General features: G+C 46.0%; 96 protein-coding genes (1 of these 96 only partly in view). 52 read left to right on the top strand and 44 right to left on the bottom strand.

Annotated features, from left to right (window positions below; translation table 11 throughout):
• Positions 1 to 87 precede the first annotated feature (87 nt).
• Both ispF and ACHKAR_RS10650 read right to left on the bottom strand, forming a co-directional pair.
• Positions 88 to 582, bottom strand: coding sequence for a 2-C-methyl-D-erythritol 2,4-cyclodiphosphate synthase (gene ispF / locus ACHKAR_RS10655; RefSeq protein ID WP_395417413.1), 495 nt, complete (start codon positions 580 to 582; stop codon positions 88 to 90).
• Positions 579 to 1,817, bottom strand: coding sequence for a M16 family metallopeptidase (locus tag ACHKAR_RS10650; RefSeq protein ID WP_395417412.1), 1,239 nt, complete (start codon positions 1,815 to 1,817; stop codon positions 579 to 581). Before ACHKAR_RS10650 ends, ispF begins: the two co-directional genes overlap by 4 nt.
• A gap of 79 nt (positions 1,818 to 1,896) precedes the next feature.
• Here ACHKAR_RS10650 and ACHKAR_RS10645 point away from each other — a divergent pair, with 79 nt between their 5' ends.
• The 6 genes from ACHKAR_RS10645 to ACHKAR_RS10620 all read left to right on the top strand — a co-directional run bounded on the left by ACHKAR_RS10645 (position 1,897) and on the right by ACHKAR_RS10620 (position 10,027).
• Entirely contained in the window at positions 1,897 to 3,870 is a 1,974-nt protein-coding gene (locus ACHKAR_RS10645; RefSeq protein WP_395417411.1) for an alpha-ketoacid dehydrogenase subunit alpha/beta, read from the top strand.
• Positions 3,871 to 3,943: 73 nt separating this feature from the next.
• Positions 3,944 to 5,389, top strand: a complete 1,446-nt coding sequence (locus tag ACHKAR_RS10640; protein WP_395417410.1) for a hypothetical protein — start codon at positions 3,944 to 3,946, stop codon at positions 5,387 to 5,389.
• Between the two features lies 1 nt (position 5,390).
• Positions 5,391 to 5,741: a bacillithiol system redox-active protein YtxJ gene (ytxJ, locus tag ACHKAR_RS10635; RefSeq protein WP_159582548.1), complete on the top strand. Its 351-nt coding sequence runs from the start codon at positions 5,391 to 5,393 to the stop codon at positions 5,739 to 5,741.
• A gap of 57 nt (positions 5,742 to 5,798) precedes the next feature.
• Positions 5,799 to 6,500: a hypothetical protein gene (locus ACHKAR_RS10630; RefSeq protein WP_395417409.1), complete on the top strand. Its 702-nt coding sequence runs from the start codon at positions 5,799 to 5,801 to the stop codon at positions 6,498 to 6,500.
• Positions 6,501 to 6,558: 58 nt separating this feature from the next.
• Complete coding sequence (gene lipA, locus ACHKAR_RS10625) at positions 6,559 to 7,446, top strand: lipoyl synthase (RefSeq protein WP_159582547.1); 888 nt, start codon at positions 6,559 to 6,561, stop codon at positions 7,444 to 7,446.
• Between the two features lie 151 nt (positions 7,447 to 7,597).
• Complete coding sequence (locus ACHKAR_RS10620; RefSeq protein WP_395417408.1) at positions 7,598 to 10,027, top strand: ABC transporter permease; 2,430 nt, start codon at positions 7,598 to 7,600, stop codon at positions 10,025 to 10,027.
• Here the strand turns inward: ACHKAR_RS10620 and ACHKAR_RS10615 are convergent.
• Genes ACHKAR_RS10615 through ACHKAR_RS10600 form a run of 4 tightly spaced genes read right to left on the bottom strand, consistent with a single transcriptional unit; the run spans position 10,024 to position 14,473 of the window.
• The gene (locus tag ACHKAR_RS10615) at positions 10,024 to 10,896 is read right to left on the bottom strand and encodes a bestrophin family protein (protein WP_159582545.1); all 873 of its coding nucleotides are present in this window, start codon (positions 10,894 to 10,896) and stop codon (positions 10,024 to 10,026) included. The genes ACHKAR_RS10620 and ACHKAR_RS10615 overlap by 4 nt on opposite strands.
• Positions 10,897 to 10,927: 31 nt before the next feature.
• A complete protein-coding gene (locus ACHKAR_RS10610) occupies positions 10,928 to 12,043 on the bottom strand; it encodes a glycoside hydrolase family 3 protein (protein ID WP_395417407.1) in 1,116 nt (371 codons plus the stop codon).
• Positions 12,040 to 13,125 carry an alanine racemase gene (locus tag ACHKAR_RS10605; RefSeq protein WP_395417406.1) on the bottom strand — a complete coding sequence of 362 codons (1,086 nt, stop codon included), beginning with the start codon at positions 13,123 to 13,125 and terminating at the stop codon, positions 12,040 to 12,042. The genes ACHKAR_RS10610 and ACHKAR_RS10605 overlap by 4 nt, the downstream gene beginning before the upstream one ends.
• Positions 13,091 to 14,473: a neutral/alkaline non-lysosomal ceramidase N-terminal domain-containing protein gene (locus ACHKAR_RS10600; protein WP_395417405.1), complete on the bottom strand. Its 1,383-nt coding sequence runs from the start codon at positions 14,471 to 14,473 to the stop codon at positions 13,091 to 13,093. Before ACHKAR_RS10600 ends, ACHKAR_RS10605 begins: the two co-directional genes overlap by 35 nt.
• 116 nt (positions 14,474 to 14,589) lie before the next feature.
• Here ACHKAR_RS10600 and ACHKAR_RS10595 point away from each other — a divergent pair, with 116 nt between their 5' ends.
• Positions 14,590 to 15,231 carry a DUF6962 family protein gene (locus tag ACHKAR_RS10595; RefSeq protein WP_395417404.1) on the top strand — a complete coding sequence of 214 codons (642 nt, stop codon included), beginning with the start codon at positions 14,590 to 14,592 and terminating at the stop codon, positions 15,229 to 15,231.
• A gap of 42 nt (positions 15,232 to 15,273) precedes the next feature.
• Here ACHKAR_RS10595 and ACHKAR_RS10590 read toward each other — a convergent pair whose 3' ends face one another.
• The 5 genes from ACHKAR_RS10590 to ACHKAR_RS10570 all read right to left on the bottom strand — a co-directional run bounded on the left by ACHKAR_RS10590 (position 15,274) and on the right by ACHKAR_RS10570 (position 21,216).
• Positions 15,274 to 15,600 carry a YciI family protein gene (locus ACHKAR_RS10590; RefSeq protein ID WP_395417403.1) on the bottom strand — a complete coding sequence of 109 codons (327 nt, stop codon included), beginning with the start codon at positions 15,598 to 15,600 and terminating at the stop codon, positions 15,274 to 15,276.
• A 92-nt stretch (positions 15,601 to 15,692) separates the two neighbouring features.
• Positions 15,693 to 17,231, bottom strand: a complete 1,539-nt coding sequence (locus ACHKAR_RS10585) for a YifB family Mg chelatase-like AAA ATPase (protein WP_395417402.1) — start codon at positions 17,229 to 17,231, stop codon at positions 15,693 to 15,695.
• A 64-nt stretch (positions 17,232 to 17,295) separates the two neighbouring features.
• Complete coding sequence (locus ACHKAR_RS10580) at positions 17,296 to 17,664, bottom strand: hypothetical protein (RefSeq protein ID WP_395417401.1); 369 nt, start codon at positions 17,662 to 17,664, stop codon at positions 17,296 to 17,298.
• Between the two features lie 73 nt (positions 17,665 to 17,737).
• A complete protein-coding gene (locus tag ACHKAR_RS10575; protein ID WP_395417400.1) occupies positions 17,738 to 19,561 on the bottom strand; it encodes an ABC transporter ATP-binding protein in 1,824 nt (607 codons plus the stop codon).
• Positions 19,561 to 21,216 (bottom strand): hypothetical protein, encoded by a 1,656-nt coding sequence (locus ACHKAR_RS10570; RefSeq protein ID WP_395417399.1) that lies wholly within the window; start codon positions 21,214 to 21,216, stop codon positions 19,561 to 19,563. Before ACHKAR_RS10570 ends, ACHKAR_RS10575 begins: the two co-directional genes overlap by 1 nt.
• 91 nt (positions 21,217 to 21,307) lie before the next feature.
• On the opposite strand from ACHKAR_RS10570, the gene ACHKAR_RS10565 reads away from it, so the two are divergent.
• The 14 genes from ACHKAR_RS10565 (at position 21,308) to ACHKAR_RS10500 (ending at position 35,155) form a co-directional block, all read left to right on the top strand.
• Positions 21,308 to 21,556 carry a type B 50S ribosomal protein L31 gene (locus ACHKAR_RS10565; protein WP_159582535.1) on the top strand — a complete coding sequence of 83 codons (249 nt, stop codon included), beginning with the start codon at positions 21,308 to 21,310 and terminating at the stop codon, positions 21,554 to 21,556.
• A 68-nt stretch (positions 21,557 to 21,624) separates the two neighbouring features.
• On the top strand, positions 21,625 to 22,812 hold the full coding sequence (locus ACHKAR_RS10560; protein WP_395417398.1) for a GlmU family protein: 1,188 nt from the start codon (positions 21,625 to 21,627) through the stop codon (positions 22,810 to 22,812).
• Positions 22,813 to 22,818: 6 nt separating this feature from the next.
• Entirely contained in the window at positions 22,819 to 23,943 is a 1,125-nt protein-coding gene (locus tag ACHKAR_RS10555; protein WP_395417397.1) for a DNA polymerase III subunit, read from the top strand.
• Entirely contained in the window at positions 23,943 to 24,377 is a 435-nt protein-coding gene (locus ACHKAR_RS10550; RefSeq protein WP_159582532.1) for an ATP-dependent zinc protease family protein, read from the top strand. The genes ACHKAR_RS10555 and ACHKAR_RS10550 overlap by 1 nt, the downstream gene beginning before the upstream one ends.
• Positions 24,374 to 25,276, top strand: a complete 903-nt coding sequence (gene rimK, locus ACHKAR_RS10545; RefSeq protein ID WP_159582531.1) for a 30S ribosomal protein S6--L-glutamate ligase — start codon at positions 24,374 to 24,376, stop codon at positions 25,274 to 25,276. Before ACHKAR_RS10550 ends, rimK begins: the two co-directional genes overlap by 4 nt.
• On the top strand, positions 25,276 to 26,190 hold the full coding sequence (hemC, locus tag ACHKAR_RS10540) for a hydroxymethylbilane synthase (protein WP_395417396.1): 915 nt from the start codon (positions 25,276 to 25,278) through the stop codon (positions 26,188 to 26,190). The genes rimK and hemC overlap by 1 nt, the downstream gene beginning before the upstream one ends.
• A gap of 35 nt (positions 26,191 to 26,225) precedes the next feature.
• Positions 26,226 to 27,068 carry a peptidylprolyl isomerase gene (locus tag ACHKAR_RS10535; protein WP_395417395.1) on the top strand — a complete coding sequence of 281 codons (843 nt, stop codon included), beginning with the start codon at positions 26,226 to 26,228 and terminating at the stop codon, positions 27,066 to 27,068.
• Position 27,069: 1 nt separating this feature from the next.
• A complete protein-coding gene (locus ACHKAR_RS10530) occupies positions 27,070 to 27,960 on the top strand; it encodes an SDR family oxidoreductase (RefSeq protein WP_395417394.1) in 891 nt (296 codons plus the stop codon).
• 85 nt (positions 27,961 to 28,045) lie between these two features.
• Positions 28,046 to 28,492: a DUF6265 family protein gene (locus tag ACHKAR_RS10525; RefSeq protein ID WP_395417393.1), complete on the top strand. Its 447-nt coding sequence runs from the start codon at positions 28,046 to 28,048 to the stop codon at positions 28,490 to 28,492.
• 99 nt (positions 28,493 to 28,591) lie between these two features.
• Positions 28,592 to 29,542 carry an aldo/keto reductase gene (locus ACHKAR_RS10520; protein WP_395417392.1) on the top strand — a complete coding sequence of 317 codons (951 nt, stop codon included), beginning with the start codon at positions 28,592 to 28,594 and terminating at the stop codon, positions 29,540 to 29,542.
• Between the two features lie 22 nt (positions 29,543 to 29,564).
• Positions 29,565 to 30,140, top strand: a complete 576-nt coding sequence (locus ACHKAR_RS10515; protein ID WP_395417391.1) for an RNA polymerase sigma-70 factor — start codon at positions 29,565 to 29,567, stop codon at positions 30,138 to 30,140.
• Positions 30,141 to 30,146: 6 nt separating this feature from the next.
• On the top strand, positions 30,147 to 31,133 hold the full coding sequence (locus ACHKAR_RS10510; RefSeq protein WP_395417390.1) for a FecR family protein: 987 nt from the start codon (positions 30,147 to 30,149) through the stop codon (positions 31,131 to 31,133).
• Positions 31,121 to 32,749: a hypothetical protein gene (locus ACHKAR_RS10505; RefSeq protein WP_395417389.1), complete on the top strand. Its 1,629-nt coding sequence runs from the start codon at positions 31,121 to 31,123 to the stop codon at positions 32,747 to 32,749. The genes ACHKAR_RS10510 and ACHKAR_RS10505 overlap by 13 nt, the downstream gene beginning before the upstream one ends.
• A gap of 69 nt (positions 32,750 to 32,818) precedes the next feature.
• A complete protein-coding gene (locus ACHKAR_RS10500; RefSeq protein WP_395417388.1) occupies positions 32,819 to 35,155 on the top strand; it encodes a TonB-dependent receptor in 2,337 nt (778 codons plus the stop codon).
• 53 nt (positions 35,156 to 35,208) lie between these two features.
• Here ACHKAR_RS10500 and ACHKAR_RS10495 read toward each other — a convergent pair whose 3' ends face one another.
• From ACHKAR_RS10495 to ACHKAR_RS10485, 3 genes are all read right to left on the bottom strand, one after another.
• Positions 35,209 to 37,863 carry an AsmA-like C-terminal region-containing protein gene (locus ACHKAR_RS10495; RefSeq protein WP_395417387.1) on the bottom strand — a complete coding sequence of 885 codons (2,655 nt, stop codon included), beginning with the start codon at positions 37,861 to 37,863 and terminating at the stop codon, positions 35,209 to 35,211.
• 114 nt (positions 37,864 to 37,977) lie between these two features.
• Complete coding sequence (locus ACHKAR_RS10490) at positions 37,978 to 38,370, bottom strand: hypothetical protein (RefSeq protein WP_395417386.1); 393 nt, start codon at positions 38,368 to 38,370, stop codon at positions 37,978 to 37,980.
• A 17-nt stretch (positions 38,371 to 38,387) separates the two neighbouring features.
• Positions 38,388 to 39,791 carry an aldehyde dehydrogenase family protein gene (locus tag ACHKAR_RS10485; protein WP_395417385.1) on the bottom strand — a complete coding sequence of 468 codons (1,404 nt, stop codon included), beginning with the start codon at positions 39,789 to 39,791 and terminating at the stop codon, positions 38,388 to 38,390.
• 119 nt (positions 39,792 to 39,910) lie between these two features.
• Between ACHKAR_RS10485 and ACHKAR_RS10480 the strand changes: the two genes are divergently transcribed.
• Positions 39,911 to 40,690 carry a hypothetical protein gene (locus ACHKAR_RS10480; protein ID WP_395417384.1) on the top strand — a complete coding sequence of 260 codons (780 nt, stop codon included), beginning with the start codon at positions 39,911 to 39,913 and terminating at the stop codon, positions 40,688 to 40,690.
• A 2-nt stretch (positions 40,691 to 40,692) separates the two neighbouring features.
• On the opposite strand, the gene ACHKAR_RS10475 is transcribed toward ACHKAR_RS10480, so the two are convergent.
• The 9 genes from ACHKAR_RS10475 to uvrA form a co-directional block, all read right to left on the bottom strand.
• A complete protein-coding gene (locus tag ACHKAR_RS10475) occupies positions 40,693 to 42,753 on the bottom strand; it encodes an OmpA family protein (protein WP_159582517.1) in 2,061 nt (686 codons plus the stop codon).
• Positions 42,754 to 42,764: 11 nt separating this feature from the next.
• On the bottom strand, positions 42,765 to 43,454 hold the full coding sequence (locus ACHKAR_RS10470) for an OmpA family protein (RefSeq protein ID WP_395417383.1): 690 nt from the start codon (positions 43,452 to 43,454) through the stop codon (positions 42,765 to 42,767).
• Between the two features lie 71 nt (positions 43,455 to 43,525).
• The gene (locus ACHKAR_RS10465; RefSeq protein WP_395417382.1) at positions 43,526 to 44,824 is read right to left on the bottom strand and encodes a peptidoglycan DD-metalloendopeptidase family protein; all 1,299 of its coding nucleotides are present in this window, start codon (positions 44,822 to 44,824) and stop codon (positions 43,526 to 43,528) included.
• A gap of 20 nt (positions 44,825 to 44,844) precedes the next feature.
• Positions 44,845 to 46,797, bottom strand: a complete 1,953-nt coding sequence (locus tag ACHKAR_RS10460; protein WP_395417381.1) for a protein-disulfide reductase DsbD family protein — start codon at positions 46,795 to 46,797, stop codon at positions 44,845 to 44,847.
• Positions 46,798 to 46,831: 34 nt separating this feature from the next.
• Entirely contained in the window at positions 46,832 to 48,199 is a 1,368-nt protein-coding gene (locus ACHKAR_RS10455) for a dipeptidase (protein ID WP_395417380.1), read from the bottom strand.
• A 50-nt stretch (positions 48,200 to 48,249) separates the two neighbouring features.
• Entirely contained in the window at positions 48,250 to 53,151 is a 4,902-nt protein-coding gene (locus tag ACHKAR_RS10450) for a hypothetical protein (RefSeq protein WP_395417379.1), read from the bottom strand.
• 30 nt (positions 53,152 to 53,181) lie between these two features.
• A complete protein-coding gene (prmA, locus tag ACHKAR_RS10445) occupies positions 53,182 to 54,000 on the bottom strand; it encodes a 50S ribosomal protein L11 methyltransferase (RefSeq protein WP_395417378.1) in 819 nt (272 codons plus the stop codon).
• Positions 54,000 to 54,761, bottom strand: a complete 762-nt coding sequence (gene tpiA / locus ACHKAR_RS10440; protein ID WP_395417377.1) for a triose-phosphate isomerase — start codon at positions 54,759 to 54,761, stop codon at positions 54,000 to 54,002. Before tpiA ends, prmA begins: the two co-directional genes overlap by 1 nt.
• Before the next feature lie 60 nt (positions 54,762 to 54,821).
• Positions 54,822 to 57,617 (bottom strand): excinuclease ABC subunit UvrA, encoded by a 2,796-nt coding sequence (uvrA, locus tag ACHKAR_RS10435; RefSeq protein WP_395417376.1) that lies wholly within the window; start codon positions 57,615 to 57,617, stop codon positions 54,822 to 54,824.
• 202 nt (positions 57,618 to 57,819) lie between these two features.
• Here uvrA and ACHKAR_RS10430 point away from each other — a divergent pair, with 202 nt between their 5' ends.
• From ACHKAR_RS10430 to nth, 3 genes are read left to right on the top strand one after another with little or no spacing between them, the layout of a single operon-like run.
• On the top strand, positions 57,820 to 58,419 hold the full coding sequence (locus ACHKAR_RS10430; RefSeq protein ID WP_159582508.1) for an RNA polymerase sigma factor: 600 nt from the start codon (positions 57,820 to 57,822) through the stop codon (positions 58,417 to 58,419).
• Positions 58,394 to 58,627: an anti-sigma factor gene (locus ACHKAR_RS10425; protein ID WP_159582507.1), complete on the top strand. Its 234-nt coding sequence runs from the start codon at positions 58,394 to 58,396 to the stop codon at positions 58,625 to 58,627. The genes ACHKAR_RS10430 and ACHKAR_RS10425 overlap by 26 nt, the downstream gene beginning before the upstream one ends.
• Before the next feature lie 43 nt (positions 58,628 to 58,670).
• Positions 58,671 to 59,327: an endonuclease III gene (nth, locus tag ACHKAR_RS10420; protein ID WP_395417375.1), complete on the top strand. Its 657-nt coding sequence runs from the start codon at positions 58,671 to 58,673 to the stop codon at positions 59,325 to 59,327.
• 392 nt (positions 59,328 to 59,719) lie between these two features.
• Here nth and ACHKAR_RS10415 read toward each other — a convergent pair whose 3' ends face one another.
• From ACHKAR_RS10415 to ACHKAR_RS10395, 5 genes are all read right to left on the bottom strand, one after another.
• Positions 59,720 to 62,176: an outer membrane beta-barrel protein gene (locus ACHKAR_RS10415; protein ID WP_395417374.1), complete on the bottom strand. Its 2,457-nt coding sequence runs from the start codon at positions 62,174 to 62,176 to the stop codon at positions 59,720 to 59,722.
• Complete coding sequence (locus tag ACHKAR_RS10410; protein WP_395417373.1) at positions 62,163 to 62,621, bottom strand: PepSY-like domain-containing protein; 459 nt, start codon at positions 62,619 to 62,621, stop codon at positions 62,163 to 62,165. The genes ACHKAR_RS10415 and ACHKAR_RS10410 overlap by 14 nt, the downstream gene beginning before the upstream one ends.
• A gap of 73 nt (positions 62,622 to 62,694) precedes the next feature.
• Entirely contained in the window at positions 62,695 to 63,975 is a 1,281-nt protein-coding gene (locus tag ACHKAR_RS10405; protein WP_395417372.1) for a sensor histidine kinase, read from the bottom strand.
• Positions 63,972 to 64,646 carry a response regulator transcription factor gene (locus ACHKAR_RS10400; RefSeq protein ID WP_395417371.1) on the bottom strand — a complete coding sequence of 225 codons (675 nt, stop codon included), beginning with the start codon at positions 64,644 to 64,646 and terminating at the stop codon, positions 63,972 to 63,974. The genes ACHKAR_RS10405 and ACHKAR_RS10400 overlap by 4 nt, the downstream gene beginning before the upstream one ends.
• A gap of 62 nt (positions 64,647 to 64,708) precedes the next feature.
• Positions 64,709 to 66,262, bottom strand: a complete 1,554-nt coding sequence (locus ACHKAR_RS10395; protein WP_395417370.1) for a hypothetical protein — start codon at positions 66,260 to 66,262, stop codon at positions 64,709 to 64,711.
• A gap of 83 nt (positions 66,263 to 66,345) precedes the next feature.
• On the opposite strand from ACHKAR_RS10395, the gene ACHKAR_RS10390 reads away from it, so the two are divergent.
• Positions 66,346 to 67,551 carry a glycosyltransferase family 4 protein gene (locus tag ACHKAR_RS10390; protein ID WP_395417369.1) on the top strand — a complete coding sequence of 402 codons (1,206 nt, stop codon included), beginning with the start codon at positions 66,346 to 66,348 and terminating at the stop codon, positions 67,549 to 67,551.
• Here the strand turns inward: ACHKAR_RS10390 and gldB are convergent.
• Complete coding sequence (gene gldB / locus ACHKAR_RS10385; protein ID WP_395417368.1) at positions 67,517 to 68,500, bottom strand: gliding motility lipoprotein GldB; 984 nt, start codon at positions 68,498 to 68,500, stop codon at positions 67,517 to 67,519. The genes ACHKAR_RS10390 and gldB overlap by 35 nt on opposite strands.
• Before the next feature lie 46 nt (positions 68,501 to 68,546).
• On the opposite strand from gldB, the gene ACHKAR_RS10380 reads away from it, so the two are divergent.
• A complete protein-coding gene (locus ACHKAR_RS10380; RefSeq protein ID WP_159582501.1) occupies positions 68,547 to 69,209 on the top strand; it encodes an outer membrane beta-barrel protein in 663 nt (220 codons plus the stop codon).
• On the opposite strand, the gene ACHKAR_RS10375 is transcribed toward ACHKAR_RS10380, so the two are convergent.
• The 3 genes from ACHKAR_RS10375 to ACHKAR_RS10365 all read right to left on the bottom strand — a co-directional run bounded on the left by ACHKAR_RS10375 (position 69,206) and on the right by ACHKAR_RS10365 (position 71,983).
• Positions 69,206 to 70,756: an Rne/Rng family ribonuclease gene (locus ACHKAR_RS10375; RefSeq protein WP_395417367.1), complete on the bottom strand. Its 1,551-nt coding sequence runs from the start codon at positions 70,754 to 70,756 to the stop codon at positions 69,206 to 69,208. The two genes, ACHKAR_RS10380 and ACHKAR_RS10375, sit on opposite strands and share 4 nt — an antisense overlap.
• A gap of 147 nt (positions 70,757 to 70,903) precedes the next feature.
• Positions 70,904 to 71,686 (bottom strand): tetratricopeptide repeat protein, encoded by a 783-nt coding sequence (locus ACHKAR_RS10370; protein WP_159582499.1) that lies wholly within the window; start codon positions 71,684 to 71,686, stop codon positions 70,904 to 70,906.
• A 6-nt stretch (positions 71,687 to 71,692) separates the two neighbouring features.
• Positions 71,693 to 71,983: an HU family DNA-binding protein gene (locus tag ACHKAR_RS10365; protein ID WP_159582498.1), complete on the bottom strand. Its 291-nt coding sequence runs from the start codon at positions 71,981 to 71,983 to the stop codon at positions 71,693 to 71,695.
• A 104-nt stretch (positions 71,984 to 72,087) separates the two neighbouring features.
• Here ACHKAR_RS10365 and mutY point away from each other — a divergent pair, with 104 nt between their 5' ends.
• From mutY to ACHKAR_RS10335, 6 genes are read left to right on the top strand one after another with little or no spacing between them, the layout of a single operon-like run.
• A complete protein-coding gene (mutY, locus tag ACHKAR_RS10360; protein WP_395417468.1) occupies positions 72,088 to 73,143 on the top strand; it encodes an A/G-specific adenine glycosylase in 1,056 nt (351 codons plus the stop codon).
• Positions 73,144 to 73,157: 14 nt separating this feature from the next.
• Positions 73,158 to 73,613: a single-stranded DNA-binding protein gene (locus ACHKAR_RS10355; protein ID WP_395417366.1), complete on the top strand. Its 456-nt coding sequence runs from the start codon at positions 73,158 to 73,160 to the stop codon at positions 73,611 to 73,613.
• Positions 73,614 to 73,635: 22 nt separating this feature from the next.
• Positions 73,636 to 74,997 carry a gliding motility-associated protein GldE gene (gldE, locus tag ACHKAR_RS10350; protein WP_395417365.1) on the top strand — a complete coding sequence of 454 codons (1,362 nt, stop codon included), beginning with the start codon at positions 73,636 to 73,638 and terminating at the stop codon, positions 74,995 to 74,997.
• 2 nt (positions 74,998 to 74,999) lie between these two features.
• On the top strand, positions 75,000 to 75,581 hold the full coding sequence (gene gldD / locus ACHKAR_RS10345; RefSeq protein ID WP_159582495.1) for a gliding motility lipoprotein GldD: 582 nt from the start codon (positions 75,000 to 75,002) through the stop codon (positions 75,579 to 75,581).
• A 50-nt stretch (positions 75,582 to 75,631) separates the two neighbouring features.
• Positions 75,632 to 77,725, top strand: a complete 2,094-nt coding sequence (recG, locus tag ACHKAR_RS10340) for an ATP-dependent DNA helicase RecG (RefSeq protein WP_395417364.1) — start codon at positions 75,632 to 75,634, stop codon at positions 77,723 to 77,725.
• Positions 77,726 to 77,778: 53 nt separating this feature from the next.
• A complete protein-coding gene (locus ACHKAR_RS10335) occupies positions 77,779 to 78,213 on the top strand; it encodes a hypothetical protein (protein WP_395417363.1) in 435 nt (144 codons plus the stop codon).
• A gap of 35 nt (positions 78,214 to 78,248) precedes the next feature.
• Here ACHKAR_RS10335 and ACHKAR_RS10330 read toward each other — a convergent pair whose 3' ends face one another.
• On the bottom strand, positions 78,249 to 78,635 hold the full coding sequence (locus ACHKAR_RS10330) for an Hsp20 family protein (protein WP_159582492.1): 387 nt from the start codon (positions 78,633 to 78,635) through the stop codon (positions 78,249 to 78,251).
• Positions 78,636 to 78,833: 198 nt separating this feature from the next.
• Here ACHKAR_RS10330 and ACHKAR_RS10325 point away from each other — a divergent pair, with 198 nt between their 5' ends.
• Complete coding sequence (locus ACHKAR_RS10325) at positions 78,834 to 79,490, top strand: LiaF transmembrane domain-containing protein (RefSeq protein ID WP_395417362.1); 657 nt, start codon at positions 78,834 to 78,836, stop codon at positions 79,488 to 79,490.
• A gap of 1 nt (position 79,491) precedes the next feature.
• Here ACHKAR_RS10325 and ACHKAR_RS10320 read toward each other — a convergent pair whose 3' ends face one another.
• The 4 genes from ACHKAR_RS10320 to ACHKAR_RS10305 all read right to left on the bottom strand — a co-directional run bounded on the left by ACHKAR_RS10320 (position 79,492) and on the right by ACHKAR_RS10305 (position 82,377).
• Entirely contained in the window at positions 79,492 to 79,773 is a 282-nt protein-coding gene (locus tag ACHKAR_RS10320; protein ID WP_159582490.1) for a DUF427 domain-containing protein, read from the bottom strand.
• A gap of 70 nt (positions 79,774 to 79,843) precedes the next feature.
• Entirely contained in the window at positions 79,844 to 80,548 is a 705-nt protein-coding gene (locus ACHKAR_RS10315) for a hypothetical protein (RefSeq protein WP_395417361.1), read from the bottom strand.
• A 71-nt stretch (positions 80,549 to 80,619) separates the two neighbouring features.
• Positions 80,620 to 81,510, bottom strand: coding sequence for a hypothetical protein (locus ACHKAR_RS10310; RefSeq protein ID WP_395417360.1), 891 nt, complete (start codon positions 81,508 to 81,510; stop codon positions 80,620 to 80,622).
• Between the two features lie 288 nt (positions 81,511 to 81,798).
• Positions 81,799 to 82,377: a HupE/UreJ family protein gene (locus ACHKAR_RS10305; RefSeq protein ID WP_159582488.1), complete on the bottom strand. Its 579-nt coding sequence runs from the start codon at positions 82,375 to 82,377 to the stop codon at positions 81,799 to 81,801.
• Between the two features lie 134 nt (positions 82,378 to 82,511).
• On the opposite strand from ACHKAR_RS10305, the gene ACHKAR_RS10300 reads away from it, so the two are divergent.
• Positions 82,512 to 82,976, top strand: a complete 465-nt coding sequence (locus tag ACHKAR_RS10300) for a DUF6702 family protein (protein ID WP_395417359.1) — start codon at positions 82,512 to 82,514, stop codon at positions 82,974 to 82,976.
• 22 nt (positions 82,977 to 82,998) lie between these two features.
• On the opposite strand, the gene ACHKAR_RS10295 is transcribed toward ACHKAR_RS10300, so the two are convergent.
• A complete protein-coding gene (locus ACHKAR_RS10295; protein ID WP_159582486.1) occupies positions 82,999 to 83,559 on the bottom strand; it encodes a 2'-5' RNA ligase family protein in 561 nt (186 codons plus the stop codon).
• A 141-nt stretch (positions 83,560 to 83,700) separates the two neighbouring features.
• Here ACHKAR_RS10295 and ACHKAR_RS10290 point away from each other — a divergent pair, with 141 nt between their 5' ends.
• Together ACHKAR_RS10290 and ACHKAR_RS10285 are read left to right on the top strand one after the other, a co-directional pair.
• Entirely contained in the window at positions 83,701 to 84,105 is a 405-nt protein-coding gene (locus ACHKAR_RS10290) for a hypothetical protein (RefSeq protein ID WP_395417358.1), read from the top strand.
• A 206-nt stretch (positions 84,106 to 84,311) separates the two neighbouring features.
• The gene (locus ACHKAR_RS10285) at positions 84,312 to 86,750 is read left to right on the top strand and encodes a zinc-dependent metalloprotease (RefSeq protein ID WP_395417357.1); all 2,439 of its coding nucleotides are present in this window, start codon (positions 84,312 to 84,314) and stop codon (positions 86,748 to 86,750) included.
• 57 nt (positions 86,751 to 86,807) lie between these two features.
• On the opposite strand, the gene ACHKAR_RS10280 is transcribed toward ACHKAR_RS10285, so the two are convergent.
• Positions 86,808 to 88,352, bottom strand: a complete 1,545-nt coding sequence (locus ACHKAR_RS10280; protein ID WP_395417356.1) for a DUF4301 family protein — start codon at positions 88,350 to 88,352, stop codon at positions 86,808 to 86,810.
• A gap of 123 nt (positions 88,353 to 88,475) precedes the next feature.
• On the opposite strand from ACHKAR_RS10280, the gene ACHKAR_RS10275 reads away from it, so the two are divergent.
• Positions 88,476 to 88,934 (top strand): tellurite resistance TerB family protein, encoded by a 459-nt coding sequence (locus ACHKAR_RS10275; RefSeq protein ID WP_159582482.1) that lies wholly within the window; start codon positions 88,476 to 88,478, stop codon positions 88,932 to 88,934.
• Here ACHKAR_RS10275 and ACHKAR_RS10270 read toward each other — a convergent pair.
• Complete coding sequence (locus ACHKAR_RS10270; RefSeq protein WP_395417355.1) at positions 88,931 to 89,695, bottom strand: S1/P1 nuclease; 765 nt, start codon at positions 89,693 to 89,695, stop codon at positions 88,931 to 88,933. The two genes, ACHKAR_RS10275 and ACHKAR_RS10270, sit on opposite strands and share 4 nt — an antisense overlap.
• Positions 89,696 to 90,039: 344 nt before the next feature.
• Between ACHKAR_RS10270 and mfd the strand changes: the two genes are divergently transcribed.
• Positions 90,040 to 93,399: a transcription-repair coupling factor gene (gene mfd / locus ACHKAR_RS10265; RefSeq protein WP_395417354.1), complete on the top strand. Its 3,360-nt coding sequence runs from the start codon at positions 90,040 to 90,042 to the stop codon at positions 93,397 to 93,399.
• Between the two features lie 142 nt (positions 93,400 to 93,541).
• Positions 93,542 to 94,867, top strand: a complete 1,326-nt coding sequence (gldJ, locus tag ACHKAR_RS10260) for a gliding motility lipoprotein GldJ (RefSeq protein ID WP_395417353.1) — start codon at positions 93,542 to 93,544, stop codon at positions 94,865 to 94,867.
• Between the two features lie 51 nt (positions 94,868 to 94,918).
• Here gldJ and ACHKAR_RS10255 read toward each other — a convergent pair whose 3' ends face one another.
• Complete coding sequence (locus ACHKAR_RS10255; RefSeq protein WP_395417352.1) at positions 94,919 to 95,449, bottom strand: ComF family protein; 531 nt, start codon at positions 95,447 to 95,449, stop codon at positions 94,919 to 94,921.
• A 195-nt stretch (positions 95,450 to 95,644) separates the two neighbouring features.
• On the opposite strand from ACHKAR_RS10255, the gene ACHKAR_RS10250 reads away from it, so the two are divergent.
• The 8 genes from ACHKAR_RS10250 (at position 95,645) to ACHKAR_RS10215 (ending at position 106,986) form a co-directional block, all read left to right on the top strand.
• On the top strand, positions 95,645 to 96,007 hold the full coding sequence (locus ACHKAR_RS10250) for a hypothetical protein (RefSeq protein WP_159582478.1): 363 nt from the start codon (positions 95,645 to 95,647) through the stop codon (positions 96,005 to 96,007).
• Positions 96,008 to 96,037: 30 nt separating this feature from the next.
• Positions 96,038 to 99,412, top strand: a complete 3,375-nt coding sequence (locus ACHKAR_RS10245) for a DUF4175 family protein (protein WP_395417351.1) — start codon at positions 96,038 to 96,040, stop codon at positions 99,410 to 99,412.
• Positions 99,409 to 99,810 carry an ATP-binding protein gene (locus ACHKAR_RS10240; RefSeq protein ID WP_159582476.1) on the top strand — a complete coding sequence of 134 codons (402 nt, stop codon included), beginning with the start codon at positions 99,409 to 99,411 and terminating at the stop codon, positions 99,808 to 99,810. The genes ACHKAR_RS10245 and ACHKAR_RS10240 overlap by 4 nt, the downstream gene beginning before the upstream one ends.
• A 4-nt stretch (positions 99,811 to 99,814) precedes the next feature.
• On the top strand, positions 99,815 to 100,240 hold the full coding sequence (ybeY, locus tag ACHKAR_RS10235) for an rRNA maturation RNase YbeY (protein WP_395417350.1): 426 nt from the start codon (positions 99,815 to 99,817) through the stop codon (positions 100,238 to 100,240).
• Between the two features lie 72 nt (positions 100,241 to 100,312).
• A complete protein-coding gene (gene mnmG, locus ACHKAR_RS10230) occupies positions 100,313 to 102,178 on the top strand; it encodes a tRNA uridine-5-carboxymethylaminomethyl(34) synthesis enzyme MnmG (protein WP_395417349.1) in 1,866 nt (621 codons plus the stop codon).
• A 2-nt stretch (positions 102,179 to 102,180) separates the two neighbouring features.
• Positions 102,181 to 103,056 carry a class I SAM-dependent methyltransferase gene (locus ACHKAR_RS10225; protein WP_395417348.1) on the top strand — a complete coding sequence of 292 codons (876 nt, stop codon included), beginning with the start codon at positions 102,181 to 102,183 and terminating at the stop codon, positions 103,054 to 103,056.
• Complete coding sequence (locus tag ACHKAR_RS10220) at positions 103,053 to 104,759, top strand: Ig-like domain-containing protein (protein WP_395417347.1); 1,707 nt, start codon at positions 103,053 to 103,055, stop codon at positions 104,757 to 104,759. The genes ACHKAR_RS10225 and ACHKAR_RS10220 overlap by 4 nt, the downstream gene beginning before the upstream one ends.
• Positions 104,760 to 105,165: 406 nt before the next feature.
• A complete protein-coding gene (locus ACHKAR_RS10215) occupies positions 105,166 to 106,986 on the top strand; it encodes a tetratricopeptide repeat protein (RefSeq protein ID WP_395417346.1) in 1,821 nt (606 codons plus the stop codon).
• Here ACHKAR_RS10215 and ACHKAR_RS10210 read toward each other — a convergent pair.
• Positions 106,983 to 107,552 carry a hypothetical protein gene (locus tag ACHKAR_RS10210; protein ID WP_395417345.1) on the bottom strand — a complete coding sequence of 190 codons (570 nt, stop codon included), beginning with the start codon at positions 107,550 to 107,552 and terminating at the stop codon, positions 106,983 to 106,985. The two genes, ACHKAR_RS10215 and ACHKAR_RS10210, sit on opposite strands and share 4 nt — an antisense overlap.
• Before the next feature lie 93 nt (positions 107,553 to 107,645).
• On the opposite strand from ACHKAR_RS10210, the gene ACHKAR_RS10205 reads away from it, so the two are divergent.
• The 3 genes from ACHKAR_RS10205 to ACHKAR_RS10195 are packed head-to-tail and all read left to right on the top strand — an operon-like array spanning position 107,646 to position 111,713.
• Positions 107,646 to 108,119: a MarR family winged helix-turn-helix transcriptional regulator gene (locus ACHKAR_RS10205; protein ID WP_159582469.1), complete on the top strand. Its 474-nt coding sequence runs from the start codon at positions 107,646 to 107,648 to the stop codon at positions 108,117 to 108,119.
• On the top strand, positions 108,103 to 110,502 hold the full coding sequence (locus ACHKAR_RS10200) for a 3-hydroxyacyl-CoA dehydrogenase/enoyl-CoA hydratase family protein (RefSeq protein WP_395417344.1): 2,400 nt from the start codon (positions 108,103 to 108,105) through the stop codon (positions 110,500 to 110,502). Before ACHKAR_RS10205 ends, ACHKAR_RS10200 begins: the two co-directional genes overlap by 17 nt.
• Before the next feature lie 38 nt (positions 110,503 to 110,540).
• Positions 110,541 to 111,713, top strand: coding sequence for a thiolase family protein (locus ACHKAR_RS10195; RefSeq protein ID WP_395417343.1), 1,173 nt, complete (start codon positions 110,541 to 110,543; stop codon positions 111,711 to 111,713).
• 28 nt (positions 111,714 to 111,741) lie between these two features.
• Here the strand turns inward: ACHKAR_RS10195 and ACHKAR_RS10190 are convergent, their stop codons facing one another.
• Both ACHKAR_RS10190 and ACHKAR_RS10185 read right to left on the bottom strand, forming a co-directional pair.
• Positions 111,742 to 112,143: a tellurite resistance TerB family protein gene (locus tag ACHKAR_RS10190; protein WP_395417342.1), complete on the bottom strand. Its 402-nt coding sequence runs from the start codon at positions 112,141 to 112,143 to the stop codon at positions 111,742 to 111,744.
• Positions 112,144 to 112,589: 446 nt separating this feature from the next.
• Positions 112,590 to 113,249 (bottom strand): response regulator, encoded by a 660-nt coding sequence (locus ACHKAR_RS10185; RefSeq protein WP_395417341.1) that lies wholly within the window; start codon positions 113,247 to 113,249, stop codon positions 112,590 to 112,592.
• A gap of 417 nt (positions 113,250 to 113,666) precedes the next feature.
• Here ACHKAR_RS10185 and ACHKAR_RS10180 point away from each other — a divergent pair, with 417 nt between their 5' ends.
• A protein-coding gene (locus ACHKAR_RS10180) for a CASTOR/POLLUX-related putative ion channel (RefSeq protein WP_395417340.1) crosses the window boundary here: on the top strand, positions 113,667 to 115,343 show its 5' portion. 225 nt of this gene lie beyond the right edge of the window; 1,677 of the gene's 1,902 nt are visible here — the first part of the coding sequence; it begins with the start codon at positions 113,667 to 113,669; its stop codon lies off the right edge, out of view.

Below are 115,343 nucleotides of genomic sequence, written 5' to 3'. Positions count from 1 at the left end.
CAATATGATCAAAGATTCACCCTCAATACAGAGAATTTGGCAGGTAAAACCACAAAACAAACGGTAAAAACGAAATTGGAGATTCTGTTAGAAATCCGATTTTTTATAGATCAGCACCACCGCATGGGCGGCCACACCTTCCTCCTTGCCTACAAAGCCAAGTTTTTCGGTAGTGGTAGCTTTGACCGAAACATCCTCTACCGGTAGCCCCATCACTTGCGCCAAACAGGCCTTCATCGGTTCTATGTACGGACTGAGTTTGGGCTGCTGCAAACAGACAGTAGTATCCACATTCACTATCCCATAGCCCGCCGCATCCAGCAGCTCTACCACTTTTTTCAACAGTATTTTGCTATCAATCCCTTTGTATTGAGGATCCTTGTCGGAAAAGTGAAACCCGATATCACGCATGTTCGCAGCTCCCAGAAGGGCATCGCAAATGACATGGATGAGCACATCGGCGTCCGAGTGGCCATAGGCACCATGGGTGTGTGGGACTTTGATCCCCCCAATCCAAAAATCTACGCCCTCAGCCAGTGCATGTACGTCATACCCATAACCTATTCTGATATTTGGTTTCATTGTGCTCTTTTTTGATAATACATGGTCGTACAATTATCTTCTCTGAGGATGGTTCTGGCGGATTCCAATAAATCCTCTGCCTCAAGTGACTTGATCTGGCCCAGCTCCTCATTGATCAGATTTGCATCGCCCAGGAAGGCCGCATAAGCCAGACCCATGGCCCTGTTGAGCAAATCCACTTCTGCAAATACAGTGGTCGCCTCTGCCTGGTTCTTTACCTTCTGTAAGAGCTCAGAATCAATATGCTGTTTGACTGGTTCCAAATGCTCCTGAATCGCGAGATCCGCATCCTTCAGCGCTACACCCGGCAACAATCTGCCGGTAATCACCAACAGCCCCGGATCACAACTCCCAGTCACATGAGCTGACAGACTGGAAAACAGCGGCTTTTTCTTTACCAACTCATTGAAAAGAATGGCTGACTTACCCCTCCCGAGGATATCACTTAGCAGGTCTGCGGCATGATACGCCTTACCTAACCGACGGGGCATGTGATATGTTTTATAAATAGCATCAGCCGGCACATTGTCCGCCACCTCCATAAATCGGGGAGCTGTCTGAGGGGGCTCTGCCTCAATCCTGCCATTGCTCATCGGTTTGCCGGGGATTTCCCCAAACCATTTTTGAGTCAATTCGAGTGCTTTTTCCTCCGATATATCTCCGGCAACCACCAGCACGGCATTTCCAGGATGATAATGAGCGTTAAAAAAGCTCTTGACGTCCTCCATGGTCGCCTCCTCTATGTGACTAATTTCCTTCCCAATGGTGGGCCACTGATAGGGATGCTTCTGGTAAGCCAGGGGTCTTAGCTTTAGCCATACGTCACCATACGGCTGATTGAGGTAGCGCTGCTTAAACTCCTCGATCACCACCTTTCGTTGTACCTCCAGCACTTCAGGGTCAAACGAAAGACTCAGCATCCGGTCAGATTCCAGCCAAAAAGCGGTTTCCACATTGGCGGAGGGGATGGTGATGTAGTAATTGGTAATGTCCGTGTTGGTAAAAGCATTGTTGTCACCGCCCACCGCTTGCAGCGGCTCATCAAAATTCTTCACGTTTTTCGAACCCCCAAACATCAGGTGCTCAAAAAGGTGAGCAAACCCCGTTTTATGAGGCAGCTCATTGCGGGAGCCTACTTTGTAAAGGATGTTGAGACAAACCACCGGGCTGCTATGATCTTCATGTACGATCAGTTGTAGTCCGTTGGGGAGGGTGTGTTCTTTGTATGCTACCATGTTGGGCGCCAAAATTAAATAATCCTTGGTGGATTACTTGATAGGATAAATTTTACCTTTGGGCAAATTTTTTAGCCCCATGAAATTTGATCGCAAAACAAGGTCCGATAAACAACTCCTGGCCATCTACTCCGAACTGGTCACTCCCCGATTGATAGAAGAAAAAATGCTCATCCTGCTCCGTCAGGGGAAAATCAGCAAGTGGTTTTCCGGAATCGGACAGGAGGCCATCTCTGTGGGTGCGGCATTGGCACTGGATAAAGATGAGTACATCCTGCCTATGCACCGAAACCTCGGTGTTTTTACTTCCAGAGGAGTAGAGTTAACACAGCTTTTTGAGCAATTTCAAGGCAAAGCGAATGGATTCACCAAAGGACGCGACCGTTCCTTCCACTTTGGATCCAAAGCACATAACATCGTAGGGATGATTTCGCACCTAGGCCCTCAACTGGGAGTGGCTGACGGCATTGCGCTGTCCAGGCTATTGAGGAAAGAACCCAAAGTCACCATTGTCTTTACAGGGGATGGTGGATCTTCGGAAGGGGATTTTCATGAAGCGCTCAATGTCGCATCTGTCTGGAACCTCCCGGTCATTTTCATTATTGAGAATAATGGCTATGGACTCTCCACACCCAGCTCCGAGCAGTTTAATTTCGACTCCTTTGTGGTGAAAGGCCCTGCCTATGGCATAGAGGCCCACAGTGTAGAGGGCAACAATATCCTGGAAGTACTCAATGAATTGGAGCCGCTGGTGGAAAGCATCAGGAAAAACCCAAGACCCATCATTTTTGAAGCCAAGACCTTCCGAATGCGTGGACATGAAGAAGCCTCGGGCACCAAATATGTGCCTAAAGAACTCATGGAGCACTGGGCCAAAAAAGACCCCATTGAAAATTTTGAGCGATACCTCCTGAAAGAAAAAGTGGTAACTGCTGATGAGCTGGAAAAGGTGAAGGCTAAAATACGAACTGAGGTAAACAACTCAGTAAAGAAGGCTTTTGCCCAGCCGGCCATCGAAAGTAATACACAGACAGAAATGGACGACCTTTTCGCTCCGTTTGAGCAGGAAATAGTGGCCGCTGGTTCACACACTTCCGAAAAAAGGTTGGTGGATGCCATCTCTGACGGATTGCGAGAGAGTATGGAAAAATATCCCGAACTGGTGATTATGGGTCAGGACGTGGCTGATTACGGCGGGGTATTCAAAATCACTGAAGGGTTTGTGGAGCAGTTTGGCAAGGCCCGTGTGCGAAACACTCCGCTTTGCGAATCCGCCATTGTAGGAACAGGGCTTGGACTGTCGATTGCCGGAATAAAGAGTGTGGTAGAAATGCAGTTTGCGGATTTTGTGACCTGTGGTTTTAACCAAATCATCAATAACCTGGCAAAGACCCACTATCGGTGGGGACAAAATGCGGATGTGGTGGTGCGCATGCCAACGGGTGCGGGAGTGGGCGCAGGCCCTTTTCATTCCCAGTCCAACGAAGCCTGGTTTGTCCATACGCCCGGCCTGAAAGTGGTGTACCCTTCCAATCCGGCCGATGCCAAAGGCCTGCTCAATGCCGCCATTGAAGATCCTAACCCCTATTTATACTTTGAGCACAAATACCTGTACAGATCTCTGAGTGGAAACGTGCCGGACGGTTACTACACCACGGAGGTGGGCAAAGCCGCTTTGGCCCGTGAAGGAAATGAGCTCTCTATTATCACCTATGGCCTTGGTGTGCACTGGGCACTGGAGGCCATCAATGAGCTAGGCATTGCGGCAGACGTCCTGGACCTGCGTACCCTACTCCCATGGGACAAGGAGGCTGTGGCTGAAACCACCCGAAAAACCAACAGGGTGCTGGTCTTACATGAGGATTGCCTGACTGGTGGTATCGGTGGAGAAATCTCCGCCTGGATAGGCGAGCACTGTTTTGAACACCTGGATGCTCCGGTGATGCGTGAAGCCAGCCTGGATACCCCGGTTCCCTTCGCCAAAGCACTTGAAGAAAATTTCCTGCCCAAATCAAGGTTGAAAACTAAAATACAGGCCCTAATGGCGTATTAATTAGTGATATACGGTTAATTGATTGGGATTGCGCGGGAAAATTCAAATCTTTGGTTAAGTACACGAACAGGTTTTGAAGCGACTAATCTTTATTTTTTCTTTTTCATTATTTCTTTCTGCTTATCTGAGCAATGATGGTCGTGCGCAGCTCATCACCGACTCAGAAAATAGGCTCAAAACGCAAAAACAAAAGAACAAAGGCGAAGGGTTCTCTCTTTTCAAAAAGAAAAAGGGAGCTTCCAGCCACGGGGCCCAGAAACACGAATCACTCGGTGGAGCACCCAGATACTCTTCAGGGTCGCCTTTTGCTTCTTTTAACAAACGAAAATCAGTCACCCCGCGCAGTAGCAGCTCCAGCCGCAGCAGACTGTTCAAAAGCTACGAACACAAGGCACCAAGGTATTCTTCCTCCGGAATCGCCGGAATCATGTCTGGCAAAAAATCGTCGACCAGGTATTCTCCCGGATCCCCATTCACTAAGAAAGACAAGTTTGTCTCCCCCCGGTATTCGGCCGGAGATCCCTTCAAACAACCCTTCTTATCTCAGATTTTTGATCAGCGCTACGGACCGCGATACTCCGCTGGGTCACCATATACAAAAAAAGACAAAATGGCCAGTCCGAGGTACTCGGCGGGTGACCCTTTCCGTAAGCAGTTTTCTCTTTCCGGACTTTTCAGCAAAGATTCAGGGCCCCGGTATTCCGCGGGATCACCTTATACCAAAAAAGACAAAATGGTCAGCCCCCGGTACTCGGCTGGCGATCCATTCCAAAAGCAATTCTCCCTTTCGGGACTTTTTAGTAAAGATTCAGGCCCCCGATACTCTGCAGGATCACCATTTACCAAAAAAGATAAAATGGTCAGCCCAAGATATTCCGCAGGGAATGTCTTCACCACACGAGAGAAAAATGTGAGTCCGCGGTACTCCGCCGGATCGCCTTTCACCGCCAAAGACAAAAGCGTAAATCCGAGGTATTCGGCAGGATCACCTTTCACCAGGAAAGATAAGGGGGTAGACACCAGGTACTCAGAAGGTTCACCTTATGACGGTATGCGATGGGGCTGGATTTCTCCGGCCTATTCCACCAATAAGCACCGTTTTGATGTAAACGAAAAACTGAAAAAATCACGTGTGTACGACTATGCTGCCACCGAGTATAAAGGGACTGACCGTAAAAAGTCAAAGTGGTACTATGATCTTGATAACCTTATCGTATCCGGAGTAACCGGGGCGTTTGAGAGCAGACAAAAAGCAGAACTGTACGATCCGCAGCAAAACAAAGAAGCGGCAGCATACACCGGAACCTACAAGAAAAAATGGATTACAGAAAATAATATGCATCCAAGTGCCAACTACACCAAGGCCAATCAGGACAGCGAAATGATTCGAAATAGTATGAGAAAATGGAATTTATTCTGGACCAGGGTAAACCGGAACAAACAACAGCCTAATGCTGTTACTGATACTACTTTGAAACCAAAGTTTGATCGCAAAGAAGCACAAATCTGGAATGACTGAAATGAATTGGAACCCTCTCACAAGTATTGATCAACTGGAAGAAATCAATACGCTTTCACAAACACAACCTGTTGTCATCTTTAAGCACAGCACCCGGTGCTCCATCAGCGCCGCCTCCCTCAGCCGCCTGGAGCGCAAATGGGACCTTCAAAAAGCCGGAGACGTAAAGACTTACTTTCTCGACCTCATCGCTTACCGGGAGGTTTCAAACAAAATCGCCGAGCTATATGGGGTAGACCATCAATCGCCGCAGGTTCTGATCATACAAAACGGAAAATCCATCTACGACAATTCACATTTTGGCATTTCTTTTGATGAAATCGTGGAGAATATTAAACCCGTATCTGCATAGAATCAGGGGAATCTCTTTTTACATTTGTTATAGTGTCCTAGTATATCTTCATCCTTTATGAAAAAAGTCATTCTGATCATGGTGCTTATTTCTGCCAGCCTGTTGGCCGCAGCTCAGCCTGATCGCAATGAGTATGACACAGAGATCACGTGGGGGGTCAACAAAAACACCCGTGGCGGCCTCATCGGGGGTGTCGTCTTCAAACTGGCCAAACAAAAAAAGGAAGACCTTTTTGCGGTATACGGGATTGAGGTCATGAACGTCAAACACCGCCAGGAGCAGCGTTACCTTTCACCCACATCCGGCACCTCATTTGTTTGGGGCAAACAGAACTTTCTCTACTCCATCAGAGGGCTCTATGGTCGGGAAGCGTTGCTATTTAAAAAGGCCCCGCAGCAGGGAGTGCAGATCAGCGGCATAGTGGCCGGTGGTCCTACCATTGGCGTCATAGCCCCTTATTACATCCTTTACAATGGCAATTATGTTCCCTTTGACTCTGACGTTCACCGAAACTTCAATAGTATTCAGGGATCTGGAAAACTTTTTCAGGGGTTGGGTGAATCCGAACTTACGATTGGACTCAATGCCAAAGCGGGACTTTCATTTGAGTTTGGCACCTTTAAAAACAATGTAGCCGGTGTGGAAATGGGGGTAACGATGGAAGCCTTTCCAAAAGAAATCATCCTGATCCCCACGCAGAAAAACTCGGCGCTTTTTTCCGCCTTATATTTTACCATGTACTGGGGAACAAGGAGGTAAAATCCCTTGTTTGGAACTTTGACCCGCCCAAGCTTTCTTTGCATTACATTTTACAAGCATGATAGAACTACCCACAGTATCTCAGGATAAGGCTCAAAAAATAAAAAAACCCAACTGGCTCCGCGTAAAACTGCCTGTAGGGCGGGAGTATGCCAACGTGCGGAAAATCGTTGATGAGCACAAACTCCACACCATTTGTGAGAGTGGAAACTGCCCCAATATGGGCGAGTGCTGGGGAGCAGGTACGGCCACTTTCATGATTTTGGGAAATGTCTGTACTCGTAGTTGTACTTTCTGTGCCGTGGCCACAGGCCGACCACCGGAATATGACGAAGCAGAACCTCAGCGTGTGGCAGAAGCCATCAAAACCATGGGTGTGAAACATGCGGTAATTACCTCAGTGAACCGAGACGAACTGAAAGACAAAGGCGCTGAAATCTGGTATCAGACGGTGAAACAAGTCAAAGAACTCAGCCCCTCCACCACCATAGAAACCCTCATACCGGATGTGAAAAGCAACTGGGATGCACTCTATAGGATGATCGAGCCGGGCCAGGAAGTAGTCTCTCACAATATGGAAACTGTGGAAAGACTCTACAGAAGGGTGCGTCCACAAGCCAAATATGCCAGAAGTCTGGAGCAAACCCGGCTAACCAAAGAAGCTGGCAAAAGAACCAAATCCGGCATCATGCTGGGCCTGGGTGAAACCATAGATGAAGTGCACAAAGCCATGGATGACCTGGCCGCCAATGGCCTGGACATTCTTACCCTGGGTCAATACCTGCAGCCGACTAAAATGCACATCGAAGTGGCTGAATTCATACACCCTGATCAATTCGAAGCCTATAAAGAAGAAGGCCTCAAAAGAGGACTGAAGTATGTGGAGTCTGGCCCGTTGGTTCGATCGTCCTATCATGCGGAGCGGCACGTAAATGTGCCCATCTAACGGCTCAGTTTTGTACATCACCGGACAGTTTAATGTTCGGTTTTTTTACAGCATTTAGATAAAACACCACCAGAGGGGGCTGAAGGCCCCCTTTTTCAATTGGCACTATATTGGCGCGTCAAAATGCGGCATCTTTTAATGCAGATTGAGCATGTTTAGAAATTACCTCATTACGGCACTCAGAAACCTTAAGCGAAACAAGGTTTACACCCTTCTCAATATGTTTGGACTGGCCCTCGGCATTGGCTGTGCGCTCGTCATCTACAAAGTCATTCAGTTCGAAACCAGCTTTGATAAACATCAGGAGAATTACGAATCCATGTACCGGGTGGTCAATCAGAATATCTATCCCGACCGGGTGGAAAAAGGCATGGGTACCCCCCATCCCCTGGGGCCAGCCCTGAAGGCTGACTTTCCTGAAATCAGTGATGTGGTGCGCACCAATTATCAGTATGGCAGCCAGCTCAACACCTACGATGAAAATGGAGAAATGCACAAATTTCTCATTGATGAGGGCATTGTATTCACAGAACCCTCCTTTTTCGACCTCTTCACAGTAGAGTGGGTAGCTGGCGATCAGGCCAAGGCCCTGACCGCTCCCGGCTCTGTGGTTATTTGCAGGTCCGAGGCTAGAAAACTATTTGGTCTGAAAGAGGGTGAGGAACATCTGGCCCTGGCCAAGCTGATCAACTACGGCAACGTGATGGACTTCAAGGTGGTAGGGATCATAGGAGATCCGCCCTCTACTACTTCATTGCCCTTTTCATACCTGTTTGACTATGAAAGCCAGGGCGGTGAAATCAACCCCTACTTTGGTGAGGGAATCCGATGGAACTCCACCAGCTCCAATACCAACACCTATTTTCTACCCGGCGCAGGCTTTGACCGAGCGGCTTTTGATCAGAAAATGATCGCATTTGTGGAGAAATATCGCGGTGAAGGGGAGTCGGAAGAAACGCGCTATGTTGCGCAGCCCTTTTCGGAAATACATTTTGACAAAGAATACGACTCATACGGAGGAACTTCCTCCATAGAGTTTCTGATTGCCTTAGGGCTCATTGGTGTTTTCCTGGTACTGACCGCCTGCATTAATTTTATCAACCTGGCCACGGCCCAGGCTGCCAACAGGGCAAAGGAGATTGGGATTAGAAAAGCCATTGGTAGCATGAGCAGCCAGCTGGTCTTTCAGTTTCTGGCAGAAATAGCCCTGATCACGGGTTTTGCCCTCATGTTGGCGCTAGCTGTTGCTGAGATTATGTTTAACCTCCTCCGAGAAATCATTGGCCAGGAGCTAACTGTAGGCCTCTTGCAGTCTCCCGACTCCCTGCTTTTCCTTTTAGTTCTTTTTGTAGTTGTCACTTTTCTGTCGGGGCTCTATCCATCCATGCTCCTTTCCAGAATGAACACTGTGGATGCCCTCAAGAAAAAAATCACGAATGGCCAGCATTCGGGGGGGCTCTCCCTCAGAAAAGGCCTGGTAACGCTTCAGTTTGCCATTTCGCAATTCCTGATTATCGGTACGCTCATTGTATCCTCACAAACGGATTTTTTCCTCAACAAAGACCTGGGTTTTCAAACCAAAACCATCCTCTCCTCTTATGTTCCTGAGCGCGATGCGGTGAAGCTGGAGCGTTTCAGACAAATGATGCTAATCTCCCCCGCCATCGAATCAATCACTTTTTCACTGAGTGAGCCCACAGGAAATTCCAATTCGAAAAGCAGCTTCAACTATGCCCCTTTGGAGTCTCCCAAGGCTTATCACGGCAATTTCAAAGCAGTAGACCCTTATTATATTTCATTGTTTGAAATAGAGCTTTTGGCGGGTAGGGATATTCGGGAAGGGGACAGCACCAATGTGGTCATCAACCAGAAGGTGGCAGATCTGATGGGCTTCAAGGACCGATATGATCAGGCCGTGGGGGAGACCCTGAGTACCGGCTGGAACGGCGATAAAAAAGTGGTCGGGGTGGTGAAGGATTTCCATGCCTACTCACTGGAAGAGGACCTGGACTACATTCTATTTATCCATGCACCCCGTTTGTTTTACACGCTTTCATTCAAAACCACCTCACCAGCTGCCATCACAGAGGCAAAAGCTCATTTTGAACAAACCTGGGAGCAGATTTTTCCAAAATATGTAATGGAGTATGATTTTTATGACAAAACCCTGGCCGAGGAGTATCAAGGTGTGATGAAAATCACTGCGTTGATGAAGGTCTTTGCGGTGATCTCCATCCTCATAGGATGTCTGGGACTTTATGGTCTTATCTCCTTTATAGCCATGAATAAAACCAAGGAAATAGGCGTTCGGAAAGTTTTGGGAGCATCGATCTTCAGTATCCTCAGCATGTTTTCCAGAGAAGTGATCATCCTGATGACCATTGCGTTTTCCATTACCACGCCATTGGCGTTCTACTTTCTCAGTCAATGGCTGGATACCTTTGCGTTTAGCATTAGCATTGGTCCGGAATTCTTTCTTCTCTCATTTGCAGTGACCATGCTCATCGCCATTGTGACCATCAGTCACAAAACCATCAGCACAGCACTCATCAACCCGGCGGAGACCCTTAAGGATGATTAATCGTGTAAAATTTCAGAAACGTTTCGCTTGATCTTAAGGGCGATCTCATTCAGCGGCAAGTCATTGATGTCTGTGCCAAAGGGATCTTCTATTTCTTCTGAGATAAGCTCTATGCTCACCAGAAAGTAGAAGGCCAGCATGACGATGAATACTGTCCAATAGCCAAAGTCCCACATAAAGCTAACGGGCAGTGTAATGGCATAAATGAACAGAAATTTCTTGATGAACATGCTGTAAGAATAAGGGATAGGGGTTGACTTGATTCGCTCACAGGCCCCTACAATGTCCGTAAATCCTTTGAGCTCTTTATCTAGTATGAAGAGCTGCTCGGCTGTGATCGTCCCTTCTTTCATGCATTTCATCACCCGATCATAGAGCAGTCGGTTGACCATGTTGGGGCGGTGTTTACTCTTGATGATCCTGTTTTTGATTTCATCATTGATGGTGTCCATCTCCCCAATGAGAATACTGTCTCTCAGGTGCTCTTTGATGGCAAAAGCCGCATTAGGGATCATTCTCCTAAAATATTCCCGATCCTCAGTGGCTTCCTTAGGCAGAAATGCATCTACCTTAATCGCTATTTGACGACTGTCGTTCACCAGCTGTCCCCAGAGCTTACGCCCCTCCCACCATCGGTCATAGGCGGTGTTGGTACGGAGTACCAGAAAAAGGCCCAAAATCACCCCCAGAATGGAGTGAAAGGCAATAGTGCCGCCATAATGAAGATTGAACACATCGATGACCAGAAAGCACAGCAACAAGGTGAAAACGCCCACGAAAAGGAGCAGGGGAAATAATAACTTAATGACATATCGGCTGTAAACATCAAAGATGAGAGAGAACCAGGACCTTGGATTGTATTGAATCATTTACTTATTTGACTTGATGTTTATATCTGTTTTAGTGCTTACTAAGCCCCATTTCTGCTTTCAAAATCATAATTCGCTTGTATGATTTGGCAATTTGCTCCTCACTAATATCTCCATTTTTAACGAATTTCTTAATAATAGCGTGAATTTGCTCTGCTGTCACCAGGTCATAATCGGGGACATTATTGGCGAATAAGAGTATGTCCACACCTGCATTGATAGCCATTTTGATGGCTTCTTCCAGTCCGTACTGAGCACTGATGGCACGCATCTGCATGTCGTCTGAGATGACCACACCTTCATATTCCAAAAATCCCCTGAGCACATCCGATATCACTTTGTCAGACAGGGTGGCTGGAAGTTTTCGGTCGTCCAGGACCTCATTCACAATGTGGGCGGTCATCACCGCGCGTACTTTCCCGGAGTCCAATAAGGCTTTATAGGGCAATAATTCCTCAAACCGCCAGGTATCCGAGACATCCGCCAGACCGAGGTGTGAATCGTCTCGGGAGCTACCATGCCCTGGGAAATGCTTAAGTACTGTAGCTATTCCAAAAAGATCATGTGCTTCCACCACCAGCTGTGCATGTCTGGCCACCACTGCCGGGTCCTGAGAATAAGACCGGCCGATTTTTCCAATAACCGGATTAGAGGGGTTTACATTCACATCAACAGATGGCGCGAAATTCATGTTGATGCCTAGTTGATACAAAATAGAAGCGGTTTGTCTGGCATAGAAACTTGTGGAATCCGGATGGTCAAGATTGCCCAGGTACTGGGCCGTCACCGTCCTCGGAAAACCATATTTTGTTTTGAGCCTGTTTACCCTTCCTCCTTCCTCATCTATGCTCACCAACAAAGGTATCTCCGTCTGGGCCTGAGCATAGCTGAGGATTTCCTGTATATTTTTCTCCGTATTTATACTGTTTAGGTTTTTTTCAAAAAGAATCACTCCCCCCACTTTTCCTGTTCTGATCGCTTCAAAAACGGGTGCTCCTTTGTCCAGCCTATTAAAGTCCCCCAATCCCGTCAGAATCATCTGCCCGATCATCAGGTCCAGAGAGTCTGTAACAGGTAAATTCTCTTGAGCACTGAGGTTTTGGGATGCGCCAAAGAGGAGCATTCCGACAATCAACGCTTTTCTCATAAAGTAGCTTTGTTTAATTTTTCTATTCGCTGGCCGGCCAAAGATACATAGTAACCCTGAAGGTCAGCGGCCATGCAGCTGTGTACAGGCAAAATCCCTACCAGATCCCCAATTCTAACCGAATTAATAAAATCCGACGACCCACGAATGATCCCATGCTCCTGCGAAAGCCGATCCACGGTAGCCAGCGGCGTGGTTTCCCAACTCGTGCCATCTGTAGAAACCACGGTACCAAATACCCTCCGATCACTCACTTGAATGAAATCCTTGGAAAAATGAACACCTCCTCCATACACGACCACCTCCCCCCGGTCTGGATGAATGGATACTACCGGGCAGGCCATACATACAGCTATATCCTCCAGTGTGCAAGATCCAAAATGATGCTGCATGACATCATAAAATGCGAAATTGCCCGGACGGAGCTCCTGCACTGCGGAGAAGTCATCCACGAGCGAGCAAGATGGAGTGTCTCCATACGAATAAATCAAATCTTTCCTGCCGATGGCCTGACTCACCTTGTCAAAGGCAGCCAATGATTGATGGTAGATCTTATTGGCTTCCTCCCGGGTCAATGGTTGATAGGTATGTCCCGCATGAGCCAGCAACCCTTTCAGTTCATGGTGTGGTTGATTGCTTTTTGCCATGGCCTGGATCTCCGTGAAATTATCCGGCATCACCCCCGTCCGATGGGTACCCACATCCAGTTTGATGAAATACCCCACAGGAGCATCCACATGATTGTTCAGGTGCTCCAGAGCCTCCTTAGATACGATCAAAACATTCAGCCGAATTTCACTGGCCAGCTTTTGTATGGCTTCTGCCTCCAACGGGTTATAAGGGAAAGCAATGGTGAGGTCTTTCCACCCTGCATCCGCAAAATACCTGGCCATATCCACCGAAGAAACGGTGGCGCACGTGATCCCCTCCTCAGCAAACCACCGACCTATGGTGGCTGATTGATGTGTTTTAAAATGAGGGCGCAGGATCGGATCACTTTTGCGGGCCTTTTCGGCCATCATCCGGATGTTCTTCCTGACTTTGGTCTCATCTATCAGGAGTGTTGGTTTGGTTATTTTCATCTATGGTACTGATTATTCGATTGATTATTTCCGTAAAGTACTGGCCGGCATACGGGCCATACCAGCTCATGGTACGGGCTTCATATTTGGGAAGATCATACCATTCATCTTTGATTACATAGCCGGCATAGTCGCCGTTGAATGAGGTAATAATGAGCTGGTAACCCAAGGCCCTCGCTTTCTCATAAAGGGGCACCGCCAGCTCACCAGAAAAATCACAAGGCATTCCGATAAGGAGCGTTTCACCCAAAACCATCACCGACACATAATGAGGGTAGTTGCCAAAGGCCCATTTGAACAAGTAAGGCCTTAAGGCCAGGTGTTTTGATATTTTGAAGGCCGGATCCGGCAAGGGTACGCTCAGTCGAAACGACGTGAGGGCAGACACCTGCCGGTGCCCCGCGCCAAGAAGGCTGAAGAGTACGGCTTGCTGCCTCAGTTCTTCAGCTATTTTTTCAACATTGCCTGCTGGGTGGGCTCCAGGCACATCCGGACCCATACTCCCCACGGCACTGGCACCATAAGCAGAGAAGGTGATGGCACTGTCAGCCTCCATCAGGAGGTTGAACCTGGCCGGAAAATCTCCAGACAGCTGGTTGAAATCCGCACCAAAGCAGGTGGCATGGGCGCTGTAAAAAACTAGAAATCCTTTGGACTCCCCTTTGCGAAGCTGTATCACTTTCATCCAGGGATCCTCAATTCCTTTGTCTTTGACCAGTCTGTTCTTCACCAGATCATCTACTGCCAGCTCACCCACTGCTATTTCACCTGGCTCAAGAGCGTCACTCGCTTCCCGAATGGATTGGATGATTTTAGTAGTGAGAAAATCCACCCGGGAGTCATCAAAATCTCCTGCAAATAAACGCCCCACCGTCCCGGGAGCCCACCCACCCTGACCAGAATGGGTGTGCGATGCTGTAAAATAGATTTGATCAGGTGACCAGCCCGCTGGTAGACCTCTCCACACAGCCCTGGACAGCTCCGGATGAATAATGAGCAGATCAGCCGTGACCACTGCTACTTTTTGTGACCCTTTCTGAAAAATCACCGTACGGACAAAACTCGAATCATGAATGCCCGTCATTTCCTTGGGGTCACGAGCGCCATATCCCGCTAACGGGACTTTTTCTGATGGGGTGATATTTACTCTGGACCAACCAATGTGCAAAGAATCCTGATTTAGCTGAAGGGCAAAAACCTCGGCGAGAGAGTCTAGCCTGAGGTCCATTTCCCGATAAAAAGGCCTCTTCTGATAATGGTTTCTATCCACCACAGTCAGGGTGGCAATGGCCAAAGCGCCAATCAGCACGAGTAAAATTGCGAATAGTTTGAGGGTCATCCGGATCATGAACCAATATTAGCTTCAGGAAGTAATGGCCAATTTAAGGAATATCTTAGGACTAACTTATTTAGTTTCGCCTCTCCAAAACGTTTTAACCAATTTCTCACCAACAATAAAAGCTATTGGAAAAGGTCACATTTGAGCTCTTTGGTCTCACGCTCCTGGAGCCGCTCAGCACGCTAATGAACTGGGTCCTGGCTTCCCTTTGCGGAATACTTTATACCCGTCTAAAGGGATCAGAAGATCCCTTCAAAAAATACTGGTCGTGGTTTTTCCTGGCCTATTCGATTTCGCTTGTTTTCGGTGGGTTTTCTCACCTGCTCTTTGAGTATGTGGACATGCCCGGTAAAATCCCCGGATGGTCAATCGCCATTTTGGGAGGGGTAGCGGCGGAGTATGCCATGACTTTGGATGTCTCTGACAGCAAAAAAAGGCAAATGCTCATCAACGTTATCCGAAGCAAGTTTTTTGCCACATTGATCCTGCTGATCATGGACTTTTCATTCAAATGGGTAATGGTGCATACCGCCGGATTTTTTGTCTTTGTGGGAGTGCTCTCCTATCAGCGCATGAAAGCCGGGGCAACGAACTATAAGTATTTTCTGCAGGGAATGGCCTTTCTTTTTGTGATGGCAGGAGTGAAAGTGGCTGGCCTGGATATCCACCCATCGTGGTTTACGCGGGATGATATTGCCCACTTTTTGATGCTGGCGATGTACTGGCTCTTTTACAAAGGGGTGAAAAACTATCAAGCACAGAGTTAAAACAGTCCACGGGATCAATGCCATGGACTGTTTTCTGGTTGTTTACATAGCCATTGCTTCGTGAAGTTCAATGTCGCAACCACTCTGAAGGTGCGGGTGTCCTGCCAAAAGTAATTGAGCAGCCGCAAGGTCCTTTGCCTGAATCATGGAATAGCCCGTCACTTCCTTTTTTGAAGCCTCTGTTGATCCATTAGGCTTGATTTTCACACCCCCTGAAAGGGGTGCTCCCAGGTCGAGCATTTTATCTCCCAGGGCTTCTTTCCAGGCCATCCAGGGTTTCATCGCTTCCGCTCTTTGCTCGGGTGTCGCCTGTGACATTGCGGCCATTGCTTCAGCCGATGCGTGATAGATTACTAAGAACTTTTTCATGTCATTCAAATTTTAAGGTTTCTATGATTTCTGACCTTAAGACGAATGAGGAAGTGAGGAATGGACAAGCTCCATAAAAAAATAAACCGACTCTACCCGGCCCAACCTTCCCGGTCCAGGCTGCGGTACTGAATGGCTTCTGCCAGGTGCTCTATCTTGATGTCTTCGCTGGCCGCCAAGTCGGCAATGGTTCGAGACACTTTCAGAATCCGGTCATAGGCCCGGGCGGAGAGCCCGAGTTTCTCCATAGCCGTTTTCAGCAGTACTTTTCCGCCCTCATTGATTTTGCAAAGCTCCTTGGTGGTGCTAGAGCCCATCATGGCATTGTTGAAAACTTCCGGGGTGTCCTTAAATCTGTCTTTTTGAATCTCTCGCGCCCTGATCACCCGGGCCCTGATCTCCAGGCTGGATTCCGCTTTTCGGTCGGCGGTCATTTGATCAAAAGAAACCGGAGTGACCTCCACATGCAGGTCGATGCGATCCAGCAGGGGTCCGCTTACCTTATTGAGGTAGCGCTGCACCACACCAGGTCCACACACACATTCTTTTTCCGGATGATTATAATACCCGCATGGGCATGGATTCATACTGGCCACCAGCATGAAGTTGGCCGGGTAGTCAATGGAAACCTTGGCTCTGGAAATGGTCACCCGGCGCTCTTCCAGCGGCTGACGCATCACCTCGAGTGCGGTTCTTTTAAATTCGGGAAGCTCATCCAGAAAAAGTACGCCATTATTGGCCAGAGAAATCTCCCCGGGCTGAGGAATGCCACCACCGCCTACCAGTGCCACATCGGAAATGGTGTGGTGAGGTGAGCGAAAGGGCCGGTTGGCAATCAGCTTGCCATTGCCCCCCAGCTTTCCGGCTACAGAATGAATCTTGGTGGTCTCCAGGGCTTCATGTAGCGACAAAGGCGGCAAAATGGAAGAGAGTCTTTTCGCCAGCATGGTCTTACCTGCGCCGGGAGGCCCGATCATGATGACATTGTGTCCTCCGGCAGCCGCTATTTCCATGGCACGCTTAATGTTTTCCTGACCTTGCACATCGGCAAAGTCTGCATCCACCTGATCCAGGTCATAAAAGAAAACGTCACGGGTATCATGATGCAGTGACTCTATTGGCGCGGTGCCATCCAGGTGCTCAATGGCTTCCTTGATGGTCTCTACACCTATTACCTCTATGTCGTCCACGATGGCCGCCTCTGAAGCATTTTCTTTGGGTAGAATAAATCCTTTGAATCCTTTTTTTCGAGCCTCAATCACAATGGGAAGCGCCCCTTTGATGGGACGAAGCATGCCATCCAGTGATAGCTCTCCCATGATCACGTACTTTTCCAGATCGGGGAAGGTGACCTGCTCCGAACCTTGTAGAATTCCCAGGGCAATGGGCAGATCATAAGCGGAACCTTCTTTTTTGATATCCGCAGGAGCCAGATTCACCACCACCTTTTGGCGGGGCATGCGATAGCCATGGTATTTGATCGAGGATTCTACACGTTGTTCACTCTCCTTCACGGCAGAGTCCGGGAGACCCACCATATAAAATCGGGTTCCCTGTCCAACGTTCACTTCTATAGTAATGGTGTAGGCATTGACGCCATATACGGCACTTCCATACGTCTTTGCGAGCATGGTTCTAATATACCGTATTCTCGATTAACTGTGCAAGAGGCACTTTCCTTTTTAATGATTCCGGTCAATCATCATCATCGTCATCATCACCCAGGTCTATTTTGAATGACTCACTTTCTTCTTCGTCATCACCCGCTTCCTGGGATTGATCATACAGTTTAGCCTTGTATTTCAACACCTCTTCTTCGGCTTTTTTCACCCTGCTTTTCAGGTCCAGTATCTGCACATTTTCAGCAATCAGTTCCACAAGCATCAATACCCCCAGTAGGATAAATGCGCTCATCAGGTAGACCGGAAGTTTTCTAAGGGCAAAAGTCATATCAATCTTTTCCTTATAATTATCCATATGGGCCAGGATGTCCATACTGAAGTAAAGCACCAAAAAAATGGCGATCAAATAGACGGGGTAAAAAAACAACTTGAACTTTCTCATCTGGTTTCTTAGAGTGTACCTGAAAATTAGATAAATAATCCGTTACCCCCCACGGTCAATTCGTTGAAATGGGTCAAAAAGACTGCAGTTGGGTGAGTTGTTGGTATAGACCGGATGTCGCCCTCAGCTGATCATGAGTTCCTCGTTCCGTGATCCGCCCTTTGTTAATAACGAGAATCTCGTCAGCATGTTGAATGGTGCTTAGTCTGTGAGCAATCACCAGGGTGGTACGATCTTTCATCAACGTAAACAAAGCTTGCTGAACCTGCTCTTCAGATTGGGCATCCAATGATGAGGTGGCTTCATCCAAAATAAGTATCGGTGGGTCTTGCAGGATGGCCCGGGCTATGGTCAGGCGCTGTCTTTCTCCACCTGAGAGCTTATTGCCCATTTCTCCTATGATGGTCTCATACCCCTGTGGGAGTTTTTCAATAAATGCATCTGCGTTGGCAGCTTTCGCAGCTTTTTGGATTTGGGCGAAGGAGACCTCCGTCCGACCAAACGTGATGTTATTGGCAATGGTGTCATGAAAAAGAAGCGGCTGCTGTGAAACCAGCCCGATTAATCCTCTCCACTGGTTCAGTGCAAGTGATCTCAGGTCCACGCCATCTACTGTGATACTGCCATGAGTAGGGTCATAAAACCGGCACAAAAGATCCGCTATGGTGGATTTACCTCCGCCTGAAGGGCCCACCAATGCAACGATTTTGCCTTTTGGGATGGTCATGTTTAGCTGTGTAATGACTTCTTGCTCTTCATAAGCAAAACTCACGCCCTCAAAAACAATGTCACGCTCGAGCGTCTGGATGGGGCGGGTGTCATCAGATTCAATAATCTCCGGACGACTATCCACCAGATCAAAGACACGGCTTGCTGAAATAATGCCTCTGTTGATCTCACTGAAAACAACCGAAATGGCTTTTGCAGGAACAAGCACCTGGGAGAAAATAACCAAAAACCCAATGAACTCTGCCGGGCTCAACTCCGGAACAGGAGAAAGTACCATCTTTCCCCCGATGATCAACACCACACTGAGCACTGCTACGCCCATCACCTCTGATATGGGAGAGGCCAGGTTAGCCTTCTTAGAAATATTGAAAGACTGGGCGGCATAGGCTTTCACTTCTTTGACAAATCGTTGGCGGATGTATGACTGGGCAGCAAGCGCCTTAATAATTCTGATTCCGGTGATGGTTTCGTCCAGCGTACTATTCATCTGACCCAAAGATTCCTGCGTTTGCCTGGCCCATTTGCGAATTCTACGGGCGACTACCGATACGGCCATTCCGGCCAGAGGCACCAGTGTGAGAGTATATAGGGTAAGTTCGGCTGAAATAGTAAAAAGTACTGCGAAATAGCCAATGATGAGAAAGGGCTCTTTGACCATGATTTTGAGTGCGCTGACCGCAGACTGCTCTACCTCCTGCACATCCGAACTAACCCTTGAAATAAGATCTCCTTTTTTTCGTGACGAGAAAAAGCCCACATCCGAATTGGTGATGGCCAAAAAGGCGGCATTTCTGAGGTTTTGAATCACCCTTACTCTCACCCTGGCCAGAATGAGTTGGGACAGGTACCGAAAAAGGTTGGCCAGCAATACCGAAGCCACCATGAGTAAACAGATGTAATAAAGAGCTGAAAACCTGCCACTGGTGGCTACAGCTTCATGGAGGTGATAATAGAATAGGTTTTTGAGGTAACCAATGGTCCAGGAAAACGATGGCTGGACCACCATCTGGCCGCTCTCCACTTCGTTAAAAAGAACCTGCAATAAAGGAATGAGCGCGGTGAGGTTGATCACACTGAATACCGTAGCCAGTGAGATCAGCACCAGATATTGCGGTACCACCGGCCCCAACGGACGCGCATAACCCAGTATTCTCCAGAAAATACGCATTAGAAAAGGTAACTTCTAGACGGGAAATTCCACCTAAAGGTGGTGGCCACTATGGTAGTCTCCTGCTTATCCATATCTGAAGTCTCTCTGCGCCAGATAAGGTCCAGGTCCAACAGCATGTTGTGATAGATCTGGTACGAAACTTTGGCCTGCCCCATTAATAGTCTGGTATCTACGCCCTGGTACATCTGGTTGTCATAGTCGCCGGGTCTGTTGGCAGGGAGGTAAGTCTTCAGGACATCTCTTCCATAATTCAGGTTTCCCTGATCATCGCCATACCGCGCAGTGAGCAGGTCCCCCTGCACTTTAAGTTTTGGCAAAGGGCGAAAGTTCAGAGAGAATAACACCTCCTGAAAATTGGCGCCCAAGGGATGCGCCAGGGCCATGTTATAATGACTGTACGAAGTAAAGTTGGTCTCGTGACCATATACATACGGCCTCACACGGTTGAGCTCCACCTGTCCATTGAGGTTTTCTATCCCAAACACATCAAAATACTTGGCCCCAAGTTGAAAGCCCTGCTTGTTGCCCCACCAGCCACTTTTGCTGAAAGCTTCACCAAGGATGAGTTCGTCCACCACCAGCTGGCCATACAATGAGATGCACTGCCAAAGGTTCCATTTAAAATCCAGCCCCAATAGCACATTGTCCGAGCTACCATCCTGCTGTTCCAGAGCCCTGTAGAATATGAGCGGGTTTAGGTAATCTATTTTTAGCGTGCCGGATGAGTCTCCATAGATGACCGACTCGAAAAGTCCCACCGTGAGGTTGGGTGCGGCATTGATGCTCAGATGGTGACTGGCCAGGTATTTTTTCGAAAAAGAGCCAATCCCATCCAGCCCATAAGTACCGCCAGTGGTCTCCGCTATGAGCTGTGCAAAAATATTGGTGTATTGGACCTTCCACACTCGGGTGTTAATCCTCAGGTATGGATAGTTGTTGCCCACATCTGAGAGAATGAGTGATCTGCGACCATCCCCTATGAAGTGCTTTCCGTACCCAAACTGGGCGCTTATGTGCTTCGATACATTAAAGTCTATATAAGCCTGAGCCCTCAAAAAATCCACTCCGGTGTTGTTGTAGGCCTTCCAAAACCCTTCATAGGGTACCGCCAGCGTAGAGTCAGTCACCTGCTGTACATAGTTTGGATACCGGGCCTGGTTTTCTGTGAGCAAAGTGTAAAAGCTTACTTTGTTGTCGACTGTCCCTCTGAGTTCCAGTCCACGATAGTTCTCAAAAATCGGCTTATCAAAGCGAGAATCGGTCTCTCTCCCCAATCCCAAGACTACCACGGGGTTTACATGCAGATCAAAATCCTCCTGACCAACCGAGAAGACATCCGCCGGGTATTGGAAAAAGCGACCAAAAAGGGGCTTTTCGTTTTCTTCAACACTGTCTTGATATGCCCTTGTCTCCCGCTGCAGGTATACTTTATCCCAAACATCCGCACGGGAACTCCCCGCGGCCCCTGCTTCAATGCTCTCCGCAAAATATCTCCTCGAAATGGGCTTTATAGTGGTGAAAACGCTCTTTTCAGCCTTCACATCCCACTCGTCCAATATGTGATAGGCAGGTGCATTTAAGGGGATATCGGTACTCTGGGCACCTAAGTAACTGATGCTCAGGGTTAGTAAAACAGAAATGGTATATCTCACGTGGTAAAAATATTAAAAAAGTAGCTTTTGATTCTCGTGGAATTTACTCTATCTTTGCAATCCTTTTTAAGAAAAGCATCAGAAAAGAATTATGAAAAAGGACATCCATCCAGAATACAAAGAAGTAGTCTTTTTAGATACCACTAGTGAATTCAAATTCATCACAAGGTCTACAATGACTAGTAACGAAACCATCAAATGGGAAGACGGAAACGAATACCCATTGGTGAAGATAGAGGTTAGTTCTGCTTCTCACCCGTTTTACACAGGTAAGAAAATCTTCTTGGATACTGCCGGTAGAGTTGAGAAATTCAATAAGAAGTACAAGAAAAGCAAGTAATTTCTTATAGACATAAGTAATTGAAGTCTTCGGGCATTTGTCCTGAAGACTTTTTTATTTTTGCCCCTATGAGCATACTTTTTGCTGAGCACCCGGAAGCCCATCAGCAGCTTCTTCCTCTTACCTATACACGACCCATCGCTGATTTGCGCGTGGGAATCCTTACCATCGCTGAAAAATGGGCCAGAAAACTCGATGCTGCACCCTTTGGGTTTGAAACCCTCCCCTATCTTCAAGAGAAATTCACCACGCTGACCGCTGAGGAGAATACCCTCTGGATTGTTGACGGCCTTTTGCCCGATGACTCCCTCATACAAGCCGTCAAAACATTGAAACCTGGCCAGGTGCTCCGGCACGGAGAGCACCCCCTTGCAGCCCGGGGCAAACACAATCCCCTATTACATACCGACTATCAGCCGGTTTCCTTTGAGGAATCTTATGACCAGATTTCCTATACGTGGCACATCTTTCAGCTCAATGGAGCAGAGATCCGAAAAGATTTTGAACTGATCACCAAAGGAAGAACGAGCCAGCCCATCACAGATGCGCATACCATAACTTACGGGTCAGATATCTTTCTGGAGGAAGGTGCCCAGGTCCGGGCGGCTATTCTCAATGCAGAAAATGGCCCTATTTACCTGGGTCGAAACAGTGAGGTACAGGAAGGGGCTATCATTCGGGGACCTTTTGGAATGGGGGAAGGCAGCATAGTGGCCATGGGCAGCAAACTGCGAGGGGATACCTCCGCCGGACCCCAGTGCAAAATGGGCGGTGAAATTTCCAACAGCGTCTTCTGGGGCCGAAGCAATAAAGGGCATGACGGCTTTCTTGGCAACTCCGTGCTGGGTGAGTGGTGTAATCTGGGAGCTGCCACCAACAACTCCAACCTCAAAAACAACTATGATCCTGTGCGCATGTGGGACTTTGCCTCCGGGCGGTTCGTTCACACTGGCCTCCAGTTTTGTGGGTTGATCATGGGTGACCACAGTAAAACGGCCATTGGCACCCTATTCAACACCGGCACTACAGTAGGTGTGGCGGCCAACATTTTTGGTGAGGGGTTCCCGCGTAACATCATCCCTTCTTTCTCCTGGGGCGGAGCAAAAGGTTTTGTGACCCACCAGCCACGCAAAGCTTTCATCACTGCGCAAGTGGTAATGAAAAGAAGAAATTTAGAACTAACCGAACAGGATAAAAACATCCTAAATCATATCTTTGAGGCCTCTGCTCAGTATCGGGTTTGGGAAAAAAATTAATTGCATATGCGGTTTGCGGATATCCCGGGTTTGGAAAGTTTGAAAGAGTCACTCGTGGCCTCCTACAAAAACAATCACATTGCGCACGCTCAGCTTTTCAATGGTCCGGTGGGCGGTGGTGGCCTCTCCATGGCATTGGCCTTTGCTACCTACCTCCTGTGTGAAAATAAGCAGGAGCAAGATGCCTGTGGAGCATGTCCCAACTGCCACAAAATGGAGCGGCTGATTCACCCGGATGTTCATTATATCTACCCCAAACCTTCGGCATCCAAGGCCACAGAATACGACAAGCTGCAAAGCGACACCCTAAAAAAATGGCGAACCTTTGCGCACGAGCAACCCTACGGGGACATTGAGGACTGGGTCACCTATAATGGGTATGAAAATAAAAACGTCCTCATTTCTAAAGAAGACAGCCGCAATATCATCAAGACAGTAAGCATGAAGTCTTTTGAGGGGGACTTTAAGATCCTGATCATCTGGTATCCGGAATACATGCACCCGGCAGCTGCCAATGGCATCCTGAAGGTACTGGAAGAGCCTCCCACCCAAACGATCTATCTACTGGTGAGCTACGCTTACGATACATTGCTCGCCACCATCAAATCCCGAACGCAGATTTTTAATGTAGCCCCTTTTCAGGAGTCAGTCATTGCTGAGCACCTCATCAGCCAGCGTGGAGCAGACCCGCAGGTGGCCGAGAAGATCGCCCGCCTGGCATCCGGCAGTATGGGCAAGGCTTTCTATGAGCTGGAGCACGCCGGCTCCATCGCCTACGAATCATTCAGAAACTGGATGCAAATCTGCCTGAAAGGAGACTACACAGCCATGGTCCAAAACACGGAATCGTTTCTGCAAAGCTCCAAGCCTCAGCAGCGAAATCAGCTGGAGTTTGCCATCGCACTGATCAGAGATGCCATCCTGTCCAAAGCCGACAATAACCAGCTCCTCCAGCGCGAGGGAGCTGAAGGGGAGTTCATTAAAAAATTTGGCGGCTTTGCCACGCTAGAAGTTTTAGAAAACATCTATATAAACATTAGCAACAGCCTCAACCATTTGCAGAGAAACGCAAGTCCGCGCATTACGTATATGAACCTTTCATTGCAATGCAGTAAACTGCTTAGGTCCTAGTGAAAACAAAAAAAACCATTGGAAGAGCGGATATAGTGGATTTTCCTGATCTTGGTATTGAAGGGGTAAAAGCCAAAATTGATACCGGAGCATTTACTTCCTCTATTCATTGTAAAAAAATTTCGGTGAAGGAGGGTGTACTGAGTTTTCATGTATCCATTGATCAGGATGGCACCACCATCAGCAAGCGGTTCGAAACCACAGACTATACACAAAAGAAGATCAGAAGCTCCAACGGAGTAGCTCAGCTGAGATATGTAATCAAAACAAAAATTGTCCTTTTCGGCAAGGCCTATCCTGCGCAGTTTTCACTCACCGACAGGAGCCGCATGAAAAACCCCGTACTACTCGGAAGAAAGCTTTTGAAAGGTCGCTTTCTGGTAGATGTATCCGAAAAAAACCTTTCCTTTGACTTAAAGAAAACTCAAAAATGAAATTAGCGATACTTTCCAGAAAATCGGATCTGTATTCCACCCGCAGACTGAAGGAAGCTGGAGAAGAAAGAGGTCACGAAGTACACGTCATCGACCATTTGCAGTGTGACATCATGATCGAGCAAAATGCACTGGCCATGTATTATCAGGGGCAGAAGCTCACCGATTATGATGCCGTCATCCCCCGAATTGGAGCGTCAGTCACCTTTTATGGAACCGCCGTGCTCCGTCAGTTCGAAATGATGGATGTCTTCAGTGCGAACCGGTCGATAGCGATCACGCGCTCTAGAGACAAACTCCGGAGCTTGCAAATGCTCGCTGCAGCAGGACTGGACTTGCCAAAAACTGCCTTTACCAACTACTCCAAAGAAGAGAAACAAATCATCCAAAACCTGGGTGGAGCGCCTCTCATCGTCAAGTTGCTGGAAGGCACGCAGGGTCTTGGTGTGGTACTGGCCGAAACCATCAAAGCCGCCAAGTCAGTGATTGAGGCCTTTCATGGTCTCAAAGCTCGTATTATCGTCCAGGAATTTATCAAAGAAGCCAAAGCTTCGGATATCCGGGCATTTATCGTAGATGGGGAGGTTGTAGGGGCCATGAAGCGCACCGGCAAAGAAGGAGAATTCAGATCCAACCTCCACAGAGGAGGGTCGGCAGAGCTCATCCGACTGAAAAGGTCTGAAAAAGCTGCCGCCATCAAAGCTGCGGCTGCCATGGGGCTTCACATAGCCGGAGTAGATATGCTCCAGTCTGATAGAGGGCCGCTTATTCTGGAAGTGAATAGCTCTCCCGGCCTGGAAGGAATTGAAACCGCCACAGAAAAGGACATTGCCGGCAAAATCATAGAGTTTGTGGAGCGCAACTATCAAAACAAACGCGGAAGAAAGAAAAACGCCTAGTGGAAATCATCAGGATAGGAACCCGAAAAAGTAAGCTTGCCCTCTGGCAGGCAGAATATGTGGCCCGACAACTACAGCAGGCCGGGCACCCCACAGAGCTGGTACTTCGAGAAACCAAAGGTGACAAAGTACTGGATGTCTCCATTGCCAAAATAGGGAGCAAGGGTGTTTTTACAGAAGAGCTGGAAGAGCAGCTCGCATCAGGAGAAGTGGACATAGCTGTACACAGTGCGAAGGACATGCAGTCCCGATTGCCGGCAGGATTTGAGATCATCGCGTTCAGTGAGCGCGAAAAGATCAACGACGTGATTGTCTCCGAAAAACCCATTGACCTAAAGAACGAGCAACTCATTTTGGGTACCTCCTCCACCCGCAGGGTAGCCCTTTTCAGGCATTTTTATCCAAATGTGCAAACTGTGGATGTCCGGGGAAATCTCCAGACCCGACTGGAAAAAATGAGAGCAGGGCTCTGTGATGGACTTGTGCTGGCCTATGCCGGAGTGCACAGAATGGGTTACGACCCTATGATCAGGCATGAACTGTCTCAGGATGAATTTATACCGGCAGTGGGTCAGGGCAGCATTGCCATAGAGGCCCATTCATCTCTTTCGGCGGAGAAAAAGGAAGCCATCCGATCTGTCCTCAACCATCAGCCAACTGAAAGCCGGTTGTTGGCAGAACGAGCTTATCTGGCACGACTGGAGGGCGGGTGTAGCATCCCGGTATTCGCGTTGGCCAACTGGGCAGGTGACGAACTGGTCATCTCAGGGGGCATTGTAAGTCTGGATGGCGGTCAGAGAATTGTGAAAACCCTACGCGGGGCCAACCCCACGACTCTGGGCAATCAGCTCGCCGAAGAAATCCTAAAAGCCGGAGGAGATAAAATTCTCGCGGAAATACGTAAACAACTTTGATTTTTTATCTTTGAAACTGATCTAAACACCCGATTATGAAAAAATTACTCCTGGCGTTCGTTGTTCTGGCCATAGCGCTTTCTGCCTGTGACAAAAACAAAGATTACCTCGTTACCATTCATACAGAATATGGCGATATGAAGGCCATTCTCTACGATGAGACGCCCTTGCACAAGAAAAACTTTATTGAACTCGCCAAAGCCGGAAGGTATGACAGCACCATTTGGCACCGGGTCATCGAAGGATTCATGATTCAGGGAGGAGACGTGCAGACCAAAGAGGGCATCAGAGAAACAGAAGATCAGCGGATTCCTGCTGAAATAGTGAAAGGCTTCCAACATACCAAAGGGGCCATAGCAGCGGCTCGCCAGGGAGACCAGGTGAACCCAAAGAAAATGTCCTCCAGCTCGCAGTTTTACATCGTGGATGGTCGCAAATACTCTGAGGCGGAGCTCACCACCGATCAGATGAAACTCAACCAGGGTGTGAGCCAAATGCTTCGCGACGATCAATATGATAGCCTCCGACAGCTGTTTACAGAGCTGCAGCTAAAAGGTGATTTCGAAGGAATGAATCAACTTGCGCTGGACTGCAAAGACTATGTGTCCAAAGAATTAGGGATCAGTATGGACAGAGATGTAGATCCTGAAACAGTCGCCACCTATACTGTCACAGATGGCGCACCACACCTGGACAACGAATACACCATTTTCGGTCGGGTGGTAGAAGGCCTGGAGGTGATAGACAAAATAGCCGCAGTGAAAACCGCCCGTGGCGACAAACCCGAAAAAGACACCTACCTGACCATAGAACTGGAGATGGTGCCCAAAAAAGAGATCACCAAAAAATACGGGTACGAATACCCGAAAGAAAAATAACATGCGCGTGCTCATCACCGGTGCCAATGGACTCCTGGGCCAGAAACTCGTGAGTCTATTATCCGGCATGCATGAAATCACCACGATAGCTACCGGGCGGGGACCAAATAGAAACCCCGCCGGTAGCTATTCTTATTTATCAGCAGACCTCACCCACCCAGAGGAAGTCAATCAACTCATCATAGCATCCCGGCCGGATGTCCTCATTCACTGTGGTGCCATGACCCAGGTGGATGAATGTGAACTCCACCCAGACCAGTGCTGGCAAGCCAATGTGAGCGGCACAGAATACCTCCTGGCCGCTGCCAAAACTCTCAACGCCTATTTCCTATACGTTTCTACGGATTTCGTCTTTGATGGTGAAAATGGCCCTTACGAGGAAAATGACCTTCCCAACCCCATCAGCCACTATGGCCGCAGCAAGCTGGAAGCTGAATCGCTGGTTTTGAACAGTGGTTTGAAGGCTTCAATCGTGCGGACGGTTCTGGTCTATGGTGTGGCACATGACCCGAGCAGGTCCAATATTGTGTTGTGGGTCAAAAACAGCCTTGAACAGCATAAACCCATCCAGGTTGTGAATGACCAGTGGCGCACGCCCACGCTGGCCGAGGATTTGGCTTTCGGTTGCTGGTTAGTAGCCAAAAACCGACATCAGGGAATCTTTCACCTTTCCGGAGAAGAGATGGTCTCTCCCTATTCTCTGGCCATCATGGTGGCTGATTGCTTTCAGCTGGATCGATCGCTGATCAGTGCAGTGGATGCCTCTACTTTTACCCAGCCCGGCAAGCGCCCACCCAGAACAGGCTTTATCATTGAAAAGGCAAAAGGCATGGGCTTTCGTCCCAAATCAATTGCTGAGGGTCTGGCCATTGTCGAAAGTCAGCTTTCCTGACTGCTGATAATACTCACTTTTCGATTCAAAATTCTTACCTTTTGTCCAGTTTAAGCCACGCCACTCGTCAAAACCGAAAACGCTCATGAAAAACCTACTCTTTTCTTCCCTTTTCTTTCTCTCCTTCCTGGCCTATGGCCAAAGCACTCCGGATTTCTCCTGGCTCACTGGTACCTGGACAGGCCCGGGATTTGGTGGCACCTTCGAAGAAGTATGGTCAGACCCTGCCGAGGATGGAACCATGATGGGTATGTTTCGCCATTTCGGGGAGGACGGCACAGTCAGCTTTTATGAGTTTTGGGTACTGGATAGCACCGGCATGAAACTCCGACATTTCAATGAAGATTTTACCGGGTGGGAGACCCGTGAAGAATATGTTTCTTTCGAAAAGGTGGAATTCTCCCCTGGTAAAGTGATCTTGAAGGGGCTGACTTACGAACAAACCGGGCCCAATAAAATGGTCATTTCTCTGAAACTCACGCATGAGGGCGTGACCAGAACGGAAGTTTTCAATATGACGAGAAATCAATAAGATCCGGCGCGGGTAGCGGCGATTGCCGAGAAAGTACACAAAGACCGTGAAGGTATTGCGAACTTTCTTAAATTTGGTAGACGCCATAATCAATCGCCAGTGAAATATTTGAAATTCAGCAATGGAGATGAAATGCCCATGATCGGGCTTGGAACTGCCGGTATACCAGCCGATCAGGCTTACGATGTAATTCGGAAGGCCATTCAAATCGGGTATCGACATTTTGATTGTGCTCCTATCTATAAAAATCAGGCTGAAATAGGTCAGGCACTCCATGACGCCATGTCAGATGGAGAAGTGACCCGCGAAGAGCTCTGGGTTACCTCCAAACTCTGGAATTCGGACCATCGGTACAACGACGTGGAGCCCGCCTGTGAAAAAACACTGGCAGAATTACAACTGGACTATCTGGACCTATACCTGATCCACTGGCCGGTGGCCAGCGAAAGAGGGGTGGAGTACCCACAGGCCGAGGAAGATTATCTGGCTGAAGAAGAAGCCCCCCTGGAAGATACCTGGACAGGGATGGAAGACTGCCAGGATTCTGAGCTCGCCAAGCACATCGGCGTAAGTAATTTCAACATTGAAAAACTCAAGCTGGTACTGGAGGACTGTATGATGCCACCGGAGGTCAATCAGTGCGAACTGCACCCGTACCTCCCCCAGCAGACACTTTATGACTATTGCAGGAGTAATAAAATCCATATGGTGGCCTATGCCCCGCTGGGTTCTCCGGGCAGGCCTGAAAATCAGACCCTGGACAATGAGCCCTTTCTCCTTACTGAGCCGGCCATTACAGAAATTGCGCAAAAACAGGGCTGCACGGAAGCACAAGCACTCCTCGCTTATGGCATCAAACGCAAGACGGCCGTAATACCACGATCCACCAACCCGGACAGACTCAAAGAAAACCTTGAGTCCATCAATTTCTCTGTAGACCGGGAAGACCTTCGATCACTCATCGTACTCACCAAATACCGGTATTTCAAAGGGGATGAATATACCATACACGGCTCGCCATACAAGCTCACGGACATCTGGGAATACTAACAAGCGATGACTGTTGACTTCCATGCATAATACCGTAAAGATTCCAACTGAGGAAAACGCATTCAGGGACCTCTTTGAGGAACATTATGCCCCCTTGGTGCTATTCGCCTTCAATTATGTAAAAGATCAGGATGAAGCCGAAGAAATGGTACAAGAAGTAATGACCAATGTGTGGATCAAAGCCGAAACCATTGCCATCACCAGTTCTGTGAAGTCCTACCTGTATGGCTGTGTCCGAAATGCCTGCCTGAATCACCTCAAACATCAGAAAATAGTCAACCAGTATCAAACTCATCAACTGGCGACTGCACCGGCATCCTTCGATGAGACCCCACTTGAACTGGAAGAATTGCAGGAGAAGCTCCGGACAGCACTGGACAAAATCCCAGCCAGGTGTCGTGAGGTCTTCGAGCTCAACCGGTTTGAGGGCCTCCGGTATAAAGAAATCGCAGCTCAACTGAATCTCTCCCTCAAGACGGTGGAGAATCAAATGGGAAAAGCACTCAAAATCCTACGCGAAGAGCTGGGCGATTATCTGTATTTGATCATTTGGAGTAGCAGTGGCATGGGGGTAATTTTTGAATTAATTGTCAGATAAGCAGACATGGAGAAAAAACAACCATATCATCCCGATCACGAAGCGCTGGCCCGGTACTTCTCTCAGGAAATCAGTGCCGAAGAGCGACGGACCATTGAGGAATGGCGTGACTCCTCTCCTGAACATTTAGACTCCTTTGTGACCTACCAAACCATTTGGGCAGATCTGGGAACACTCTCGGGCGCCAGGGATCTTACCACCGATACCAGTATGGCCTGGCAGAAAGTGCAAGCCAAAAAAGTGGAACATGACAACCATAACAATGTTACCATACAATGGTGGTGGAAGGTGGCCGCCGCACTGGTCCTCATCTCGAGTATGGCATTTCTCTACCAGAGCCTCTTCTCGCAAACCGAAGAAATCACTTACTCTGCCAAACAGATAGAGACCCTTCGACTTCCCGACGGGTCGGACATTACTCTAAATGCCAACGCCACACTCACCTATCCTGAGCACATGGATAAGTCACGAGTATTGACTCTGGAGGGAGAGGCTTATTTTGAGGTAACTCATAACCCCACAAACCCATTTGTGATCAACACCGGTGGTGCCACGATCACGGTATTAGGCACTTCTTTCAATGTAAAATCGATGAGTGATCGGGTAGAAGTGCAGGTAGAGACCGGTCGGGTATCCTTGGCGAGTCCGGGACAGGAGGCGCTCCTCACAGCTGGAATGAAAGGTGTTTACCTAACCAAGGATCAACAAATCTCCAGCGACACCTCTGACCCAACCGGGCAGGGGCTCTTTTGGAAAACCAGAAAACTCACGTTTGAGGGAGAAGCACTCGAAAGTGTGATTCAAACCTTGAAGACGGCCTATGGCATCACCATCACCCTGGAAAATGACCGCCTCAGCACATGTCGGCTAAGTGCCGTTTTTGAAGAAGAGAACCTCCAAACCGTCTTACAGGTCATCTCGCTGAGCCTGAATCTGGAGGTAACCCAAACAGAAGATGGATACTTAATCAAAGGAGCCGGGTGCGACATGTAATTCTTCTGCTTGCCTTCATGCTGGTGTTTTCAGCCAGTGGTCAGTCAAACGATGCTGTGTCATTGAATTTGGAAAATGCCTCCTATCAAAGTGTATTCCAGACATTGACCACCCTTACCGGGAAAAAATTTGCCTACAACAGCGACTTGATCCCCGACAAGCCAGTGAACGTGAAAGCAGAGCAGGAACCTTTGGCCCTGATTTTAAAAAAAATCCTGGGCAGTGAACTCTCTTATGTTGAGCGGGGCCACTATATCATCATCGTTTCGGCAGAAAAGCCTAAAAAACAGGTTTCCGTTACTACTCAGGGAGAAATTCTGGACGCCGATACACATGAGGAGCTCGCAGAAGTAAGCGTGTATGAGGTGAACCGCCTCACTTCAGCCATGACTGACCATTTTGGCAAGTACACGCTGACAGCCACTGTACCCGACGAAGTGGCATTCATCGCCATCAGCAAAGCCAATTATCAGGACACCGTGATCCAGGTGAGTGCAAAAGATCGCTTCTTCACCGTATTGCTCAAGCCCATACAAGAAATCCAGCAGCAGAACCCAACTGACACCTTGAAATTGGTACAGTTCTTTGCGCGCAATAAAGTAAGAAAACACGCCAATAACGTAAGCCTGACAGAACGCAGACTAGCACAGGTCTCTCTGACCCCAGGGCTGAGTACCAATGGTTTTATCTCAGGCAAAATCTCAAATGTGGTTTCGTTCAATATCATTGCCGGATATGCGCACTCGCTGCACGGAGTGGAGCTGGGTGGATTTATCAACATGGAGCGTATGGAAGGTTCCGGCCTCCAGATGGCGGGAGCTATCAACATTGTAGGGAGCCACTTCCACGGCAATCAATGGGCTGGGGCTTCCAACATCACCTTGCAAGACATGGCGGGGTTCCAGGCGGCAGGGTGCTCCAACCATACGAAGAAGGTCGTCGGCTTTCAGCTGGCTGGAGTTCTCAATACAGCATCTGAAACTCGTGGGTTACAGATGTCCGGCTTTGCCAACCATACATCGGGCACCTTGAAGGGCATCCAACTAGCTGGTTTTATCAACCGCACCGGTACTTTGAAAGGCATGCAAATCGGGATTGTCAACCTGGCCAAAGAAGTAGAAAGTGGGTTTTCTATCGGGCTGATCAACCTTTTTAAGGACGAACTCCATCAGCTGGAAGCGAGTGCAAACGACGTTACGCCGTATAATCTCTCTTTCAAATCAGGGCTTCATCATTTCTACAGCATCATTTCTGCGGGCATAGACCCTCACGCCGGGCAGCTATGGAGCTATGGGATGGGTTTTGGCACTCAGCGGGCACTCAATCAAGTGCTGCTAGCCTCCACAGAATTGTCCATAAATACACTCCAGCCGCTAAACAGTGCCTTTATGGATGGGTTCAACAGTGACCTCCGTTGGGCTTTACGCATGGGAGGCCAGCTCACCAAGAAGATCTCAATCCACGGAGGGCCAGTCTTGCATTACTATTTCTTTGGCAGGCATGGCCAAAACCCCGAGTTCTCGGATCGATTTGGGACCAACACCCTCTATCAAAAAACGGATGGAAATGCCCTTACCAAGGCCTGGGTGGGCTATGAAGCTGCCATTCGGTTTTAATTTTTACCCCACGTGGGGGTAAAATCCACTTTGGTTTTCATCAGTGTGTAATCGTCAAAAAACGCACTTATGAAAACTAAATTTTTAATCCTCACTATCCTTTTTCTCATTGTCTCAGCCGCCTATAGCCAAACACAGGTGATCCGGGGTAAACTGATTGACACAGATTCCAAGAGCCCACTGATCGGGGCCACCATCAGAGTCCTGGAAAGTGATCCTGTTTTGGGAAATGTAACCGACATCAATGGAGAGTTCAGAATAGACCGGGTGCCACTTGGCAGAGTAAACCTGATGGTGACCTACATTGGCTACGAAGACCGGGTGATCCCAAACGTGCTGGTCACGGCAGCCAAGGAAGTCATTGTCAATGTATCAATGATCGAGTCGGTGGAAAAGCTGGCAGAAGTAGTGGTCACCGCAGATCGCAACAAAGGAGAAGTTCGCAACGAAATGGCACTGGTCAGTGCACGTTCCTTTTCTGTAGAAGAAACGCAGCGGTATGCAGGGGCCTTTAGTGATCCTGCCCGCATGGTCTCCACCTTCGCTGGTGTGGCCGGTGACGCAGAGGGAGACAATAACATTGTGGTGAGAGGAAACTCCCCAAAAGGGCTACTGTGGAAACTGGAAGGGGTAGAAATCCCAAACCCAAATCATTTTGCAAGCGAAGGCTCTACTGGAGGGCCGGTAAATGCCCTGAATAGCAATATGCTGGACAATTCGGACTTTTACTCCGGAGCATTTGCGCCTGAATATGGCAACGCCCTATCTGGCATCATGGACATTCGCTTCAAAAAGGGTAATAACCAAACAAGAGAATACACGGCAGGAGCCAGCACGCTCGGCCTGGAATTCACAGCTGAGGGCCCTTTCAAAAAAGGCTACAATGGTTCGTACATCGCCAACTATCGATATAGCTCCCTCCAGCTACTTTCAGACCTGGGTATTCTCGATTTTGGGGGAATCCCAAAATACCAGGATGCCTCCTTCAATGTGAACCTGCCCATCAACCGGAAACATACACTGGCGCTATTTGGGCTGGGTGGTAAAAGTAAAATTCAAAGCGAAGAGGAACTGGACAATGGTGATCCGGCATACAAAGGAGAATTCAATTCTGACCTGGGCATTTTGGGTCTCTCCCATGTCTATTTTATATCTGATAAAGCCTACCTGAAAAATATAGCTACTCTCTCCGCTACTAGTCTCTACTCCGTGGATGACCTGGTGGATGATAACAAGGAGTTTTACAATGCTTACAATTCGGATATCTCTAAAACCACCCTAAGAACGGTATCAACCTTCAATTACAAAATCAGTGCTCAACATAAGGTGGAAACAGGAGTAATATTTAGTGATCTGAGCTATGACGCCACGGCCAATGAATATAACTATGACCACCAGGCCCTTGAAAATGTGCTCTCTGACCAGGGAGGGTCTCAAACCATTCAGGCCTTTACCAGCTGGAAATACAGAGTGAATGAAGACTGGACCATCACCTCAGGCATTCACTATCTTTATTTCGACCTCAGCAATGCCCACTCTGTAGAACCACGAGCAGCACTCAAATGGCAAATGACTCCTCGCCAATCACTAAATGCGGGCTACGGTCTTCACAGCAAGGTGGAGAGCATTTCCACCTATCTGGCCAAAACCTCCAATGACCAGAGACAGCTGATACAGCCTAATAAAAACCTGACTCCCTCGAAAGCACACCATTGGGTGTTGGGCTATGACCTCACCGTCAGTCCACAAGCACACCTCAAAGCGGAAGTCTATTATCAGCATCTGTTTGACATTCCAATCGAAGATCTCCCTGGGAGCACTTTTTCATTGTTAAATGCGTCCGACTCCTATATCAACCGCCCGTTAGTCAACGATGGGACAGGAAGGAATTATGGTCTGGAACTCACCTATGAGCGATTCTTTCACCAGGGCCTCTACTACATGGGTACCTTGTCACTGTTCCAGTCGCTCTACACTGCCATGGATGGTGCAGAGCGGTCTACCGCCTACAATGGCAACTACATGGCCAATTTTATTGGAGGAAAAGAGTTCAACATCGGTGGGCCGGAAAAGAACAAAGTATTTTTTGTGAATGCAAAAGTGGCCTTACTGGGAGGTGGCAGATATACTCCTTTGGATCTGGAGCGCTCCCGTGAACAAGGGCATGCGGTGTATCACGAAGACAAACCCTTCTCACAAAAAGGAGATGATGTGTTTTTTGTGAATCTGACCGTGGGAACGAGAAAAAACAAGAAAAACACCACCCGTGAATTCAAAATAGATGTGCAAAATGTGACCAACAACCAGGCGGTGATCAGGGAATACTACCTGGAGCCCACCGGAGAGATAGAGCGAGGCACGCAGCTCTCGCTGATTCCCAACATCGTCTATTCGATCAAGTTCTAACAAAAAAGGGGCTGTGTTGCACAGCCCCTTTAAGTTTCTCCTGGTTTCAGGGATTACCTGCCCCCATCTCCTTTTTTCTTCTTTCCAAAAATATCCTTCACTGCATCCTTGGCCTTATCTTTTACCTCCTCCTTGGTCTCTTCCACTTCTTTCTTTACCTCCTCTTTGGCCGCATCCACTTTTTCTTTTACTTCGGTAGTTACCGAATCCTTTTTGGCTTCCAGCTCCTGCTTGATTTCTTCTTTCTTAGCGTCCACCTTTTCTTTGGCCTGCGCCTGCAAGGCCGCCTTCACACTGGAGCTACCTCCACTGGTTCCTGGCTGTGCACTGAGCAGGTTCACCTTAGGGTCATCATATGTCCCCTTAATTCCCAGGTTCAGGGTGATGTCTTTTCCAATGGCATTATCCAAGCCGGCGAAAGAAGAAATCGCACTATTAAGTGCCTGACCTACCTGCCCTGAAGGCACATCCATGGACATCAGATAATCCAGACTTCCGTCCACACCTGTACTACCCCCAACAGTCGCCTTTCTGCCACCAATGATCAGGTCAAATGGTTCAACATATAAGCGCCCATTTTTTATTTCTGTCGCCAGCAACACATCTTTCAGTGACACTTCCCCGTCCTGCTGATTCAGCTTGCTCACATTGGACACGGCAGACAATAACTTCACATCTTTCAGGGTGGCTTGGGCTATTTCCATCAGCCCGGCGCCTTGCATCTCTTCATAAATCGGCATCATATCAGCGCCAAGGCTTCCCCCGATTTTGAAGTCTGTTGAAAACTTTCCGGTCATTTTTTCAGCGACCGGAGCCAGTTTCTGCACCGTCACAAACGACTCGAAAGCAGAAGCAATGGACAAGTCTTTGATTTTGAAGTCAAAATCATACAGTGGTTTGTCAAGCGCCATTGCAGATTCGTATGCACCATTCAACTCAAAATAACCATCCAGGAGGTTGAATCCGGCTTTTTCCAGTCGAAGTGCACCGTCTCGTATAATCACCTTTCCACCAAAATCCTTTAGTTCCAGATTGTCATACTTAATCAGGTCAATTTTTGAAGTCAGCACGAAATCAATATTTTCAGGAATACGCACCATTTCCATAGCCGCCGTATCCACTGTCTCTTCGGTGGTGGTCTCTTCGGTCATCCACTCGTTGGCATCCACCAGCGCTGAGCTAAAGTTCAGTTTGCCATAAAGTTTGGCACTATCGGCAAGGGTATATTGCAAATAGTTGGTAATCTCACCATCCATATTGAGGTCTGTTTTTCCGGCGTTCCCTTTGAAATTGGTCAGGGCAATACGAGCGGGATCAAAGGTCATTCGGGTATTGGCAATGCCAAAACCCTGTGGCAAATCGGGGCTTTCAAAATAAAAGTTATCCATCCCCAAACTGCCCGAAGTAGGCAAGGAAGCATACCGTCCGGCATCCAGATCAGACATCCGTCCCTTGGTACTCAGGTCTGCACTCACGAGTCCTTTCAGGGTCATATCCTCCAGCTTCACTACTTTGGTTAATTTCTCCAGATCCAGGTTGCCTTTCATGTTAAAATCCCAGAAATAATCCTCCAGGTCCTTAAAATACAGATAGGCTGAAACTTCCTCTCCATCCAGCTTCATGTGAAACTTGTCCATGACAAAACTGGTCTCCCGCAAATCCGCTGACGGATAATCAAATTTGGCACTCACCACAATCTCCTCCATTGGGATGGGATACTCCGCATAAGATATTTTACCCTCTGCGATTGCAAAACTGGCAGTAACCTTGGGCATTGACTCCTCATTGTATACACCCGTAACCGCTCCATTAAAGTTAACAGAGCCGGTTGCAGTTACTCCATCCATATACTCCTGATAAACCCCCGGGATCAGGGATAAGACACTCAGCAGATTGATGTCCTTACCTCCATAGGTGATGTCCATCTCAATGTCATCACCAGGCATACTCACATAGCCATCAAAACCAAACCCAAAATCATTCAGACTGGCTTTGTTTTCCTTGAAGGTAAACTTCATGTTGGCCAGATCCATCGCCATCGCGATATCCGCCACCAATTGTTTGTTGCTGATGTACTCTACCCCATCATAAGTGAGTGAAAATGATTCAACAGTTGTGGAAGTAGACATGTCAAAAACATCCTGAGAAAAATCACCCGAACCACTGTGTTTTAAGCCGCCAATACTGGCCACCATAGGAAGTGTGGCATCATCATAAATCAGCCTGGCGTTGGTAATCTCCCAGCCCTGAATCTGAATACTGATGGGCTCCGATGCTGTCGACTCCTCCTCGGTGGTCTCCTCGGATGGCTTGGCTATGTCATAGTTGGCCGTGCCATCTTCCAGCACAATCACCTTGATGTTAGGATCCACCAGTGACACATTCACAATTTTGATTTGATCCCCACTAATCACTGACATGATGTCCAGGGTAATCCCAAACTCCCCTACAGATACCAGCGTATCCTGCTCGAACGGGGCTAATCCTACGATTCCGAAGTTTCCGACAGTAACGGAAAGGTCCGGAAAACTCTTGAAAAGGGAGAGGCTGAAAGCCTCGGTATCATAAAATATTTTAGCATTTAAGCTATTGTCTAGCTCCTTGTCAATGGCCGCCCGAATGTCATCCTTAAAAATGATGGGAACGGCGATAGCCGTAATCAAAACAAGGCCGATAAGCGCGGCAAGAATGATGAGAACTTTTTTCATAATCCGAAAATTTAAATATCACTACCAAATTACGGATTAAACCAATAGATGCCATAGCTGTTCAGAGAATTAACTAATCCTTCACCTGAAGCTGTGAATCGGTATTGGAAAGGCTTACTTCTCGAGCGTAAGGAAAATGTCCTCCATCAACTGAAGGCGGATGAGATCCGTCGTTTTTTCCTTGATCTGATAGACCATGCCGGGGGTGTCTTCATCATTGATCAGAATAAGGGAATCATTACTCACTCTCCATCTCAAAGAATGATCGAGGGTGTCTTTGCTAAAAACGCAACCCTCAAACCCATAGGCCTTGATATTGACCATCTCCGGTCCAAAAATGACCATGCCAGGCATGGTGTAATCCGAAATACCCTCTATCCCTTCGAAAGATGCCGGGTCTGTTTCCCAGGTAGCTGTCCATTCTCCCTCCCATCCAGAAGGTTTTTCATCTCCACCGGAACAAGCTGCCAAAAATCCTAAAAGTGTAATTGCCAAAACTCTTTTCATAACGCGCTAAAATAATGCTAAAAATACTTAAGCATCAATTCTATGAGTTTCTTTTTGAAAGAAGTATAGGGTGGGTACACGGTACGTGCCACTGTAAAGCCTACTCTTTGCTTCAATACGGCCTTGCCATGGCTGAATGCTAAAAATCCGGCCTTGCCATGAGATTTGCCCAGTCCGCTGTTGTTCACCCCACCCATAGGAAGATGCGGATGCCCAAATTGCAACACACTGTCATTGATCACCACCGACCCTGAGCTGGTATGCTTCAAAACCTTCTCCTTATAGGCCCGGCTCCCACTGTAATGGTAAAGGGCAAGAGGCTTAGGCCGATCGTTGATGTACCGGATCACTTCATCCAGGTCATCATAGGCCATCACGGGTAGTATGGGACCAAAAATCTCCTCTTGCATCAGGTGCATCTGGTCTGTGACCTGAGTCACTATCGTTGGCTGAATGTACAGTCCACCGGCATCCACATTTCCACCAAACTCAAGGAGGGCACCTTGCTCCAAAGCATCTTTTAAAGCACCGGATAATCGTTCGTGATGTCGTGTATTAATAATGGAAGCATAGTTGTGCTTATCCTGATAGCGCTTTTCCGCCTCTGATCGTAACCCCGCCAACAAGGCCTCCAGTCGGGATCTGTGCACAAAAACATAATCCGGAGCCACGCAGGTCTGGCCAGCATTGATCCATTTACCCCAGGTGATTTTTCTTGCAGCATCAGCAATGTTAGCGGTTTCATCTACGATGGTTGGTGACTTCCCTCCCAGCTCCAGTGTCACCGAGGTTAGATTTTTTGCCGCGGCAGTCATCACCACCTTTCCTACAGCGGGGCTTCCTGTAAAGAAAATGTGGTCATAGGGAAGGCTTAGTAGCTCAGAAGCCACCGCAGCATCCCCCTCCAGGATGGCCACCTGGTCACTGGGAAAAAGCGATTCGATCATCTCCCTGATTACGCGGTTGGTTGCCGGAGTAAACTCTGACGGCTTGAGCACTACGGTATTACCAGCCGCAATGGACGAAACAACAGGGCCGATGGCCAATAGAATCGGGTAGTTCCAGGGTGAAATGATCAATGAGGTTCCCTTAGGCTCATACTGAACGTAAGCTGAAGTCCCCAGAAAAGAAAGACTTCCATCTATGGGCTCAGGAGACGTCCATTTCCGGAGGCTACTTATGGCGTGACGACACTCTGACAGGACCGGGTATACCTCGGTAATGTCCACTTCGGAGGCGGGTTTCGCAAGGTCCTTAAACACTGCCTGGTGTATTTGATCGCGATGCTCCAGTATCCATTTTTCCAACTGGCGGAGTTTCCTACGTCGATCTTTCCAATGTCCTGCTCTGTTGAGCAGAGCCGCTTTTTTTTGACTTTCAAAAAGGGCTGTTGCATTCAGGTCACCTGTATTGGGGTTCATGGGCTGTGTTGTTTATTAATAATTTGTTAACATGTTATCATTTTGTTAACTTTCACGTAACATTAAAGTAAACCCAGGCTAACAACTCCAACCACAGGTGCGACATCATAAGGTTACGAATGAAAAGTTTTATCGGCATATTGTTCATCTCATTTCTGGCTTCGGGCACGACCCATGCTCAGGAAGCGCCGCTATTTCATTCCTCTTTTGAAGAACAAGCATTCGCCTCAGGTGATCCCATCCAGATTCTGCTTGCCTCCGACGATCAGGTTGATCACAATAAATATAGCGCTTATAGGGATGAAATAGAGCAGCTGGTACTCAAGCTGAAGAATAAACATCGGGGTGACAAAAGTATCGCCCTGATAGAAAAGGCCTTCTACTACACACACCGAAAAAGTTTAGACTGGTACGAAAACTATGTGACTTTGAGTGACCTGCTCCAGGATGGAAAATACGATTGTCTGACTGGAACCGCTCTTTACGCCATTATTTTATCTGAACTGGGTGTAGACTACTCCATTTATGAGTTTGACTTCCACGTTTTTCTGGTTGCGAGTGTCAATGGGGACAGTGTGCTATTGGAATCCACCGACCCTTACTATGGTTTTGTCAAACGCTCTGACGAAATATCCGAACACATCAACCAGTACCTTACCGGAGAGGTGTCTCCACAAAACTCAAACGTGCCGGTGGGAAGCAATGGCCATCAGTATTCCAGCCATATCAATAACAGAATTACCTTGAATGAACTTGCCGGCCTACAATATTTCAACCTGGCCATCAATGCATTCAATCAGGGTGAGGTTGAGTTGGCTTCCAGCCTGTTGAATAAAGCAAATCTCCTCTACCCAAGTCAAAGGATAAAGGAGATTCAAAAAGTCTTTGCTAATCGTTAGGCTTATTCTGCAATCTTAAATTCCACCCTTCTGTTCTTTTGCCTCCCCGCGCTCGTGTCATTAGTATCTATAGGTTGTGCTTCACCATATCCCATTGTCACGATTCGATCAGCCGTGATCCCATTTTGTCTGAGGTAGTTAGTAACCGCCTGCGCCCTTCGTTGTGACAATCTCTGGTTATAGTCTGCGTCTCCTCTGGAGTCAGTATGCCCAGATACCTCCACCTTCTTGATCTCACCGCTCTGCATGTATTCCAGCAATCTGCTTAGCTCAGGATAAGATGAAGTTTTAAGTACAGCCTGGTCAAAGTCGAAGAAAATGTTCTTAAGCACGATGCTCGCTCCCTTTTTAATCTGCGACAGATAGATATCCACCACGATGGAGTCATTGGAGGCCAGTTTATTCAAATCAAAGTTTTCATTAGTAGAGATATAACCCGGATGTTTGGCCAACAGGCCATAGCGGGCTCCACCACGCACAGTCATCTCAAAAATTCCATTTTCATCAGACCTTACCTGACCAATATCAACACCATCAGGTAAGCGCTCCAACACCATGTGCACGCCCGGCATCAGCATGTTCGTGCCTTGCTCCATCACGCGTCCTTTGATGGTGGCAAAATAAGCATCTGGCTTGTCTGTGGTGAGGTGTCCCACGGTTTCCATAAGAGGACTGCCTTTATCCAAAAAAATATCATCGGCCTTAAACCTGAAGATATCCGTGTCATCATCTATGGTTCCTCTTGAGAAATAGATGTGCTTTCCAGAAGAAGGAATACTAAAATACTGATCATCGCCCTTTGAGTTGACGCTGGATCCCAGGTTTTCCGGGTCAGACCAGCGTTCCCAGGTCTTATCCAATCGAATGGTTACATAAATATCAGACCCTCCATAACCGCTCAGCCCTGAAGTAGAATAATAGAGTGTCTTCTCATCGATACCCAAAAATGGTGAGAAATCATCCGCTGCTGTATTGATCTCATCTCCAAGGTTCTTGGGTTCCGACCAGGTGCCGCCCTGATCGAAAGAAACGTATAGATCGCGTCCACCATAAGAATCATCTCTTTCTGCGGCTATGACCATCGCCTTACCCGAAGCAGAGAGAAAATAGTCCACCTTTGGCGAATAGTTGTAATCATTGGTGACCTCCACTGCTACAGGGTCGTCGAATTTGTCTCCCTTTCGCCTGGACACGGACACTCCAGTGTACATCCGGCCCTTTTTTCCGTATCGGTTGCCCAGCACCAGTACCTCTTCTCCATCCACCATGGTAATAGAAGAAATAAAATTTGGACCTTCCGTATTCAGTGGTGGCCCAATATTCTTGGCAGGTAACCATTCACCCGTTTTCGGGTCAAGATCAGAAACCCAGATATCCTCCACATCATCCACACCTCCTACATTGTCGGGGTGGTACCTTCTACTAAAATAAAGGTGTTTTCCATCTGGGGAGATGATAGGACTATGCTCGATGTACGGACTATTTACGTTTGTCGAGAGTTTATCTGCCTCTTTATTCTGGGCCATACCCGGAACCAAATTAATAAGTACCGAAATCGGCAAATTGGACGCTGAGATACCTATCGCATCGATGGCATTGTAGCCTGGTACCGCTTCTCCATCTATAAATACCTTGATGGCATAGATTTCATAGGGGGTATCGTCAAAGAAAAGGTTCAGCAATCGGCTGTCTATAGGAATAGCACGGGGAGTAAGTTCAAACAGCGTGTACTCATTATATTCATTGTCATATGCGTAGACCCTCGTCACTGCACCCGGATTTTCTGATTCAGCAATGGCCACCTGCTTGGCTCTGATGGGCTTGTCGAATGAAACCATGATGAACTCTTCCCCATTCTCAGACTTTGGTCTCCAGGCATTGGGGTTGTCCCCACCAGAGGGCATCACATTCGGCTTGTGTAGCGCCTGAATAGCAGAATATTCCAATGGCGAATACTCACTTGAGACATCCACCACTTGCGATCCCCAAACCACAGTTTCCTGCGCGAAGGTTGAAAGTGTAACAAAATAGGCAAAAAGGTAAACGGCGACTGATTTTTTCATAAGGCTTGGTATTATCTACTGATGACACGAACTTCTACCCGGCGATTCTTGGTCTTCGCTTCATCGGTCCTTTCAGTATAAAGTGGTTGGCTACCACCAAAGGCTTTGGTTAAAACCCTGTTCTTTTTTACACCCTTGCTCACAAGGTATTCTTTTACAGCCACAACCCTGGCTTCCGAGAGTGACATATTGGCCTCTGGGTTTCCTGCAAAATCGGTATGCCCTTCCAGCTGGATAATGAGGGAAGGTCTACTATCGAGGTACTCTACCAGGTTGTCCAGTTCTTCAAAAGAACTCTCGGTGATCACGTCACTCCCCCTGGCAAAGATCAGGTTATTCAGGGTGATCAGCTCAGGCTCTTCTTCTGGCTCCAGGTAAAAGTCATAATTCATAGACCCGTCGCCATTGGCATTGCTGATTGATAATTCACGGGTAAGTTCTAAGTACCCATTGAGCGTAATTCGAAAATTGTACTTGTCTCCATTGATCAAATAGAATTCATAGTTGCCCTGGGGCCCACTCTTAGCTGTACCCATATCATCATAGTACGGCAGCTTTTCATAATAAATGGACGCTGAGATGCCTGAGGAATCCTTTTGGCTGAGTACTTTCCCATTAAACCTTACATATTTATCAATGGCCTGACCTTGGGATATGAGTGCGGCGGAGATCAAAATCAGACTCAGTAAAGTTCTGTACATGATTTTAGGTTTGGTTTTGAACCAAATTAACGGAAATAAATCTAAATATTAAAATCCTGTACCTGTATTGCTCACTTCTGAGAAAGCGGTATCTGAGCAAGCATTGGCTTTGCAGAGTCTTCCTTGATCTTCATTAATTTGTTGATCATCACATTTTTTACGTGCAGGAAGTCCTTCAATTTTTTAGGGTCAATAGGCTCTGAGGGAGGTAAATCTACTTTCAAGGCATCTACCTGAACCCCATTTTTCCAGAACCTGAAACACAAGTGAGGCCCATTGGCGAGCCCTGTGCTACCAACATAGCCGATAGTCTGACCCTGTTTTACCGTCACTCCCGGCCGTATCCCTTTGGCTATTTTGGACATGTGCAGGTACTGTGTAGTATAGTTACTGTTATGCTTCACTTTGACATAGTTTCCGTTGTACTGACCGTACTTCGCCTCCAAAATCACCCCATCTCCAACACTTCGAATTTCTGTCCCCACAGGTGCAGCATAATCTGTTCCCAGGTGTGCCTTGTAGCGCTTCTGCACAGGGTGGTACCTGCGTGGGCTGTATCGTGAGCTGATCCTGGAGTAATTGAGTGGCGCTCTTAGAAAAGTCTTTCTGAGGCTGTTACCGTCTTCATCAAAATAGTCCTCCTGTCCTTCCTGATTATAGTATACAGCAAAGTACTCTTTATCAAAATGCTTAAAGTAGGCTCCCAATATTCTATCAACGCTCACCACTTCTCCATCTACACTTCTCTGGTCATAAATGACCCTGAACTCATCTCCTTTCTGGATTCGGAAAAAGTCCACCTGCCAGGCAAAAATATCTACCAGTTTATTCACCAAAAGAGGAGAAGCACCTTCAGCCAACACGGCTTCATACACACTCGATTCGATTTTTGCCGTGAGTACACGCTCCTCGCGAACCACGGGCTTGGCTACACTCTGCACATAAATGGAGTCTGAAAGATTAAAAATGACGTACTGAGTAGGATCCGGCTCAAAGATGAACTGACGTGCTGTTTTCAGCTCATCCCGCTCATGAATAATGGTAAATGGATATCCGGCTTTGAGCTTTCGCACATCAAAAACTCCCTTTGAGGCATTTGCCAGGGCGTAGATATCTTCCCTGGATATATTAAAGTTGGAAAGAATTTCAGAGATGTTCTGGCTCCATTTTACTTTGCCTTCAAACACATCAAAAGAGTCAATGGCGATCCCGTATAAGAGGGTTGGCTCTGGAAGGATTTCCTGAAATAAAGAATCGGGCTCCTCTATGGAAATAGTTTCAATCTCAAGGCCTTCATTTGTACTTCCGTAGAAGTAAACCAACATGACGGCCAACACCACACCAATTCCAAATACAATTTTCTTCGACATATCCGCTCAAACGCTCAGTTTCACATTGCAGTCTTTCCCTGCTCCAAAAACGCTACAAAGTTATCAACATTTAAATCATAAGCCTTGGGTTCCGTAAGAATCGTCCCGTCAGGCGAAAGAATGAGATAATAGGGCTGGGCATTGTTGCCATACCTGGTGATCTGAAAATCCGCATTCTGCTTACCAATGGTTTTCTTGACCTTGCCATCATACTCAGACGTATACCACTGGTCTTCTGAAAGCTCTGTCTTGTCATCTACATAAAGGGCCAACAAGACAAAATCCTCTCTGAGTCGATTCAGCACCGCCGGTTCTGACCACACCCTTGCCTCCATTTCACGGCAGTTCACGCACCCATGACCAGTGAAATCTACGAATACGGGCTTATTCACTTTCTGCGCACAGGCTAGCGCCTGATCGTAATCAAAATATCCTCTGAGACCATGAGGCCAATGAAGAAAATCAGCATATAGTGGTTCCTCGCAACCCTTTGGGGTATCCAGTGGCAAACCAGAATCCCTGATCTCGCTAACCAGGTCAAAATCGTGCGTGGACACCGGAGGCAGATAACCTGCAAGCGCTTTCAGGGGTGCGCCAAACATGCCCGGGATAAGATAGGCCACAAACGCAAAAGTGGCCATGCTCAGCATGAGTCTGGACACTGATACGGTCTTTAACTCACTGTCTCCTGGGAGCTTTATTTTTCCTAACAGATAAAACGCCAGCATCGTGAAGATGACAATCCAGATGGCCAGGTAGATCTCTCTGTCCAAAATCCCCCAGTGGTACGCCTGGTCGGCAATGCTCAAAAACTTAAAGGCCAATGCCAGCTCCAGAAATCCCAGCACCACCTTAACGGAATTCAGCCAGCCACCCGACTTGGGGAGCGACTTCAGCCAATTGGGGAAAAGGGCAAATAGTGAAAAAGGAATCGCAAAGGCTGCGGAAAAGGCAAACATCCCAAGTATTGGCTTGAGCGAAAGGCCTCCTGCAGACTCCACCAAAATGCTCCCGACAATAGGACCTGTACAGGAGAAGGAAACCAAAACGAGTGTGAGTGCCATAAAGAATATGCCTATTAACCCTCCTTTGTCTCCCAGCTGATCCACGTTATTCACCCACCGATGCGGCAGGGTGATTTCGAACAAACCAAAAAAGGAAAGCGCAAAAACCACAAACACGATAAAAAACAACACATTGGGTAGCCAGCCTGTGGCCAGGTCGTTGGCAGTCTCGGGCCCCATAAAAGGAGATAAAACCGCCCCAATGAGGGAGTAAATCAATATGATGCAGAATCCATAAAAGAAACTATTGATCAGACGCCCCTTTTTGTGATTGTCCTTGCCGGTGAAGTAGGTGACCGTCATGGGAATCATGGGAAAGACGCAAGGTGTGAGCAAGGCCGCCAACCCGGCCAAAAAGGCCACCAGCATAAACGAAAGCAGCGAATAGGGATCCGTGGAGTCACGCTTCTGGAGCAACCCCGTAGATTCTTTTGCTCCTGCTGTCCCCGCTTTCCTTCCTCGGAATTCAAACTCACCATCGCCGGGAATACATTTGCCAGTAGCATCGGTACACACCTGATACTCATAGCTACCCTTGATCACATAATCGGGATCAAGGATTTTGACCTTTTGCCTAAAGCGCGCTTTTTCATAAAAGATGCTCACTTCTCCCTCCCAAAGAGAGTCATATTTACGCTTCGGATTGATAGGGAGTGTTTCCCCCACCAACTCATAGCCGACATGAGGTTCAAAAACAAACTCCGCCAACATCGGCCCCAGATCAGGGTCGAAATCATTAGAATAGAGGTACCATTTTTCATCAATTTTCACATCGAAAGAAATGATCACCTCCTCTCCTGCATTGGGTGTTGATGGTGAAACTGAGACCTTCCAGGTAGCTGGGTGGAGCACCTGTGCCTGAGAAAAACTCCCCCAGAGCACAGCTGTCAAAAACAATATTTTCCTCATTGAGTAGTCATTTTACAAACCGCTTGGGCCTGTCCTATTTTTCTAGTTCACTGAAAAACCGATAAAAATGCGAAATCGTTTCTATGCCCTTGTAAAAATTGAACAGGCCATAGCTTTCGTTGGGTGAATGGATGGCATCCGAATCCAGTCCAAAACCCATTAATATAGGATCGAGTGCCAGTTCTTTTTGAAATAACGCCACAATCGGGATGCTTCCGCCTTCCCGCGTTGGGATTGGCTTTTTACCCCATGCCTCCTCAAAGGCCCTGCTGGCCGCCTGATAAGCTGGAGAGGTAGTAGAAATGACGGCTGGTTCTCCACCGTGGTGTGGTGTCACTTTCACCTTCACGGATTTTGGAGCTATTGATTCAAAATGTTTGGTGAAAATTTCGGTGATCTCATCACTGTCCTGATGCGGTACCAGCCTCATAGAAATCTTGGCATTGGCCTTGGATGGCAATACAGTCTTTGCGCCTTCACCAATGTATCCTCCCCAAATGCCGTTCACATCCAAAGTAGGTCTGATTCCGGTTCTTTCTATGGTAGAATAGCCCTTTTCTCCTTTCACATCATTGATCTTCAGGTCTTTCTTATAGGCCTCCAGGTCGAAGGGCGCTTTGGCCATTTCGGATCTTTGTTCGGTACTCAGGTCCTCCACCTTATCATAAAAACCAGGAATGGTGATGTGTCCCTCCTTATCCTGCAAGCTGGCGATCATATCACACAGGACATTGATTGGGTTGGCGACTGCTCCACCATATACACCCGAGTGCAAATCTCTGTTGGGGCCTGTCACTTCCACTTCCAGATAGCTAAGGCCACGCAGGCCTACGGTAATGGACGGAGTTTCATTGCTAATAATAGAGGTATCTGAAATCAAAATCACATCTGCAGCCAGCTTCTTTTTATTCTCTTTGACGAAAGTCTCCAGATGCGACGAGCCCACTTCCTCCTCTCCTTCTATCATAAACTTGGCATTGCAGGGCAAGGATCCGGACTTCACCAAAGATTCAAAGGCCTTCACATGCATGTACATCTGGCCTTTGTCATCACAAGCGCCACGTGCATAAATGCGCTCATTTTTGATCACCGGCTCAAAAGGCGGTGAATCCCAAAGCTCATAGGGGTCTGCGGGCTGCACGTCGTAGTGGCCATACACCAACACCGTAGGCAGCTTTGGATCAATGATCTTTTCGGCGTACACAATGGGGTGGCCCGGGGTTTCCACCAGCTCCACTGTATCTGCGCCAGCTTCTTCAAATTTTGTTTTGATAAATTCTGCGGCCTTTCGTACATCGCCCTTAAACTTGGAATCTGCACTCACAGAGGGGATCCTGAGGAGGTCGAGCAGTTCTTCTAGGTATCTTTCTTTATTGGATTGAAAATGTTGGATTGCGTCCATTAGGGTTATCTATTTTGTTGATTATTCGAGCTGCAAATATAGGCCTTGTATCAAAAGCCAAAACCATCGTCATCAGACTCTTCTATGGTATCAAAGGTTTCATCGTCCAGGTTTACTTCGTCTGGAGATACCAGGTCATAAGGATCGGTGATACCGAAATATTTCTCACGGAAATCATTAATGAATGAAAGAGTCTCATTCTCATCTCCCAGCACCAGCACTAACTCACCGGGTTTTGATTTTCCGTAGTTCGACTTGGCCGTCACCTCATCATTAAACTTACTGTTGGAAGAGTACATCAGCAGGTTGTTGGAAGCGTAGCTGATAAAATACCAGGTGCCGGGTGCCGCCTGAATGAAAATGTTCATCGCATCATTGTTAGAATCATCCTTTTTGATCTCAATAAACCCATCCAGTTTGGCGTTCACGTCATTGTCGTAAATATTGGAGATGGCCAACTTGGTAGTATTATAAAAGGACTTGTGCGCCTGAGACCATTTCATTTTCACTCCTGAAATGACCAATGATTTTTCAAGGTTTTCTGCAGAGGTATACAGAGGTTTGTAGTCCTTCAAACTGGCTTTTTCATAAGCCTTAGCCACTCTGTCAGAAGTAAAATTGGCGAGCTTGTAAAGCAGTTCGAGGGAAATATCGTTGGCCAGTGGAGGACCCAGTCTTTCTATGATGTCCAGCAGATCTTCAGACATCAAATCCATAAAAGTCTGCGAATTTTGCAGCGTAATGGCCAGAAACGCATCAATGTTGTACTCGTTGGTGGTTGCATTCCCATTTCCCAACACACTGGCTTCAATCTTCACTTTTTGAGCATATGGACTAAAGAAACTTACCGGGCCTTCAAAAATGATGTTCTTGGTCTTGTCATCATAGATCAGCGTATGTCCATCATAACTTTCTCCCAGGGTCTTTGAGGGTTTCTCAATGCGATAGGTCAACGATGCGGTATCGTAAGTAAGGATCCCCTTCGCCTTGAAGAAGTCTTCATCCGAGTCGTTCTTCTTATCGGCTAAAAAAGTGGTGTACAAACTACCCCTGAGGTCATACTGAAGGCCAGCAACAACCGGGTCTTCATTGTCATACAGTGCTGTTTCTACGTCTATGGCTATTTCGGGGTTGTTATCGTTGCGCTCAAAAAGGATCCAATAGTCATACGCTGGATCAGAAAGCATCAGCTTCACAGCGCCATTGAGTTCCAGGGCTTTTTTGTAAGCAAACATCTTTGCAGCCCCCTTATAATAGAAACCCGGGGCAATGATCAGGTTCTCCTTTGCAAGCACTTCTCCGCCAGATGTTGTCATGAGTTTTGGTTTGCCATCCACAAAAACCTCACTCAGCACAAACTGATCAAACTTGATGGCGAAAGTGTCTGCTCCTGACACCAGGCGGTACATGGCTGACCCTATAAATTTATTTCTCGAGATAATCTTTACCTCTCCATTATAGAGATAGTGATACGCATTCAGGGTGTCAATAATCAACTCCGCATTATTGAAGGATTGCAGCTCAAAATTTTCGAGAATCGTTGTTTCATTATTCTCAGGAATGATTTTGGCATCAGCCACGATGATATATGGGATTCCTTTCACGTTCAGCTCCCTGCTGTTGAAATCATAGGTAGCCTGCTCGGCATTGAATGCCAGTGAATCCAGATCCTTTCTGGTTGTATAGAAGTAAGAGCTTGCTATGGGCACATTCTTAGGCTTGGTCATCGTCACGGTAGAATCATCCAGGTTCCAAACGGCATTGGTAATGGAGGTTCTCATTTGGGCATAAGGAAAAGAGAGTGCTGCCACCCCGGCCTTTTCCGGTTGAATAAGGGCAGTGCCGTTTTTCAGATCAAAGTTGAGGCGGATGTCATCTCCCGCCATGGCGGGCTTGTCTGGGTTGTTGGTCAGAATGGCAAACTTGGCATGTCTGGCACTATAGGAAAATTCCTTGAAGGTGAGTTCCTGAGACACGGCTCTGGATCCCCGGGTCAGCATAGTACCCACACCATATACACCCCTTGAAGTGATGTTTACCGCTCCATCCAGTTCTGCTGTTGCATTGTAAAACTTGAAGGGCTTACGGATATTTCTCAGAAACATACTGTCAATACGGGGCTCCCAGTGCATGCGGTAGGGACCTAGTACAGCTTCAGGATAACTGGCGCCATTGGCCTCTCCCGGACGGATAACCCCTCCTGTGCCATATGCCGCCACAGAATCGGGATAATAGACAAAGTCCTTGGAATAAATGGTGGAGGTAATGAAATCAATCTTTCCCTTTCCTCGCATCCCCTGATTACTCAGCCGGATATTCTCATAGGTACGCGCTGTGGTCCCATAAAGGGTATATCCCTCTGGTGGGATTTGATGGATAAAGCCCAAGGATTGATCCGGTTGCAGGCTCAGTGTCTCTTCAAAATTGGGAAAAATACCACCTGAATTGAATGTCCCATCAAATCGAATCGCTTCCTGGCTACTGAGGCTATCTGAATCAAATGGTGGGATAATAAACTTCACCGACTTGTCATAAGCTCCATTGAGCACCTCGGGCCCATCAAAATATACGATGGCATCAGACTCTGACACAAAATCAGGAAAGGCCGCCGAGGATTTCAATCCTGATTTATTTCTCGGATCATCCAGGTACAGCGTACCAGAGGTCTCGTTGAGGTGGTTTTGTAAAGACACCTTCTCCTGGCCTGCCTGCTTCAGTGAATCCGGCAGCTCTATCTGAATCCGAATGGAATCCACCTGCTGGAGGTTGATCAAAAACTGATCATAGTCAAAGAGATAATCTTTTCCTTTGTATTGAAAATCCCCGGCGTTCACCATGCCGTCCATTTCGATATTGCGCCCTTTCAGAAGGGTCATTACCTGATCCTTTGGTTCGGCATATACCTTAAAATCTGAGGTGTAGTAAAAACGACTGACTCCCGTTACTTTCATATCGCCTGAGTCCAGTCTCCAGGTAGCATTGGGTAAGTTCGGCGATAGAGATGGGATCAGCAGGTTATCGTAGTCCACCTTCTGACCTGAGGCATCGTGGTAATGAAAAGCCTTATCGTTCAATTGCACCAGACCTGTCTCCGGATTGTACTTAGCAAAACCAAATTGCTTCAGCAGCTTCATCGCTCCCCTTACCTGCTTGAGGGGCACATTGAAGTGGTTGGCGATCTCCTGATCCGCAAATTCACGGGTATTAAATTTATTGGCATAAAATACGCTGGTAATCACCGGGTGAAACTGAAAGCCAGCACTGAGTCGACTGAACCGCTCCTGACTGAAAAAGTCCCTGGACTCTATGGTGACGGGAATCAGATCCTTCCCATTGAGAATAGAAAAGTTGATGGAATCGGTTTTCATGTCCCAATTAATGATCTGAGCATTCACATTCACCTGAAAATAGCTGCTCACGAAAGGAGTGACGTTGTATTCCTTAGTTCGGAGCAAAGCTAGTTTTCTTGTTTTGGTATCGTAGAAAACCTCTACAGAAGGGTGAATAAGAGAATCGCTTCCGTGCTTGATGGTGAGTCTGGCACTGGCAGAAGTGATCACACTGTCGGCTCTAAATTCGAACCGCTCACTGCGGAGTATAGCCTGATTACCCTTGCCATCCAATAGGGTCAGTTTTCCGGGCCTTCTGGAAACGGAAGCTCCGGACAATCTGTTTCCGCTGATTTCGATACCTCCACTGTACCTGACATTCGTCATGGGCAGGATCAGGTCAATATTGGATTCATTTGAGGTGAACTTTGGGAAATTACTGAGCTGGTTGGGCTTTCGGGTTTGGCTTTTGAATTCATAAGCCCCACTTACACTACCCTGAAACAGTTTTGGGAACGTTAGTGTGGCGTTGGGCGACCAGAAATCAGCACGATCGGCACGGATGTAAAATTTACCCAGGTTTACCACAGCCCCCTTGAAATTTCTATTGTCTGCCGGCCAGTTAATCACTGCATTCTCTCCTGCGTATACGCGATTTTTCAATAAAAAAGTGCCGTCTGTTTCTTTAATCCTCATAGAATCATAAGGCGTAACGATGAGCATACTGTTGTTCTCCAGTTGAATGGCAGGACCTTCCAGAGCGGGATGCCTGTATTTCGCCTGAAGACCCGCTACATAATCCTGAGCGATGGTTTCCACAAATTGCCGGTCTGCCTTTTCTTCAAATACCTCTCCCGAGTCGTCATAGCCCCAGACGTTTTCGCTATCCACCCAGTTGTCATCATAAGAGGACTTCCCATCATCTGCCCACGGGTCAGCATCATCCGCCCAGGGGTCATCCTTTTGGTCATCCCACGGATCAGCATCATCTGCCCAGGGATCATTCTGTCCGGAATTCCAATCATCATTCTGTGGCCCACTCCACAGACTTCCTTTATTGTCCGGAGGGTTTAGGGGCTCTTTCTCCTCTATCGGCTCTTCGATCTGCTCCACCGGCTCTATGTATTCGTCCAATAACTTGAACTGGAACGTGCCATTGTCCGTGAGTGCTAAAACATTTTTGGATTTGCCTATAATTCTCCTTGCCATAAACATGTTCAGGCCCAGGAGAAAGTTGCGATATTCCTCCCTGTTCATGGTCTTCACCATCTGGTCATTGATCTTGAGAACCTGAGCAATGTCACTGGAAGGAAGGTTGGCCTGAGCATTGGCGAACGCCAGGTAACTAAAATAGTACCAGAAAAAAGGATCGAACCCATAGCCCTTTTTGTCCATTTGAAGGGCAATTGAGTGGATCATGTCCTGATTGGCAGAAGTGAAGGCGCCAGTCCAGGCGTTGTTAAAATCGAAAGCCACTTTTCGGGCTGGCTCTGTATCCAAAGCCCTTAATCGGGTCATTACCTGATTAAAAAATGTGGCCTTATCATCCGAAAACGATCGCTGTGCCTGAACCTCCGACAGGAGGGCCATTCCAATTAAAACAAACAGGCCTAGGCGCTTCATGATGATAAATTTAGAGAAATGCTTAGAGAATTATTCTTTTTTCAATGCCAACATGGCCCATCGGTTTCGCTCCGTCTGCTCCTGATGCACCAATCCAAATTTTCCGGCCTCCGCCATCAGGTCAGCAATGTCTTCTGTGTAAAAACCACTCAACACCAAAGTGCCCTTGTTTTTCAAGCGTTCACTATATGCCCCAATCTGATCGAGAAGTACATTTTTGTTAATATTTGCCAGAATGATGTCAAAAGGGTCATTCTCCTGAACGGTTTCTATTCCGCCGAGAGAGAGCTTCACATGATCGCATCCATTTAACGAGAAATTCTCCTCACTATTTTCAATGCACCACTCATCGATGTCCACCGCGGTAATGTCTGTGGCACCACGTTTATGGGCCATGATGGCCAGAGCTCCCGTACCACAGCCCACATCCAATACCTTTTTTCCCTTGTGATCCAGCTGCAGCTGGTGTTTCAGTACCTGATAAGTCGTGGCATGATGGCCCGTGCCGAAAGACATTTTGGGTGTGATGATTATCTCATATGGAAAGTCCGGTCGTGGCTCATGAAATGTGGCGCGAACGATGCACTGATCTTCAACGATGACGGGATCATAATTTTTTTCCCACTCCTCATTCCAGTTTACCTTCTCCACACGCTCCACCCTGCATTCCACCTCGTACCTCGCTAGTACAGCAAAAACAGGCTCCTCCTCCCAGTCGGCCTCCTCGCAGGAAATCAATAACCCGGTCTCGGTCTCTTCGAAAGCATCAAAAGGAAAAAGAGAGAGCTCTGCAATCAGAAGCTCTCTCTTTTCTTCACTACATGTGATATTGAGTGTAATAAAACTCATTAAAATGATTTAATAATGTCAGTAAAATCTCGCGACTTCAAACTGGCCCCGCCTACAAGTCCTCCATCCACATCTGGCTGAGAGAATAGTTCTTTGGCATTGTCCGGCTTCACACTTCCACCATAGAGAATGGAAATACCATCCGCAGTTTCCTGGTCATACTTTTCAGCAATAAGTCCTCGGATGAACTGGTGCATTTCCTGCGCCTGATCGGATGATGCCGTAACTCCAGTGCCAATGGCCCACACAGGCTCATAAGCGATCACCACTTTCTGGATGTCTGCTTTAGACAGGTCAAATAAACCCTCTTCTATTTGCGCTTTGTTGAGGTCAAAATGCTGATTGGCTTCTCTGGTTTCGAGCTTCTCTCCACAGCAATAAATGGGCTTCAGGCCCTGAGCCAAAACCGCTTTGGTTTTTGCGGCCAGCAAAGCATTGTCTTCTCCAAAGATCTCTCTGCGCTCGCTGTGACCTACCACAACATATTCCACTCCCACTGACTGGAGCATTTCGGTAGAGATTTCGCCTGTAAAAGCGCCACCTTTTTGATCGCTACAGTTCTGTGCTCCCAGGTGCACGCTGGTCGATGACCCAATCAGTTGCTTCACCACCGTGAGGTGGGTAAATGGCGGGATCAAAATCACCTCCGCATCATTCTGAACCTCATCATTGACCATGTTGATGACTTCTGAGGCCAGTTTCTTTCCACTGGCAAGGTCCAAATTCATTTTCCAGTTTCCCGCTGCAATGTTCTTTCTCATTTCAGTTTTAATCTTTTGTTTTTAAATGCTTAAAAAAGTCATCTCTGGGCTGGGGTGCATTTAAGATGTTAGTTTCTCTTTCAGATACCTCGCGGTATGATTTTCGGCTAATTTAACCATATCCTCCGGCAAACCAGCAAAACAGAGATTTCCTCCGTTTTCACCACCCTCCGGTCCCAGGTCTATGATCCAATCAGCATTCTTCACAATTTCCATATTGTGCTCTATGATCAAAACAGAGTTACCATCATTGACCAGCGCATTAAGGGCATCGAGCAGCTTCTTGATATCATGAAAATGCAGGCCGGTAGTAGGCTCATCGAAGATGAACATCACATGGTCTTTTTTGATGTTCCCTCCCTTGCCCAGAAAGGAGGCCAGTTTTACCCGCTGAGCTTCCCCGCCGCTGAGGGAGCTGGAGGACTGTCCAAGTTTCACATAACCCAGACCCACATCAAAAAGGGGCTTTATTTTATTCACGATTGCTGCTTTGTCATCAAAAAATTCAATGGCCTCCTCCACGGTCAGATCGAGTATTTCAGAGATGTCTTTCTCCTTGTACTTTACTTCGAGGATCTCTTTTTTGAATCGCTTTCCTTTACAGTTTTCACATTCCAGGTTGAGGTCCGCCATAAACTGCATTTCTATTTTCACCGTGCCTTCTCCCTCACATACCTCACATCGGCCACCATCCACATTAAAGGAGAAGTGCGCCGGCTTGAAGCCATTGTTTTTGGACTGTGGCAGCTCACTAAACAGCTGACGGATGGCGTCATATGCTTTCACATAAGTGACAGGATTGGATCGGGAGCTCTTGCCTATCGGGTTTTGATCTACAAACTCTATCTGATCTATCCGCTTGTAGTCGCCAGAGATTTTATCATGCTTGCCTGTTGCTTCGCCGGTCACACCAAGCATTTTGCCAATCGCAGGGTATAAAATTTTCTTAACCAGGGTAGACTTTCCTGAACCACTCACCCCGGTGACCACCGTCATCACCCCGAGCGGAATTTCCACATTTATATTGCGGAGGTTGTTTTCACGAGCTTTCTCTATGGTCAGGGACTGATTCCATTTTCTCCTTCTGGTCGGCAGCTCTATTTTCTCATCACCTCGCAGATACTTGGCAGTGTACGAATCGGTCTGCCCATTCATCTGATCTATTCGCCCCTGATAGACCAGCTCGCCTCCATGTACACCTGCCGCAGGGCCGATATCGATGATTTGGTCTGCCGCCTCCATCACCTTCTCCTCATGCTCCACCACTATGACAGAGTTGCCCAGTTTTTTGAGAGAAAGTAAGACCTCTATAAGTCTGTCTGTATCTCTCGGGTGAAGCCCAATGCTTGGTTCATCCAAAATGTACATGGACCCAACAAGCGCACTACCCAGTGAAGTAGCTAGTTTGATCCGCTGAAACTCGCCACCCGATAATGTATTAGTCAGCCTGTTAAGCGAGAGGTAACCCAGCCCCACTTTCTCCAGATAGGAAAGGCGGTTGGTAATTTCACTCAGGATTCTTTTGGCCACCGCTTGTTGATGATCCGTCAGTTGAAGGTTTTGAAAAAAGCCAGACAGTTGATCTACTGGCTTCAGCACCAGGTCTGTGAGGGAAGCACCATTGATTTTCACATAGCCCGCATCTTTGCGCAGGCGAGTACCACGGCAGTCCGGGCACACTGTCCTTCCTCTGTATCGGGAAAGCATGACGCGGTATTGAATCTTGTGGGTTTTTGATTCCAGGTGTTTGAAAAACTCATTGAGCCCTTCGAAATATTCATTCCCTGTCCATAGCAACTCATGTTCGGCCTCCGTCAGCTCATTGACTGCCCTGTGAATAGGAAAATCAAAACGTATGCCGTTCTTCACCAGGGGCTCGTTCCATTTTTGCATGGTCTCTCCACGCCAGGGAGCGATGGCTCCTTCATAAACAGAAAGGTTCGGATCCGGAATCACCATCTCCGGATCGATACCCAAAATTTTCCCAAACCCTTCACACCTTCGGCACGCTCCATACGGGTTGTTAAAGGAAAAAAGATTGATCGTGGGCTCTTCAAACCGAATGCCGTCCAGCTCGAAAATATCAGAAAACTCCCTGGTTTCTTTCCCTACAATGTTCACTTTGCAGCGTCCCTCTCCCTCAAAAAAAGCGGTTTGTACAGAATCAGCCAGTCTAAACTGGTTTTCCTCGTCATTCTTCACCACCGCCCGGTCTATCAAGATCTCAAAAGCATGTTTCTTAGTGACCTTGGTCTGGAGTAAGTCCTCAATGAAGGCCGTTTCGCCATCCAGCAAAATCCTGGTGTAGCCTTTACTGAGCAAAATTTTCAGCTCCTCCTCTACCGTGCGGCCTTTCTTAATATTCATCGGAGCAGAAATGATCAGTTTTTCACCCTCCTCATGGCGGAGCATAAAATCCACCACATCTGTGACACTATCTTTTCTTACTGCCTTACAGCTTACCGGAGAGTAGGTGATCCCGATCCGGGCGAATAGCAGCTTCATGTAGTCATAAATCTCCGTGGTAGTACCCACCGTAGACCGTGGGTTCCGGCTGGACACTTTCTGTTCGATAGCTATGGCCGGAGCCACACCTTTTATGTAATCCACCTCGGGTTTCTCCATACGACCCAGAAACTGGCGGGCATAGGAGCTGAGGCTTTCCACATACTTTCGCTGACCCTCAGCAAAAAGCGTGTCGAAAGCCAGGGAAGATTTGCCTGATCCGGACAGACCGGTAATAACCACCAACTGATCTCTGGGGATGGCCACATCCAGATTTTTAAGGTTGTTTACCCGGGCGCCTTTGATAATGATAAATTTCTTGGGATCGTACTGATCTATAGATTTGGCCATGCTCAATGCTTCGTGTTCGCAGATACAACTAATGTATTTGCGCTTTGATTATAAAAGAATGCAAAATTAGAAATTCGAATGGAGATTTGTTTGTAAAATAATATTCATATAGTTTTGATTCTACACGAGTAAAAAATTTAACCTACACATCAAACCCTGACAATATGTAATAGACCTCTACGTTAACTAAACAGGTGACTTAATGCACAAGACTAAATTGACCGACGGCCAATTGCTGTCTCAGTACAAAAACGGTAACGAAGAGGCGTTTGCAGTTTTACTCGAACGACACAAGGACAGGGTGTTTACCACTATTTATTTGATTGTAAAAGATCGCTATCAGGCAGAAGACCTGATGCAGGATGCTTTTATCAAAGCGATCAAGACGATCAAAGCTGGCAAATACAACGAGGAGGGAAAGTTTCTTCCGTGGATGTTGCGCATTGCTCACAATCTCGCGATTGATCATTTCAGAAAAGCCAAGCGCAATCCTGAAATCGTGATGGAGGATGGTAGCAATGTGTTCAATACGCTGGATTTTTCTGAGGCATCAATCGAGGACGAACATATTAAACGAGATACTTACAATCTGCTAAAGCAGTATATACAGGAGCTCCCTGACGCTCAGAAGGAGGTATTGGTGATGAGGCATTATATGCAAATGAGTTTTCAGGAAATCGCCGATACCACCGGCGTGAGCATCAATACCGCTCTAGGCAGAATGAGGTATGCTTTAATCAATTTGAGGAAAAAGCTACAACATACAAATATTGCCTATGATCAAAACTTTTACAGAAAATGACCTGGTAAGGTTTCTTTATGACGAACTCAATGAAAACGAACGAGAGGTGCTTGAAAAAGCACTTTTGACTGACAGCCACTTGCGCTCCGAACTGGACAAGTTGCAGGCAGTAAAGAAAGATCTTGGTAAGGTGTCTTTCTCTCCTTCGAAAAGCTCCGTTGATAAAATCCTTAATTTCTCTAAGGGATATCACAAACAGTCTGTATAGTTTTAGGTTCGGTTTTTGACTTGCCCGAACTTTAAAATCAAACATGACCAAAAAGGAGCGCTTCGAAGCGTTTGTATCATACTTCAAGGAAGCATTTCCCGAGCCTCAAACAGAGCTCAACTACAACAGCCCTTTCGAATTGGTGGTGGCTGTAGTACTGAGTGCGCAGTGCACGGACGTGCGAATCAATAAAGTAACTCCCGCCCTATTCAAAGCATTTCCCACGCCGGAGCACATGGCCGCTGGCACTTTTGACGAAATCTTTGAGCTCATCAGAAGTGTGTCTTATCCAAATAACAAAAGCAAGCACCTCATGGGGCTCAGTAAGATGATCATGGAGGACTTTGGGGGAGAAGTGCCACACAGACACGAAGATCTTCAAAAACTGCCCGGTGTTGGGCGGAAAACCGCCAATGTCGTGGTGTCGGTGCTTTACAACCAGCCAGCCATGGCGGTAGACACTCATGTATTTCGCGTTTCGAAACGCCTGGGACTGGTTACTCAAACGGCAAAGACTCCACTGGAAGTAGAGAAGCAGCTGGTCAGGCATATACCCAACGAATATGTACATAAAGCCCACCACTGGTTGATTCTACACGGACGATATGTCTGCCTGGCACGTAAGCCCAAGTGCGAGGAATGCAAAATCACTCACTTTTGTAAGTACTGGGAGAAAGAAATCCAACCCAACATAGTTTGACCATAACGGATCGCTGAAAGAAGAAAATAGCCGCTTCAGGCATCATTTGCCCAGACTCGTCGAAGAATTGGCTGGTTTCTCCGAATAATACTATTGTATAACAGATCCATTATATACTGTTGTTTAACCAAACAGCAAAAGTCTATGACAGCATTAGACACATTGATACAAGAAGCGAAGCACTTACCCCTAGACCAAAAGAGCTCGCTCATCAAATATCTCTCACATGCGCTGATCGAAGAGCAAATTTTAGATTTGCAGAAAAGACGCGGAATGGAGCAAATCCGAACAGCGCTGAGGCGAGGATATTCTTTCTAATTTCAAGATTTCTTATAAGTGGTTCATTAAGTATTCCCGACAGATTCTCGTCGGGAATACTTTTTTAGTTTAGGTTAGAACTTGTAGCTGTAGCCCAGACGTACTGCCTGCGTTTCGTAATAGTCTGTACTGGTATAGCTAAAGCCACTGCCTTGTATTTCCTTCCTTATTACCAGTGTATTCAGTAGATCGGTGGCATTCACCACTACTTCCCCTTTGCCTTTTTGGATCAGTTTTTTGACTCCTCCATCTAATGAGAATCGTGCATTCGTTTTTCCTTGAGGAATAATATCGGGTGCCAGATAAACTGCCGTTATCTGAATGTCAAGGTTTCCACCCAGATGAAATACATTATTCAACTTGGCGTTTCCAGACCATATTTCCTGCCTTTCCGCAGAAAACGTATTGGTTTCCGGGTATTCATTTACCACCGCGAACGCATCGATCTGTTTCCGGTAAGTATTGAGGTTAAAGGTTAAGGAGTACTTTTTGCTGATGTCCTGAGCAAACACTAATTCTCCTCCTGTCTGGTAACTTTTATTGGCATTTTGGAATATGGCGTAGATCAGATTACTCTCTGGGATTGTGCTGGCAATTCGTGTGATCGTCCCCTCAGCAAAACGCTGGTACAATGCAGTATAGAGATATCCGCTCTGCCAACCAGACTTATAACCAAGTTCAAAGGAAGTAGTGAACTGAGGACGTAATGCCGGATTTCCAACCTTGATGATTTCGGCATCATCATACTTTGGGAAAATCCGAATATCTACTTCGTTTGGTCGGTCCACGCGCCTGTTGTAAAACAAAGAAAGTTTATTCAACTCATTAATTTTGTAGGCCAGCCTCATATTTGGAAACGGCTGGGTATAGTTATACCCATTGCTCTTATAGGTGCTGTGCTCGGGATTTACATTGTACTGTAAACCAACGTACTCCAACCTAATCCCAATTTCGGCTTCATATTTGTCATTTTCCACTACATAATTTCCATAGACTGCCGGGATCGTCTCCTTGTAAGTAGCCCAGCCCCCTGCAGTGGTGTCCAATGGCGAGTTTTCTCCAGGAATAAAAAGCATGTTGGTAGGTATGGTTCTTCGACGCAGCTTCAGCCCCCCTTCCAGTCTACCATATTTCAAAGGTTTAATATAGTCGACCGTCAGGTCGGCGACTTGTTCGTCCGACAGCAGCTTAAATGCATCCTTTCCCGTGTAATCTGGCGTAATGTTATCGAAGAAATACTTCTCATTCTCCCTATGAAAGGTATAGTTAAAACCAACATCTAGAATGTGACCAGGTTCTGAGAATTTGTGCAGGTAACCACCTGAAGCTATGACGGTGGTTTTCAATTCGTCTTCCAAAAACTGCCATAGCCTGTACCTTTCTGTGTAATCACTATTGAAAAACGGCTCGTCACCTCGATCCAGAATTTTCTCACTTCCAAACATCCCTGAGACCGTCAGGGTATTATGATCATTGATATTCCAGTCTACTCCGGCTTTGGTGGTAACAAAATGAGTATTGCGGTTTCTTTTGGTTTGTTGGTTAATAATAGTGCCGTCATCATACCTCCTCGTCACAAATTCATTTTTGTTGAGTGTTTGTGTGAAGAGGTAATCTCCCTGAAAGAAAAAATTGATGTCCTTCCTTTTGTAATTCAGAGACAGTGATGGGTTCACTTTTGGAGTAAGCTGATACTGTGGTCTGATGGTTGGTAGGTTTTCTTTTCTGACCCATAGGGCACCCAAGCCAGAGGAAAGACCCGCTTTGCCATTGAAGCCCCTTTCCCGATTCTTCTTGTAGATGATATTAATGATCCCGGCATTGCCATTGGCATCATATTTAGCAGATGGATTGTTGATGATTTCAATCTTTTCAATAGCAGAAGCAGGGATATTATCTAGCCCTGTCTGGCTCCCAAAGCCTGTCAGGGCTGTTTGCTTACCGTCTATTAGCACGGTAACGCGATCATTGCCACGAAGCTGCACTTTGCCATCCTGCACGGTCACTCCGGGGAGGTTTTGCATAGCCTGTAGCACAGATCCCCCACTTTGAGCAATATTTTCTGTTAATGAGAAGGTCTTCTTTTCCATCCTGGAGCTGACCTCATCCTGCTTACCTGTTACCACCACTGCATTTAATGTTTGCACATTCTCCCTTATCCAGATGGTGGACAAGTCCAGAAACTCACTGAGGCTTCCAACAAATAGAGGCATCTTAGACGGCAAGTAGCCAACCATTGAAATTTCGAAAACGTATTTGCCCGGGGTTACTCCAGAGAAAGTAAAGCGGCCCTCATCATCAGAGACTGTTCCTGTCACAAAAGTGCTGTCCCTTTCGTTTTTCAAAATAGCATTGGCAAAAGGAAGAGCCACCCCACTAGCCTGATCGGTAATTCTACCTGAAATCGTCACCTGGTTGACCTGAGCTTGTGCATTCAGGATGAAAATAAACATTAGGAACGAAAGCAATGCTTTCGTCCCGTGATTCTGAATGTGCTTGTCTGAAAAATTAACTTTCTCAATCTTCACCATCTTCTAGTTCCTCTGATACCTTGTTGATTACTTTGCCATTGGTGTCAATGGTGACCTCTAACTCTGAATCTTCACCTTCCAATTCAAATTCATAGACCTTTCCATTGTTGGTTTCTGACACCTCAGCTTCTTCTACTTCATATCCCGCAAACTCCTCATCAAGGGTTTTCTGGACAAGAGAAGGAATTTCTGACTTCTTGAGTTCATATTCGGTTTCTACCCAGGATCCATCCGTCAAAAAATTTGCAGAATATTCTTTGCCCCCTTTTTTAAACTCGGCCTCCCATTCGGTTTCATTTTCTTTCTCCCACTTCACATTTTTGGCAGCAGGGAATTTTGATTCAAACGCAGATTGAACCTCGGCCGGAACATTTTTCGCATCCTGTGCACAGGCTACAAAGCCAACAAGCACCAAGGCCAAAAAAGATAATTGTAACGCTTTCATAAGATTATTTTTAGAGATGAATAATTTAATTCATTTCAAAGGTGTAACCGGAATTAGAAAAAATTTGGAATTTTCAGAAGGTGACAGCAAAAGAATGCCTTTGCTCAACAAAAGAATAATGAATCGTCCATCCATACCTGCTGCAAACTTCCTTGACAATGGCGAGGCCCAATCCACTACTAGTCTTTTCAGAAGAAGCCACCACAAACCTTTTGAAAATCATCTGACTGTTGAGTGGAACCTGTCCGGTGTTTTGGATGGTTAGTGTTTGACCATCTAGCTTTATCATAATCTGTCCGTTCTCCTCACTGTGGGCAATGGCATTGATCAACAAATTGTTCAACAACACCTCCACCAGGGTGACGTTGCAGTTGAGCACAAGATGATCAAACCTGGTCCGTTCCAGTGTCAGTTTTTTGTCACTGATATAATCCCGGAGCAACTCAATGCTCTCAACAACCAGAGCCCCGAGATCAATCCATTCATTGGTTTCAAACTGTTTATTTTCAATCTTGGCCAGCAACAGTAAATTCTTATTGATCCTGGAAACTCTGGAAAGGGGGATTTCAATGGCATTCACCAATTGTGACTGTTCGGCCGTTAATTCCGGGGTTTGCAAGAGCATATTTACTTTTGATCTCAGCACCGCCAGCGGGGTTTGGAGTTCGTGAGAGGCATTTTCCAAGAAGGCCTTCTGCTGGTTAAAGACAGCCGTACTTTTATCAATCAAGCGGGTAAGTTCTGCATTCAGATCCTCAAACTCCTCGATGTTCGTTTTGGGGAAGTTCACTTCTTGCTGAGAGTTCAGATCGAAACGCTTCAGCTCTTCCAGGGTTTCCCAAAAGGGTCGCCAGATACTTCCTGCAATCCGTCTATTGAGCAGGATAAATCCGCAGATGAGCAACGCAAAAAAGAGAAAAGTAACCAGGGCAATGGCCAAAAGGGTTTCGTCGGCTTCCTCCACATTGGTCTCCACAACCAAATGATAGGGTTCTCCATTAATGTAAATAAATGAAGACAGCCCTCGGAAGCGGTCCGTCTCCAACAGCCCCTGTTCGAAACCTTCTCTCGAAATGGTATAAAGACTATCTGGGCGAACATTCACAGCCCTTTTCAACTGAGTGCCTGGCTGCAAAACAGCCCAAAGTTCTATGATATCGTTCAACTCTTTATTGCTAAACGCACGATCAGCTAGCCGTTCTTCGATTCTTGTTTTTACAATGTGATTGTGTTCATCTAGTTCTGTCAGCCAGATATGATCTACAACCAGATAATATACTGGCACACTCAGCACCAAAACCAGCAATGCGTAAACGGTAAACGCTCTAAAGGGCCTATTTAGTAGTTTCGTCATGCCTCCCACTTATATCCGGTACCATAAATGGTCTGCAAGTAATTTGAACATCCGGCTTCAAAAAGTTTCTTCTTCAAATTCTTCACATGCGCATAGACAAAATCGTGATTGTCGAACATATCAGCCAAATCTCCAGAAAGGTGCTCGGCCAAGGCACCTTTGGATATTACCCGGTTTTTGTTTCCCAAAAAAAGCAGTAACAACCCAAACTCTTTTTTTGTCAAAGTCACGAGTTGCCCTTTGATTCTCACATCTCTGGAAAGCAAATTGACCTGAAGTTCATTTTGCTCGATCACATTGGCATTGTCAAATTGCTTACGGCGAATAACAGAATAGACCCTTGCCGCCAGCTCGGAATGATGAAAGGGCTTGGCTAAGTAATCGTCCGCACCCATTTGCAGCCCATTAACTTTGTCTTCCAGAGCGTTTTTGGCCGAAATAATAATGATCCCTTCTTGCTTATTCGCTGATTTGAGGTTTTCGAGAATTTTTAACCCGTCACCTCCCGGGAGCATAAGGTCTAGCAAGATACAATCATAGCTATAGGCATGTATCTTTTCTGTTGCCTCTTGAAAAGTTGAAGCCTGCTCGCATAGGTAGCTTTCATTGGACAAGTAACTTTTAATGTCCTGAGCCAACTCCTTTTCATCTTCTATAATGAGGATTTTCATGAAAGTAAATTAACTGTCCAATTCTGTAGAAATTTAGCATGAAGCCAACGCACGAGTACAAATCACCTGATCCGCACGAAGCCTGCAGGCTCCCGCTTGTAGCTAACCCCTTCTATTCTTAGCAGGTCCTTTTGCAGGTCCACAATATCTGTTTGGAGGGTGTGAAGGGTAAACCCATATTTTCTGGCGAGATCAAGGTACTGGGTATTTATGCCTTTCTCCGTATGGCACAATATGATTTTCAGGTGGCCTGTGTATCTGGCCAACAACTGAGCATCTCTCGGAAAAGAATAATTGTCCGCAATCATGACCACCTCACCGCCGGGTTTGGCTACTTTTTCCCCGTATACCAACGCCTCAAAATTATTTTCAGGGAGGTCACCACCTCCTCCTCCACGCATGGCCTCAAACATTTTCTCTTTGGCCACACCAAAATCGCTAGTTTTCACGTGATAGAGCCCACCGGTTTTCCCTATCACTTTCTGATTGGTCGGCAAATCATTACCATCATTGAAAAAAACAAAGTCCGTCTCCTTTTGGAGTGATGAGAGCTTGATCCACTTCAGCAAGTCAGCCGTGTAAGGATACATGCTACCGGTCACATCCACGATCACCAGATCAGGACTCCAGTGATTTCTGAACAGCGCCTTTGAAACGACTTTCTGATCCACTTTAGGAAGGATATCCACATAGCTGGTGTCGGTTTCATAAGCCACGCACTGAGCATACTGCTGCAGCATTTTGTATTTATCGATCAGGTCTTTTGAAATTTCAAAACTGGTAATGTTGACACTTTCCTTTTTGATGGGAAAGCTCACATAGCCCTTAGCACGCACATTATACTGTCTTCTCCCGATCACCAACCCGCGCTTCCATTTCAAAATGTATTTCAGGGCGAATGCCAGCCGCTCCTTACAAGGAAACAAGTTTCCACTCACGGTCACCTCCTGCGGACGCCCGTTATAGTCTAGCTCTACCTCAAAAAAAACCCTCCCTTTGTAGGTCTCCGCACAGTCATAGATTTTCTCCAGCTGCTCCCCGAGGTATTCCGGAGAGTAGACCGACTCTGGATATTCACAATCGATCCGCTGATAGTCTATTTTGAGCAGTTTTCGGAGCTCCCCTATGCGCTGATCCAAAGCCATCAGGTCTGACCTGACACTATCAATCTCTGCCAGGGAGGTCTCTTTGGTGAAATAATCTTCATAGTAGACCACAAAGCCATGAAAAAAATCGAGACATGAAGCAGAAGAAGCACATCCGGCCTGGCCAATGATGTTCCATTCAAAAAACTTATTGACCACTATCTGTGGATTGATCTCGATGAGTTTATCCAGCCGGGCAAGGTCAAGTTGTTTTTGATCAAACTCACTCGACTCGCGAAAAGTGGTATACACCAGGTCTATCTTCAATATTCGACGATCTGTGAAAGGTAGCTTCCTGATATCATCTTTTGAAAAACTGGAGGGCAACACCAAATACTCATACCTGCCATCAAATGAATACTGTGGCACCGTGGAGTGCCGGGCCGTTTCATAGACGTCACGGGCTTCCGGGCTCTGTGAATAGAGCCCATGCACAAGGGCAGCCAAAAGAAAAGTGATGAGATACCTCAAAATCGGGATAATTCTATGAATACGTCGAAAATCATTAACGAAATTATTAAACCTAAAATTCTATTTTCATCTTTATGTAAGAAATGAAGATTCTGTACATCCATCAGTATTTCAAAACACCCGCCGAAGGTGGATGTGTACGGCCCTACCATTTGGCAAAGGGTTTGGTGGATCAGGGGCATGAAGTGACCATGGTCACTACCCATGATGTTTTGTCAGGGCTTCATCAGATAGACGGACTCCAGGTTCACTACCTACAAGTACCTTACGCCAATCGGTTTGGCTTCATGCGGCGCATTTGGTCTTATCTCCGCTATGTGGTACTGGCCAAAAGAAAAATCGCCAGCCTGAAAACCAAATTTGATCTGGCCTATGTAATGACCACTCCACTTACCACCGGGCTAATTGCCCTTCATCTGAAAGAACGATATAACCTCCCTTACTATTTTGAAGTGGGTGATCTATGGCCCGAAGCTCCTATTAAAATGGGAGCCATCAGAAACGGGTTGTTGAAAAACCTGCTTTATCGGTTTGAAAAAAAATGCTACTTCGAAGCACAAAAGGTCATTGCCCTCTCCCCGGCGATTAGAAATTACATAGAAGCCAACTCGCCAGAAACCAAGGTACATGTTGTTCCCAACTTTGCAGATGTCTCTTTTTTTGAAGCACATCACAAAATTCAGCGATTCTCTGCTGAAAACCCCCTTAAGGTTGGTTACATAGGCACGTTCGGAGCGGCCAACCATCTGGACTACCTGTTAGATGCTGCCAGGGTGTGCCAGGAGCAAAAACTGCCAGTGGTATTTAACCTGATGGGAGATGGTGCTCATCTGAAAAAAATAAAAAGCCTGAGTCGGCAATTAGACAACCTGATACTGCATCCTTTTGGCTCTGCCGATGCGGTAAAACATCTTCTGGAAAGCCAGGATGCCGTATATGTCTCTTTCAAAAACCTGGAGATCCTCAATACGGGAAGCCCCAACAAGTTCTTCGATGGCCTTGCTGCAGGTAAGCTCATCATGATCAATTTTGGGGGCTGGATCAGACAGATCGTTGAAGAACAAAAATGCGGTTTCTACCACGACCCTCTGGATCCAACAGAGCTGGCAAGAAAACTCTCCGTTTTTCTCAAAGAACCGGAGATGCTTTATCAGTATCAAAAGAATGCCCGTGCCCTTGCCGAGAAGTATTATAGCAAGGAGCTGCAGGTTCAAAAACTGGGCAAAATTCTAACCAACCAAAAACACCTGAGTGTCAGCGACTCTGAGGTTTATATCCTGACAGCCTGAAGATTTTTTCATTATCCGTGTCCGCCAGCAAGGCTTCTATGCTCACCTCATTGTTTTTCATGTAGCTCTCCACTATTCTCCAGCCTACCCAGGCGCCTATCCTTCCGGGACACTCCTGGCTGATTTCGTAAACATTGGGTCGCTCTCCGAGAAAGCGTCTTTTGGTGATGTGGTTAGTCTCATAGAGCACTTCGTTCTCCAATAGGTTGGCCCAAATCACCGCCTCATTTTCATCAATCACTTCCATATCTCTGGAGGTATACCCCAACCAGACAGAGTCCTGGGTACACGGCACCAGGCTGCTGGCCAGATAATAGGTCTTTCCGAAATCCACCATTTCTGAAAGCAGGCTTGAGCTCTTCCCCTTGTACACCTGATTACCAGCCAGAAATTTCACAATTATGCTGGCAAGATGTTCTTTGTTATACCTCTTAAGTACATAGCCGGGTATTTCCAGCGGCTTATAAGTGGCCTTGGGCCCTATGAAAAAATCCAGTCCAATGAGGATAAGTGAGTCAGAAATGAACAGGTCCTTATAAAGGCCTGAAACAGTTGTCTGAATTTTGGGCACGCGTGTTTCAGGAAACAGTGTGGTCATTTTTCCAATGGCCATTTCCAGATCTTCCCTGATCGGGTCGAAATCTGAATATTCGGAGACCGCTTCATTGTACAGGGTATCAATGGATGGATTTTGTATCAACCTGAAAATCTTTGCCGCCAGAATAGAATCTGTAGGATACTGATCTGAATCAAGAAAGAGACGAGAAAATTCGCGATATTCTTCCAGCAAATTCTCTATGCCCTCCGGAGAGTCTTGACTAAAAAATGCGGCCTCCAACCGCTCTACCTCTATACTGACCGGAGTGGATGCAATGGCATTTTCGTTTTTGCACTCGGGTCCGCAGGCGAAAAATAAAAGAAAAGGAATCGTTATGATAACTGTGCGCATACACCTTAATTTTAAGCTGTTAAATTTAGACATTTAAGTACTCCGCATGAGAAAGATTACCCTAATAGTTATACTCCTTACCCTCACTTCTATGAGCACTTTCGCTCAGTCAAAATTAGGCCTGAAGTTTTCTCCTTCAGTATCTTCTAATAGAATTTCTTTGATCGACAGCCTTTATGATGTAGAGCCAGATGGCTCTGTGTTTAAGTTTTCCATGGGGTTGATTTATGATCATGAACTTACGGAAACCTACTACTTCAGTACGGGGCTGATTTTCGTGCCCAAGCAAGTGGCTTTTATGGTGACTGAGGAGCCCGACCAGCCCACTGCCAACTACACTAAAAAGTCACCATATGAATCCTACCGGCTAAACTATCTTCAAATACCGGTGAGCCTTAAGCTTTTCACCAATGAAGTACAGCCAGATACACGCGTTTTCTTTCAGGTGGGGATGGCTCCAGAAATTAAGGTATTCAGTGAGCCCACAGAGGAAGACTATGATTTGATAGAAGAATTCAAAGGATTTGATGCCACGATACTTTTTGGCGGAGGAGTGGAATACCGGGCCGGTATAAACACAACCCTCTTTGCCAGTGTGACCTACCAAAGAGGGTTGAATAATGTGATCAAAACAGAAACCTGGGGATTTCAGGAGGAATTATACATCCGCAATACCCTGGTCTCGTTTGATTTAGGAATTAAATTTTAAGTCTCTATCGCTTCGCCCCTGTTGTTCAGCACGCTGAACTCGGTGAGGGCCAGTGAAGAATCCTCAATCAGATGCACCCACTTCAGGTATCTCAGGAACCACTTCACTCTTCTGGAGAAAATCCCCCTGGTGAAGTAGGCATGAATATATGGGTGCAAACTTACGGTGATCTTCTTCTCGTTCTGAGCCGTAAGGATGTGATCCAGTGTTTTCTCTATCTGATCGGCAATGGAGATCGCTGCTGTGATCTGACCCGTTCCATTGCACGTAGGGCAAACTTCCCTGGTCGCAATGTTGAGCTCAGGTCGCACACGTTGTCTGGTGATCTGCAATAAACCAAACTTGGACAACGGAAGCACTGTGTGCTTAGAGCGGTCGTCTTTCATCACTTCCTTGATCCGATCATAGACTTTCTTTCTATTCTCAGACTTCCGCATATCGATGAAATCCACCACGATGATACCACCCATGTCTCGCAGCCTGAGCTGACGAGCCACTTCTGAAGCCGCCTCGAGATTGACTTTTAGCGCTGTGGTTTCCTGATTGTCCTCCTGATTGGACTTATTTCCACTGTTCACATCAATGACGTGGAGTGCCTCAGTATGCTCTATGATCAGGTAGCCGCCATTGGCAATGCTAACAGATTTGCCGAAAGAGGTTTTGAGTTGCTTCTCAATGTTGAAAGACTCAAAAACCTTTACACGGTTTTGATAAAGCTTTAAGATTTTCTCTTTGTCCGGAGCAATCTTATTGACATAGCTCCTTACTTCTTCGTAAAGCTCTTTGTCATCTACCACAATGCTATCAAAGGATTCGTTGAGAACATCCCGCAAAATTGAATTTGCGCGGTTCATCTCACCGATCACCTTATCTCTAGTGTTGGCTGTTTTGAGATTTTTTACTCCGTCGATCCAGATTTGAAGAAGGTTTTTGAGGTCTTTGTCAAGCTCCTTTACGTCTTTCCCTTCCGCTACTGTTCTGATGATAACGCCAAAGTTCTCTGGTTTTATTGAGCTTATTAGTCTGCTCAATCTTTTCCTTTCGTTGGCGTCTCCTATACGTTTAGATACATTTACCGCATTTGAAAACGGTACTAATACCAGGTATCTCCCGGCTAATGACAACTCGCAAGAAAGTCGAGGCCCTTTTGTGGATATAGGTTCTTTTACGACCTGAACCAATATTTTTTGGTTCTTGGTCAAAACCTGGCTGATTTTACCAAGCTTATTGATGTCTGGCTCATGTTTGAACCCACTCAATTTGGCACTCATGCTATTTTTAGAGAGTGCGAGCTTGGTAAATTTATTGAGAGACTGAACCTGCGGGCCCAAATCAAGGTAATGTAAAAAAGCATCCTTTTCGTACCCAATGTCGATAAATGCGGCATTGAGTCCCTGAACGACCTTTTTTACAGTACCCAGATAAATATCTCCAACGTTGAACCTATTTCCATCAGACTCCTGATGGAATTCAACCAGTTGTTTGTTCTTAAGAAGGGCAATTCGACATCCATTTTGAGTTGAGTTGATGATTAGTTCATTACTCACTATATACTCAATTTAGATGTGTACTAATTACTTCTTCTTATGTCTGTTTTTTCTAAGTCTCTTCTTCCTTTTGTGAGTAGCGATCTTATGTCTTTTTCTTTTCTTACCGCAAGGCATAATCTTTAATTTTTTAGTTACTTAAATATTCTAAAGTTCTTCTATATAAGAAGATGCGGTGGCTTTTAAGGCCGGATCTGCATCAGCTTTATTCAATAGTTTTCCGAAAACGGCTTTCGCTGCTTCCGTGTCTCCGGACTCTGACAGTACCACACCATAATAAAACAGCGATTCATCATCTGTAGAATCCATTTCCAGGAGCTTTTCAAATCGCTCCTTAGCCCGATCAAACTGGCCAGACCTGATCGCAAGTAAACCAAGATTAAGAATGGTTTCCCGGTTATCAGGTTCTTGTTCCAGCACTTCCCTGAGTAGTTGCACTCCCGCCATAGGCGTTTCTGTAACCATCAGCGTCATTGCCAGTTTGTTTTTCAAAGTACTGTTTTGCGGGTCTGCTACCAGCAATTCTTCAAATATCTCCTGAGCCTTCTGAGCTAAACCTACTGCCTTATCGGGTTCGGTACTCATCTGAAACGCCTGATAATAAATCATGGCGGCTTTCAATCTGGAAGTACCAGCCGTATCCAATGATAGGATGAGTGCAGCATAACTGTCCGCACTATCCACCATCTGGTACTTCAGGTACAGCCTGGCCAAAGAGTCCGCAAAGTTAATACTTTTTTTTATTTCTGAAACAGCGTTAAGTTGCTGTCTGAGAGACATAAGCAGGCTTTGATCTTCAGTGGAGATCGAAAAGTCATGAGGCTTCACTTCCACCCCGGTCTCATTTTCCACCACCACTCTTGGAAGTTGATAAATCAGAACAACAGCCAATACCCCCGCCGCAATCAAAAATATTTGCTGTCGGTTCATTTAGTGTTATTTCAACTTTTTGCTACTCTTGATTTTCTCCGTGAAAATCTTGGAAGGCTTGAAGCTGGGCACATGATGCTCATCGATGACGATGGCTGTGTTTTTGGAAATATTTCTGGCGATCTTCTTCGCCCTTTTCTTATTCACAAAGCTCCCAAAGCCTCTTACGTATATATTTTCCCCTTCTGCCATAGAGTTTTTCACCACGGTGAAAAATGCTTCTACTGTTACCTGAACATCAGCTTTATCAATTCCTGTTTTGTCAGATATTTCGTTTATAACATCGGCTTTAGTCACTATAATTGTCGTTTAATTGATGTTTCGATCATTTTTGAGCGGTCAAATTTAATTTTGGTCCCCGTAAATAAAAAACTAAAATCCATATTTAAACCAAATACTTTATCAACACTCCTCACAGTTTTACCAAATCGCTAATTAGTTGGTACTCAATAGTTAAGCGAGACCTCCCCTGGAGGAGGAGCAATGATCCGTATAAAATTTGGCTATCCGAAATTATCCTTCAACAAACTCGCATAGACCAGGGGCTTCCATACTACAATCGTTTCGTTTCTTTGTTTCCAACAGTGGGTGATCTGGCAGAGGCACCCAGCCAAACGGTCATGAAAACCTGGGAAGGTCTGGGCTACTACTCCCGCGCTCGTAATCTTCACTCCACTGCTCAAGTGATCCATACAGAGCTCGGCGGGATCTTCCCCTCCACCTATGCCGAACTGGTGAAGCTGAAGGGAGTGGGGCCATACACCGCGGCGGCCATTGCCTCCATGGCATTTGGTGAAGCTACCCCGGTCATCGATGGAAATGTCTTCCGCTTTGTTTCCAGATACTTCGGAGTGGAAGCAGACATTGCCGATCAAAAAAACCGTAAGTTTTTCATGGAGATCCTCGAGGATCTGATTCCTCAATCTGATCCTGGCACCTTCAACCAGGCCATGATGGAGTATGGAGCTACTGTATGCAAGCCGAGCCCTGACTGTGTCAGTTGTCTTTTTAGGCTTTCGTGCTATGCCTACAAGCACCAAAAGCAGCAAGTGCTCCCTGTCAAAACCAAAAAAGTAAAATCCAAAGAGGTGTTTTTCTCTTATCTAATCTTCGAACATGAAGGGACCACGCTCATGAGACAGCGAACAGAAAGTATTTGGACCGGCCTTTTTGAGTTTCATAACATCACCCACGAGCAAGGCCTGCAGGAGGAGCAAATCACACACTTCCTCTCTCAGTACCCTCACCTCATCGTTCACCAAAAGTTTGAGCCTGTCCAGCATATTCTTACACACAGAAAGCTGTGGGTCACTTTTTACCACATTGAGGTAACGATGAAAGACACATTCCGTATGCTCAGTAAAGATTTGGGTTTAAATCTGTATAGCTGGGAAGAAGTGTTAACTTTGCCCCGACCAAAAGTGATCGTCAACCACTTGCAACAAGCGGTTTTTTAAGTTATTTTTATTTTATGGCTGGAGTAAATAAAGTAATTCTTGTAGGAAATCTGGGCAAAGACCCTGAGGTAAGACATTTGGAAAGTGGCGCTGTAGTGGCGAGCTTTTCCATAGCTACTTCTGAAACCTACAAGGATCGAACTACAGGAGAAAGACGCGAACAAACCGAATGGCACAACATTGTGCTTTGGAGAGGCTTGGCCGAAGTAGCCGAAAAATACCTGAAAAAAGGTGATCAGGTCTACGTAGAAGGCAAGTTAAGAACCCGATCATGGGAAAAAGACGGGGTGACTCGTTACACCACAGAAGTAGTGGGTGATAATATGACGATGCTGGGTAGCAGGTCTGGTGGATCTCCAGGAGGAGCGGGTAATACGTCTCAACAGTATGAGGAGCCGTCATCAGCATCTACCCAAAGCTCCGACAGCAGCCCCATGGAAGAGGGTGTTACAGATGACCTCCCCTTCTAATGTTTAACTTAAAGACCTCTCCTTGGAGACTGCATTAGACGACCCTTATCCCTCGGCACTTTTTCTGGCAATCACACAGCTCCCTGTTTCCTTCTTTTTGATCAATGGAATCGGGGTATTGCTCCTTCTTTTGCTTTCGGGGCTGATCTCCGGATCTGAGGTGGCATTTTTTTCACTGAGCCACGATCAAATCCAGGATGCCAAGACCTCCGGCAATAAGAACGATAAGTACATTTCCAGCCTGGTACTGGATCCCAAGCGCCTGCTGGCCACTATACTTATCCTGAATAATCTGGCCAACATTTTTATTGTCACCATTTCCACCTTTGCAACCTGGAAGGTAGTGGGTAGTAAAGATGCTGGTGGTATAGTCATCGTGGTACTCACGGTGAGCATCACCGTGATGATCATCTTTTTTGGGGAGATTGTGCCCAAAGTATATGCCAATCACAATAACCTCAGTTTTGCGAGAATGACCGCCCCCATGCTGACATTCGCTGATAAAATACTACGCCCCATTTCCTGGTTTTTAATGGCTTTGAGCAACATTATTGAAAGCCGAATTCAAAAAAAGGGCTATAACCTCTCCGTCGACCAAATCAACCAGGCACTGGAAATCACGGCAGATAAAGAAGTAAGTGATGAGGAGAAGGGTATTCTTAAAGGTATCGTAAACTTCAGTACGCTTTCTGTGCGGCAAATCATGAAGTCCAGAATTGACATCACGGCGCTGGATGTGGACACAGACTTCCATGACCTCATGGATAAGGTGAATAAAACAGGGTATTCGCGGATTCCCGTCTATGCGGAAACCGTGGATAAGATTGAGGGAATTCTTTACATCAAAGACCTGCTTCCTCATTTAGATAAAAAAGAAGAATTCAAATGGCAAACGCTCCTGAGACCCGGCTTCTTTGTGCCCGAGAGCAAAAAAATAGATGACCTGTTCAGGGACTTCCAGGAGAAACAGGTCCATATGGCCATCATCGTAGATGAGTATGGCGGGACCTCCGGGCTCATCACCTTGGAAGATGTGATCGAGGAGATCGTGGGCGAGATCAATGACGAGTTTGATGAGGAGAACGAAATTGCCTACAATAAACTTGATGCCAATACGTACATTTTTGAAGGTAAAACGTCACTAAACGACTTTTGTAAGATTACGGGAGTGGACTCTGACGTGTTTGAGAAAGTGAAACGCGAAAGCGAATCACTCGGAGGGCTTCTCCTCGAGCTCAATACCAAGCTGCCACCCGCCGGGGAAAAAATTACGTTTCAGCAGTTTCTGTTTACTGTAGTAGCGGTGGATCAGAGGCGAATCAAGCGGGTGCGGGTATACATCAATCCCGAGCATTCCGATCAGGTGAAAGATTTTGAGGACTGAGTATGACGATTAGAATTTCTATTTTATTTCTGATTTCTATTTTGGTACTGTCCTGTGGACAAAACCCTTACCTACCCAAACCCAAGGGGTATAACCGCATCGACCTGCCTGCGCATGAGTACACAGCGCTTGCAGATAGTTTTCCTTATCAGTTTGAGTATTCGAAACACGCCAGAATCCTGAAGGACAGCTCGTGGATTACTGAACGCTATTGGATCGATATCTTTTATCCGGCCATGGATGCCAATATCCAGCTCACCTACAAGCCCATTAAAAATAAGGCTGAGCTAATGCAGGAGTATTTTAGCGATTCGTATAAGCTCACCTCTCAGCACAATGTAAAGGCCTACGCCATAGACGAAAAAGTGCTCGAACTTCCCAATGGAGACTTTGCCTCCTTTACCGAACTGGAAGGAGAAGTGCCCACGCAGTTGCAGTTTCACGTTTCTGACAGTACCGCGCACTTCTTACGGGGAGCGCTCTATTTCAAAACGGCCACCAAGAACGATTCCCTGGCTCCTGTCATTCGATATTTGAAGGAAGATGCCCTCCACCTGCTGGAGACGCTGGAGTGGAATGACTAATCCGTACCATTTCTTAGCCCTTCTTTTATAAATTAGCGGAAACCTCTGCCATGACTTCTTTTTTTGAGCGAAGTATTGAATTTCTAAAAGGCGTGGGCCCCCAAAAGGCCGAGCTGCTCAAAAAAGAACTCGAAATTTTCACCTTTGCTGACCTGCTGCAGTACTATCCGTTTCGGTACGAAGACCGCACCCGGTTTTACAAAATCAATCAGGTCCGGGAGGATCAGGCCTACATTCAGATCATTGGTAAGTTCGTTTCTTTTCAAACGGTGGGTGTGGGCAGTAAGCAACGACTCGTAGGTCAGTTTGCTGACGAAACGGGTGTCATTGAGCTGGTTTGGTTTCAAGGGGTGAAATGGGTAAAATCCCGTGTGGCTGTGGGTGTGCCGTATATCGTTTTCGGAAAACCCTCTCGATTCGGAAGCAAATACAATATTGCTCACCCCGAAGTGGAACCTCTGACTGAAAAAAGTAAGCAAGGGAGCTACCTTCATCCTGTGTACACCACCACAGAAAAACTCAAACGCCGGTTCATAGACAGCAAAGCCATCAGCAAAATGATGAAAATGCTGCTCATAGAGGCGGTGAATCACATCAACGAAACGCTGCCTCCGGCGATCACCCAACAGTATCGGCTGATGGATAAAAAATCGGCGCTCGTACAAATACATTTTCCCAGAAATACCCAGGAGCTTCAGAAAGCCCAATACCGGCTGAAGTTTGAGGAACTCTTTTATATCCAGTTGCGACTCCTCAAGCTCAAGATCACCCGAATTGAAAGCTTTCCGGGCATCCGGTTTGACAACAGCGAATTACTCAACGAGTATTATAATAAGCACCTTCCTTTTGAGCTCACCGGCGCCCAGAAGAAAGTGGTGAAAGAAATCTATCAGGATTTTCGCTCCGGAAAACAAATGAACCGACTGGTGCAAGGTGATGTGGGTAGTGGAAAAACCATGGTGGCATTTCTGAGCATCTTGATTGCGATCAGCAATGGCACACAGACAGCTTTCATGGCGCCCACGGAAATCCTGGCAGAGCAGCATTACAACGGACTGAAGGAATATGCCGACCTCTTGGGCATTCACATTGGACGCCTGACTGGCTCCAGCAAAAAATCCGAGCGCCGGGTCATAGATGAAATGCTCCAATCCGGGGATCTGCCCATTGTCGTAGGAACTCACGCCTTGCTGGAAGATAAAGTGAAGTTTAAAAACCTCGGGCTGGCAGTGATCGATGAGCAGCATCGCTTTGGGGTGGCGCAGCGTGCTCAACTCTGGAAAAAGGGTCAAAACGCTTACCCTCATGTGCTGGTAATGACTGCCACACCCATCCCTCGTACACTGGCCATGACCCTATATGGCGATCTGGATATTTCGGTCATCGATGAGCTTCCTGCAGGAAGAAAACCCATCCAGACACACCACATGCGTGATAGTCACCGGCTGAAGATGTTTAGTTTCATGGAAAAAGAAATCCAAAAGGGCCGTCAGGTGTATGTGGTATATCCCCTTATTGAGGAATCCGCCACCCTGGATTATAAAGACCTGATGGACGGATATGAAAGCGTAAGCCGTCGGTTTCCGGACTACCCCATTTCTATCGTGCATGGCAAAATGAAGTCTGACGACAAGGAGTGGGAAATGCAACGCTTCGTAAAAGGAGAAACCAAAATAATGGTGGCCACCACTGTGATCGAAGTAGGTGTAAATGTCCCGAATGCCTCGGTGATGGTGATTGAAAATGCGGAGCGCTTTGGTCTTTCTCAACTTCATCAGCTAAGGGGTCGGGTAGGTCGGGGGGCGGATCAATCCTATTGTATCCTGATGACCGGGAATAAGCTCACCACTGAGGCCAAGCTGCGTGTGCAAACGATGGTGGACACCACCGATGGTTTTAAAATAGCGGAGGTAGATTTAAAAATCCGTGGACCCGGTGACCTGATGGGCACACAACAAAGCGGACTCATGGACCTGATGATTGCCGATTTGGGGAAGGACACGGAGATCTTGAAACTAGCCAGGTCTGTGGCGACTGAAGTTCTCAATGCCGACCCGGACCTGAAAGATCCAAAAAACGTGCTGATCAGAAAACAGGTGGCAGCACAGAGAAAAAGCATGGTAAACTGGAGCAGGATTAGTTAAGGTCCTGCGGTTGCGTGGTTTGCTCAGGAAATCTGTAACTTCCCTATGAAGCCATGAAAGCAAAATACATTCAGTTACTCAAAAGTCAGGTTGAAAAACTGGACGTTTCCGATTTTGATTTGGAAGCATGGAAAAGTTCTGCAGTATCTGCCTTAGAGCGTGTCTTTGGGAAAGCTGACTCCCGAATCACTCATATCGAGGGCCTGAAAATTGACTATAGCAGCTGGGCGCTACGGGACTCCAATTCTCAGTACAAGCCTGTAGAATCCTGTAAGCGCAAAGGCAGGGAAATTTTTAACTCGGCTATTGAAGAGCTTGAACTATTCGGGATGGCTACGGGTAAGGAATCTATACTGGAAGCATACTTTGGGCCGGAGGATCTTAAAATCCTCCTCTCTGAGTCCGCTGAAAAAAAGAATGTCATCAAAAAACTCAAAAAGGAGGAGCTATTACAACTAACACTCAAGCTCATTGAAGCCTACCCTTGAGGTAGCCGAAACATCAGTGCCTCCCCAGTGGGATTTCACTTCTTAAAAATCTCAATATCCCGCTCATAACCGCTGGCGGTTTCGTCCAGAGGTAAATGGATCGAGAGTTCTCCTGCCTGATACTCGGCCATGATTCCGTCAAAGTCTACCTGACTGGTCAGCTTAATGGCTGAAAGTAAATAGGGTAATTCGATATCTGCTGTTGTTTCCTCCGAAATGATATGAAACAAAAACATCTCATAATCGCGAACCTCAATTTTTAGGTGTTCCGCACTTACTCCCGGCACCCTCACTTTCACGATCCATTCGGTTTCCTTCTTATCAATATTGATTACAGGCTCTGTCATCCCACCATTGATGGTATTGACAATCTCCGCCGTATGCGCCAGGTTTTTGATTAACATTCTGTCTTCTACTCGCATAATCTGTCTCCGTTTTGCCCTGGTTTTAGCAATAGCCATACCAAGTGTGTTTCATTCTAATAACTATGTCAGTTTGACTATGTTGTGTATGGAGTGGTCATTTTGTCATCTCTCATGTCAGGGTTCCCTTGAATTTCATCCCCTTTGATTATTTTCCTACTCAAAAAAAGCACTCCTTTGTCTAAACAATTGGCAAAAATGAATTCTCAAAAACGTCCACTTTTCGGGTTGTTCCTGATACTAATCGGGCTGGTTTTATTGCTGAGCAACCTCGGTGTAATCAGTGGCCTCCCTGGTTACATTTTCTCCTGGATCAATATCTTCCTCCTTCTGGCCATTGCCAACCTCTTCTCCGGAAATTATCGTGGCGTACTGCTATTTGCTGCCCTTTGGGGCTTCTTTATACTCCGGCAGTATACAGATATTCAGCTGAGAGACTACTGGCCATTGATCCTGGTGTTTATTGGCCTCTCTATGCTCATGCGCAAACGCCTCCGGTCTCAGGTCACCTCCACTACGGACGATTCCTTTGATGAAATCAACATTTTTGGCGGAAGCACAAAAAAGTATACCAGTACGTCCCTGAAAGGGGGGAAAATCACCAACATTTTTGGTGGATCAGAAATCGATCTGCGGGATTGCCAACCTGAAAAAGTGGTGGTCATCGAAGTTTTAACCCTTTTTGGTGGCTGTGAGCTGATCGTACCCAAAGAATGGAACATTTCGGTAGATACCACGGCCATCTTTGGTGGATTTGACGACAAACGTGAAGCCTCATCACACAAAGATCCTGCGGTGGTCTATATCAAAGGAATTACCATTTTTGGTGGCGGTTCTCTGAAAAGCACCAAGTAAATTACTCCGTCACTTCTACCCCTTTCCAGAAAGCTATGTAGCCTTTGATATGCTTTGCCAGCTCACTGGTTTCCGGATAGTACCAGGCTGCATCCATATTAGTCTTTCCATCTACCTCCAAAGTGTAATAACTGGCAGTGCCTTTCCAGGGGCATACCGTATGAGTGGTGCTTGGCTTGAAATACGCCGACTTAATATCTGATGGTGGGAAGTAGTGATTATTCTCGACTACCACTGTTTCGTTGCTCTCGGCAATGAGCTGTCCGTTCCAAAATGCTTTCATCTTCCGTTTTCTTTCCTCAGTTAACTCCAGACCTTAAAGTAAGGTTTGTCTGACAACCCGAGATGTCGTGTCATTGACCATTGGGCATTTGGAATAAATCGTCATTGGCGCCCATTCCTACGTAGATCTCGTCAAATACCAACTCTCTTTCAAAGTCATCTCCTTTGAAATAAACTGCCGTGGGAACAAGGAGTCCGTTGTATTGCTTATACTTCTCTATAGTTTTCAACACACTTATGGGCGTGCCATCAAACTTCGATTCTATTTTCTCATAGTAGAGTCTGAAGTCTTTCTGATCGATATAAAATGTCCGTCGAAAAGAGGCCTCCTCCATGAGATAAGTATAATAAAGTATGCCCTCCATATCCGAAAGCCCCAAAAAGGTTAGGTGATCCTTGACCGGATAAAGGGGGCTACCCCTCGAAAAACTGTTTTTTATGACGATCTCTTCCGCAGTACTCATCAGCTGAACTTCGTAGCGTGGCTTCCATGGTGCAATGATCCAGGATAGCTGGCCGTCAGTAGCCTCGGCAAAACGTTTGTTTTGATAAGTCCCCTCTAATCGGATTTTTCCAGGGTATTTATAAGTGAGTTTCATCGGATAGGAGTGATAATCCGTATCCACCCATTTGCCATCCACAATTACACTATTCATTTCCTTCCACAAGTCCTGACCGTGTGCCTTGAAATGCTTTCGCAAAATGTCCTTACCCTCTTGAGCCATTAAAGCCTGAGAAGTAAGTACCAGAATAACGATGAAAAACTGTCTGACCATTTTATTGATTCCTGATTAAAACAAAGGGCAGTCAATCTATGACTACCCTTAAGAACGAAATGTTTTTATAATTATTTAAGTGACAGTGGTTCGGGGCTCTCAAAGGCACCCTTCGGCACTGACTTCAAAACTTTAATATTCGTGAGGTCTCTGTCTCCACGCTCGCCCGAAAGTAACAGCCCGTTATAATCTTGATAGTCTGTCCACGGCAGCACAAAGTTGGGTTCATCCTGGGTGGCCTCTTTATAATAGGCCCACTGCTCGATCAGTCGGGTGTCAAAGTCTACCCATACGTCATAGGCATTGTCCGGAGTAACTCCCACGTTCTTGAATGTGAGCCTCAACACATCTGCCCGATTGCCCTGTCGAGTAGTGTCTTCACCCACATAGGTGAGGGTCACACCGGAATCCTTCAATTTGAAAGGCATCACCAACCAATAGGAATCATTGATCCACATTTTTCGTCCCTGCTCCAGGTACTTGCTGACAGAGTCTTCCTGAGTATATTTCACCTGATCCTTCCATACGTTTCCGGTCATATCATTCATGTCCAGCGCAATCACCATTTTGCTGGAGGGGATATCAATACGTACTTTGTTATTGGCCTTGTCCCAAAGCAAAGTTCTCACTCCCAGGAAATTCCAGAAAATCACGTTGGTCTGATCCCACTTCTCCCGACCACCCATGGCGTTCATAATCTGATCAGCCATAACAATGGCATGAGGGGTAGACCCTTCAATGTCGAAACCCTCCGACGGAGGGTTATTATACACTACAATCTCTGTCGGCTCGCCACCAGCGTCATCGGCAAATCCTGTCTTATCCGCAGGTTTGCAGGATGCCATCATGGCCAATCCAATGATGGTGGCATGAAAAAGCCAACGTGATGGTTTTTTTTCTGAATTTCTCAACTCGTTCTGGTGCATGGGTTCAAATGAATGATTTATTGATGGTTTCCACATCTTTTGTTTCTTTAAATGGGTCATACTTCAAGCTAACAACTTTTTTGCCTTTAATAAAGCACAATGAGTCCTCTGTTTAGTTCTTCCTCCAAATTTCGGCTAGAATTACTTCATTCCACCGGTTCCATCCTCAAAGTTCTGTTGCCTGAATCAAGTATTTGCCACGTTAATGGTAGTCTGTGATTGATCATCGAGAAGTGCGCCTATTCAATTATTGGTTTTTTGGGGGGTATCCTACGGTTCAAACTTCCGGCCATGGAAGTATCCAAAATGTCTTCAGGATGCTGGTTATAAATAATTTGATTCGATAATCAGCACAAGAGAGATGCCAGCCACCGCTGCACTAATGACCATTTTCCAATCTCTCCTGCTCACCCCGGCCATACTCACCAGCACAAAGCCGATAACAAGCAGCGAGGCTACGATAATCAATTGACCAACCTCCAAACCAATATTAAATGCAAAAAGTTGGGTGATGATGCTTTCATCCTTTCCCAACAGGGTTTTGAGATAGTTGGAAAAACCCAGGCCATGCACCAGCCCAAAGAAGCCCGCAAAAAAGTAATTTCGAATGCTTACATGTGTATTCTCTGTGCGAGAAAAAAGGTTGAACACTGCCGTAATGAAAATGGTGACCGGAATCAGAAATTCTATAAGATCCGGATCTACCTCCACGATGGAAAATGTGGCTAGCGCAAGTGTAATGGAGTGACCGAGCGTAAAGGATGTCACCAGAGTGAGCACACTCTTCCAATCCTCTGCCTGATAAAGCGCGCATAGGGCAATGACAAAAATGATGTGATCATATCCATTTTTATCTAAAATGTGCTGCAACCCTAAATCGTAATAAATCTGAAATTCTGACATATGAAATGCGAAAATATCGAACACGGCAGATTTCAACTGGTAACTGGTGGAAAATTTGATGAAAAGTCACAGTCCGCCACTTATTGAGTTAATTTGATGATTAGTATTCTGCTTTTAATTGACCGAACGCAAAAATGTATCTCATCCTTTGGCTCTTGCTCCACCCCTATCACGTCAGCGTTTGTGAAATAGTCATCGGTACGGAAGCACCGACCTTACAAATCACGCATCGAATGTTCACCGAAGATTTGGAGCTGGCTTTAAGAAAGCATACGGAAAATCCATCCTTCCACGTGATCGAGGACTCATCGGTGGTGATGAGCGCATTGAAATCCTATTTTCAAAAGAATTTTTCTCTCTGGGTGAATGATGAGAACAAAGACTTTGTGTTTCTTCGATTCGAAATAGAAGATGATCTGACCTGGTGCTTTCTGGAGGTGACCGATGTAGGTGACCTCAAGCTACTGCATGTCCAGAATAGTCTCCTTCTTGACCTGTATGATGATCAAAAAAACCTCCTGCATGTCAAATCTGGTACGCTTAAAAAAAGCTATCTACTGGATAAGGAGACTGTTTCCGCTCAATTTGTTCTGGAGTAATCCTGTATTCTTATTTCTTCACCTAAAAAACTACCTCCTCCAATACCGCCCAGTCTTTGCCTGTATGTTTGAGCAAACAAACAGTACCACATTCCCAATTGGCTTCATAGGATCTTTGTCGATATTCTGGCCATGCCTCCTGAAAGGTTGCTTTTTTCAAATCCCTGAATGCAATGGTCATATGTGGGTGAAACGGCAGGTTTTTATAATCGGCGTTTTGAAGTTTCAGGTTCAACCGCATTTGCTTGACCACATTCTTTTTAAGGTTTTCAAGGGGAGCTGTTTTTTCAACATTGACATAAATCACTCGAGGTTCAAAACACCCAAATCCATCGTGCTTGATCCGAATAGAGGGAGTACCAGTCACAGCCTCCTGCAAACAATGAATGATTTGGTCTTCTCGATCCACCCTAAAGGTGAACGGCATGTGCAGAGTGATATGAGCCGGAGACTTCAATGCTGCTTTTGATCCATATTTGCTCTTCACCTCTTCCTTCATTTGCCACACCTCCGATTTGATGGGTTCCGGAGGAATCAATGCTACAAAGTAAAGGCGCTGGATTTTGGTCGTTGGTTCTCCCATTCATCAAAGGTTAGCAAGTCTCGTTAAACAAAAGTGCTTTATCTTCATCAATTGATAAAACCCTGCTCATTGATCAACAAAATTATCATTTCTGGCTTCTTGGTCCTTTTTCTGCTTGTATTCGCTTGCCGGCCCGAACCTGTGCGATCTCAAGCTGGGCAGTGGCACCTGGCCAATCTGACGAATTATACTTCATATCCAGAGCCAGGAAGTCCCGAGTGCCTTGAATACAATGGATGCCAATGGGCCGGGTATTTCGCTTTTGTTGATGGCCAACAGCCGGAAGATTGGGTGAAAAGCCACAATATCATCGCTATCCATTCCAAAGACGCTGAACGATACCGCTTGAAGACTTTTCTGCTGAGACAAGGAAAGCTGGAAATAGAAGCTACCGTGTACGATATGTGTGCAGACTCTGACTGCAACGGCTGCTGTACGCAGAACAGCAGCGAAACCGGGTTTCTGATTGATATTGAAAAATACACCATGGAGCGGTTTGGTTCGGGAGCTGGTATCGTGGAGTGGCAGTGTCTCGATTGCGAATAAGAAAAGAAGGTGACGGGTCTGACCACTCAACAATTGAATTACCCGAAAATGTAACTCTTTGAGAAGCGGGCAGCCAGAGCTGCCCTTTTTCCCAAAATCAACATTAAATTATGAACAATATTTAGCGTACCATGTCCGGAGCAATCAGCAGATCGAATATCTGTTGACCATCGGAAACATGCACAAAAGCATACTAATTCTACTTTATGAGAACATTGTACTTCACCCTCGCAGCCATGGCTGTTTTTGCGTGCTCGCCAAAGTCTACCCCTTCTACGAGCAGCAGCAGCTACGAAACCACTTTAGCTACCTATAAAAAGTACGAAGGCTTTTTCGATTTTTACTGGGACGCCGACAAGGGAAAGGTCTTTTTAGAAGTGGAAAACCTGGGAGAGGAGTTTCTCTATGTCAACTATCTGGCGGCGGGGCTGGGTTCCAATGACATTGGGCTGGACCGAGGACAGGTAGGTGATAACCGAATCGTGAAGTTTGAGCGAAGTGGACCCAAAATATTACTCATCCAACCCAACTACGGCTATAGGGCCGTCAGCGAAAATAAGGAAGAAGTCCGCTCGGTCAATGAGGCCTTTGCACAGAGTGTCCTCTGGGGTTTCAAAGTGGAAAAAGAACAAAACGGAAAAGTATTGATTGACATCACGGACTTTCTCCTCGCAGATGCTCATGGTGTGAGCGAAACGCTTAAAAAGTCCAAAGAGGGCACTTACACCCTGGACGCCAGCAGGTCCGCACTTTATTTGGAAATGACCAAAAACTTCAAAGACAATTCGGAGTTCGAATCCACGATCACATTCAAGGGTACCCCAACAGGGAGCAACATCAGATCAGTAGCCCCAACTGCGGAATCCATCACCGTGAGAATGCACCACTCCTTTGTGCGCTTACCAGACGATGAGTATGTCCCTCGAAAATTTGACCCCAGAAGTGGTTACTATTCGTCCTCTTATCAGGATTATGCCACACCCATAGAGGAGCCATTGGTCAAACAGCTGATCTTCCGTCATCGGTTGGAAAAGAAAAACCCGGAAGCCGAAATGAGTGAAGCGGTGGAGCCTATCATTTATTATGTGGATAAGGGAGCCCCTGAACCCGTAAAGTCCGCTTTGATAGAAGGTGCCAGCTGGTGGAATCAGGCCTTTGAAAAAGCCGGATTCATTAACGCTTTTCAGGTTTATGTACTTCCTGACAGCATAGATCCTCTGGACATCAATTACAATGTGATTCAATGGGTACACAGATCTACCCGAGGCTGGTCCTATGGCTCATGGATCGCCGACCCCCGAACCGGAGAAATTCTGAAAGGGCATGTTTCATTGGGTTCATTGCGAATTCGTCAGGATTTTCTGATTGCCACTGGTCTGCTACAGCCGTACGAAGAAGGCAAGGAGCCCAGTGATGAAATGCTGGAGATGGCGCTAGCCCGACTCAGACAGCTGGCGGCTCACGAAGTGGGCCACACCCTGGGGCTTTATCACAATTTTGCGGCAAGCGCAGATGGTCGGGCTTCAGTCATGGATTACCCACACCCGAATATTCTATTGGGGGAAAATGGTGAGATAGATCTTTCTGATGCGTATGATACGGGCATTGGGGAGTGGGATGAATTTGCCATACGGTATGGATACTCTGTGTTCAAAGAAAATGAGGATTCCTATTTGCAAGACATCATTGATGAGTGGATCTCTGATGGCTATCACTTCATCATGGATTCGGATGCTCGTCCGAAAGGCGGTGCTCACGCCACGGCACACCTCTGGGACAATGGTGAAAATGCAGCGACTGAATTGGTACGTCTGTCAGCAATAAGAGCAAAAGTACTTTCTACATTTTCGGAGAAAGCCATCAAAACCGGTCAGCCGATTTCTTCTCTGGAAGAGGTGTTGGTTCCGATGTACTTCCTACACAGGTATCAGATAGAAGCTGCCGCCAAGCTCGTTGGGGGTCAGCATTATACCTATAAAGCCAAAGGCGACGGCCTGCCACTGCCACAGAAGGTGGATGCCACCACGCAACTTACCGCCATAGACGCACTCGTCGGCACCCTTTCTCCTACTTTTCTGGGACTGCCGCCACATTTACTCGACCTATTAAGCCCCAAAGTCCCCGGGTATGGCAGAACCCGTGAAAGTTTCAAATCGAACACGGGCGTCACTTTCGATCCAGTAGCAGCAGCGGAGATGTCTGCAGAAATGACCCTGCAAATGCTCTTTCAACCTGAGCGCATTGAACGAATCACTCAGCAAAATCTTCAAAAAAGCACCTTTCCGGGCTGGAAAGAACTCATGAGCAGAGTCAATGATCAGACATGGAATGCCAATTACCCTGACGGGTTGGCCAAAGAAATCAAAATGGTAGTGGAAAAACGCGTGTTATACCACCTGATGAATCTGTCTGTTAGTTCCGCCACAGAGATGACCAAAGCCCTTGCCAACTTTGAACTCGAAAGACTAGTGAAAACGATATCCACCAAAATGAAGGCCACCAGTGATCCACTCATCAGTGCACACTATGCACACAGCATCCGCCTCTATCAGCAGTTTCTGGAAGAGCCAGGTGATTTCAAATTACCATCCACCTTGTCACCACCCGATGGTAGCCCTATAGGGATGGATTGTATGATGGAGTAACTTGATGATTGATCATCGAGTTCACCTAAAGTCCTATTAAATTGTTCTGAAGTGGTTTTATCCGCCCTGATGCTCCGGTTTCAGTAAATCATTTACTGATTTCACGGGGTTAAAGGTAATGGCCGGTACTTCCACAAAGACGGTATTCCAATCTGCCATGGAGCCGTTCCAAAGACCAGGGAGTTCCTGTGCTTTCAAGTCTTTCCCATCTTTGGATTTTTCGGTAATAAACCCGGTGTTCATGTCCCGGTGATCCAGCAGGTTATATTTTCGACCTGTTTTGTCTTTCACACCACACACCACATCCACTGGGTTGAAATGGGTGGATTGGTTAAATATTTCTTTTTGTTTCTCATTGGTGAGATCGATCTGTGCGGTTTCTACCACCTGCAACGATACTGATTCATCTTCACCGGATACCCAGAAGGGACCGCCTCCGGTATCCCCCTCACTTTTCACCATACCACAGATGCGGAGGGGGCGGTCCAGTTTTTGAGCTAAAAAGTCACACTTTTGAGCGTCGGTCAGATTTCCAAAACTTTGTCCCGGCCTATAGCCCAGGTGATTCTGCAATAGGCTCAATGCTTCCTCTATGCCTTCACCTTTGTCAAGGGTCTCCAGTGCAAGTTTGATTCGTTGCTGATAATCCAATAAGATCCCGGCAATTACTTTTTTATAGCGAATGGTTTCAGTTTTGATCTTGTCAGGAACCACATTGTCAATGTTTTTCAGAAAGATGACATCTGCATCAATGTCGTTCAGGTTTTCGAGCAACGCTCCGTGACCCGCCGGTCTGAATAGCAAGGAACCATCACTCTCGCGAAATGGCTCATTGGCCATGTCTACCGCTATGGTGTCAGTAGAGGGTTTTTGTATACTATAACTCACCTCTATTTTCACTCCAAAAAGTGACTCATAACGTGTCTGGATTTCGGAAACATGCGCCGTGAACTTCTCCATATGGTCCGGCGAAACAGTAAAGTGAATTTTTACATTCCCATTCTTATCCTGAGCATACTGGGCACCTTCCACCATATGCTCTTCCACGGGAGTTCTTGGGCCCTCCGGGTATTGATGAAATTTCAGCAGTCCTTTGGGAAGTCCTCCATAATTCATCCCGGGCTCATTGAGCAGTACATCCAGGATTTGGGTGTATTCCCTTTTTAGTTGTGCCTCTTCCAGGCTGGTACCCATGGCCTTTTGATAAGCGGCCTTTAAGTCTTCATAAAAAGCAAACTGATCCAGCTTCTTGAAAAATGTGAAAACGGAACCCGAACCCTGGTCCGCAACCATCTTTTCATACTCGGCATCTGTGCCTTTATAGTCCGTCAGAAACGCAAACAGCGACTTGAACATTCGAGAGGCAGCACCGGAGGCGGGCACGAATTTGACAATGTCCAAACCCTCAAGGTTGTTCTCATAAAATGTAATCATGCTTTCCGCTTCCTCTGCCGTGAGCTGTTTCAACCCATTTCCCTTCTGAATATTCTCGGATAAGTCTGAGGGAGGAAAACCAGATTTGAATTTTTCTATCTGAGCATTGATCCCCTCCTGGGTCAACTGATGATCTGAAATTTGCTTGAGGTCTGATGCGCTAAACATGAATCTTGTTTTTTATGATTAGTGGTGTGGTTACTCCTCCGAAAATCCCAGAGGCTACCATTTATAAACTTGTCCTTTTCTCTTTCAATATTAGTGATTAATTTGAAGTGTAAAAACAATTCTATGAATTCAGATTTGACCAATATTTCTCCCACATTTTACGGGATCAGCATGGTGCCAAAAAACAAATGGCGGGAATACGGCTTTGCTTTACTAACAATCGCGGGTTCCGATGGAATTGTTTCTGACCCAGAACTGGAGTGGCTCACCTTGGATATGGCCAAGGAGGTAGGGGTAGATGAGGAAATTGTTGCGGACTGGGAAGAGTTCGACTTTGAAGCTGCAGAACTCGATGAAATCTTTTCTTCTTTCAATTCTTCTGCATTGGCCGGATTCAGTAAACTTCTGATTTATGATGCCATTCGTATGAGCTCAGCAGATGGAGACTATGCTCTGGAGGAAAAAGAACAGGTCTATGATGCGGCCAGAATTCTAAGGGTTCCTCAGGAAGTAGTCATCGCCATCGAGGCGCTGGTGGATTTAGAACAAGCCGCCAACAAACTCCGCCTTACGATCCTTTAGCCATAGATCTCGTTCAAAATGCCAGCAAGCCTAATGCCCGCTTGCAAAAGTCTTTTGTTCAATAATTCCAGGTTTTCATAGTCATACTGATAGCTGATCTTTTTGCTTTCAGGAAGATCATAGATCTGCGGCCGGTAGCTCACGGACTCTGCTGCCCAGTCCAATATTCCTGCAGACTGCCATGCGCTGATTTCTTCAGCCGAAGCGTGGTCCAGCCATTCTACATATTCGGTATAGCTATAGTCCTGTCCGTCTATAATGCCACTATCCCATACTCTGTGGAGATTTGAGGATGACCAGAAATACTCCAGCTTTACGTCATTGCCTCCTTTGTCTTCCCCATTGCCCACGTGAAGTGGCTGATGAATGTCTCCGATCAGGTGAACCAGACATTTCAAAGCAAACGCCTCATCCTCATCTGTGAATTGCTTGGTTTTCAGCTCAGCAATCAGGCGATTCAAGGTTTGAATAATATCTCCTTCCTCAGGAGTGCCGGCCTCATCATAAGTCATTCCGTCAGGAATAGTGGCATAGTGCCACGGAGACATGTGATCGTACGCATCGTTTGATTTGATAAAATCCATGTGGTTGCTCACCTCCGCCAAAGTCTCAGTCTTCAGGATTTTCTCAATGTTCTTCCTTGCTTTTTTGGAGAGGTGCTTTTCTGCAATGAGACCAACTATTCTGTGCCCCGTTTTGCCCCACGGAAGTGCTTGAAAAGAAAATGAAATGAGTAGGAGTAGGAGTATGGTTTTTTTCATGACTCGAATATAATTGATCTCGGTGTTTTGAAGGAAGGTGCGGGATGAAGGAATTGTAAAAAAAAGGCGCCGTGCATCTCTGCAACAGCGCCTTTTACCAACCTAACCTAAAAAAGGATTACTCTATGAACGAGTAATTCCGCAATTATTGTACGCAACTAGAACATGTATACTCTCTTAAAAACAAAATGTTTCAATTTTTTCTGGAAATAATGTAATTTATTCAGTGAATACGAATCATTCCGGTTCCTTCGTTGTAAAAAACACTTCATCCTCTTTTTGGTTTCTGCCTCTTGGAGATGGTTGGAGATTATTCAACTATTTTTGCGGTCTAATAAAGCATTGTGGAAGCCAAGGAGATTTTAAATTTTTATACCCGTAGTGAGCTGATCAAGAGTATCTCTGAAGCGGTCAGTACTCAAAAAACGATTCGACTAAAAGGAATGGCCGGAAGCTACGATGCCCTCATTGGTGCAGCTACTTCGTCCATCAATCAGAAAACCAATATTTACATCCTCCATGATAAAGAGGAAGCCGCCTATTTCATCAACGATCTGAGAAATTTTATTGCAGAGGATCACCTACTCCTATTTCCCAGTTCTTATAAAAAGCCCTATCAGTTTGAAGAAACGGAGAATGCGAACATTCTCCAAAGGGCCGAAGTACTGAATCGAATTAATTCCAATAAGAACAAAGGACTACAAATAGTCACCTATCCGGATGCGCTTTATGAAAAGGTGATCAATAAGCGATCACTTTTAGAAAACACCTTCAAAGCATCCGTTGGAGAAAAAGTAGATGTGGAATTTCTGACGGAACTCCTTTCGAGCTACGATTTTGAACGAAGCGACTTTGTATATGAAGCTGGTCAATTCTCTGTTCGTGGGGGTATTATTGATGTCTTTTCCTTTGCCCACGACTACCCCTATCGCCTGGAGCTTTTCGGAGATGAAATAGAAAGTATCCGGGAGTTTGACCCGGAAAGCCAGCTATCGACCCACAGCCTGGAGGAGGTCACGCTGATCCCCAACGTACAAACCAAATTGCTAAAAGAAGAGCGACAACCATTTTTCGACTTCATTCCGAAGGATGCGATCATCTGGATGAAAGACTACCGGGAAACCCTTGATCTGGTGGAAAAGGGATTCAACAAAGCCGTCGAATCCTTTCAGGGAATCATGAAATCAGGAGGTTATACCCAGGTGGTTTTCAGCCCGGAGGATCTCTTTGATTCGGAAAAGACTTTCAGCAAGCTGTTGGACAATTACAATCGGGTAGAATTCGGTCATCGTTTCTACCTGAAACCCGATAGGGAATTTGACCTTGGAATAAAGCCACAACCCCACTTTCACAAAAACTTTAACCTGCTGGCCGAAGATCTTTTTTCTTTTCAGCTCAAAAATTATCAAAAGGTCATCACTGCAGAATCACCCAAGCAACTGGAACGGCTGGAAACCATTTTTCTTGAAATTAACAGTGACCTGACATTTAATGGTGTGGGGGCCTCATTGAAAGAGGGCTTTATTGATGATCACCATGAGTTTGTCTGCTATACAGATCATCAGATTTTTGATCGTTTCCATCAGTATCGGGCGAAGGAAAAGTTTTCTAAAAGCAAATCCCTTACACTCAGAGAGTTGAAGACTCTTCAGGCCGGAGACTATGTGGTCCACATCGACTATGGGGTCGGCCGGTTTGCGGGCCTGGATACTGTGGATGTAGGTGGAAATAAGCAGGAAGTCTTACGACTGGTCTACAGAGATGATGACTTGCTTTATGTGAGTATTCACTCTCTTCACAAAATCTCCAAATACTCCAGCAAAGACAGTACGGCCCCTTCCATTAACAAACTGGGCACTCAGGACTGGGAAAACAAGAAAAAGAAAGTCAAAAAGAAGGTCAAGGATATCGCCAAGGACCTCATTGAACTTTATGCCAAACGAAAAGCCGCTCCCGGGTTTGCTTATCCTGGCGATGATTACCTACAAGCAGAATTAGAATCCTCGTTTTTATACCAGGACACCCCTGATCAGGCCCTTTCCACGGCAGATGTGAAAAAAGACATGGAGCAAAACCACCCCATGGACCGTCTGGTTTGTGGGGACGTTGGGTTCGGAAAAACGGAGATTGCTGTTCGGGCCGCCTTCAAGGCTGTCAATTCCGGAAAACAAGTGGCCGTGCTGGTGCCAACCACCATCCTTGCCATGCAGCACTATCATACCTTTTCCGGTCGGTTGGAAGATTTCCCTGTGACGGTGGATTATATCAATCGATTCAAGAGTACCAAAGAAATCAATGACATCAAGAAAAAACTGAAAGCAGGTCAAATTGATATTCTGATTGGAACCCATCGGATCGTGAATAAAGACATGGACTTCAAAGATCTGGGGCTTATGATTATTGACGAAGAGCAGAAGTTTGGGGTGAAAGTGAAGGAGCGACTAAAAGAGATGCGCGTGAATGTGGATGCACTTACCCTGACAGCCACACCTATTCCCAGAACCCTTCACTTTTCACTGATGGGTGCGCGAGATCTTTCCATTATCTCCACTCCCCCACCCAACAGACGACCTGTTACTACTGAAATCCATGAATTTGATGAAGAAATCATTCGTGATGCGGTGAGTCACGAGCTGCGCAGGGGCGGGCAGGTGTTTCTGGTACACAACCGGGTAAGTGACATTGAACACATTGGCAACATCGTATATCGCCTGGTACCTGAAGCCCGCATTGGGATCGCCCATGGCCAAATGGACGGTAAGCAGCTCGAAAAGGTCATGCTTAAATTCATCAATGCAGAGTATGATGTGCTGGTTTCCACCAATATCATCGAATCGGGATTGGATATCCCCAATGCGAATACCATTATCATCAACCGTGCCCACATGTTCGGCTTATCGGATCTTCATCAGATGCGTGGGCGGGTGGGCCGCTCTAATACGAAAGCTTATTGTTTTTTGCTCACCCCTCCTACCTCCACGCTTTCATCCGATGCGAGAAAGCGCCTGACCACTTTGGAAGAATTTTCAGAATTAGGAGATGGCTTCAAAGTGGCCATGCGGGATCTGGATATCCGAGGGGCAGGAAACCTTCTTGGCAGTGAGCAAAGTGGATTTATCAATGACATGGGGTTTGAGGTTTATCACAAAATACTTGATGAAGCCGTGGCGGAACTGAAGGAAACAGACTTCAAGAGCCTTTTTGAAAATGAACCCGACAGAAAGAAACTACAAGCGATCAAAGAGGACTGCATCATTGAAACCGATTTGGAAATCTTGATTCCTGACCAGTACGTTTCCAACATATCAGAAAGGTTGAATCTCTATTCCAGAGTGGACAGTATTCGGAGCGAAGAGGAGCTCACAGAATTCGTGACCAGCCTGAAAGACAGGTTTGGCCCACTCCCGGAGCAAGTCAAAAACCTGATTACCTCCATTGAGGTCCGCTGGAACGCCATTGGTCTCGGTTTTGAGAAAGTCACCGTAAAGAATGAAATCATGAAATGCGTGGTTTCTGAAAACAAGGACGAATCCTACTTCCAATCAGACCTTTTTGGCCATGTGTTGAGCTTCATCCAGTCCCAACCGCGCAGGTGCAGCATGAAGGATCATAAGAAAAAACTCATCATCAGCATCAAGGATGTGACGGACATAAACGAGGCACTTGAGGTCCTTAATCACATGAAATCTCCTGTGATCGCCTAAATAATGCTGTGTTTTATACAATAAATCCTTAATTTTCCTATTAAATGACTACTATAGGTGTGAAAGATTGTCAATAAAGGGTATTTTTGAAATATTTGTATTTATTACTATTTTGAAGCGTTTCAATTAAAGTAAACAGGTTATGAAAAAGTTTGTGAGTGTTGTTGCTGGCTCAGCTTCTGTGTTAGCAATGGCTATAGTCCTGAGTTCCTGTGGTTCAGGAACCCCCACGAGTACCAATCCCGGGGCTATTAGTAAGACTACAGGATTGGAGTTTAACGAAGAAGGGGGATTTCAGGTCAATGATTTCAGTGGACAGCCAGAAGGACCAAACCTTATTTTTATAGAAGGTGGTAGAACTGTCCTCGGAACCTTCGAGGAAGATGTTCTCAATACCAATGATCATGTGGAAAGAGCCGTTACGGTTGCTTCATTCTATATGGATGAAACTGAGGTGGCGAACATCAACTGGTTGGAGTACGAATTTTACATCAAGCAGGACTCTGACGAGTACTATTGGAAAAACAACCTTCCAGACACTACTGTCTGGGCAAAGGATCTTGCTTACAATGATCCTTATGTGGATCACTATTACAGATACCCAGGTTTCAGGTATTTCCCGGTTGTGGGCGTAAACTGGAGACAGGCTGTGAACTACTGCAAATGGAGAACAACTGTGGTGAACGTATCACTTGCCGAAAGAGCCGGACTCTATGATGATCTTGGTGGAGGTGGCGGAGACGCTGCATTCGCAGGAGCTGAAGGTGAGCCTGCTGCTGCCGGAGCTTTCCCGAGAATTCCTCTGGAATCAGGTGTGGTACTTCCAAACTATCGCCTCCCTACTGAAGCAGAATGGGAATATGCTGCCCAAGCACTCATCGGTACCCAGTGGTTGGATGAAAACCAGACACACAGAAGACTTTATCCTTGGGATGGTCATGCGCTTAGAAATCCATACGGAAAAAGCATGGGTTACTTTCTGGCCAACTTTAAAAGAGGAAAAGGTGATTATGCAGGTATAGCCGGAAAGCTAAACGACGGAGCAATGATTCCTACCTATGTATATGATTATCCTCCAAATGATTTTGGTCTTTACAACATGGCAGGAAACGTAAACGAATGGGTACAGGATGTTTACAGACCGCTATCTTACCAGGACATGGAAGACATGAACCCTGTGAGAAGAGACGGAACATTGGATGCTGAGTCTGGTTATGATGGAGCTTACAATTTCATAGGAAACGAAACCACTTACACTGAGGAAGAGTGGTTAAGCAAAACCGGATTGCAGAAATCATACAATTCTGACAACCCTCCAATGAAGAGACTAAGAGTATATAAAGGTGGATCCTGGGCTGATGTGGCCTACTGGATGTCACCAGGAACACGTCGCTTCTTGTTTGAGGATTCAGCTACCTCTACCATTGGGTTTAGATGTGCGATGATTCGGGCAGGAACGAATTACTAAGATTATAACCTGTTTTTAATATATAAAGCCGGCCAAATTTGGTCGGCTTTTTTATTTCCCAGCGGCTATGGTAGCGATATAGATCCCAGCGGCTCCGCCTTCCGACAAGGCTACCACCAATTCCCCCAGTGTAGCCCCTGTGGTGAGTACATCATCCACTACCAGCAGATTCTTGCCTTGTAATTCTGCTGAATTCGTCACTCGGTATATTTCATTCACATTTTGCCATCGCTCCACTTTGGATTTGCGCGTCTGACTCATCGTGCTTTTCTTTCGCTCCACCAGGTCCGTTCTTACCGGGATTTCCATACTGCTGGATAAACCTTCCGCAAAGCAATCTGCCTGATTATATCCTCGTTTTCTCAGCTTTGATTGATGTATGGGTACTGGAATGATCATGTCCACTGGCCAATTCGACTTGATCAAATCATACCCATACCACTCTCCCAACATGATGCCCACCTCCTGCTGTCCTCTGTATTTCAGTTCGTGCACAAGTTTCTGTGCCACACCTCCTTTATTGAAATGCAAATAGGCCACCACACCCAATACCTTGGGCTCATAAACAAACTTTGATTTCAAGGGGTTAGCATTTTGCAAGTGATAATCCGTTTTAGGAAGAGAAAGTCTGCATTTGATACAAATGTGTTCTTCCTGATAAACTAATATTGTATTGCAGTTAATACATATTCTTGGAAAAATTAGACTTACAAAGTCCTGGAGGTATTCTTTTATAATCCCAACAACATTCATATCACAATATAAGATTTTCGTACAATGGTTTACCAAAAAGATCTGGAGGTTGAAAAAAAATGGAATGCACTCCTCAATACGCTGGAGAAAAATATGGGCAAGCGACCCAAGGATCTCAATGCAGTTTTGTTTTTGATCGGGGTGCAGGAACTAGGTATGGGGGCCAAGACCTATGAAAAAGAGGAAAAGCAAGACCTAATGCACATTGCCATTTGTAAATTGTTATCGTTTTCCGGGTTTTACGAACTAGAGGGGATAGATGCCCAAGGCTGGCCACATTGGAATTTACTCAAGCCTTTACCTCATTTCGACCTGCTGGAGCAAGAAAAATTACTTAAAATGCATGCTTTAGAGTATTTTAATGAAGAGCTTGGACTTAGCCTATGATCACCAAGGTAGAAATTTCGTACTATTGATATGTCTGTAGACCTTCTTAAGAATAATTTAGACAGATTTAAGCGGAAGTATTTTGTGAACAAGATTCTCAAGGGTTCGCTTGTCTCTGGTGTGCTTTTCGGGTCTATCCTTTTGATTATCAGCTTATTAGAGGGGTATTTTTGGTTTAGTGAAACCATCCGCCTCATGCTGTTTTCCCTTTTTGTTCTCATAATCGGCTACTGTCTGCTGTTTCAGGTTCTTGCACCATTACTTTCACTGGTAAGGCTCCGAAAAGGAATAAGTGATCACCAGGCCGCGCACGAGATTGGAAGGTACTTTCCCGAAATCCAGGATAAACTCGTCAACTACCTCCAGCTCTCAGAGCTTTCCAATTCAGAATCCTCACTACTTGCCGCCGCCCTTCATCAAAAAACCAACGAACTCACTATTTTCTCCTTCAAGGAGGCCATCAACTTCAGAGTCAACCTGAAGTACTTTTACTACTTATCTGCTGTCGCTGTTTTTATTCTGCTCGTGTCATTCATTAATCCCAACCTCTTCATTGACAGCACCACACGCATCATACATTTCAGTCAGCCCTATGAGAAGCCGGCGCCATTCAGCTTTCATGTCCTGAGTGATTTGGTTGGTTTCCAAAATGACAATTACGAACTAAAAGTAACCCTTAAGGGCAATAGCTTACCGGAAGATGTCTACCTGGTGGAAAATGGGCGCAGGTTTAGAATGTCCGCAAACGGTGAAGAGCTAAAGTTCAATTTTCCTGCTCTTTCGAAGGATAAGCAATTCAGACTAGAGGCCGCAGGGTACTTTTCTCCCCGGTATGAAATAAAAGTATACCCACGGCCGGAAATACGCGACCTGAACATTCAAATCAAGTATCCTAAATACACCGGCCTCAGTGATCAAAAAACCTCCAATGTTGGCAGCCTCATAGTGCCAGAGGGCAGTCAATTGCACTTTACTTTGAAATCATCAGATGCTGATAAGGTATTCTTCATTACTGAAAGTGACTCCACCAGCATGACATCCACTGGAGATCAGATCTATATGCTTAGCCGTACTGCGCTGAATTCTTTCAATTATGAACTGGCCCTCAGGAATAACCACGCTCGAAATAAATCAAAAATTGCATACGAAATAGCCGTCACCAAAGACCAGGTTCCTGAAATTGAAGCGAATTTCTTTCCCGACACTGTAACCTACCAATCTCTGCTGATCACGGGCAGCATCATGGATGACTATGGTTTCAACCAACTCAATTTGCATTACAAACGTGCAAATGCTGACTCCTATCGCAGAATTCCAATATCCTATGACCGATCATTGAATAGTCAGCAGTTTATTTACCAGTGGAATTTTGACAGTTTACAGCTGGAGGATAGAGAGTATTTAACAGTCTATGTGAGTGTTGGTGACAATGATGCCATTAATGGGACCAAATTTGGTTATTCGGCACGTTTCACCTTGAGAATGCCCAGCAATGAGGAGATCAAGTCACTGATCGAAAGTAAAAGTGAGAATTCGCAAAATGAGCTGGAGAAGTCCCTTCAGAACTCAGAAGCCTTGAATAAACAGCTCAAGGAGCTGGAGTCACGACTGAAAAACAAAAAAGAGATCGGCTGGCAGGATCAAAAAATGCTCGAACAGTTGATCCGTGACAAAAAGAAGCTGGAAAAAGATATTGAAGAGCTCAAACTCAAACATCAACAGCTTCTTGAAAGTCAGAAGGAATTTGGCAAACAAAGTAAGAAACTCCAGGAAAAGTCTGAGCAGCTCCAAAACCTTATCAACGAGGTGCTTGATGAAGAAACCAAGAAACTCTACGATGAACTTCAGAAACTCCTGAAAGAGGAAAGCAATTCAGAAGAAGTTCTCAAGCAATTGTCCAAAATTCAAAATAAGGAACAAAACCTGGAAAAGGAGCTCGAAAGGGCCCTCGAGCTCTTTAAGCGAATGAAACTTGAAACTCAGCTGGAGCAGGCTGCGCAGGAACTCAAGGAACTAGGTGAAAAACAGGAGAAGCTTGGAGAGAAAACGCAAAGCAAGCCCTCAGACGAAAACGCAGAAAGCCTCAATGAGCAAGAGGAGATCAATAAAGCATTTGAGGAAATCCAGAAAGACCTGGAGGAAGCCGAACAACTCAATGAGGAACTCAAAAGCCCTGGGCCTCTGGATGACCTCAATAAAGATCGGGAAGAGATCTCTGAAAAGCTGGATGAAATCAAAGATCAACTGAGTCCTGATGAACCATCAGAGTCTGAAGAAGAAAATGAACAAGGCGAGCGTCCGGAAAATGAGCAGAACAATAAGGAGAGGATGAACAGCACCGGACAAAAAATGAAGAATGCCGGGCAAAAAATGAAGGCCGCCGCTCAAAAGCTGGAAGATATGCAGGCTGGGGCCGAAATGGTCATGATGCAGGAGAATCTGGACAACCTACGGGACATTCTGGACAACCTGATCAAACTCTCTTTCGAACAGGAACGAATTCTCAAAGATATTCAGGAAGTAGAGCAGGTAGATCCCCGATTCATTGAACTCTCTCAGGAACAATTAAAGCTGATGGCCAATATTGAAGTCATTGAAGACAGTCTGCTTTCGTTGGCCAGCAGGGTCGCGCAAATCAGTAATTTTGTGACACGGGAGGTAAGCGAAATCAATCGAAACCTGGAAACAGCCATGTTTGAGCTTCGCGAAAGAAATAAGGGCAAGGCGACCAGCAATCAACAGTATGCCATGACTTCCATGAACAACCTTGCCCTCCTACTCGATGATGTACTCAGCCAGATGCAGATGTCAATGGCTGAAGCCATGGGAAAACCTCAAAGCAAGGGCCAGCAAAAGCAGTCCATGCCCAGCATGTCCGAAATGCAAAAACAGCTCAGCGAGCAAATTCAACAATTAAAACAAAGTGGAAAATCCGGAAGACAACTATCTGAAGAACTGGCACGACTTGCTGCCGAACAGGAGCAATTGAGGCAAGCCATGGAAGAAATGCAGAAAAACCTCGCCGGTCAACCAGGTAAAGAAGGAGAAGACGGGAAAGATGGAATCGGGAACAAATTGAAAGAAGCCATTCAAAAAATGGAAGAAAACGAAACCGATCTGGTTAATAAAAGAATTACCCAACAATTGATCAATCGACAGCAGGATATCATCACTCGCATGCTCGAAGCAGAGGAGTCCATGAGAGAGCAGCAAAAGTCTCCTGAAAGAGAGGGTGAAACCGCATCTGATATTACACGTAATATCCCTCCTGCCGTAGAAGAGTATTTAAAAGCTCGCAGACAAGAAATAGATTTGTTAAAAACAATTCCTTTAGATTTAAATCCTTTTTATAAAAAGGAAGTAAACGATTACTTTAGACGTTTAAGTGGACAACAGCACGAATGAACAGCATACAGATACAAATTCCATCCTTATCTGAGAACATAAGGATCGTGGAAAGCTTTATTGACAATGCCAAGGAGAAGTTCTCCCTGAACGACGACATCTACGGCAATATTATGATCGCCGTAACGGAATCCGTGAATAATGCCATTGTCCATGGCAACAGGAAAGACTCCAGAAAGAACGTCACATTGCAACTCAAAGTGGACGACAACATACTCAACTTCACCATTACCGATGAAGGCGAAGGGTTCAACTTTAACCAATTACCAGACCCAACCTCTCCTGAGAATTTGGACAAACCTGGGGGCAGAGGCATTTTCCTCATGAAGCATCTTTGTGACGAAGTGAGCTTTCAGGATGAAGGAAGGGCCGTTATCCTCACCTTCTACCTCAACTGACCCAATGCCCAACATCAACTACTTCTCTGAAGATGTAGACTTCTCCCTTCAGCACGAGGAGAAAATAAGTCAATGGTTAGAGGACATTGCCGCGTCGCATGAATATCAGGTAGAGACCATCAACTATATATTTTGCTCTGATGACTATCTACTAGACATTAACAAGACGTATCTGGAGCATGATTACTACACCGATATAATCACCTTTGACAACTCCAGCAGCCATCACCTGATCGAATCGGATATCTTCATCAGCATTGATAGGGTAACGGACAATGCCAAAGAGATGGGTGTCTTGTTTGAAGAAGAACTTCATCGTGTGCTGGTACATGGTCTACTCCATCTGGTTGGGTTCGACGACAAGGGAGACGATCATAAAATCTTAATGAGGCAAAAAGAAGATGCCTGCTTATCTTTGCTCAAAATATAGTTCCACGTGGAACACCTGAGACTCCTTGTGTGTTGATGATTGAATGTTTCACGTGAAACACTTACCAATATTATGTTTCCAGAATACGATGTAATTGTGGTTGGCGCTGGCCATGCCGGTTGCGAAGCTGCTGCCGCTGCCGCTAACTTAGGTTCCAAGGTGCTCTTAGCCACCATGAACATGAACACCATTGCCCAAATGTCCTGCAACCCCGCGATGGGTGGAGTGGCTAAGGGTCAGATTGTTCGTGAAATTGATGCGCTTGGTGGGTACTCAGGTATCATCACCGACAAGTCCATGATCCAATTTCGCATGCTCAATAAAAGCAAAGGGCCTGCGATGTGGAGTCCGAGGGCTCAATCAGATAGAATGCGCTTTGCAGAAGAGTGGCGAATGGCACTGGAAAACACACCCAATGTTGACTTTTGGCAGGAGATGATCTCAGGAATCCTCGTGAAAGACAACAGAGCAATAGGCGTTAGAACGAGTCTTGGAATAAAAATTAAGTCCAAAGCAGTGGTGCTCACCAACGGCACTTTCTTAAATGGACTCATTCATATAGGAGAAAAGCAGTTCGGTGGTGGACGTGCCGGAGAGCGCAAAGCCACAGGTATCACCGAGCAACTCGTTGCCTTGGGCTTCGAATCTGGTCGTATGAAAACAGGAACACCGCCACGAGTGGATGGCCGCAGCCTCGACTACAGCCGCATGGATGAACAAGAAGGTGATGAAGTGCCTGAGAAATTCTCCTATCTGGACACTACACAACCGCTTCAAAAGCAGAGAAGCTGTTACATCACGTACACCAATCCCGAAGTGCATGCCTCCTTACAAACAGGTTTTGATAAATCCCCCATGTTCAATGGACGCATCCAGGGACTGGGACCCAGGTATTGTCCGTCCATAGAAGATAAAATCAATCGGTTTGCCGAACGTGACCGACATCAAATATTCGTGGAGCCCGAGGGCTGGGATACCGTAGAAGTATATGTTAACGGGTTCTCGACCTCTTTACCTGAAGACGTACAATACAAAGCCCTTAGACTCATTCCAGGTTTCGAGAATGCCAAAATGTTCAGACCTGGCTATGCCATTGAATACGACTTCTTCCCTCCTACACAGCTCTCACAAACCCTGGAAACCAAGCTGATCAGCAATCTCTTTTTTGCAGGTCAGATCAACGGAACCACAGGTTACGAAGAAGCCGCCTGTCAGGGATTGATGGCAGGTATCAATGCGCACCAGAAAGTCAAAGAAAAGGATCCATTTATTCTCAGCAGATCACAGGCCTATATAGGAGTGCTGATTGATGACCTCATTAATAAAGGCACCAACGAGCCCTATCGTATGTTTACCTCCAGGGCCGAATACCGGCTGCTCCTTAGACAAGACAATGCAGACCTTAGGCTCACTCCCTTGTCTCATCAACTTGGCCTGGCCAGTGACCATAGAAATCAGCTCACCGCCAACAAACTACAAGCGACGAAGCAGCTCATCAATAACCTTAAACAGAAGAAATTCAAGCCACTAGACATTAACCCAACACTTGCTGATCTGAACATGGCACCCATTAAGGACACCTCGTCTTTGTATCAGCTCCTGAAGCGACCGGATATTGAGCTAAGTACGTTCACCGCTTTCAACCAATCCACCAAAGAGTTTGTTGAAAACCTCAATAAAGACATTGCCGAACAAGCATCTATTCAAATCAAGTATGAAACCTACATTATACGCGAACAGGAGAATGCCGAAAAGATGTCCTCATTGGATGAGAAAAAGATCAATCCTGATTTTGACTACTTAAAAATCAGCTCTCTCTCTTCTGAAGCAAGAGAGAAACTACTTAAAATAAAACCAACTACGCTTGGGCAAGCTTCACGCATCAGTGGCGTCTCCCCATCCGACGTATCAGTATTAATGGTTTACCTCACTAAATAATTATGTATCAAAAACTGGAGGAATGTCCCGCCTGCAAACATACCTTGCTGACCAACTATCTCATATGCGAAGATCACGCTGCGTCCAAAGAGAGTTTCGCACTGGTACAATGCAAGAAATGCAGTCTTGTCATCACCAACCCACGCCCGGATCAAGACCACATAGGCTCCTACTACCAGCACAGCGACTATATATCGCACACCAATAAGGCCAACAATCCAGTCAACTGGCTCTACAAGCAAGTCAGGAAAATCACCCTTGCCCAAAAGACCTCATTGATCAAATCACATAGTGATCAAAAAAGAATACTTGATTTTGGTTGTGGTACCGGCCTCTTCATTCAACATCTGCAGAAGGACGGTTTCATTGCTACAGGATTCGAACCCTCACCCCAGGCCAGAACCATCGCGGAGAACCTCACCGGTCTTCCCATTCTCGACAATCTCAAACAACTTGAACAAAAAACATTTGACATCATCTCTGCCTGGCACGTCATAGAGCATGTTCATGAACTCAGACTCACCCTCAAAGCATTGCGCAAATCGCTCGCAGAAGACGGGCTCCTATTCGTTGCACTACCCAATCACCAATCTTATGACGCTCAACATTATGGCAGCTATTGGGCTGCCTACGATGTACCCAGACATCTATCTCATTTTAATCAAGTGTCTCTTGAGAAACTCGCAAAAGAATGCAAACTCAATCTCATCAAAACATACCCCATGAAGTTTGATGCCTACTACGTGAGTCTCCTCAGTGAGAAATATAAAACTGGTAAAACGAACTACCTCAAGGCATTCCAGATTGGAATGAAATCGAATCAACAAGCCCGCAAAACATCAGAATATTCAAGCCTCATCTACGTTCTCACCAAATGAAACAGCTACTATCCATATTCATCATCATGATTGTCCTGGATCTGTTTCTACACAGTTGTGCGAATCCAATAACTCCCACCGGTGGTCCAAAAGACACCATCCCTCCTTCTTTGATCTCGTCATTGCCTCTTGACCAATCCTTACGGTTCAAAGAACAGTCCATAGAAATGACATTTGACGAATTCATCAATGCAGATAAACTAAAACAAAATCTGGTCATCACGCCCATTACGGAAGTGAAATATAAAACCCTTGTCAAAAAACAAACAATCTGGATCAACTTCGAAGAGCCGTTCGAAGACAGCACCACCTATACACTCAACTTCTTCGATGGCATTACTGACATCACCGAAAGAAACCCTGCAGAGAATCTCGTCATCGCTTTTAGTACCGGAGATTATATTGATTCCCTATCCATATTTGGTACAGTTGCGGATCTATTCACCGGTACCATCCCGAAGAAAATCACTATTGGCCTTTATAAACTTTCAGATACACTAGACTTCAAATCTATTAAACCGACCTACTTCACTACCTCTACTGATGAGGGCACCTTCAAAATACAAAACATCAAAGCCAATCCATACAGGCTCATGGCCTTTGAAGATGCCAATAAGAACCTTCTATTTGATCCTGCCTCCGAACAATATGGCTTTCTAAGTGACACCCTTCGTCTTACTGAAACCAGTGCAGACAGTCTTCACATTCCCATGGTCAACATTAATGCCGCTAACCTCAAACTCATCTCCGCCAGACCATCGGGTAGATACTTCGAAATCAGATATACCAAACCCATTAACCACTATACCCTATCTACAGCAGACTCCACATACCTCCCAAGCACTATTGTTGGTGAAAAAGAAACCATAAGAGTTTATAAAACCGAAACAGTAATAGACAGTGTGCAAACGTTCATCTCAGTTACAGATAGTTTAAAAAATGAACGTACGGATACGGTATATGTAAAATTCAGAGAATCAACCAGAAAAGCCGATGAATACAAGGTCACACTTAGCCCCAAATCCAACACCTCTGTATTCCCTCACCAGCGATACACCATAGAATTCAACAAGCCCAGCAAGCTTATAAAGGACAATTTCCTATCTATTCCCATAGACACCATCACCACGCTGGATTTCAAGCCCCAGAAAGTTCAATTCAACCATAACTTCACATCCCTCACATTCAATCTTGATTTAACCGCTGCGCATTTCAGAGACAGTCTCACACACTATCTTACTAACCACCCGCTGGACAGTACCGCACTGGACTCTGTACAAGCGTCCATCAATCAAAAAATAGCATCAATCAGTAAAGATCAGTTCACCCTCTCTATCACCCCACAATCGTTTGTCTCCTGTGAACAAGACACATCCGTGAACATCACGCAGAACTACAAATTTGGAAAAAACGAAAACGTAGGAATCATACGTGTTAAGCTCGCCACCACTGCACCCTCATATTTCGTCCAGATCATCAATAAACAAACTCCAGTCAAAAGCATCCGCTCATGCACCGAGTGTGTATTTACAGAAATACCACCAGGTAATTATTGGGTAAGAGTATTGGTTGATTCGAACAACGATGGTCAATGGTCACCCGGAAATATACTTACGAACACCGAACCAGAGTCCGTCATTTACTTCAAAGAAGAGACCACACTAAGAGCCAATTGGGACATTGAACTCAATTATTCCTTCTGAATAACCTACAAATGATGTGGACAATTCTGTGTTTAACATTTAACCATTCACACTCATTCACACTCCTTTGCTCTAACACCAATAACTCCCTCCACTACTCTCACAAACCCACAGTTATCAACTCTTCTACCAACACCTGTCCATCATAATCTTTTCAACATCCAACTCATGGTACTTATCTACACATCTTCTATAACCTACTTATTTTCAATCATTTAAGACATACCGAATCTGTGGAAATCCAAGACCCTTTCTCCTACTTATACACAAAAACAACTCTCCTAAATAAATCAACTTTTTTTCCCCACATTTCCACAGCCTTAATAATAGAAATAGTCTTTTATTTAAAACTTATATAATACTTATTAAGTACATAACTTAACGTGGATAACTGGTACGTCATCAAATGAAGAAACATACCCTCAAAACTTTTCTACTAATAATACTATTCATTCCGCAACTCAGGGTGCATGCCCAAAGTAGCGATGCGAAATTGGCCAATGAATATTTTCAGCAGGGCGAATTCGATAAGGCCAAATTGATGTATGAAGGCCTGGAAAAAACAAAACAGGCCATTCCGCTGATTCATGCGAATTATATGCAATTGATGCTCGATGCAAATGAATTGAAAGAAGCCGAGCGGTATTTGCAGCGCGTGCTCAAATTTTACCCATCCAATCTTCAGTATCAGGTCGATTTGGCTTTTTATTACCAGTATGCCGGTGAATTCGATAAAAAAGAGAAATTTCTGAATGAGCTAATCAAATCATATGCTGACAATCAGTATCAGCTGAGCACGATTGCCCAGAATCTGGCTTCTCGCCAGCTTTATCGTGAAGCCATCTTTTTTTATGAAAAAGCAAGAGCGGCCAATGGCAGACCCTCTTCTTTTGCGCTGGATATGGCAGCCATACATCGCCTTACGAACAACAAGCCCGAGATGACCAGCGAATACATCAACTATGCCGAGGGCAACCCCGCGAATTTGACTTATGTGAAAAACCTATTTCAGAATATTCTCACAGAAGAAGAGGATCAGGATTTTCTTGAGCAAACGCTCATTCAAAAAACGCAGCGAAATCCTAATGAGACACTCTATTCGGATCTCCTTATTTGGCTACTTCTTCAGAGAAAAGATTTCTATTCGGCATTTATTCAGGGACGCGCACTGGACAAGCGAAATCAACAACCCGGAAACGAATGCATGCGGATTGCCCAGATTGCTTATGACAATAAATCATGGCAGGATGCTATCGACATTTATCAGTATGTGATTAATACCTATCCCAATTCATATAACTACCCGCCGGCCCGTCGCTTGTTGATCAGGTCCAAGGAAAACAAAGTAAAAAACGAATTTCCTGTGGATAGACTAGCCATTAGAAATCTGGCCGAAGAATATGCAAAACTTTATGAAGAAATGGGCCCTAATCCGACTACCTTGGAGGCCTTACGAAATAAAGCCTTGCTTCATGCTTTCTATCTCAATGAATTACCTCAGGCCATCACCCTCTTGAATGCCATCATCCACAACAATCGCAGCCCGGCTTCTCTGATTTCCGAATCGAAACTGGATCTCGGAGATATTTATCTTCTCACGGATCAGCCCTGGGAATCCACCCTGCTCTACTCTCAGGTGGAGAAGGCCCATAAAGAATCTCCATTGGCTTATGAAGCGAAACTGAGGAATGCACGCCTGAATTATTTCACAGGAAATTTCTCACTGGCCAAAAGCCATCTGGATATTTTGAAACTGGCCACTACACGTACCATTGCCAATGACGCCATTGCCTTGAGTCTTCTGATTTCTGATAACACCGTCTTTGATACCACCGATCAGGTGATGAAAGATTTTGCATCTGTGGAGCTGATGATTTTCATGAATAAATCTGAGCAGGCAAAAGCAAAATTGAATGAAATTTTGGAGCAGCATCCCGGTCACAGTATTACCGATGAGATCTACTGGCTCCAGGCCAGACTCGAACTGGAGGCCGGAGATTATATGACATCTATTCTCCACCTGGATAAAATCATCACGCAATACAGCTATGATATTTTAAGAGATGATGCTTTTTTTCGGAAGGCAACAATCCTGCACGATCATCTTCACAAGGATCAGGAAGCCATGTCCATCTATCAGGAGTTTCTGAAAAAATACCCAGGTAGCCGACATGCCGCTGAGGCAAGAATGCGCATAAGAAAACTTCGCGGTGATTTAGCCAATTAAATAAGGACCAGCCGCGGAGTGGGCTCCATTAAGCTTGGATCAGGAGCAAAGTGCTTATTGAAAAAACCATCCAGTTCATCTCTGGTTTCCGGAGAAAGTAATTCCGAAATTTGATCCAGCACCTGACCGGAAATCATATATGGTGGCATTTGTAAATTGACCTTATTACCACGACAATAAGCAAAAATCTGAAACTCTTCACATTCAGCTACAGGACGATGGCTCACGAGGCAATGCTCCGTATACGAATCGGGATCAGCTGCAGGTTCCCTCATGGTCATATTTTGGTGCAGATGCTCCTGCATAAATTCCTGAATCTTGCGCATTGACTCTGCCGAGAGACCTTTTTGTATTTCCATCGCGCAATCCATACAGATGGCATAATCAAAAATGACATCACTTGCCTTGTAGCCCGGATAGTTGCGGATGGCTTTTTCTATCACATAGTCGCAAGACTCATCCAACAGAAATCGGTCGCACTCCACACAATGCTGAAATGGGCCTTCTTCTTTGAATGAATAAAATGAGCTGGGAATATTAACTAGGTGCTTGTTCTCCTGATCCATGTAATCAAATCTAAATATTGCGGCATCACAATCCTAAAAATAGTATGCATGCATAACATATTTTAGCTATCTTTGGTTATTACCCTTACGAGAATGAAAAGAGAAGATACCGTAGATTATAATATAAAAGTGGCCTGGCATGCGATTTCCAGGATGTATAACCAATACGGAGCCCCTTTTGATGTTACTGCATCTACAGGATTCGTCTTGCTCAATATCGATGTAGAACTCGGAACACCCGCCACCAAAATTGCGCCGCTTATGGGGCTCGAAGCACGCTCGCTCACAAGGATGCTCAAAACCATGGAAGAAAAGAAGTGGATCTATCGCGAACAGGATCCAAACGACGGTCGCTCAGTCAGGATTTTTCTGACGGATCTTGGCAAGGAAAAAAGAGAGTTTTCGAGAAAAGCGGTAAAAGAATTTAATACAAAACTGAGAGAACTGGTACCTGAGCAGGATATCCGCACGTTCATAGAAGTGACCCGCTCAGTCACCCAGCTCATAGACGACAAAAACCTATTTGATAAACTAGCAGAAGCCTTCATTTATGAAACGAACCATTAAGAAAGCAGTAGTATTGGGCTCGGGAATTATGGGATCCCGCATTGCCTGCCATTTTGCCAACATCGGTCTGGAAGTCCTACTTTTGGATATTGCCCCAAAGGAACTTACAGATCAGGAAAAAGCAAAAGGACTTACGCTTGATTCACCCCACGTAAAGAACCGTATCGTCAATACATCTTTACAAACAGCCATCAGCTCAAAGCCTTCACCCCTTTACCATCAGGAGAAAGCGAGCCTTATCACCACCGGAAATTTTGATGACGATTTATCGAAAATCAAAGATTACGACTGGGTGCTTGAAGCCGTGGTGGAAAACCTCGAAATCAAGAAATCTCTGTTTGAAAAAGTAGAGCTGTACAGAAAGCCAGGGACTTTGATTTCTTCCAATACCTCGGGTATTCCTATCAACTTTATGCTGGAAGGGCGAAGTGAAGATTTTCAGAAACACTTCTGTGGAACACACTTTTTCAACCCGCCAAGATATCTCAAGCTGCTTGAGATCATACCCACCAAGAAAACAGATCCGAAAATCGTTGATTTCTTTTTGCACTATGGGGATCTTTTCCTCGGCAAGGAGACGGTGCTGTGTAAGGATACTCCAGCATTCATAGCTAACAGAATCGGGATTTATGCTATCATGTCGGGTATGCATACCATCCAGAAAATGGGCCTGACTGTAAATGAAGTGGATAAACTCACTGGACCAGTCATCGGTCGGGCCAAGTCGGCCACTTTCAGAACCATGGATGTGGTAGGTCTGGATACGGCCGTGAAAGTTGCCGCAGGATTGTATGAGGGCCTGCCTCATGATGAATCCAGAGAAATGTTCAAACTGCCCAAGATTGTACAGGAACTTTACGATCGAAAATGGTGGGGAGATAAAACGAAACAAGGCTACTATAAGAAAGTAGTAGAGAATGGGAACAAAGAAATTCTGGAACTGAACCTGGAGACTTTTGAATACGAGCAGAAGGCCAAGGTGAAACTAGACGTACTGGATAAAACTAAAAACGAGGAAGACCTCAAGAAAAGACTCAAAATTGTCATCAATGAGGAAGGCCGAGAAGGAGATTTCTACAGAGCCACGTTCTTCGATCTTTTCAGGTATTGTACCGTGCGCATACCCGAGGTTGCAGATGAGCTTTATCGTATTGATCAGGCTGTAGCTGCAGGGTTTGGTTGGGAGCTCGGTCCGTTTGAGTCATGGGATGCCATGGGTCTGAAAGATTGTGTGGATCAGATGAAAAAAAAGAATCTGGCACCTGCTCCCTGGGTAGATGAGTTGCTGGCTGCCGGCCATCAGTCTTTCTACAAGTATGAAAATGGCAAGAAGCATTATTATGACATTCCTTCGAAATCTTATAAAGTAGTTCCGGGTACCGAAGGCTTTATTTATTTGGATGCCTTCAAAGAAAATAACGTCGTTTGGGAAAATGACGGTGCTACTATTTACGACATAGGAGATGGTGTGCTGAATGTGGAATTTCATACCAAAATGAATTCTATTGGCGCGGAAGTCATCGAAGGAATCAACACGGCGATTACCATGGCCGAAAAAGATTTTCGTGGAGTGGTAGTAGGCAATGAGGGCCAGAATTTTTCTGCCGGAGCCAACCTCGCAATGTTGTTCATGTTTGCGGTAGATCAGGAATTTGATGAGATCGACATGATGATTCGTCAGTTTCAGAACACCATGACCCGGGCCAGGTTCTCCACCGTTCCTGTGGTGTCAGCTACTTCCGGTCTGGCGCTGGGCGGAGGTTGTGAGCTTTCGCTTCATTGTGATGCCATTCAGGCCCACGCTGAAACCTATATTGGTTTGGTGGAAGTGGGTGTTGGCTTGATTCCAGGCGGAGGTGGTACCAAGGAGTTGACCTTACGGGCTTCGGACAAGTTCATGCCTAATGACCCAGAGTTGAACATTTTGCAGGAGTACTTTATGAATATCGCAACCGCCAAGGTGGCTACTTCAGCGCATGAGGCCAGAGCGATGGACATATTGACTGTTGCAGATCGGATTACCCTTAACAGAGCGAGGTTGTTGGCTGATGCCAAAGAGCGAGTACTCGAACTGGCCGATGCGGGCTATACCCAGCCCAAAGAACGAACCGATATCAAAGTTCACGGACGTACCAGCATGGCAATGTTTGAGGCCGGCATCACAGGCATGAAGTATGGAGCTTATATTTCCGAACACGATGCAAAAATTGCGAAAAAACTGGCTTGGGTGATGAGCGGGGGGGACCTTTCGGCGCCTACGCTTGTTTCAGAGAAGTATCTGCTTGATCTGGAGCGTGAAGCTTTTCTGAGTTTGTGTGGGGAGCAAAAGACTTTGGAGCGCATTCAGAGTATTTTGTTCAAAGGAAAACCACTTCGCAATTAGAAAACACAACATTATTCAAGACCAAAAACACTAATAAAATGGATGCATATATAGTAGCAGGATATAGATCAGCCGTAGGACGAGCCAAAAAAGGAGGCTTCAGATTTTACAGACCCGATGATCTGGCGGCTGATGTGATCAAACATCTGGTGAATTCGATTGAAGGATTTGATCCTAAAAGGGTAGATGACCTGATTGTGGGCAATGCCATCCCGGAAGCGGAGCAAGGCATGCAGATGGGAAGGATGATTTCTCTGTTGTCGCTTCCGGTGGAAGTGCCCGGTATGATCATTAACCGATATTGTGGATCAGGGCTGGAAGCCATTCATCTGGCTTGCGCCAGGGTACACTCAGGTACAGCCGATTGTATTATTGCTGGAGGTACAGAGTCCATGTCTTTGGTGCCCATGCTTGGGTACAAGACCGCCCTCAACTGGAAAATTGCTGAAAACAACCCTGAGTATTATCTGAGTATGGGCCTCACAGCTGAGGAAGTGGCCATAGATTATAATATCTCGAGGGATGATGCCAACGAGTTTGCCATGAAGTCGCATCAGAAGGCTGCGAAGGCCATCGCCGACGGAAAGTTCAAGGATGAAATTGTTCCGGTAACTGTGGAAGAAATATACCTGGAAGGAGACAAGCGAAAGAAAAGATCCTATGTGGTGGACACCGATGAGTGCGTAAGAGCCGATACCAACATGGATTCGCTCAACGGCTTACGGCCGGCGTTTAAACAAGGAGGTCAGGTCACAGCAGGAAACTCTTCACCCACCTCGGATGGAGCTGCTTTTGTCATGGTCATGTCAGAAAAGATGGTGAAGGAATATAACCTTCAGCCAATTGCAAGAATGGTGAGCTATGCTGCGGCAGGAGTTAACCCACGTATTATGGGCATAGGCCCTGTGGCTGCTGTGCCGAAAGCACTGAAGCAGGCTGGTTTGAAACAGAACGACCTGGACCTGATAGAACTCAACGAAGCATTTGCCGCTCAATCATTAGCAGTGATCCGTGGCCTGGATCTGAATACGGATATTCTGAACGTCAATGGAGGCGCTATAGCATTGGGTCACCCATTAGGATGTACCGGAGCCAAACTATCCATTACGTTATTCAATGAGATGAAAAGGCGCCAAGGAAAATATGGAATGGTAACTGCCTGTGTGGGAGGTGGCCAGGGAGTCGCTGGTATTTATGAATACCTCAACTAATTGATTACAAAAAAGGGTAGCTGTTTGGCTACCCTTTTTTGTGATATTTTCTTTTGATTTTCTGTATTTCGGATTTGAGTTTCACATTGGCATGAACCTGACTGTACAGGTCCATCACGGCCTCCAGCGGGTAGCCCAGTTTCTTGGCCATGTTCATACAGTAGCTAATTTCCTCGTCAAATATCTTTCCGTCCACTTTCATCAGATGAACCAAATTGTAGAGCGTATCGAAAGATTCATCTTCGCTGAGTTTACTGAAGTCAATTTTTTCCGGGGGATGATCAAAATACTCCTGTAGCTCCTCTTCAGACAAACCATGTGCCATGCCAATTCTGGAGATCAACTCTTTTTCTGTGTCATCAATATCTCCGTCCATGGAGGCCAGGTGGATCAATATTGAAATTTGACTCTTATCCTTTTGTTTACTCATTGACCTAAAATAAGAAAGTCTCTCATTATGTGAACCACAAACAAGAGACTTTTCAGTAATCCTCTTCAGATTACGTTTGACCTGCAACAAGGAAAAGACTTTGGTAAGGCTTCCTTATGACTAAGCTTAAGTAACGGTGAAAGAGGAAATGGTTGGAACGCGGAGGAAAAATTTTCAAAAAACAAAAGAAAGAGAGAAAGCTAAAGACCTGAAGAGGTTTGGCATACCAACAGATTAAGCGAAATATCTAGAGCCTCTCTCTTTCTTTCAACCATCAACCTATTTGCAGACGAAACTGCGACACTAAAGTATTTCATTTAACAATAGCAAAATTGGCCAAAATGGAACTGGAGATTCAGAAAGGGCCTTTCAGGACAATGAAAGAGGTTTTTGCCGAGAACAACCTATAGAAAAGGTGTAAAAAAATACCCAAAAAGTGGTAGGTGTTAAAAGCTTACAATTTGCTGTTGGATAGCAAATTTTACCAGCCCGACGGCATTCTTGGCTTCTGTTTTACGCATGAGATTTTTGCGATGCGTGTGGATGGTTTGTTCGCTAATGAATAGTCGATCACCAATTTCTTTCATAGTCAGTTCCTGGCAAATGAGTTCGAGAATTTCTACCTCACGTTTGGTCAACTGGCTTCTTTCATTGAACAAGGGCTTGTTGATGGCTCCCTTTTGCACTTTTTGGTGGAGTGCTCGGGCTACAAGCTGGTTGTAATAGAAATCATTGTTCATCACTGAGCTGATTGCCTTCTGGACTTCTTCGGGCTCTGCACTTTTGAGAAGATAACTATGTACCCCAATTTCGATCAAATCAGAAATCAATTTGAGGGAATCGTGCATGGAAATCATGATGATGTGGGTGTCCGGAAATTTAGTTACCACTTTTTTGGCGGTTTCCCACCCATCGAGCACAGGCATTTCCAGATCCAAAAGAAGGATATCAAATTTCTCAATGGCTAGCAAATCCAATGCCTTTTGACCATTTTCTACATCCTTCACAGAGGTGATCCCCGGGAAAGTTTTGACCATCATGGACATACCTTTTCTAAATAAGGTATGGTCATCTGCCATTAAAATGCTGATTGATTGTTGCTCCATTCTATTCACCGATCTTCCAAATTTAGCTAATAACTTATGTAAACGGAAAATCGGCAGAAAATGGATTGAAATGTTGCTTTTGAGGCCAATCAGGGGCATCATTAGTTGTTTTTGAAAAGTAAAGAACCGCCCTAAGGTCCGGACGGAGCACAGAAATGTGAAAGAGGTTTGGTGACAAACCCCAGGAATCAATGCTGGTACACTAACAAGAGATATGAGGACGCTAAAACAACAACTCCCTTACCGGGCATGGAAGCTCCGCGCCGTTCTGGATCAATTTGGCTTGCATACGACGAGTAAATGAGCAAGAAAACCGCGAATAGTTTATGCAAACGCATCTTCATCTAGGGTGATTAATTTATATTTTGGTTTAGTTTTGCGTATCTTTTCAAGTCATATTCAATACCGACACTCCAAATGAGTAAATTCCCGCTTAAAACCAGGTTAAACTATAAGTTTGACAACTATTTATCGAAAGGCACGGCGGCCATGATCTATGGCTTGGGGATATTGTCAATGATTATCATTATTGTTTTTGGAGTGCTCCTTTTGACATTTGGTCTACACCCAGATCACGATAAAGACTTCACTATTTTCGAATCATTGTGGGTGAACCTCACTCACGTATTGGATCCGGGTGTATTGGGTAACCATGAAGACAACTGGCCCTTCAGGGTTTTCATGTTGTTCACCACTTTTCTTGGTCTGGTGATCATCTCCACGTTGATCGGTTTGGTTTCCAATGGTATCCTCACCAAGATGGATGAGCTGAGAAAGGGCCGCTCATTCGTAATAGAAAAAGACCATGTGCTGATTTTGGGATGGTCATCTAAAATATTTACCATCATCTCAGAGATAGTCATTGCCAACGAAAATCAGCGCCGAGGCGTGATCGTGATTCTGGCCGATATGGACAAGGTGCTCATGGAAGACGAGATTCGGGACAAAGTGGGCAGTACGGCCAATACGGTGGTGATCTGTAGAACAGGGAATCCGATTGATGTTCATGATTTGTATATAGCCAACCCTTTTGATACCAAGTCAATCATTATACTGGATAAGGATAACGAGAATTCGGATTCCCAAATCATTAAAACCATTGTGGCAATTGTCACCAACCCAGAGCGGAGAGAGGCCCCATATCACATCACTGCGGAGATGGAGGATAAGAAAAACTTTGAAGTGGCCAAGATGGTGGGTAAAGATGAGGTGGAGCTCATTTTGTCAGATGAAATCATTTCGCGAATTATGGTGCAGACTTCTCGTCAGTCTGGGTTGAGTGTGGTCTACATTGAACTGATGGATTTTGGCGGGGATGAAATTTACTTCATGGAAGAAAAGTCGCTGATCGGTAAAACCTTTCGGGAGATTCTTTTTGCTTATGAAGACTCGGCGATTATGGGGATTCAGTACGCTGACGGCTCAGTGGAAATTAACCCTACCATGGATACCATCTTTAGGGAAGGCGACAGTGTGATCGGTATTACGGAAGATGACGACACCCTGGTTCCGAACTCTCCGGACTTTATTGAATTGCTTGAAGATAAGATCGTCTATACAGAACCGGAGGTAAAAGACGAAGAAAAAATATTGATTTTGGGCTGGAACAATAGGGCGAGACACATCATCCGCGAACTTGACTATTATGTTCCTCCAGGATCCCATGTAAAGGTGATGTCCAAGTTTGATGATGCGGCCAAGGCGATCAATAAGCTTTCGAATCTAGTTGAAAACATTCACCTCAGCTTTGAAGTGACTGACACCACCGACAGAGAAACCCTCCAGAACATGGATTTGGGTCAGTATGATTACATCATGCTACTCTGTTACCAGAATTATTTCCCGATACAGGAAGCGGATGCGCAAACCCTGATTACTCTACTTCACCTTAGAAACTTCACAGAGAAAAACGGACAGAAATACAAGATTGTGTCTGAGATGCTCGATATCCGAAACCGGCAATTGGCGGATATCACGAGCGCGGATGACTTCATTGTTAGCGATAAACTGATCAGTTTGCTAATGAGCCAGGTTTCAGAAAATAAGTTTTTGATGAGGGTATTTGAAGACCTCTTCGATGCGGACGGATCAGAA

The sequence above is a fragment of the Marinoscillum luteum genome, from assembly GCF_044005705.1.
Taxonomy (GTDB): Bacteria; Bacteroidota; Bacteroidia; order Cytophagales; family Cyclobacteriaceae; genus Marinoscillum; species Marinoscillum luteum.
The sequence above is the reverse complement of the archived record's forward strand: the minus strand, read 5'-3'. Positions and strand labels throughout refer to the sequence as shown.

Excerpts from the sequence above, each read along its gene's own strand:
- ACHKAR_RS10450 (WP_395417379.1), bottom strand. The coding sequence starts at position 53,151 with ATGAAGCGCCTAGGCCTGTTTGTTTTAATTGGAATGGCCCTCCTGTCG.
- ytxJ (WP_159582548.1), top strand. The coding sequence starts at position 5,391 with ATGAATTGGAACCCTCTCACAAGTATTGATCAACTGGAAGAAATCAAT.
- ybeY (WP_395417350.1), top strand. The coding sequence starts at position 99,815 with ATGCCCAACATCAACTACTTCTCTGAAGATGTAGACTTCTCCCTTCAG.
- ACHKAR_RS10315 (WP_395417361.1), bottom strand. The coding sequence starts at position 80,548 with ATGGTCAGACAGTTTTTCATCGTTATTCTGGTACTTACTTCTCAGGCT.
- ACHKAR_RS10470 (WP_395417383.1), bottom strand. The coding sequence starts at position 43,454 with ATGTACAGAACTTTACTGAGTCTGATTTTGATCTCCGCCGCACTCATA.
- recG (WP_395417364.1), top strand. The coding sequence starts at position 75,632 with ATGACTTCTTTTTTTGAGCGAAGTATTGAATTTCTAAAAGGCGTGGGC.
- ACHKAR_RS10485 (WP_395417385.1), bottom strand. The coding sequence starts at position 39,791 with ATGAACCCCAATACAGGTGACCTGAATGCAACAGCCCTTTTTGAAAGT.
- ACHKAR_RS10490 (WP_395417386.1), bottom strand. The coding sequence starts at position 38,370 with ATGAAAAGAGTTTTGGCAATTACACTTTTAGGATTTTTGGCAGCTTGT.
- ACHKAR_RS10620 (WP_395417408.1), top strand. The coding sequence starts at position 7,598 with ATGTTTAGAAATTACCTCATTACGGCACTCAGAAACCTTAAGCGAAAC.
- ACHKAR_RS10225 (WP_395417348.1), top strand. The coding sequence starts at position 102,181 with ATGTATCAAAAACTGGAGGAATGTCCCGCCTGCAAACATACCTTGCTG.
- ACHKAR_RS10455 (WP_395417380.1), bottom strand. The coding sequence starts at position 48,199 with ATGGACGCAATCCAACATTTTCAATCCAATAAAGAAAGATACCTAGAA.
- ACHKAR_RS10285 (WP_395417357.1), top strand. The coding sequence starts at position 84,312 with ATGAGAACATTGTACTTCACCCTCGCAGCCATGGCTGTTTTTGCGTGC.
- ACHKAR_RS10410 (WP_395417373.1), bottom strand. The coding sequence starts at position 62,621 with ATGAAAGCGTTACAATTATCTTTTTTGGCCTTGGTGCTTGTTGGCTTT.
- ACHKAR_RS10645 (WP_395417411.1), top strand. The coding sequence starts at position 1,897 with ATGAAATTTGATCGCAAAACAAGGTCCGATAAACAACTCCTGGCCATC.
- mnmG (WP_395417349.1), top strand. The coding sequence starts at position 100,313 with ATGTTTCCAGAATACGATGTAATTGTGGTTGGCGCTGGCCATGCCGGT.
- ACHKAR_RS10510 (WP_395417390.1), top strand. The coding sequence starts at position 30,147 with ATGGAGAAAAAACAACCATATCATCCCGATCACGAAGCGCTGGCCCGG.
- ACHKAR_RS10475 (WP_159582517.1), bottom strand. The coding sequence starts at position 42,753 with ATGAAAAAATCAGTCGCCGTTTACCTTTTTGCCTATTTTGTTACACTT.
- ACHKAR_RS10320 (WP_159582490.1), bottom strand. The coding sequence starts at position 79,773 with ATGAAAGCATTTTGGAACGGACAGCTCATTGCCGAGAGCAACGAAACA.
- ACHKAR_RS10515 (WP_395417391.1), top strand. The coding sequence starts at position 29,565 with ATGCATAATACCGTAAAGATTCCAACTGAGGAAAACGCATTCAGGGAC.
- ACHKAR_RS10185 (WP_395417341.1), bottom strand. The coding sequence starts at position 113,249 with ATGGAGCAACAATCAATCAGCATTTTAATGGCAGATGACCATACCTTA.
- ACHKAR_RS10525 (WP_395417393.1), top strand. The coding sequence starts at position 28,046 with ATGAAAAACCTACTCTTTTCTTCCCTTTTCTTTCTCTCCTTCCTGGCC.
- tpiA (WP_395417377.1), bottom strand. The coding sequence starts at position 54,761 with ATGAGAAAGAACATTGCAGCGGGAAACTGGAAAATGAATTTGGACCTT.
- ACHKAR_RS10630 (WP_395417409.1), top strand. The coding sequence starts at position 5,799 with ATGAAAAAAGTCATTCTGATCATGGTGCTTATTTCTGCCAGCCTGTTG.
- ACHKAR_RS10430 (WP_159582508.1), top strand. The coding sequence starts at position 57,820 with ATGCACAAGACTAAATTGACCGACGGCCAATTGCTGTCTCAGTACAAA.
- ACHKAR_RS10250 (WP_159582478.1), top strand. The coding sequence starts at position 95,645 with ATGGTTTACCAAAAAGATCTGGAGGTTGAAAAAAAATGGAATGCACTC.
- ACHKAR_RS10240 (WP_159582476.1), top strand. The coding sequence starts at position 99,409 with ATGAACAGCATACAGATACAAATTCCATCCTTATCTGAGAACATAAGG.
- ispF (WP_395417413.1), bottom strand. The coding sequence starts at position 582 with ATGAAACCAAATATCAGAATAGGTTATGGGTATGACGTACATGCACTG.
- gldB (WP_395417368.1), bottom strand. The coding sequence starts at position 68,500 with ATGCGCACAGTTATCATAACGATTCCTTTTCTTTTATTTTTCGCCTGC.
- ACHKAR_RS10615 (WP_159582545.1), bottom strand. The coding sequence starts at position 10,896 with ATGATTCAATACAATCCAAGGTCCTGGTTCTCTCTCATCTTTGATGTT.
- ACHKAR_RS10480 (WP_395417384.1), top strand. The coding sequence starts at position 39,911 with ATGAAAAGTTTTATCGGCATATTGTTCATCTCATTTCTGGCTTCGGGC.
- ACHKAR_RS10565 (WP_159582535.1), top strand. The coding sequence starts at position 21,308 with ATGAAAAAGGACATCCATCCAGAATACAAAGAAGTAGTCTTTTTAGAT.
- ACHKAR_RS10275 (WP_159582482.1), top strand. The coding sequence starts at position 88,476 with ATGAATTCAGATTTGACCAATATTTCTCCCACATTTTACGGGATCAGC.
- ACHKAR_RS10560 (WP_395417398.1), top strand. The coding sequence starts at position 21,625 with ATGAGCATACTTTTTGCTGAGCACCCGGAAGCCCATCAGCAGCTTCTT.
- ACHKAR_RS10380 (WP_159582501.1), top strand. The coding sequence starts at position 68,547 with ATGAGAAAGATTACCCTAATAGTTATACTCCTTACCCTCACTTCTATG.
- ACHKAR_RS10585 (WP_395417402.1), bottom strand. The coding sequence starts at position 17,231 with ATGCTCGCAAAGACGTATGGAAGTGCCGTATATGGCGTCAATGCCTAC.
- ACHKAR_RS10530 (WP_395417394.1), top strand. The coding sequence starts at position 27,070 with ATGCGCGTGCTCATCACCGGTGCCAATGGACTCCTGGGCCAGAAACTC.
- ACHKAR_RS10555 (WP_395417397.1), top strand. The coding sequence starts at position 22,819 with ATGCGGTTTGCGGATATCCCGGGTTTGGAAAGTTTGAAAGAGTCACTC.
- rimK (WP_159582531.1), top strand. The coding sequence starts at position 24,374 with ATGAAATTAGCGATACTTTCCAGAAAATCGGATCTGTATTCCACCCGC.
- ACHKAR_RS10210 (WP_395417345.1), bottom strand. The coding sequence starts at position 107,552 with ATGGATCAGGAGAACAAGCACCTAGTTAATATTCCCAGCTCATTTTAT.
- ACHKAR_RS10325 (WP_395417362.1), top strand. The coding sequence starts at position 78,834 with ATGAATTCTCAAAAACGTCCACTTTTCGGGTTGTTCCTGATACTAATC.
- ACHKAR_RS10390 (WP_395417369.1), top strand. The coding sequence starts at position 66,346 with ATGAAGATTCTGTACATCCATCAGTATTTCAAAACACCCGCCGAAGGT.
- ACHKAR_RS10200 (WP_395417344.1), top strand. The coding sequence starts at position 108,103 with ATGAAACGAACCATTAAGAAAGCAGTAGTATTGGGCTCGGGAATTATG.
- ACHKAR_RS10590 (WP_395417403.1), bottom strand. The coding sequence starts at position 15,600 with ATGAAAAAGTTCTTAGTAATCTATCACGCATCGGCTGAAGCAATGGCC.
- gldJ (WP_395417353.1), top strand. The coding sequence starts at position 93,542 with ATGAAAAAGTTTGTGAGTGTTGTTGCTGGCTCAGCTTCTGTGTTAGCA.
- ACHKAR_RS10575 (WP_395417400.1), bottom strand. The coding sequence starts at position 19,561 with ATGCGTATTTTCTGGAGAATACTGGGTTATGCGCGTCCGTTGGGGCCG.
- ACHKAR_RS10220 (WP_395417347.1), top strand. The coding sequence starts at position 103,053 with ATGAAACAGCTACTATCCATATTCATCATCATGATTGTCCTGGATCTG.
- ACHKAR_RS10335 (WP_395417363.1), top strand. The coding sequence starts at position 77,779 with ATGAAAGCAAAATACATTCAGTTACTCAAAAGTCAGGTTGAAAAACTG.
- uvrA (WP_395417376.1), bottom strand. The coding sequence starts at position 57,617 with ATGGCCAAATCTATAGATCAGTACGATCCCAAGAAATTTATCATTATC.
- ACHKAR_RS10580 (WP_395417401.1), bottom strand. The coding sequence starts at position 17,664 with ATGAGAAAGTTCAAGTTGTTTTTTTACCCCGTCTATTTGATCGCCATT.
- ACHKAR_RS10270 (WP_395417355.1), bottom strand. The coding sequence starts at position 89,695 with ATGAAAAAAACCATACTCCTACTCCTACTCATTTCATTTTCTTTTCAA.
- prmA (WP_395417378.1), bottom strand. The coding sequence starts at position 54,000 with ATGAGTTTTATTACACTCAATATCACATGTAGTGAAGAAAAGAGAGAG.
- ACHKAR_RS10535 (WP_395417395.1), top strand. The coding sequence starts at position 26,226 with ATGAAAAAATTACTCCTGGCGTTCGTTGTTCTGGCCATAGCGCTTTCT.
- ACHKAR_RS10605 (WP_395417406.1), bottom strand. The coding sequence starts at position 13,125 with ATGAAAATAACCAAACCAACACTCCTGATAGATGAGACCAAAGTCAGG.
- ACHKAR_RS10405 (WP_395417372.1), bottom strand. The coding sequence starts at position 63,975 with ATGACGAAACTACTAAATAGGCCCTTTAGAGCGTTTACCGTTTACGCA.
- ACHKAR_RS10300 (WP_395417359.1), top strand. The coding sequence starts at position 82,512 with ATGTATCTCATCCTTTGGCTCTTGCTCCACCCCTATCACGTCAGCGTT.
- ACHKAR_RS10330 (WP_159582492.1), bottom strand. The coding sequence starts at position 78,635 with ATGCGAGTAGAAGACAGAATGTTAATCAAAAACCTGGCGCATACGGCG.
- ACHKAR_RS10465 (WP_395417382.1), bottom strand. The coding sequence starts at position 44,824 with ATGTCGAAGAAAATTGTATTTGGAATTGGTGTGGTGTTGGCCGTCATG.
- gldD (WP_159582495.1), top strand. The coding sequence starts at position 75,000 with ATGACGATTAGAATTTCTATTTTATTTCTGATTTCTATTTTGGTACTG.
- ACHKAR_RS10355 (WP_395417366.1), top strand. The coding sequence starts at position 73,158 with ATGGCTGGAGTAAATAAAGTAATTCTTGTAGGAAATCTGGGCAAAGAC.
- ACHKAR_RS10400 (WP_395417371.1), bottom strand. The coding sequence starts at position 64,646 with ATGAAAATCCTCATTATAGAAGATGAAAAGGAGTTGGCTCAGGACATT.
- ACHKAR_RS10610 (WP_395417407.1), bottom strand. The coding sequence starts at position 12,043 with ATGAGAAAAGCGTTGATTGTCGGAATGCTCCTCTTTGGCGCATCCCAA.
- ACHKAR_RS10370 (WP_159582499.1), bottom strand. The coding sequence starts at position 71,686 with ATGAACCGACAGCAAATATTTTTGATTGCGGCGGGGGTATTGGCTGTT.
- ACHKAR_RS10500 (WP_395417388.1), top strand. The coding sequence starts at position 32,819 with ATGAAAACTAAATTTTTAATCCTCACTATCCTTTTTCTCATTGTCTCA.
- ACHKAR_RS10425 (WP_159582507.1), top strand. The coding sequence starts at position 58,394 with ATGATCAAAACTTTTACAGAAAATGACCTGGTAAGGTTTCTTTATGAC.
- ACHKAR_RS10295 (WP_159582486.1), bottom strand. The coding sequence starts at position 83,559 with ATGGGAGAACCAACGACCAAAATCCAGCGCCTTTACTTTGTAGCATTG.
- nth (WP_395417375.1), top strand. The coding sequence starts at position 58,671 with ATGACCAAAAAGGAGCGCTTCGAAGCGTTTGTATCATACTTCAAGGAA.
- ACHKAR_RS10600 (WP_395417405.1), bottom strand. The coding sequence starts at position 14,473 with ATGATCCGGATGACCCTCAAACTATTCGCAATTTTACTCGTGCTGATT.
- ACHKAR_RS10245 (WP_395417351.1), top strand. The coding sequence starts at position 96,038 with ATGTCTGTAGACCTTCTTAAGAATAATTTAGACAGATTTAAGCGGAAG.
- ACHKAR_RS10190 (WP_395417342.1), bottom strand. The coding sequence starts at position 112,143 with ATGAGTAAACAAAAGGATAAGAGTCAAATTTCAATATTGATCCACCTG.
- ACHKAR_RS10460 (WP_395417381.1), bottom strand. The coding sequence starts at position 46,797 with ATGAGGAAAATATTGTTTTTGACAGCTGTGCTCTGGGGGAGTTTTTCT.
- ACHKAR_RS10280 (WP_395417356.1), bottom strand. The coding sequence starts at position 88,352 with ATGTTTAGCGCATCAGACCTCAAGCAAATTTCAGATCATCAGTTGACC.
- ACHKAR_RS10495 (WP_395417387.1), bottom strand. The coding sequence starts at position 37,863 with ATGAAAAAAGTTCTCATCATTCTTGCCGCGCTTATCGGCCTTGTTTTG.
- ACHKAR_RS10195 (WP_395417343.1), top strand. The coding sequence starts at position 110,541 with ATGGATGCATATATAGTAGCAGGATATAGATCAGCCGTAGGACGAGCC.
- ACHKAR_RS10205 (WP_159582469.1), top strand. The coding sequence starts at position 107,646 with ATGAAAAGAGAAGATACCGTAGATTATAATATAAAAGTGGCCTGGCAT.
- ACHKAR_RS10310 (WP_395417360.1), bottom strand. The coding sequence starts at position 81,510 with ATGTGGAAACCATCAATAAATCATTCATTTGAACCCATGCACCAGAAC.
- ACHKAR_RS10215 (WP_395417346.1), top strand. The coding sequence starts at position 105,166 with ATGAAGAAACATACCCTCAAAACTTTTCTACTAATAATACTATTCATT.
- lipA (WP_159582547.1), top strand. The coding sequence starts at position 6,559 with ATGATAGAACTACCCACAGTATCTCAGGATAAGGCTCAAAAAATAAAA.
- ACHKAR_RS10305 (WP_159582488.1), bottom strand. The coding sequence starts at position 82,377 with ATGTCAGAATTTCAGATTTATTACGATTTAGGGTTGCAGCACATTTTA.
- ACHKAR_RS10415 (WP_395417374.1), bottom strand. The coding sequence starts at position 62,176 with ATGGTGAAGATTGAGAAAGTTAATTTTTCAGACAAGCACATTCAGAAT.
- ACHKAR_RS10650 (WP_395417412.1), bottom strand. The coding sequence starts at position 1,817 with ATGGTAGCATACAAAGAACACACCCTCCCCAACGGACTACAACTGATC.